At 60.8% G+C, this 115,343-nt stretch carries 91 protein-coding genes (1 of these 91 running past the window's edge); 61 read left to right on the top strand and 30 right to left on the bottom strand.

The annotated features are described in order from the left end of the window. The 4 genes from ACUY3D_RS02090 to ACUY3D_RS02075 all read left to right on the top strand — a co-directional run. Positions 1–391 carry the 3' portion of an APC family permease gene (locus ACUY3D_RS02090; protein ID WP_070523326.1) on the top strand. The gene continues 1,163 nt to the left of window position 1, outside the view, so the window shows 391 of its 1,554 coding nt (coding positions 1,164–1,554); the start codon falls outside the window, past its left edge; its stop codon occupies positions 389–391. A 25-nt stretch (positions 392–416) separates the two neighbouring features. Next, a complete protein-coding gene (locus tag ACUY3D_RS02085; RefSeq protein WP_070530901.1) occupies positions 417–1,793 on the top strand; it encodes an NAD-dependent succinate-semialdehyde dehydrogenase in 1,377 nt (458 codons plus the stop codon). A gap of 549 nt (positions 1,794–2,342) precedes the next feature. Further along, positions 2,343–3,527 (top strand): histone deacetylase-like amidohydrolase, encoded by a 1,185-nt coding sequence (locus ACUY3D_RS02080; RefSeq protein ID WP_070523333.1) that lies wholly within the window; start codon positions 2,343–2,345, stop codon positions 3,525–3,527. Next, positions 3,524–5,029 (top strand): APC family permease, encoded by a 1,506-nt coding sequence (locus ACUY3D_RS02075; RefSeq protein WP_070530906.1) that lies wholly within the window; start codon positions 3,524–3,526, stop codon positions 5,027–5,029. Before ACUY3D_RS02080 ends, ACUY3D_RS02075 begins: the two co-directional genes overlap by 4 nt. Positions 5,030–5,231: 202 nt before the next feature. On the opposite strand, the gene ACUY3D_RS02070 is transcribed toward ACUY3D_RS02075, so the two are convergent. Beyond that, positions 5,232–6,461, bottom strand: a complete 1,230-nt coding sequence (locus tag ACUY3D_RS02070; RefSeq protein WP_070530909.1) for an aromatic amino acid transport family protein — start codon at positions 6,459–6,461, stop codon at positions 5,232–5,234. Between the two features lie 78 nt (positions 6,462–6,539). Further along, the gene (gabT, locus tag ACUY3D_RS02065; RefSeq protein ID WP_070530911.1) at positions 6,540–7,868 is read right to left on the bottom strand and encodes a 4-aminobutyrate--2-oxoglutarate transaminase; all 1,329 of its coding nucleotides are present in this window, start codon (positions 7,866–7,868) and stop codon (positions 6,540–6,542) included. A 117-nt stretch (positions 7,869–7,985) separates the two neighbouring features. Between gabT (ACUY3D_RS02065) and ACUY3D_RS02060 the strand changes: the two genes are divergently transcribed. Then, on the top strand, positions 7,986–9,431 hold the full coding sequence (locus ACUY3D_RS02060) for a PucR family transcriptional regulator (RefSeq protein WP_448240245.1): 1,446 nt from the start codon (positions 7,986–7,988) through the stop codon (positions 9,429–9,431). Between the two features lie 4 nt (positions 9,432–9,435). Here ACUY3D_RS02060 and ACUY3D_RS02055 read toward each other — a convergent pair whose 3' ends face one another. Continuing rightward, the gene (locus tag ACUY3D_RS02055) at positions 9,436–10,962 is read right to left on the bottom strand and encodes a helix-turn-helix domain-containing protein (protein ID WP_232748451.1); all 1,527 of its coding nucleotides are present in this window, start codon (positions 10,960–10,962) and stop codon (positions 9,436–9,438) included. Between the two features lie 111 nt (positions 10,963–11,073). On the opposite strand from ACUY3D_RS02055, the gene gabT (ACUY3D_RS02050) reads away from it, so the two are divergent. The 4 genes from gabT (ACUY3D_RS02050) (at position 11,074) to ACUY3D_RS02035 (ending at position 16,291) form a co-directional block, all read left to right on the top strand. Continuing rightward, positions 11,074–12,399, top strand: a complete 1,326-nt coding sequence (gabT, locus tag ACUY3D_RS02050; RefSeq protein WP_070530915.1) for a 4-aminobutyrate--2-oxoglutarate transaminase — start codon at positions 11,074–11,076, stop codon at positions 12,397–12,399. A 37-nt stretch (positions 12,400–12,436) separates the two neighbouring features. Then, the gene (locus ACUY3D_RS02045) at positions 12,437–13,885 is read left to right on the top strand and encodes a flavin-containing monooxygenase (protein WP_448240244.1); all 1,449 of its coding nucleotides are present in this window, start codon (positions 12,437–12,439) and stop codon (positions 13,883–13,885) included. Between the two features lie 15 nt (positions 13,886–13,900). Beyond that, on the top strand, positions 13,901–14,881 hold the full coding sequence (locus tag ACUY3D_RS02040) for an alpha/beta hydrolase (RefSeq protein WP_070530920.1): 981 nt from the start codon (positions 13,901–13,903) through the stop codon (positions 14,879–14,881). Between the two features lie 99 nt (positions 14,882–14,980). Further along, positions 14,981–16,291 carry a YkvI family membrane protein gene (locus ACUY3D_RS02035; RefSeq protein ID WP_070530923.1) on the top strand — a complete coding sequence of 437 codons (1,311 nt, stop codon included), beginning with the start codon at positions 14,981–14,983 and terminating at the stop codon, positions 16,289–16,291. Positions 16,292–16,351: 60 nt separating this feature from the next. Here ACUY3D_RS02035 and ACUY3D_RS02030 read toward each other — a convergent pair whose 3' ends face one another. Continuing rightward, complete coding sequence (locus ACUY3D_RS02030) at positions 16,352–17,818, bottom strand: helix-turn-helix domain-containing protein (RefSeq protein WP_448240243.1); 1,467 nt, start codon at positions 17,816–17,818, stop codon at positions 16,352–16,354. Positions 17,819–18,009: 191 nt separating this feature from the next. Here ACUY3D_RS02030 and ACUY3D_RS02025 point away from each other — a divergent pair, with 191 nt between their 5' ends. The 5 genes from ACUY3D_RS02025 to ACUY3D_RS02005 all read left to right on the top strand — a co-directional run bounded on the left by ACUY3D_RS02025 (position 18,010) and on the right by ACUY3D_RS02005 (position 26,717). Next, complete coding sequence (locus tag ACUY3D_RS02025; RefSeq protein WP_448240242.1) at positions 18,010–20,067, top strand: hydantoinase/oxoprolinase family protein; 2,058 nt, start codon at positions 18,010–18,012, stop codon at positions 20,065–20,067. Positions 20,068–20,091: 24 nt separating this feature from the next. Then, the gene (locus ACUY3D_RS02020; protein ID WP_448240241.1) at positions 20,092–22,095 is read left to right on the top strand and encodes a hydantoinase B/oxoprolinase family protein; all 2,004 of its coding nucleotides are present in this window, start codon (positions 20,092–20,094) and stop codon (positions 22,093–22,095) included. Positions 22,096–22,127: 32 nt separating this feature from the next. Beyond that, positions 22,128–23,846 carry a helix-turn-helix domain-containing protein gene (locus ACUY3D_RS02015; protein ID WP_448240240.1) on the top strand — a complete coding sequence of 573 codons (1,719 nt, stop codon included), beginning with the start codon at positions 22,128–22,130 and terminating at the stop codon, positions 23,844–23,846. A 117-nt stretch (positions 23,847–23,963) separates the two neighbouring features. Then, positions 23,964–25,082, top strand: coding sequence for an alcohol dehydrogenase catalytic domain-containing protein (locus tag ACUY3D_RS02010; RefSeq protein WP_070684099.1), 1,119 nt, complete (start codon positions 23,964–23,966; stop codon positions 25,080–25,082). Between the two features lie 102 nt (positions 25,083–25,184). Further along, entirely contained in the window at positions 25,185–26,717 is a 1,533-nt protein-coding gene (locus tag ACUY3D_RS02005) for a hypothetical protein (protein ID WP_448240239.1), read from the top strand. A 166-nt stretch (positions 26,718–26,883) separates the two neighbouring features. Here the strand turns inward: ACUY3D_RS02005 and ACUY3D_RS02000 are convergent, their stop codons facing one another. After that, positions 26,884–27,540 carry a TetR/AcrR family transcriptional regulator gene (locus ACUY3D_RS02000; RefSeq protein ID WP_448240238.1) on the bottom strand — a complete coding sequence of 219 codons (657 nt, stop codon included), beginning with the start codon at positions 27,538–27,540 and terminating at the stop codon, positions 26,884–26,886. A gap of 177 nt (positions 27,541–27,717) precedes the next feature. Between ACUY3D_RS02000 and ACUY3D_RS01995 the strand changes: the two genes are divergently transcribed. From ACUY3D_RS01995 to ACUY3D_RS01980, 4 genes are read left to right on the top strand one after another with little or no spacing between them, the layout of a single operon-like run. After that, positions 27,718–29,226 carry a flavin monoamine oxidase family protein gene (locus tag ACUY3D_RS01995; protein WP_448240237.1) on the top strand — a complete coding sequence of 503 codons (1,509 nt, stop codon included), beginning with the start codon at positions 27,718–27,720 and terminating at the stop codon, positions 29,224–29,226. A gap of 13 nt (positions 29,227–29,239) precedes the next feature. After that, complete coding sequence (locus ACUY3D_RS01990; RefSeq protein ID WP_448240236.1) at positions 29,240–30,130, top strand: universal stress protein; 891 nt, start codon at positions 29,240–29,242, stop codon at positions 30,128–30,130. After that, the gene (locus tag ACUY3D_RS01985; protein WP_070523379.1) at positions 30,127–31,650 is read left to right on the top strand and encodes an APC family permease; all 1,524 of its coding nucleotides are present in this window, start codon (positions 30,127–30,129) and stop codon (positions 31,648–31,650) included. The genes ACUY3D_RS01990 and ACUY3D_RS01985 overlap by 4 nt, the downstream gene beginning before the upstream one ends. 8 nt (positions 31,651–31,658) lie before the next feature. After that, on the top strand, positions 31,659–33,032 hold the full coding sequence (locus tag ACUY3D_RS01980) for an NAD-dependent succinate-semialdehyde dehydrogenase (RefSeq protein WP_144675501.1): 1,374 nt from the start codon (positions 31,659–31,661) through the stop codon (positions 33,030–33,032). A gap of 47 nt (positions 33,033–33,079) precedes the next feature. On the opposite strand, the gene ACUY3D_RS01975 is transcribed toward ACUY3D_RS01980, so the two are convergent. After that, positions 33,080–34,261: an acyl-CoA dehydrogenase family protein gene (locus tag ACUY3D_RS01975; RefSeq protein ID WP_448240235.1), complete on the bottom strand. Its 1,182-nt coding sequence runs from the start codon at positions 34,259–34,261 to the stop codon at positions 33,080–33,082. Between the two features lie 87 nt (positions 34,262–34,348). Between ACUY3D_RS01975 and ACUY3D_RS01970 the strand changes: the two genes are divergently transcribed. The 5 genes from ACUY3D_RS01970 (at position 34,349) to ACUY3D_RS01950 (ending at position 37,728) form a co-directional block, all read left to right on the top strand. Continuing rightward, positions 34,349–34,759 carry an acyl-CoA thioesterase gene (locus ACUY3D_RS01970; protein ID WP_070523388.1) on the top strand — a complete coding sequence of 137 codons (411 nt, stop codon included), beginning with the start codon at positions 34,349–34,351 and terminating at the stop codon, positions 34,757–34,759. Positions 34,760–34,836: 77 nt separating this feature from the next. Further along, positions 34,837–35,808: an NAD(P)H-dependent flavin oxidoreductase gene (locus tag ACUY3D_RS01965; protein ID WP_070523392.1), complete on the top strand. Its 972-nt coding sequence runs from the start codon at positions 34,837–34,839 to the stop codon at positions 35,806–35,808. A gap of 2 nt (positions 35,809–35,810) precedes the next feature. Further along, the gene (locus ACUY3D_RS01960; RefSeq protein ID WP_448240234.1) at positions 35,811–36,611 is read left to right on the top strand and encodes an enoyl-CoA hydratase-related protein; all 801 of its coding nucleotides are present in this window, start codon (positions 35,811–35,813) and stop codon (positions 36,609–36,611) included. A gap of 234 nt (positions 36,612–36,845) precedes the next feature. After that, positions 36,846–37,226, top strand: a complete 381-nt coding sequence (locus tag ACUY3D_RS01955; RefSeq protein WP_448240233.1) for an MmcQ/YjbR family DNA-binding protein — start codon at positions 36,846–36,848, stop codon at positions 37,224–37,226. A 55-nt stretch (positions 37,227–37,281) separates the two neighbouring features. Continuing rightward, a complete protein-coding gene (locus ACUY3D_RS01950; protein ID WP_070530955.1) occupies positions 37,282–37,728 on the top strand; it encodes a MarR family winged helix-turn-helix transcriptional regulator in 447 nt (148 codons plus the stop codon). On the opposite strand, the gene ACUY3D_RS01945 is transcribed toward ACUY3D_RS01950, so the two are convergent. Together ACUY3D_RS01945 and ACUY3D_RS01940 are read right to left on the bottom strand one after the other, a co-directional pair. Then, entirely contained in the window at positions 37,725–38,960 is a 1,236-nt protein-coding gene (locus tag ACUY3D_RS01945; protein WP_448240232.1) for a M20 family metallo-hydrolase, read from the bottom strand. The genes ACUY3D_RS01950 and ACUY3D_RS01945 overlap by 4 nt on opposite strands. Positions 38,961–38,969: 9 nt before the next feature. Next, complete coding sequence (locus tag ACUY3D_RS01940) at positions 38,970–40,562, bottom strand: amidohydrolase (RefSeq protein ID WP_448240231.1); 1,593 nt, start codon at positions 40,560–40,562, stop codon at positions 38,970–38,972. Between the two features lie 157 nt (positions 40,563–40,719). Between ACUY3D_RS01940 and ACUY3D_RS01935 the strand changes: the two genes are divergently transcribed. From ACUY3D_RS01935 to ACUY3D_RS01910, 6 genes are all read left to right on the top strand, one after another. After that, on the top strand, positions 40,720–41,859 hold the full coding sequence (locus tag ACUY3D_RS01935; protein WP_269948335.1) for a helix-turn-helix domain-containing protein: 1,140 nt from the start codon (positions 40,720–40,722) through the stop codon (positions 41,857–41,859). Between the two features lie 138 nt (positions 41,860–41,997). Then, positions 41,998–43,350, top strand: coding sequence for an MFS transporter (locus ACUY3D_RS01930; RefSeq protein WP_269948336.1), 1,353 nt, complete (start codon positions 41,998–42,000; stop codon positions 43,348–43,350). A gap of 65 nt (positions 43,351–43,415) precedes the next feature. Further along, the gene (locus tag ACUY3D_RS01925; protein ID WP_250224487.1) at positions 43,416–44,024 is read left to right on the top strand and encodes a cation efflux transmembrane domain-containing protein; all 609 of its coding nucleotides are present in this window, start codon (positions 43,416–43,418) and stop codon (positions 44,022–44,024) included. Between the two features lie 408 nt (positions 44,025–44,432). Then, entirely contained in the window at positions 44,433–45,815 is a 1,383-nt protein-coding gene (locus tag ACUY3D_RS01920) for a hypothetical protein (RefSeq protein ID WP_448240230.1), read from the top strand. Between the two features lie 219 nt (positions 45,816–46,034). Further along, positions 46,035–47,189, top strand: coding sequence for an alpha/beta hydrolase (locus tag ACUY3D_RS01915; protein ID WP_448240229.1), 1,155 nt, complete (start codon positions 46,035–46,037; stop codon positions 47,187–47,189). A gap of 50 nt (positions 47,190–47,239) precedes the next feature. Then, positions 47,240–48,634, top strand: a complete 1,395-nt coding sequence (locus tag ACUY3D_RS01910; protein WP_070531104.1) for a GntP family permease — start codon at positions 47,240–47,242, stop codon at positions 48,632–48,634. Here the strand turns inward: ACUY3D_RS01910 and ACUY3D_RS01905 are convergent. From ACUY3D_RS01905 to mmuM, 3 genes are all read right to left on the bottom strand, one after another. Beyond that, positions 48,631–49,125, bottom strand: coding sequence for a gluconokinase (locus ACUY3D_RS01905; protein WP_269948338.1), 495 nt, complete (start codon positions 49,123–49,125; stop codon positions 48,631–48,633). The two genes, ACUY3D_RS01910 and ACUY3D_RS01905, sit on opposite strands and share 4 nt — an antisense overlap. 65 nt (positions 49,126–49,190) lie before the next feature. Continuing rightward, a complete protein-coding gene (locus tag ACUY3D_RS01900; protein ID WP_269948339.1) occupies positions 49,191–49,577 on the bottom strand; it encodes a hypothetical protein in 387 nt (128 codons plus the stop codon). Between the two features lie 67 nt (positions 49,578–49,644). Continuing rightward, a complete protein-coding gene (gene mmuM, locus ACUY3D_RS01895) occupies positions 49,645–50,511 on the bottom strand; it encodes a homocysteine S-methyltransferase (protein WP_269948340.1) in 867 nt (288 codons plus the stop codon). A 555-nt stretch (positions 50,512–51,066) separates the two neighbouring features. Between mmuM and ACUY3D_RS01890 the strand changes: the two genes are divergently transcribed. From ACUY3D_RS01890 to ACUY3D_RS01880, 3 genes are all read left to right on the top strand, one after another. Next, complete coding sequence (locus ACUY3D_RS01890; protein ID WP_070565169.1) at positions 51,067–51,621, top strand: CAP domain-containing protein; 555 nt, start codon at positions 51,067–51,069, stop codon at positions 51,619–51,621. Between the two features lie 171 nt (positions 51,622–51,792). Continuing rightward, positions 51,793–52,926, top strand: coding sequence for an ImmA/IrrE family metallo-endopeptidase (locus ACUY3D_RS01885; protein WP_250224484.1), 1,134 nt, complete (start codon positions 51,793–51,795; stop codon positions 52,924–52,926). Continuing rightward, the gene (locus ACUY3D_RS01880; RefSeq protein WP_144675527.1) at positions 52,923–53,417 is read left to right on the top strand and encodes a DUF4411 family protein; all 495 of its coding nucleotides are present in this window, start codon (positions 52,923–52,925) and stop codon (positions 53,415–53,417) included. The genes ACUY3D_RS01885 and ACUY3D_RS01880 overlap by 4 nt, the downstream gene beginning before the upstream one ends. 60 nt (positions 53,418–53,477) lie before the next feature. Here ACUY3D_RS01880 and ACUY3D_RS01875 read toward each other — a convergent pair whose 3' ends face one another. The 4 genes from ACUY3D_RS01875 to ACUY3D_RS01860 are packed head-to-tail and all read right to left on the bottom strand — an operon-like array spanning position 53,478 to position 70,157. After that, positions 53,478–55,781: a 3'-5' exonuclease gene (locus ACUY3D_RS01875; RefSeq protein WP_448240228.1), complete on the bottom strand. Its 2,304-nt coding sequence runs from the start codon at positions 55,779–55,781 to the stop codon at positions 53,478–53,480. Positions 55,782–55,809: 28 nt separating this feature from the next. Next, on the bottom strand, positions 55,810–62,421 hold the full coding sequence (locus ACUY3D_RS01870) for a DEAD/DEAH box helicase (protein WP_448240227.1): 6,612 nt from the start codon (positions 62,419–62,421) through the stop codon (positions 55,810–55,812). Positions 62,422–62,472: 51 nt separating this feature from the next. After that, positions 62,473–67,134, bottom strand: coding sequence for an Eco57I restriction-modification methylase domain-containing protein (locus tag ACUY3D_RS01865; RefSeq protein ID WP_448240226.1), 4,662 nt, complete (start codon positions 67,132–67,134; stop codon positions 62,473–62,475). After that, positions 67,134–70,157, bottom strand: a complete 3,024-nt coding sequence (locus ACUY3D_RS01860) for a DEAD/DEAH box helicase (RefSeq protein WP_448240225.1) — start codon at positions 70,155–70,157, stop codon at positions 67,134–67,136. Before ACUY3D_RS01860 ends, ACUY3D_RS01865 begins: the two co-directional genes overlap by 1 nt. A gap of 455 nt (positions 70,158–70,612) precedes the next feature. Between ACUY3D_RS01860 and ACUY3D_RS01855 the strand changes: the two genes are divergently transcribed. The 3 genes from ACUY3D_RS01855 to ACUY3D_RS01845 all read left to right on the top strand — a co-directional run bounded on the left by ACUY3D_RS01855 (position 70,613) and on the right by ACUY3D_RS01845 (position 74,317). Further along, the gene (locus tag ACUY3D_RS01855) at positions 70,613–71,347 is read left to right on the top strand and encodes a DUF4352 domain-containing protein (RefSeq protein WP_448240224.1); all 735 of its coding nucleotides are present in this window, start codon (positions 70,613–70,615) and stop codon (positions 71,345–71,347) included. 480 nt (positions 71,348–71,827) lie between these two features. Continuing rightward, a complete protein-coding gene (locus tag ACUY3D_RS01850; protein WP_448240223.1) occupies positions 71,828–73,690 on the top strand; it encodes a GmrSD restriction endonuclease domain-containing protein in 1,863 nt (620 codons plus the stop codon). Positions 73,691–73,810: 120 nt separating this feature from the next. Next, entirely contained in the window at positions 73,811–74,317 is a 507-nt protein-coding gene (locus tag ACUY3D_RS01845) for a GNAT family N-acetyltransferase (RefSeq protein ID WP_448240222.1), read from the top strand. Positions 74,318–74,337: 20 nt separating this feature from the next. Here the strand turns inward: ACUY3D_RS01845 and ACUY3D_RS01840 are convergent, their stop codons facing one another. Continuing rightward, positions 74,338–74,781, bottom strand: coding sequence for an ASCH domain-containing protein (locus ACUY3D_RS01840; RefSeq protein WP_448240221.1), 444 nt, complete (start codon positions 74,779–74,781; stop codon positions 74,338–74,340). A gap of 710 nt (positions 74,782–75,491) precedes the next feature. Here ACUY3D_RS01840 and ACUY3D_RS01835 point away from each other — a divergent pair. The 5 genes from ACUY3D_RS01835 (at position 75,492) to ACUY3D_RS01815 (ending at position 80,009) form a co-directional block, all read left to right on the top strand. Further along, complete coding sequence (locus tag ACUY3D_RS01835) at positions 75,492–76,739, top strand: arginine deiminase (RefSeq protein WP_448240220.1); 1,248 nt, start codon at positions 75,492–75,494, stop codon at positions 76,737–76,739. Between the two features lie 269 nt (positions 76,740–77,008). Beyond that, positions 77,009–78,283, top strand: coding sequence for a hypothetical protein (locus ACUY3D_RS01830; protein WP_448240219.1), 1,275 nt, complete (start codon positions 77,009–77,011; stop codon positions 78,281–78,283). A 32-nt stretch (positions 78,284–78,315) separates the two neighbouring features. Next, positions 78,316–78,888 carry a hypothetical protein gene (locus ACUY3D_RS01825; RefSeq protein ID WP_070523482.1) on the top strand — a complete coding sequence of 191 codons (573 nt, stop codon included), beginning with the start codon at positions 78,316–78,318 and terminating at the stop codon, positions 78,886–78,888. A 3-nt stretch (positions 78,889–78,891) separates the two neighbouring features. Then, on the top strand, positions 78,892–79,473 hold the full coding sequence (locus tag ACUY3D_RS01820) for a hypothetical protein (protein ID WP_448240218.1): 582 nt from the start codon (positions 78,892–78,894) through the stop codon (positions 79,471–79,473). Positions 79,474–79,661: 188 nt separating this feature from the next. After that, a complete protein-coding gene (locus tag ACUY3D_RS01815) occupies positions 79,662–80,009 on the top strand; it encodes a DUF2200 domain-containing protein (RefSeq protein ID WP_070597192.1) in 348 nt (115 codons plus the stop codon). A gap of 34 nt (positions 80,010–80,043) precedes the next feature. Here the strand turns inward: ACUY3D_RS01815 and ACUY3D_RS01810 are convergent, their stop codons facing one another. Together ACUY3D_RS01810 and ACUY3D_RS01805 are read right to left on the bottom strand one after the other, a co-directional pair. Then, on the bottom strand, positions 80,044–80,274 hold the full coding sequence (locus tag ACUY3D_RS01810; protein WP_070597191.1) for a hypothetical protein: 231 nt from the start codon (positions 80,272–80,274) through the stop codon (positions 80,044–80,046). Between the two features lies 1 nt (position 80,275). Continuing rightward, positions 80,276–80,908 carry a RelA/SpoT domain-containing protein gene (locus ACUY3D_RS01805; protein ID WP_257964727.1) on the bottom strand — a complete coding sequence of 211 codons (633 nt, stop codon included), beginning with the start codon at positions 80,906–80,908 and terminating at the stop codon, positions 80,276–80,278. Between the two features lie 412 nt (positions 80,909–81,320). Here ACUY3D_RS01805 and ACUY3D_RS01800 point away from each other — a divergent pair, with 412 nt between their 5' ends. The 8 genes from ACUY3D_RS01800 (at position 81,321) to ACUY3D_RS01765 (ending at position 90,237) form a co-directional block, all read left to right on the top strand. Further along, positions 81,321–82,283, top strand: coding sequence for a DUF2891 family protein (locus ACUY3D_RS01800; RefSeq protein ID WP_101735916.1), 963 nt, complete (start codon positions 81,321–81,323; stop codon positions 82,281–82,283). A 150-nt stretch (positions 82,284–82,433) separates the two neighbouring features. Continuing rightward, complete coding sequence (locus ACUY3D_RS01795; protein WP_448240217.1) at positions 82,434–83,447, top strand: hypothetical protein; 1,014 nt, start codon at positions 82,434–82,436, stop codon at positions 83,445–83,447. A 296-nt stretch (positions 83,448–83,743) separates the two neighbouring features. Further along, a complete protein-coding gene (locus ACUY3D_RS01790) occupies positions 83,744–84,499 on the top strand; it encodes a hypothetical protein (protein WP_101735915.1) in 756 nt (251 codons plus the stop codon). Between the two features lie 418 nt (positions 84,500–84,917). Continuing rightward, a complete protein-coding gene (locus ACUY3D_RS01785) occupies positions 84,918–85,283 on the top strand; it encodes a hypothetical protein (protein WP_448240216.1) in 366 nt (121 codons plus the stop codon). 223 nt (positions 85,284–85,506) lie between these two features. Next, entirely contained in the window at positions 85,507–86,268 is a 762-nt protein-coding gene (locus tag ACUY3D_RS01780) for a LamB/YcsF family protein (protein ID WP_448240215.1), read from the top strand. Beyond that, the gene (locus tag ACUY3D_RS01775; RefSeq protein WP_448240214.1) at positions 86,268–87,815 is read left to right on the top strand and encodes a 5-oxoprolinase subunit B/C family protein; all 1,548 of its coding nucleotides are present in this window, start codon (positions 86,268–86,270) and stop codon (positions 87,813–87,815) included. Before ACUY3D_RS01780 ends, ACUY3D_RS01775 begins: the two co-directional genes overlap by 1 nt. Before the next feature lie 24 nt (positions 87,816–87,839). Next, on the top strand, positions 87,840–89,615 hold the full coding sequence (locus ACUY3D_RS01770; RefSeq protein ID WP_448240213.1) for an acetyl/propionyl/methylcrotonyl-CoA carboxylase subunit alpha: 1,776 nt from the start codon (positions 87,840–87,842) through the stop codon (positions 89,613–89,615). A 22-nt stretch (positions 89,616–89,637) separates the two neighbouring features. Then, positions 89,638–90,237 carry a GntR family transcriptional regulator gene (locus ACUY3D_RS01765; RefSeq protein ID WP_070523521.1) on the top strand — a complete coding sequence of 200 codons (600 nt, stop codon included), beginning with the start codon at positions 89,638–89,640 and terminating at the stop codon, positions 90,235–90,237. Positions 90,238–90,491: 254 nt separating this feature from the next. Here ACUY3D_RS01765 and ACUY3D_RS01760 read toward each other — a convergent pair whose 3' ends face one another. Further along, entirely contained in the window at positions 90,492–91,271 is a 780-nt protein-coding gene (locus tag ACUY3D_RS01760) for a putative hydro-lyase (RefSeq protein WP_448240212.1), read from the bottom strand. Then, complete coding sequence (locus tag ACUY3D_RS01755) at positions 91,262–92,425, bottom strand: NRAMP family divalent metal transporter (RefSeq protein WP_448240330.1); 1,164 nt, start codon at positions 92,423–92,425, stop codon at positions 91,262–91,264. Before ACUY3D_RS01755 ends, ACUY3D_RS01760 begins: the two co-directional genes overlap by 10 nt. A 324-nt stretch (positions 92,426–92,749) precedes the next feature. Between ACUY3D_RS01755 and ACUY3D_RS01750 the strand changes: the two genes are divergently transcribed. Further along, complete coding sequence (locus ACUY3D_RS01750) at positions 92,750–93,910, top strand: acetyl-CoA C-acyltransferase (RefSeq protein WP_070597175.1); 1,161 nt, start codon at positions 92,750–92,752, stop codon at positions 93,908–93,910. Continuing rightward, the gene (locus ACUY3D_RS01745; protein WP_448240211.1) at positions 93,911–96,136 is read left to right on the top strand and encodes a 3-hydroxyacyl-CoA dehydrogenase/enoyl-CoA hydratase family protein; all 2,226 of its coding nucleotides are present in this window, start codon (positions 93,911–93,913) and stop codon (positions 96,134–96,136) included. A gap of 312 nt (positions 96,137–96,448) precedes the next feature. Here the strand turns inward: ACUY3D_RS01745 and ACUY3D_RS01740 are convergent, their stop codons facing one another. Together ACUY3D_RS01740 and ACUY3D_RS01735 are read right to left on the bottom strand one after the other, a co-directional pair. After that, positions 96,449–97,360: a type IV toxin-antitoxin system AbiEi family antitoxin gene (locus tag ACUY3D_RS01740; RefSeq protein WP_083306381.1), complete on the bottom strand. Its 912-nt coding sequence runs from the start codon at positions 97,358–97,360 to the stop codon at positions 96,449–96,451. A 363-nt stretch (positions 97,361–97,723) separates the two neighbouring features. Further along, positions 97,724–98,899: an acyl-CoA dehydrogenase family protein gene (locus ACUY3D_RS01735; protein WP_448240210.1), complete on the bottom strand. Its 1,176-nt coding sequence runs from the start codon at positions 98,897–98,899 to the stop codon at positions 97,724–97,726. Positions 98,900–99,076: 177 nt separating this feature from the next. Here ACUY3D_RS01735 and ACUY3D_RS01730 point away from each other — a divergent pair, with 177 nt between their 5' ends. After that, positions 99,077–99,634: a TetR/AcrR family transcriptional regulator gene (locus ACUY3D_RS01730; protein WP_070521308.1), complete on the top strand. Its 558-nt coding sequence runs from the start codon at positions 99,077–99,079 to the stop codon at positions 99,632–99,634. 8 nt (positions 99,635–99,642) lie between these two features. Here the strand turns inward: ACUY3D_RS01730 and ACUY3D_RS01725 are convergent, their stop codons facing one another. After that, a complete protein-coding gene (locus ACUY3D_RS01725) occupies positions 99,643–100,692 on the bottom strand; it encodes a hypothetical protein (RefSeq protein WP_448240209.1) in 1,050 nt (349 codons plus the stop codon). After that, positions 100,685–101,179, bottom strand: coding sequence for an RNA polymerase sigma factor (locus ACUY3D_RS01720; protein ID WP_070521314.1), 495 nt, complete (start codon positions 101,177–101,179; stop codon positions 100,685–100,687). The genes ACUY3D_RS01725 and ACUY3D_RS01720 overlap by 8 nt, the downstream gene beginning before the upstream one ends. Before the next feature lie 94 nt (positions 101,180–101,273). Here ACUY3D_RS01720 and ACUY3D_RS01715 point away from each other — a divergent pair, with 94 nt between their 5' ends. After that, the gene (locus ACUY3D_RS01715) at positions 101,274–102,314 is read left to right on the top strand and encodes a ribonuclease HI (RefSeq protein ID WP_070624313.1); all 1,041 of its coding nucleotides are present in this window, start codon (positions 101,274–101,276) and stop codon (positions 102,312–102,314) included. 38 nt (positions 102,315–102,352) lie between these two features. Next, positions 102,353–102,838 (top strand): hypothetical protein, encoded by a 486-nt coding sequence (locus tag ACUY3D_RS01710; RefSeq protein ID WP_448240208.1) that lies wholly within the window; start codon positions 102,353–102,355, stop codon positions 102,836–102,838. Here ACUY3D_RS01710 and ACUY3D_RS01705 read toward each other — a convergent pair. Next, a complete protein-coding gene (locus tag ACUY3D_RS01705) occupies positions 102,835–103,305 on the bottom strand; it encodes a YdcF family protein (RefSeq protein ID WP_448240207.1) in 471 nt (156 codons plus the stop codon). The genes ACUY3D_RS01710 and ACUY3D_RS01705 overlap by 4 nt on opposite strands. 31 nt (positions 103,306–103,336) lie before the next feature. Here ACUY3D_RS01705 and ACUY3D_RS01700 point away from each other — a divergent pair, with 31 nt between their 5' ends. After that, on the top strand, positions 103,337–104,230 hold the full coding sequence (locus ACUY3D_RS01700) for a ribokinase (RefSeq protein WP_448240206.1): 894 nt from the start codon (positions 103,337–103,339) through the stop codon (positions 104,228–104,230). On the opposite strand, the gene purE is transcribed toward ACUY3D_RS01700, so the two are convergent. Further along, a complete protein-coding gene (gene purE / locus ACUY3D_RS01695; protein WP_070563952.1) occupies positions 104,231–104,731 on the bottom strand; it encodes a 5-(carboxyamino)imidazole ribonucleotide mutase in 501 nt (166 codons plus the stop codon). A gap of 41 nt (positions 104,732–104,772) precedes the next feature. After that, positions 104,773–106,035: a 5-(carboxyamino)imidazole ribonucleotide synthase gene (locus ACUY3D_RS01690; protein ID WP_070563949.1), complete on the bottom strand. Its 1,263-nt coding sequence runs from the start codon at positions 106,033–106,035 to the stop codon at positions 104,773–104,775. On the opposite strand from ACUY3D_RS01690, the gene budA reads away from it, so the two are divergent. Beyond that, positions 106,021–106,740, top strand: a complete 720-nt coding sequence (gene budA / locus ACUY3D_RS01685) for an acetolactate decarboxylase (RefSeq protein ID WP_070563946.1) — start codon at positions 106,021–106,023, stop codon at positions 106,738–106,740. The two genes, ACUY3D_RS01690 and budA, sit on opposite strands and share 15 nt — an antisense overlap. Here budA and ACUY3D_RS01680 read toward each other — a convergent pair. From ACUY3D_RS01680 to ACUY3D_RS01670, 3 genes are all read right to left on the bottom strand, one after another. Further along, a complete protein-coding gene (locus tag ACUY3D_RS01680; RefSeq protein WP_070563943.1) occupies positions 106,737–107,180 on the bottom strand; it encodes a hypothetical protein in 444 nt (147 codons plus the stop codon). The genes budA and ACUY3D_RS01680 overlap by 4 nt on opposite strands. 292 nt (positions 107,181–107,472) lie before the next feature. Next, complete coding sequence (locus ACUY3D_RS01675) at positions 107,473–108,363, bottom strand: biotin--[acetyl-CoA-carboxylase] ligase (RefSeq protein ID WP_448240205.1); 891 nt, start codon at positions 108,361–108,363, stop codon at positions 107,473–107,475. A 42-nt stretch (positions 108,364–108,405) separates the two neighbouring features. Continuing rightward, positions 108,406–108,966 carry a hypothetical protein gene (locus tag ACUY3D_RS01670; protein WP_448240204.1) on the bottom strand — a complete coding sequence of 187 codons (561 nt, stop codon included), beginning with the start codon at positions 108,964–108,966 and terminating at the stop codon, positions 108,406–108,408. 48 nt (positions 108,967–109,014) lie between these two features. Here ACUY3D_RS01670 and ACUY3D_RS01665 point away from each other — a divergent pair, with 48 nt between their 5' ends. The 6 genes from ACUY3D_RS01665 (at position 109,015) to treS (ending at position 115,072) form a co-directional block, all read left to right on the top strand. Continuing rightward, positions 109,015–110,004, top strand: coding sequence for an ABC transporter ATP-binding protein (locus tag ACUY3D_RS01665; protein WP_143335836.1), 990 nt, complete (start codon positions 109,015–109,017; stop codon positions 110,002–110,004). Positions 110,005–110,129: 125 nt separating this feature from the next. Next, complete coding sequence (locus tag ACUY3D_RS01660) at positions 110,130–111,419, top strand: ABC transporter substrate-binding protein (RefSeq protein WP_070597163.1); 1,290 nt, start codon at positions 110,130–110,132, stop codon at positions 111,417–111,419. A 173-nt stretch (positions 111,420–111,592) separates the two neighbouring features. Further along, positions 111,593–112,570 (top strand): carbohydrate ABC transporter permease, encoded by a 978-nt coding sequence (locus ACUY3D_RS01655; protein ID WP_144675579.1) that lies wholly within the window; start codon positions 111,593–111,595, stop codon positions 112,568–112,570. Beyond that, positions 112,567–113,388 carry a carbohydrate ABC transporter permease gene (locus ACUY3D_RS01650; protein WP_070564882.1) on the top strand — a complete coding sequence of 274 codons (822 nt, stop codon included), beginning with the start codon at positions 112,567–112,569 and terminating at the stop codon, positions 113,386–113,388. The genes ACUY3D_RS01655 and ACUY3D_RS01650 overlap by 4 nt, the downstream gene beginning before the upstream one ends. Beyond that, a complete protein-coding gene (locus tag ACUY3D_RS01645) occupies positions 113,388–113,573 on the top strand; it encodes a hypothetical protein (RefSeq protein WP_070531056.1) in 186 nt (61 codons plus the stop codon). Before ACUY3D_RS01650 ends, ACUY3D_RS01645 begins: the two co-directional genes overlap by 1 nt. After that, on the top strand, positions 113,570–115,072 hold the full coding sequence (gene treS / locus ACUY3D_RS01640) for a maltose alpha-D-glucosyltransferase (protein WP_070531058.1): 1,503 nt from the start codon (positions 113,570–113,572) through the stop codon (positions 115,070–115,072). Before ACUY3D_RS01645 ends, treS begins: the two co-directional genes overlap by 4 nt. Positions 115,073–115,343: the final 271 nt, after the last annotated feature.

The following is a 115,343-nucleotide window of genomic DNA, read 5'->3' as shown; positions in this document are numbered from 1 at the left end:
TTCGGAAAACGCGCTATGGGACACCATCGCTACGATGGGCCTCATGGTCTGTTTCTACTATGGAATTACGGCCGTGGCCTGCATCTGGTACTTCCGAACCGAACTGTTTAGCTCGATGCATAACATCGTGTTCAAGTTCCTCTTCCCCACTGTGGGCGGCGGATTCTTGCTCATGATGTTCTTCATCACTGCATTCGATTCCATGGATCCGTCCTACGGATCCGGGTCTGAAATCGGTGGTATCGGCATGGTCTTCATTTTGAGCGTCGCTGTCTTAGGGCTCGGCGTATTCATCATGCTGTTCACTCGCTTTGCCCATCCAGGATTCTTCAAGGGCGAAACCCTCACGCGAATTTCCTCGCGCGACGACGACCAGCAACCGCTGGTCTAACTACACACGAGAAAAGGAGTAATCAATGTCCAACACCTATCGCGTACAGAACCCCGTAACCAATGAGGTAGTCGAAACCTTCGATACCGCTACCGACGCTGAGATCGAAGCAGCACTGGCAAAATCTGCCGCGGCTTATAAAGAGTGGTCTGCACGCCCCATCTCTGAGCGCGCAGAAATCATGACCCGCGTCAGCGAGCTCTTCGAGGAGCGCAAGGAAGAACTAGCCCAGATCGCCGGCGAGGAGATGGGCAAGTTCCACTCCGAAGGCATCGAGGAAGCTGAGTTCTCTTCCGCCATTATCAAGTACTACGCCGATAACGGCGCAGACTTCACCAAGGACCAAGAGATCCCAACTGCCTCCAACGGCACGGCAGTCATCCGCCGCCTGCCTATCGGCCCACTGCTCGGCATCATGCCGTGGAATTTCCCCTACTATCAGATCGCCCGTTTCGTGGCGCCCAACCTGATGCTGGGCAACACCATCATTCTCAAGGATGCGGAAATCTGTCCGCGCTCGGCCCTCGCCGTTCAGAAGATCATGGATGACGCTGGCGTTCCTGAAGGCGTGTACAACAACGTCTTTGCTTCCCACGACCAGATTTCCACCATCATCGCGGACTCTCGCATCCAAGGTGTATCTCTTACCGGTTCTGAGCGCGCAGGCTCCATCATCGGCGCGCAGGCCGGCGAAAACCTCAAGAAGGCTGTTCTCGAGCTCGGCGGCTCTGACCCGTATGTCCTGCTCGATACTGACGACGTCAAGGCAGCTGCGGAGCTGGCATGGGGCACGCGTATGTACAACACCGGCCAGGCCTGCAACTCGAACAAGCGCATGATTGTCATGGAAGACATCTACGACGAGTTCGTCGCTGAGCTCGAGCGCCTCGCCAACGCTGCAGTAAAGTCCACTCCGGACAACCAACCCGAAGGCGCATACTCTGCACTGTCCTCCCGTGAGGCAGCTGAAAAGCTGCGTGACCAGCTGGACCGTGCCGTTTCTGCCGGTGCTAACTTGCGTGCTGGTGGCGAGCTCTCTGCGGAAGGCGCTTACGTCTCCCCTGCTGTCATCACCGATATCCCGGTTGGCTCCGATATCTACTACGAGGAGTTCTTCGGCCCAGTCGCGACCGTTTACAAAGTAAGCAGCGACGAAGAAGCCCTCGATTTGGCTAATAACACCCAGTACGGCCTCGGCGGCACCGTGTTCTCCCAGGACCCCGAACGCGCCGCCGCTGTCTCCCGCCGTCTCGAGTGCGGCATGGCTAACGTGAACACCCCCGCTGGCGAAGGCGAAGAAATGCCATTCGGTGGCGTGAAGCGCTCCGGCTTTGGCCGCGAGCTCGGCCCGCTTGGCATGGATGAGTTCGTTAACAAGCAGCTCTACTACGTGGAGAAGTAGCCCGAAATAGATCACTAAAAGGGTGTTGGATTATCGACGGATAATCCAACACCCTTTTGGTTTTCGTACGCCCCAATTGAAGTAAAACCTGTTTCATCAAACTCAATACGAGTCCACCCGTAAACGGAATGAACGCATCCATCGAGGTTGGATTAATTCCTATAACAAATTACAATCCAACAATCCTTCCCGCGAGCCAATATTGCCGCAAATATCGCCAGTAAAACATTGCAAAAGCTTTCACTTCCATGAGATAGCCTGCATGTATACAAATATTTACGCACGATAGATGGACTAACTCGCAACCAATTCACCCTCACAAAGGGGTAGGCAGCCGTTAGCTTTATTCGATTCAAAATGGCTATACCACCATTAGCCAATACCTCTAACAGCAGTTCAAAAACAACGGACTCCACTGCCAATATTAAAAAGCATAATGGCACCTTAGAGAAATTAACCTTCCCCGCAATTAAGGCGAAAACAGTCTCTCAAATCACACTCGACAAGTACTATGGTCTGCAACACCACAGCCGAAAGGAAGGATTGTAAATGTCAACCAAAAAGCAAGATAAAGTCTCTGTGGGTTATCTCTGGGACACGCTCTACGGATGGCACGACACAGGCACGGGTGGCAATGCGCCGGCGAACCCAGCCCTTGGCCTACAACCCGTGAACCGCCACTTCTCTTCGCCGGAACCAAAGCGACGCCTAAACGAATTAGTGCAGGCCTCGCAGCTCCGCAAACACCTCACCAATCTTTCGGCAAAGCCGGCGACGAAGGAGCAACTCGAAAGAATTCACTCCAAAGAACACATCGAGTCGATGCTCCAACAGTCTCAACTACCGAAAGGTGGCGATTGTGGAGATGGAGGATCACCGTTCGGACAAGGAGGCGCAGACATTGCGAAGCTCTCAGCTGGCGGCGCAATTGAAATGACTCGAGCTGTACTAGACGGAGAGGTTGACCGTGGGTATGCCTTGATTAATCCTCCGGGACACCATGCTGAGAGGAACCGTGGCTTAGGCTTCTGCCTTTTCAATAACGCGTCGGCTGCAGCGTCTTTTGCTCTCGAGGAACGCGGTCTAGAAAGAGTCGCAATCGTAGATTGGGATGTTCACCATGGCAACGGAACCCAAGACATCTGGTGGGAAGACAACCGTGTTCTCACAGTATCCATCCACCAAGATAGAAATTTCCCGGTCGACAGTGGTTTCGTCGAAGAACGAGGCTCCGGAAAAGGCAAGGATTTCAACCTGAATATCCCCCTTCCTCCAGGAAGTGGCGACCTAGTGTATGAAACCGCGCTTAATGAGATCGTCATTCCAGCGCTCGAGGAATTCAAGCCAGAATTAATCATCCTTAGTACAGGCTACGATGCCGCGATGATGGACCCTCTAGGCCGCATGATGGTAACAACCTCGGGTTACTACAACATGACTCAGGCTCTTGCAGCTGCTGCAGACAGCCTTTCTGAAGGAAATCTAGTCGTGGTCCAAGAAGGCGGCTATTGCCAGTACTACGTTCCTTTCTGCGGTCTTGCAGTGTTTGAAAGCCTGACCGGTGAAGAGTCCGGTTTCAAGGATGAATACGCCGAAATCGTGGAAGGACAGATTCGAAAGACGTTCACAGATGAACAAATCGAGTATCTAAGAAAGGCATATACCGCTCACTTCAAAGAAGACAGCCCCGCGCTTGAAAGTCTCTCCCCTGCTACAAGTGATGGTGCCGTATGAGCGAAAAGATTCGTACCCTCAAGACGCACAACATTGTCTTTCTAGTAATTGCAGCAGCTGCACCTTTAACGGTGGTTTCCGCCGGAGTAACGGCAGCATACGCCACATCTGGAATGCCAGGAGTTCCTCTCGGCTACCTGCTTTGCGGAGCACTCGTGGCATTCTTTTCAGTCGGCTTCTGCGCTATGGCCAAGGAGATACCCAATACTGCTGCATTCTTTTCCTACGTCTCCGCCGGCCTCGGGAAAAGTCACGGTTTAGCAGCTTCTTCACTGGCTATCGTTTCTTACACTGCTATGCAGATCGCACTTTACTGTCTTCTCGGATACACAGCATCTAGCTTATTTGAATCGATAGTAGGCACCTATATCCACTGGGCGGTGTGGGCACTCATAGCTTTAAGCCTAGTGGCATTTCTAGGCATTAAATCTGCCGATGCCACTTCGAGAATTCTAGGAGTTCTTCTCTTCTTGGAGTCTTGTGCCATCGTGTTCTTCTGTGTTCTCGCAATCCGCAACCCTGCAGATGGGCTCTCGATTGGCACCTTATCTCCGTCCGCGCTCATTGGAACTGGCACAGGAACTCTCCTCGCGTTCACTATCGCCGGGTTCATGGGAATTGAAAGCAGTGCTATGTACTCTGAGGAGGCAATCAATCCGGAGAAAACCATCCCAAACGCGACGCTTATATCAATTCTGATTATTTCCGGCTTTTATGGATTCTCTTCATGGTCAATTGCCCAAAGCACTGGAGAGTCTCAGGTAGTTGATTCTGCGCAAGAATCTGGTTCGGATCTGTTCTTCAACTTTATTGCCAGCCAGGGATACGAGTCCATCGTTCCGCTAATTCAGCTTCTCTTGGTCACCTCCCTCTTCGCAGCCGTTACAGCCTTCCACAATTCTATTTCCCGCTACCTCATGGCGCTGGGGCGAGAACAGGTTATTTGGAAGAACCTCGGCACGACTAGCGAAAATGGTGCCCCTGTTGCGGCATCGCTTTTCCAATCTTGCTTCGGTTTGTTTGCCATCGCCACGGCACTGCTTGCTCAAAAGCTCTCAGGATATGACGAAAGCTTTCCATCAGCAATCGTGTTCTCTTGGATGAGTAACGCTGGTGGTTTCGGACTCGTCTTCTTGCTTCTAACCACTTCGGTCTCGGTTTACTTCTATTTTAGGAAGCACAAAGGGCTTTACCCAGTGTTCGTCACAAAAGTGGCGCCAACTATCGCCATCATTGGGTTCGGCACAATGTTCGTGCTGATCTTGGCCAACTTCGAGAACCTCATTGGCGATGCCGAGCTGTGGTATTTGGTTTTCGTGATTCCAACCATCATCCTCTTGTGTGGAGTAGCTGGCTTTGTTCGCGGCGAGCTGCTCAAGCGCTCCCATCCTCACATCTATAGCAACATCGGTTCTGGACATCCCCCAGGCGAAAGCCGCGTGCAGAGTAGGGCAACCGCTGAGCCGAAAAACTCTCAACTAGTCACATCAGCACAAGATTGATCCAAAGCACGAAAACGTGAACACGGTATTGAACGCTTATGGGAAACCTCGGGGACGTACGCCCCGATTGTGCAGAGCTAACGAAATCTACCGGTAACGACAAGAGCGGCGGTGGGCTACTTCGCAGTAGCCCACCGCCGCTCAAGAACATCGCTCGCCTGAGTCTACGATCTCGTACCTTTCTCAGGGCTAATCGCTTGTACTAAGCCCAACCCGCCGGCACCAGCCCGACGATCGAAATGATCGAATAGATGAAAGCCAAGAAATACACCACGATGATGGTTGCCTGAATAGCCGGGTGCGCAAGACCGCCCACGGTCCAGCCGGGATCGCGGTCGCCCTTCTTACGGGAGGCGTGCAGCAGCATCACCGGGATGACGGACATGATGGCACCCGCAAAGCCGCCCGCATAGGACAGCGCCGCAACGAAGCCACCGAGGCCTGCAATCGAGATCACCAGTGGCGGTACCACCGTCAGCGCCACCGCGATGATGCGCTGCCCCTTCACGCCTTCCCAGTGGAAGATGTCGAGGACGTTGCGCATGGTGGTAAAACCAATCGCCAAGAATGACGTCAGCATGGCCGCCAAGGCAAAGATGTTGGCCAGATAGTAGGCAACCGGGCCAAGTGCCTCACCCCAGGCGATGGTCACCACTTCGGTGACCTCCATGCCGAGAAGGCCGAGGGCTGCAAAAGGCACCAGCGCCAGGGTAAAGCCCGTGATGACCATGCCAACGACGATCGCACGCGCGGTCTCCTGCGGCTTGGCCGGGTCCATGCCCTGGACCAGCTCCGGAACCACATACTGCGCCAGGAAGGAGAACACCGCCAGGTTCAGAATCGGGACGATGAAGAAGGGGTGAAGAACCAATAGGTTTTCCACCTTGATACCTGGACCCAGGATGGTCCATCCACAGAGGACAGCGATGATGATGGCCATACCGGCGGTAACGGCGCCCTCAGTGGCACCCGTGGTGTGCAGACCGCGGTACATCACCCATGAGCCAAACCCAAAGAAGATTAACGTGCCCAGAAGCGGCGGCAGGCCGAAAATGTTGTTGATCAAGTCACCGGAGCCGGCAGCATAGGCAATGAGCGCACCGATACCGTTGACGATGATGGCGACGAAGACCAGCCACCGCCCCCACTGCCCCAGGTAGTGTTCGGCCAGTCCCGAGACTTGCAGTGTGGCCTTGGTGCGCATGGCGGACTCCGCCACGTACAACATGGAAATGGTCGTGAGCGTGCCAGCCACGAGCAGGGCGATGACGAGCGCGAGGAATCCACCGTTGCGAGCGGCATAAGGAATGGAGAGAACTCCAGCGCCGATGTTGGTGCCGAAGATGAGGGCGATGCCCTGCACGAAGGACAGCGCGGGCTTGAATTCCTTCGTGGATTCATCCTTCTGCGGCACAGAAATGTTGTTGGACAAAGACTTCTCCGATGACTACTAAATGGCTATTAAAACGTGAACTCACCCGGCCATCGCCGGGTGAGAACTGCATTCGCCTTACTTGAATTCGTTGAACTGCTTGACGACGACCTGCAGCGCCTCACGCCACAGGTCCTCCGGGATAGCCAGGGAAGGCAGGAAGCGGATGACATTGTGGTCCAGGCCGCAGGTCAGCAGGAGGATGCCCTCGGCCTTGGCACCGTCAGCAATCTTGTGCACGAGCTCGGAGTCCGGCTCGCCCTCAGCGGTCACGAACTCGAGTGCGAGCATGGCGCCGCGGCCGCGGAACTCTGCGACGCGCTCATCACCCAGGATGGGCTCCAGCTCCTCGCGGGCGACCTTCTCCAGGTTCTGGGCGCGCGCACCGAAGTCCTTCTCCTCAAACTCCTTAAAGGTTGCCAGCGCAGCGGCGCACGCCACCGGGTTACCGGTGTAGGTACCGCCCAGGCCACCAGGCTGCGGGGTATCCATGATTTCCGCGCGGCCGGTCACTGCGGATAGCGGCATGCCGGAGGCAATGCCCTTCGCAATGGTCACCATGTCCGGCACGATGCCCTCGTGGTCGGAAGCGAACCAGGTACCGGTGCGCATCATGCCCGCCTGGATCTCGTCGATGATGAAGACGACGTCATTGTCGTTGCACCACTTCTGGATTGCTGCGAGGTAGCCCTCGGCCGGAACGACGAATCCGCCCTCACCCTGAATCGGCTCGGCAACGACGCAGGCCAGGTTGGTCGCGCCGACTTCCTGCTCGATCATGGTGATGGTCTTCTTGGCTGCCTCGGCACCACTCAGACCATCGCGCAGCGGGTAGGACATCGGTGCGCGGTAGATCTCCGGGGCGAAGGGACCGAAGCCGTTCTTGTAGGGCGATTGCTTGGCGGTCATCGCCATGGTCAGGTTGGTGCGGCCGTGGAAGGCGCGGTCCATGACCACCACACCACGCTTGCCGGTGTAGTTGCGGGCAATCTTTACTGCGTTCTCGACAGCCTCAGCGCCGGAGTTGAACAGCGCGGTCTTCTTCGGATGGTCACCCGGGGTGACCTCGTTGAGCTTTTCGGCCACGGCCACGTAGGACTCGTAAGGAGAAACGGTGAAGGAGGTGTGGGTGAAGTGCGCGACGGCCTCCTGGACCGCGGCCACGACGGCCGGGTTAGAAGCGCCAGCGGAGGTCACGGCGATGCCGGAGGCAAGGTCGATGAAGCGGTTGCCGTCGGCGTCGGCAAGAATGCCGCCATCCGCATCCACTACGTAGCCCGGAAGCGAGGGCGCCATGCCCGCGGGGAGGGCGTTCTTGCGACGCTCATCCAGGGCGGCGCTCTTCGGGCCCGGGACCTGCTGGCCCAGGTGGCGGGACTGCTCAATGTGGTACTGAAGTTCCTGCATGGTCTTCCTTTTGTGCTCGGATGAATAGTGTGCCCCTTAGTGTGGTCTCCACCACCCACTGCACACTATGGACGCAGTGTATAAATTTTCTCCGCTTAACTGTGTACTCTGTCCACCATGCGTGAGATTTCCTTCCGCTGGCTGCTCAACCAGCGCTCATTGAACCTGCGAAGCATCGTCACCGGTAGCGCCACATTCAACACCATCCACGCTTCCGAGCTCGCGGACCCCAGCGAGTTCACCTCCCCCGGCGCGCTCATGCTCACGTTGGGGCTTGCCTTCCAGGAGGAACCGGAGGGCTTCGAACGCTATGGTGCGGCCCTCGCCGCGGCCGGCGTGCAGGGCATCGGCTTCGGCACTGGGCTGGCCTTCGGCGAGGTTCCTACAGAACTTATCCGCGCCTGCTCCCAGCACAATCTCACCCTCTTTGAGGTCCCGCGCGCCACGCGTTTTGTATCCATCACCACGGCCGTGGCTAAAGAACAGGCCCGCTTGGACAACAACGCGCACTTTTCACTCCACCGCCAGCAGGAGCGCCTCAACCAGGCCGCGGCCACGAGCATCGGGGCGCTCGTCATGCAAGCCAGCAAAGAACTCGGTGCCGCGGTAGCGGTGGCCAGTTCCTCCGGAGCGGTGGTCAGCCGCAGCGATCGCGGTCAGCTCAGTGCGGCCGACGCCGCGGTGGAGGCCGCGGAGCAGACGGGGCGCGGAACGGGGACGTCGACAAGCACAGGCGCAACCATCACCAGCATCTTCGGCTCGGCGGGACGGCGCTGGGCCATCGCGGTAACGCGTGCAGAGAAGTTCGATTCCTACTCCCGCGCGCTCATCCGGCACCTCGCGGGCCTGGCCAGCCTGCTCTTAGATCATCCCAACACCACTGCGCACACGATCCTCGGGGCGTTGGCGCTTGACGCCCAACTGGCCGGGGTTGACTCCCCTGCCTTACAGGCGGCCTTCCATACGGTCGATAGCCACGACCTCGTGGATGTTCTGTTCCTCACGGCACCATCACCCTCCCGCCTCGCGCGGGCATTAAGCGAGATTGGAAAAGCCGAGCCCCTCAGCCTCATCCGCCCGGAGCACGATTCGGCGCTTATCGCGCTTCCCCCGGGCACCACGCACCCGAACTTGAGCGGTAAACACACCCGCTACCTCCGAACGTCCATCCTGCAGCGCATCCAATGGCAAGCGTTGACCCCGGCGCTCTTGTCCTCTCTCCAGAGCCACGCGCGCAGCCTGCCCCTCGGTACTGTGGCGACCTTCGATTCGGCTGCCCCTACCTGGCTGGCAGAACCCGGCGTACCCGAGGCCCTCGCTGCCCGGCGCGCGGCTACGGTCAGCCTTCTTGCCGAGCACGATGCGCAGCACAACACAGAGCTGTGCGCCACGCTGCGTTCCTTCCTCGTGGGCAACGCCAACTTGGCCACCGCCGCCGCGGAGCTCGGCGTTCACCGCCACACGGTGCGCGCCCGCTTGGACAAGATCGAGCAACTCTGCGGCGTGGACCTGAGCAATCCCGTCACCCGCGCGGAACTGCTCTTGCTCAGCCTTGATTCTTAAGAATTCAGTCCGGAACGCTCACGCCCAGGATGAGAAGCTCGGCTGCCACGAGAGGATCCTTAAGATCAACCTCCAATAATTCCTCCAAGTCCGCGATGCGCTTGCGCACGGTGTGGCGGTGCGAATGCAGCTCCTCAGCGGTGCGGCTTACATGCCCGCCGGCGCGCAAGTAAACCTCCAGTGTTTCCGCCAAGTCGGTGCCGTGCTCGGCGTCAAAGGAACGCACCTTGCCCCAGGTCTCCTTCGCGCGGTTGTGCACCGCTCCTTTAACCCGGGGATCCCTAGTCCAGCTCAAGGTGCGCGATTCCGGCCCCGCGAGCATCCCCGGCTGCAGCCCGAAAGCGAAAGACTCCAGCTCGTGGACAATCCCCACCCCCAGCTCGGCCCACGGCATGGGTTGGCCCACGACGATGCGCTTGCTCCCGCGAATATCGCGCAGCAAATCCTGCAGGTTTTTCATCGTTCGGCTTCCCCTAAAGAGCAGGAGGCTGGAGGACTTATCCAGCGCGTACTCGAAGAGCAAACGCCCGTGGTCTTGGAGGCGGGCATCCAGGGCCTGGATGAAGCGCTGATGGGCGCGCTCGCCTTCAGATTTCACTAGGACTGGCCGTACCCTCCCCTGCGCATCGCCCACGAGGTGGAAGATGCGCCGCATGGGATCTTCGGGTTCGTCCAACCCCAGCTGAATGGCCAAAGCCATGGAGTTGAGCTCATTCTGTGTGCGCCGCAGCTCTTGTGGGCGCTTCACGCTAAGCTCCGCTAGGCCCGCGGCCTGCTTGAGTAGCGCGCGCTCGTTCACGCCGAAACCATCACGCGCCACTGCCAAGAGCCCGAAGGAGCGCGCACCGTGGTCGGCCAAGCGCTGGGCCAAGACATTCCACCCGCCCACGCGGCGCGCGGCGTAGAAGTTCTGGGCGCGCGTATCGGCGATCACCGGCGCCCAATCCACCGGGGGCAGTCCCGGGTAGCTCGACTGCGCAAAGACGCGCCCGTCTTTATCGACGAGACAGGAATGCGCGCCTAGGAGGCGACTGGTCTTGTCCACGAGGGCATCGAGGCCGGCCACGGCGGCGTCGTTGAGCGCACCCTGCTGGGCGATGAAACGCTCCAACCCTTCCTCGCGCTGGCGCTGCAGCTCGTCGTGCAAACGCGCGAGCACCGAGACGAAAGGTACGCGCCGCGCCACCGTGAAGAGCGAAATATTGCATTCCTGAGCGGCCTCCAGCATGCCGGGCGGAACCTCGGCAAAGGCCAGTCCAACGCCGAAACCCACCCCCGTCACCCCACCCTCGGCCACCTTGCGGATGTACTCTTCCAGTTCCTCAGGCCGTCCTTCAAATGCCATGCCGGTGAGCAAAATGACGGCCCCGGATCCCACAAATTCGCGCGGATCGCGCAGTTCACACGGGTGCATCACGGAAAAGGACCGCTTGCAATCGTGCAGAATCTTTATCCCCAGATCGGGTTGATTGGCCAACCAGGTGAGGGACACGCTTCCCTCTTCCAGCCCGGCTGCTACCCCCTTATCCACTGTGGACAATTTCTCACCATTCTTTCACCAGATCGTCTGTGGCCCTCCTGAAGTTTAGCCGCCAGAATGACCTACGTCATAAAAAATCCCGAGCATTAAGGAGCAGACAGCATGCAGGATCTCAAGCACCGCCTCCCCCAGGAGCGGAATGTTTCCACCGCAATCCCTGGCCCCCGCAGCCAGGAGCTGAATGCCGCCCGTGAAGCAGACGTCGCCGCTGGCGTCATCCCGGGCTACCCCTCCTACATCACTGACGGCGACGGTGGCGTGCTTGTCGACGTCGACGGCAACACCATCGTCGACTTCGCATCCGGCATCGCCGTGACTTCCGTCGGCGCCTCCAACCAGCGCGTTGCCAAAGCCGTCGCCGAGGCTGCTAGCCACCTCACCCACACCTGCTTCCTCAACGCTCCTTACGAGGGCTTTGTCCAGGTAGCCAAGAAACTCAACGAGCTGACCCCGGGCACCCACGAAAAGAAGTCCTGCCTCTTCTCCACCGGTGCTGAGGCAGTGGAGAACGCCATCAAGATCGCTCGCCGCTACACAGGCAAGAACCGCGTCGTGGTTTTCGACGGTGCCTTCCACGGCCGCACCAACCTGACCATGACCATGACCGCCAAGAACAAGCCGTACAAGTCCGGCTTTGGCACCCTGGCCGCTGACATCTACCGCGCGCCGATGTCCTACCCGCTGCGCGACGGCCTCGACGGCAAGCAAGCAGCAGCGCGCACCCTGCGCTACATCGAGCAGTACGTCGGCACCGAAGAACTGGCCGCCGTCATCATCGAGCCGGTTCAGGGCGAGGGCGGCTTCGTCGAGCCGGCCAAGGGCTTCCTCCCGGCACTGCAGGAATGGTGCACCGACAACGGCGTTGTCTTCATCGCCGATGAGATCCAGGCCGGCATCTGCCGCACCGGCTCCTGGTTCGCCTGTGAAGACGAGGGCATCATCCCGGACCTCATCACCACCGCCAAGGGAGTGGGCGGCGGCATGCCACTGTCCGCTGTGACCGGCCGCGCCGAAATCATGGATGCACCGGACCCGGGCTCCCTGGGTGGCACCTATGCCGGTAACCCGGTGGCCTGCGCTGCTTCCCTGGCAGCCTTCGAGGAAATGGAGGAGCTGGACCTCAACTCCCGCGCTCGCGAAATCGAGGCCATCATCCGCGAAGAGCTGGAGCCGCTACTTGAGCTCACCACCGTTGCTGAGGTCCGCGGCCGCGGCGCCATGATCGCCATCGAGCTGGTCGATGACAACAACCAGCCAAACGCCGACCTCACCGCCAAGGTAGCCAAGACCTGCCGCGAGCAGGGCGTGCTCATCCTCACCTGTGGCCTCGACGGCAACGTCATCCGCCTCCTTCCGCCCCTGGTCATCAACGAGTCCACCCTGCGTGACGGCCTCCAGGTCCTGGCAGAAGCCATCCGCGCAAACTAATCCGAACCACCACCGTCTAAAAAGGAGACACAACACCATGAAGATCTACGATTGCATCATCCTCGGCACCGGCTACGGCGGACTGGGCATGGGCGCCCAGCTGGTCCGCGACGAGCAGAAGGACTTCCTCATCCTCGAAGCCGCCGACGAGGTCGGCGGTGTCTGGCGCGACAACACCTACCCGGGCGCTGCCTGCGATACCCAGGCTCTGATCTACTGCTACTCCTACTTCCTCAACCTCGGCGTTTCCCGCATGTTCGCCGGTCAGGACGAGATGCAAGGCTACCTCAAGGCTCTTGCCGAGGAGTTCAAGCTCTACGACCACATCAAGTTCAACCACCGCATCACCAACGCCGAGTGGAAGGAAGACCTCAAGGCATGGGAGATCGAGGCCAACGATGAGACCTACTACGGCCGCGTCTTCGTCGGCGCCTGGGGCCAGCTCTCCAAGCCGAAGATCCCGAACTTCCCGAACCGCGAGGCATTCCAGGGCGTGCAGTTCCACTCCGCCGAGTGGAACCACGACGTCGACCTGAACGGCAAGAAGGTTGCCGTCATCGGCAACGCGGCCTCCGCTGTCCAGCTGGTTCCGGAGGTTGCCAAGGAAGCGGAGAAGCTCTCCGTGTTCCAGCGCTCCGCAAACTACATCCTGCCGCGCAACCAGGTCATCTTCACCGAGGAGGAGACCAAGGAATTCCAGGAGAACCCGGATTCCTACCGCGCCATCCGCCAGGAAATCCACGAGGTCCGCGAGGAGGGCTTCGACCGCACCCGCAAGGGCACCGACTCCGCCGCCGAGGGTGTCGAGCAGGCCATGGAGCACCTGCGCTCCCAGGTCAACGACCCGGAGCTGGTGGAAAAGCTCACCCCGACCTTCGCTTTCGGCTGCAAGCGCATCCTGCGCTCCGATGACTTCTACCCCACCTTCAACCGTGACAACGTGGAGCTTGTCACCGCTGGCATCGAGAAGTTCACCGAAACCGGCATCCGCACCGAGGACGGCGTCGAGCACGACTTCGACGTTGTCATCTACGCCACCGGCTTCCACTCCCAGGAGTTCCAGGGCGACCTGCCGATTGCCGGCCGCGACGGCATCGACCTGCGCGAGCGCTGGGGCAACTCCCCGGAGGCTTACCTGGGCATGACCGTGGATGGCTTCCCGAACTTCTTCATGCTCTACGGCCCGAACACCAACCTCAACCACCACTCCGTGGTGGCCATGCTCGAGGCGCAGGACCGCTACATCTCCCAGGCTGTTGCTTACCTGCGCGAGAACCCGGAGGCAGCCCTCGACGTGAAGAAGAACGTCATCGACGAGTTCAACACCCGCATCCAGAAGGAACTCGAGGCATCTGCGTTCTCCGCCGATTGCTCCTCTTGGTACAAGAACGAGGAAGGCCGCGTCATCAACAACTGGTCCGGCAACGTTGCTGAGTACTACGAGCTCACCGACAAGCTGGAGATCAACGACTACGAGCTGGTCTAGAAGGTAGTGATCACGATGCACACTCTGCACGACGAATACTCCGGGCGCCCCGTCGCTGAGGATGCGTGGAAGGCGCTGAAGCCTTTCCGCGATGGTGGAGCGAAGTCCTTCCACAACTTCCCCATCCCGCAGGTGCGTGAGAACTACGTAGCCTCGGCCCACGCCAACCCGCTCCACGAGGAGAAGGAACCTGCGACCACAGATTTCCAGGTCGACCAGTTCCAGGTTCGCCTTTATGACCCCCGCCCGGAGGCAGAACGCGGCCAGGAGACCCCCGCGGTGCTCTACATGCACGGCGGCGGCTGGCTCATGGGCAACCTGGAGACCCACCACTCCTCGGTACGCCGTATCGCGGTGCTGACCGGCCTCCCGGTCGTCGCGGTGGATTATCGCCTCGCCCCGGAGCACACCTACCCGGCGGCAATCGACGATTGCCGCGCCGCCTACCGCTGGCTGTCCAACCCCGAGGCAGAACACGGACTGACCGTGACCTCCATCGCGGTCGCCGGTGATTCAGCCGGCGGCCAGCTGGCTGCCACGTTGGCGAATGAGTTTGTGGGTGAAGATGACGTCGCCAAGCTCAGCGCCCAGATCCTGCTCTACCCGATCACGGATTGCTCCCGCGAGCGCACCGAGAACGGTGCCTCCTACAAACGCCTGGAGGAAGGCTTCCCTCTCGCCTCCGACACCATGCGGTGGTTCATCGATACCTTCGTCACGGAGGAATCCCAGCGCACCGCCACGGATCTCTCCCCACTGTTGCTGGAAGAGCTGCCGGAAGGCCTGCCCCCGTCGCTCGTCATCACGGTGGATAACGATCCGCTGGCGGATGAGGGCATCGAGTATGCCGGGAAGCTAGCAAAAGCGGGCGTCGACGTCACGCACAAGCACCTCCTGGGCTACCACCACGGGCTCTTTACCTCCGCCGCGATCATTGACCGCGGCGAGGAGGAGCTTGCTGGAATCGCCGAGTTCATCAAGGCGGTGACGAGCTAACAGCTTTCGCTCCATCACACACGGGGCAGGCACCTTTCCTAGGCGGCCTGCCCCGTCTGCATAAGTAGAAGCATTTATCCATCCACAGTTAGGTTCACCATGCTTAAACGCTCATTCGGCATCGCGATGGCCTTCATCGGCGTGCTCGCGGGAGCCTCCTTCGCGTCCGGCCGTGAGGCCCTCCAATACTTCGTTGCCTTCGGCAACATGGGCATCGTCGGTGCCATCGTCACCGCACTGGCCATGACCATTTCCGGAATCACCATTCTCCAATTGGGTTCTTATCACCGCGCAAAAGAACACACTTCTGTGTTCAACGCGGTGTCCACGCCAATTGTGTCGAAGATCCTTGACTTCGCCACGCTGACCTGTCTTTTCTGCATCGGCTTCGCCATGTTCGCCGGCGCCGGCACCAACCTCAACCAGCAGTGGGGCTGGCCGGTGTGGATCGGTGCGATCCTCATGCTCATTCTCACGCTGCTGACTGGGTTGCTCGATGTGGACAAGGTGACCATCGCCATTGGCGCCATCACCCCGTTCATCATCATCCTGTTGACCATCGGCACCGTGTATACCGTGTTGACGTCCAGCCCCGATTGGTCACACCTCAACGAGCAGGCGCAGACCATTCCCACCACGCTGCCCAACTGGTGGGTCTCCGCCATCAATAACTTGGGCCTCAACGTCATCGTGGTGGTCTCAATGATGATCGTCATCGGCGGCAACTTCCTCGATGCCAAGGAAGTGGGCTATGGCGGCATCCTCGGCGGCCTGTGCTTCCTGTTCCTGCTTGCGGTCCTGGTGGGCGGCCTTTACGTTTCGGTGGGCCCGATTACCGACGCCGAAATGCCAACCTTGGCCATGATTGAGCAGATTCATCCAGCGCTCGGAGTCGCCATGTCCATTGCTATCTACGGGATGATTTATAACACCGCCATCGGCATGTTCTATGCCTTTGCCAAGCGCCTGACCCGTGGCAAGCCACAACACTTCTACAAGGTTTATGTCATCTCGGTGCTCATCGGATTCGTGCTCTCCTTCGTCGGCTTCTCTAACCTCATCGGCTGGGTATATCCGATTCTGGGCTACATGGGTATCGCCATCATGTTCATCATCGGCTTTGCTTGGATGAAGAACCGCAAGGACCTGCAGTCTGAGGCCGATCTGCGCCGCCGTGCGCGCGAACTACTCAAGAAGCGTTTTGAGAATGACAACCACCTCTCTGAGGAGGAAATGCGCGAGCTTTCCGCTATCGCCCGCAATTCCTCCATTCCCGAATCTGACTTCATCAGAGAAATCATGACTGAGGTCGATTCCGAGGACGTGCCCGAAGAGCTACAGATTGGTGATGGCAAGCTCCACGCGCTCATCACTGGCAAGCCCATTCCGCGCACTAAGAAGAAGGTGTAGCTCTCACTATTCCCCCATCACCACCTACCCTCTTTCTCTCCGCCCCCGCGTCTCAAGCGCCTAGCGCTGCATGCGGGGGCGCAGTGCTTTCCACAGCACCCACAACACTAAGTCGGCATCCGAGAAACGAATGCGCTCCTCCAGTGCCTCCAGCCGGTGCCGCACCGTATTGGCATGTACACCCACGACCTTTGCCGCGCGGGCAACGGAAAACCCTTCAGCCTCATAGGCCTGAAAGATCTCTTCACCATCCTTGATCGAGCCGATCGCTCGGTCGAGCTCCCCCACGGCATCTTCTAAACCGCGCTGACCCAGGTACGCCGCCGCCTTCTCGATGGCGCTGCACTGAGAAAACTCCATGCTCTGCACGTGCAGGGAGTGTTGCCGGTCCACCACTACGGCAGCAACCAGAGCCTGCAGCCACGCCTGCGGGCCCTCCTCGACGGCATCGAAGGCATCGGAAAGCCCAACCGAGCCGAAGAGCACATCCGCAATTTTTGCTTCGGCTCCCGACTGGGTCGTCAGCACGCAAGTACGGCCAGCCACATAGCCCAGCACCAATGGCACGCCCGCGTCCTGCGCCACCGCAAAAGCCTTATCCCGCACATCGCTGCGGTAGGAATCCTTGACGGAGTCCGAGACTATGAGCCGCATTGTCGCGTGTTCCGAAAACCCTCTCCTGCGCAAGGTGGTGGCCACCTCCTCCCTGTCCGAACTGTCGTCGCACAACGCCATCAATAAGGCGCTTGGTTCCGCGACGTGGTTCCGCTGGATGTTTCGCTGCGCCAACAAGGAAGCGGTGAGCAGCTCCTCCAGTGCTGCAAAGGCGGGGTCATCGAAGTCCGCATCCCGGCTGGTCTGCCGCCCCCGGATCAACCAATAGCCGTGATCAAAGGACGGGCTTTCGCCGGCAATGTCGAGCCACCGGGCAAAGACCTTCCACCGCCCCACGTGCAAAGTAGTCGTGCTGTGGTTGCTAACAACCGACAAGGAGCGCGCAATGCTTCGCGCGGGCAGCTCGCCGGCCGCGGCGATGACCCGGCCATCGACGGCCAAAAGAAGTAAGGAATCCCCGCTAAACCTGGCAAAGCGGGAGAGGATTTCGGATTCGGGGGCAGGGTTGACCAGCCCGGGGCTTAATTGACCAATGGTGCTGAGCTTGCGCCATGAGGTGAGGTTGGGCTGGCGGCGCAGCAGCTCATCCACCGCGCGCCGAATGTCTTGACGTGTGAGCCCCTCGGTGCCGTATAGGAGGGACACGGTGCCGTCCACGGAGTCCAGGATTTCCTGCTCAGTGAATTCAGATTCGAGGAATACCACGCCGGCGGCATCGGCTAAGCGGCGCTGAATGGCTCGGGGTGTTCCCTCTACCCGGGGCAGGACCAACCAGCCGCTCACGTCGCCATCACCCTCAGCGCACAACCCCACAAACTCTTCATTTTCGAGGGCCTTGTTGATGCGGCGCAACCGCGGTTCCATCACGACGAGATCCGCGATGTGCAACTCCGGGCTTTCTTGTGACGCCACTTAACCCTCCGAAAAATAGTGTCCTATCTTACTTTTAATCAGGTAATTCTAGTGGCCGACAGCCTGGCTTTTTGGAGTTTCCTCCATTCGTTTTCCCCTCAATTCACTTTTCCTCCATTGCTTGCCTGCCCGGAGCATATGAAGATTCCTTCCAACCGAATTCACGAGCCTTTGAAAGAGAGGTCCACACCATGACGGAGACCAAGCCATTTCGCGTATCCGTTGACGTCGGCGGAACGTTCACCGACGTCGCGATTGTTAACACCGACACCCACGAGCTGTCAGTAGCAAAGGTCCCCTCCACCCCTGATGACCCGATGAAGGCGGTGATGAACGGCCTCAAGCAGGCAGACGTCCAGCTCAACCAAGTCGATGTTTTCTCCCACGGCACCACGGTGGCCACCAACGCGCTGATCCAGCGCCGCTTCCCGCCGGCAGCGCTCATCACCACGAAGGGCTTCCGCGATGTCCTGGAGATTCGTGACGGTACGAAGGACGAGCTCTGGGATGCCTACAAGGATGTGCCGGAGCCCTACATCCGCCGCCGCGACCGCTACGAGGTCGAGGAGCGCATCGACTTCGACGGCGCGGAGGTCACCCCGCTCGATGAGCAGGAAGCCCGCCGCATCGCCGGCATCCTGCGCCGCAAGAAGATTGAGACCGTGGCGGTCTGCTTCATCAACTCCCACGCCAACGCCTCCCACGAGGTGCGAATGGCGGAGATCCTGCGCGAGGAGCTTCCCGACGCCGCCGTCTCCACCTCTTCCGAAATCCTCCCGGAGATCTTCGAGCACGATCGCTTCTCCACGACCGTCGCCAATGCGGTCCTGGCTCCGCTCGTCTCCGGCTATGTCAACCGCCTGTCCCGCCAGTTGGAGGAAGGCGGCTACGACGGTGACCTGCTGCTCCTCCACTCCGGCGGCGGTTCCATGACCCCGGAGATGGTCTCCCGCTACCCGGTCCGCCTGGCCGCTTCGGGTATTGCTGCCGGCGCCATCGCGGTGCAGGATATTGCGACGCGCTGCGGCTACTCCAACGCCATCGGCCTGGAGATGGGTGGTACCTCCACCGACATCGCCTTGGTCTACGAAGGTGATATTCGCATTACCAAGCAGTGGCAGGTCGAGTACGGCTTCCCCATCTGCTTCCCGTCCATTGAGGTGGGCACCATCGGCGCCGGTGGCGGTTCGGAGGCCTGGATCGATGAGGCAGGCTCCCTGCGCAACGGCCCACAGTCGGCCGGTGCGGATCCGGGACCGGTCTGCTACGAGCGCGGCGGCACCGAGGCCACCAACACCGATGCCAACGTCACCCTCGGCCGCCTCGGTACCGAGCTCATTGGCGGCGCGCTGAAGCTGAACCCAGATGCCGCGCGCGAAGCCGTCAACAAGACGGTCGCGGAACCGCTCGGCCTCGATACCGAGACCGCCGCGGAGAACATCGTCCAGGTGGCCAATGCCAACATGGCCGACGCTGTTCGCCTTCTGTCCATCCGCCGCGGCTATGACCCGCGCGATTTCGTCCTCGTCGTCGGCGGCGGCGCCGGCGCACTGCATGGCGCAGAGGTGGCCCGCGACCTCTCCATCCCCACCGTCGTGGTCCCGCCGCACCCGGGCGTGACCTCCGCGCAGGGCTGCCTGCTTGTGGACATCCGCCACGACATCACCAAGATGTACCAAGCAGCCGTGGATGAAGTCGATACCGCGGATCTGCGCAAGGAATTCCAGGCGCTCATCTCCGAGGCCCGCGAGCGCCTCCACAAGGAGCACGTGCCGGAGGAACGCATGAAGTTCAAGCTGACCGCTTCCATGCGCTACCGCGGCCAGTGGCGCTCACTCACCGTGGAGATCCCGGAATCCGACAACCCGCTGGATGATGCCGTCGCCATGTTCCACGATGAGCACGAGCGCGAATACTCCTTCGCCGACCGCGAAGGTGCCGTGGAGTTCTACCAGATCGGCCTCATCGCCATCGGTGAGCTCGAGAACCCACCCTTCAAGCACTATGAGGTCGAAGAGCACGAGGCAGAGCTCCCGGAGACCACCCGCCCGGTGTACTTCTCCGCGCACGGCGGCTGGGCCGATGTCCCGATTTACCACCGCCCGGATCTGAAGGCCGGTGCGAAGCTCAACGGCCCCGCCATCATCGATCAGTTCGACGCCACCACCGTCATTCCGCCAGGAGACCGCGCAGAAATTGATGAGTGGTCCAACATCCGCATCCACATCGGCAAGGCCACCAACGCCTAAGACTCTCCTTTGAAAGGAATCGACATGACTACTTCACAGACACAGGCTCAGTCCTCATCAAACCGCCGCACGCTCGACCCAGTGACCTTCGAGGTTCTCAAGAACGCCTTCGCTACCTCGGTCAACCTCATGTCCGAGCAGATTTTGCGTACGTGCTACTCCTTCGTTATCTATTCACGCGACTTCTCCTCCGCGCTGTGTGACGCCGAGGGCAACACCGTCATGCAGGGTGACCAGGACATCGCCGTGCACGTCGGTACGCTGCACTTCCAGTGCCAGGCCGTGCTTAAGGAATTCGGGGATGACATCCACGAAGGCGACGTGTTCGCCATCAATGACCCCTATCAGGGCGGCACTCACATGAATGACGTCTCCTTCCTGCGCCCCATTTTCTACGAGGGCACCCTGCTAGCCTTCGCGCAAAACAAGGGCCACTGGGCGGATGCCGGTGGCTCCGTCCCGGGCTCCTTCGATGTTTCCGCCACCAACTACTACACCGAGGGCCTGCGCATTACTCCGGTGCGCGTGTGGTCCAAGGGCGTGTTCCTCAGGGACGTCGCCAAGCTCCTGGCCGGCAACACCCGTAGTCCCGAGATCGTCATGGGTGACCTCAAGGCCCAGGCCGAAGCCACCGCGGTCTGTGAGCGCGAAATCCACCGCCTGGTGGACAAGTACTCGGTCGACATCGTGCGCACCGCACTGCGGGAGGTCCAGGACTACGTGGAGGACATCGTCACCGCCCGCGTCGCCGAGCTTGACGACGGCGAGTGGTCCACCACCGACTACCTCGACCTCGACCCGGCAAAAGAAGAGGGCTTGGTTCCCATCAAGGTCACGATGCGCATCAAGGGCGGGCGCCTGTCCTACTCGCTGGATGGATCCGCGCCGGCAGTCGCCAGCTTCCTCAACGCGGGCTATGGCTCCGCGTTCTCCGGAATCGTCGCCGGTACCAAGACCTTCTTCCCCGACGTGCCGCTGAACTCTGGCCTCTACCGCGCCATGGACATCGACCTGGGTCCGGAAGGCACCGTGGTCAACGCCGGAATCCCGCACGCTGTAACCGGCTTCTGTTCCGGCCCCTTCGAGAAGATCATGAACGCCGTCTTCGAGCTGTGGTCCCAGCTCATGCAGGAGCGCGCCATGGCTTGTGCCTTCAACCTGGAATACCTCCTCATCGGTGGTTGGGATACACGTGATGCGAAGAAACCGCAGGATAAGGGCGATTTCTTCATGTGGTACGACTGGATGGCCGGCGGCTGGGGCGGGCGTGTCGACCGCGATGGTTCCTCTGCCACAGCACCGGTCTTTGGCCCGGGCCTGGCGGTCCAGCCGGTAGAAGGCCAGGAGCGCCTCTCTCCGGTCCTCACCAGCCACCATGCTCTGGTCACCGACTCGGCCGGCCCCGGCAAGTACCGCGGCGGCGTCGGCGTATCCAAGGGCGGCGTGCTCACGGATGCAAACCAGACCGTGATGAGCTACTGCTGTGATCGCGCGCGCTCCGTTACCTGGGGCATCGACGGCGGGCTGCCGTCCATCCCGCAGGGCGTCTGGCTCAACCGTGGAACCCCGGATGAGAAGTTCCTCGGCGCGCTCTTCTCCAATGTTCCGGTGGGTCCGGGCGATACCTTCGAGCGCCCCTCTGCCGGTGGCGGTGGATTCGGCGATGCCCTGGAGCGTGACCCGAAGGCTGTACTGGAGGACGTCATCGACGGCTACGTCTCCGTGGGCCGTGCCGCCAAGGACTACGGCGTTGTCATACACGCCATCGATCCGGAAATCGACGAGTACGAGCTCGATGAGGATGCAACGAAGACGCTGCGTGAGGAGCTGCGCTCCACCCGCCTGGACAAGCTGGCGGAGTCCCCGGAGTCCGTGGCTGAGCGCTACAACGCGGGCGAGCTGGACCAGCTCGACCTGGTCCGCCACTACGGCGTCATCCTGGACTGGGCCACCGGTGAGCTCCTGCCCACCACCACCCAGCAGTACCGCGAGCAGATGACCAAGCGTTCCTCTTCCCACTGGAAATAGTAAGCGCCCTGACTGCCCCCTAAACTAGGGGCATGTCTCTCCTCGGCACCGTACTCTCCCACCTCGCCAGCGGCACCCGTGTCCCCGACGAGCTGCGAGAGCAACTGGATGCCGAGGAGCTCAGTTCGCTTCGGGCCGTTGAGGAGACCATGCGCGCCAACCACACGTGGCGGGTGATGTCGACCAAGCTGCTCGATGTTTCCCAGATGCTCAACTCGGGCCGCGAATCCACTGATATCTTCCACGCCATCGTGCGCCACGCGCGCACCACTATTGGCACGGACGTGGGCTACCTCAGCCTCAACGATGAGGACACCGGTTTTACCAAGGTGCTGGCCACCAGCGGTGTCGTCACCGAGGACTTCCGCACCATCAACATGCCGATGGGATCTGGAATCCTCGGCATTGTGGCCGCCACCAACCGCCCGGCGTGGACCTATGACCATTCCGCCGACCCCAACGTCACGCACGTGGATTACGTGGACCGCGCGGTGGAGGCCGAAGGCATCCGCGGTATCCTTGGCGCTCCGATTCGCATTGCCGGGCGCACCATCGGCGCGCTCCTTGTGGGCGACCGCCACCCCCGCCACTACACTCACGAGGAAATTGCCGCGCTCGAGGTGCTTGGCTCTATTACCTCTGTGGCATTGGAGAATGCGCAAGTCATCGAGAGCCAAGGCGAATCCGTTGCCGAGCTAACCCGCTCGCAGATAGCTCTGAGCCGCCATGTGGAAGAGCTGCAGTGGCTCAATGAGGTCAACGCGAAACTGCTCCACGTGCTCATGAACAATGCCAGCTTCGAAGAGCTGGAACGCGTGCTGGCTGAAAGCCTCGATGCTCCGGTGATGCTGTGGACCACGGAGGATGCCCCGGACACTTTCCCAGCAAGCACGTTCCCTGTGGAGTTTAATGGCCGCGCACTAGGAACGATTGGTGTGGACAAGCAGCTCAGCGACGCCGAATTGCGCGTCATCAGCCATGCTTCCGCAGCCTTTACGTCGATCGCCCTTTTTGCTGAGGCGCTTGTCGACGCCACCGCGCGCAAAGTCGATGACCTGGTCTATGCCGTAGCCCTCGGCAATGCCGGGCGCGAAGAGATTGCCCGCCTGCGACATCTGACGGGTATCAGCCTGAACTCCTCAGCACAGCTGTATTTCGTCGGCCTGCACTCAGCAAAGGGCCTGCCCACTCGTCCGCAGCTGGAACACCTCTTGCCGGGTAATGCCGCTATTACGCACCACGATCAGCATGTGTGCGTTCTGTACCAGCCGGATCGGGGCATCGATACGGCACTGGCCCCGCTGCTGTCTGAGTTCCCCGATTTAACGGTCTCCGCCATCGGCTTTGATGGCCTGAGTGAAGCGCGCAGCGCACATGATTCCGCCATGTCTTACCTGGAATCAGCGCTCGCCCTGGGAGTGCGCGGTCGTCTGATCACCGAGGATTCCCTGGGCACGGTGGGCCTCATTTTAGGCGCGGACCCACACGCATTGAACGCGCTATCCACGCGCACCATCGGACCGCTACTGCGTTATGACGAGGAGCATTCCACGGAGTTAACCGATACCGCCCACCACTACCTGCTCTCTGGACACAGCATCCCGCAGACCGCCCAGGCGATGTTCATCCACCCCAATACGGTGCGTCAGCGGCTCGACCGGATCTCGGAGTTGATGGGTGATGAGTGGGCCGTCGGCCAGCGCGGGCTCGATGTCTTCGTGGCGCTGCGCGCCCACACGCTCAGCAAGTAGAGAATTCCCTATCTAAATAGCTGTTTGATGTAGATTCCCCCATACCGTTCCTGCCCTCATCGACGTTCTGTGGCGTACATTACGTTGCATTAACCCACCCGATGTCTGGAGGTAGATATGTCTGACACGATTACCATTCGCGGCGCCGTCCTGGAGCGCTCCGGCGATGAGCGTCCCTACGCCGACTCCAAGCCCATTACCGTGAGCGAGCTCGAGCTCACCGCCCCCGGCGAAGGCGAGATCCTGGTCAAGATCACCGCCGCTGGCCTCTGCCACTCCGACCTCTCAGTGGTCAACAACAACCGCCCCCGCCCGCTGCCGATGCTTTTGGGTCACGAGTCCGCTGGCATCGTCGAGAAGATCGGCCCAGGCGTGACCAACGTCAAGGTTGGCGACCACGTGGTCATGACCTTCCTGCCGCGCTGCGGCGAGTGCGCCGGCTGCAAGACCGACGGCAAGATGCCCTGTGAGGTCGGCTCCAAGACCAACAACGAGGGCACCCTCATCCGCGGTACTCGCCACCTCACCCGCAATGGTGAGATGGTCCAGCACCACCTCGGTGTTTCCGGCTTCGCCACCCACGCAGTGGTTTCCGAGCTCTCCGTCGTGCCGGTTGGCTCCGATGTCCCGGCGGATATCGCCGCCATCCTCGGCTGCGCCATCCTTACTGGCGGCGGCGCCATCCTCAACGAAATCGATCCAAAGCCCGAAGACAGCATCGCCGTCGTCGGCCTCGGTGGCGTGGGCATGGCCGCCATCATCACCGCCGCTGCGCTCGGCGTAAAAGAGATCGTGGGCATCGACATGCAGAAGGACAAGTGCGAAAAGGCCCTCGAAATCGGTGCTACTTCCGCCATGACCCCGCAGGAAGCTGAAGAGTCCGGCAAGAAGTTCACCGCCGTCGTGGAGGCCGCCGGCCACCCGAAGGCACTGGAAACCGCCTACAAGGTCACCGCACCGGGCGGCCTGACCGTCACCGTTGGCCTGCCGGCACCGGGCTCCACCATCACCATCGACCCGCTCGTGATGACCTCAGAGGCACGCCGCGTACACGGTTGCTACCTGGGTTCTTCCGTTCCGTCGAAGGACATCCCGAAGTACGAGCAACTGTGGCGCGAGGGCAAGCTCAACGCCGAGGCCCTGATCTCCGACCACATCAAGCTCGAGGACATCAACACCGCTATGGACCGCCTGTCCGACGGTGTGGCACTGCGCCAGATCATCGAGTTCGACTAAGCAAGACTCGTCTAAACCTCAACCACTTCACCTTTCCTCACCAAGCCCTGCGCGGTTCGCGCCCGTAGGGCTTGGTCCCTTTTTCTTTGAAAGGAGGCCGTCATGGCCGCAACCACCGAAGCCGCCGAACCCGAAGAACAGGGAATCGGTCAAGCTTCGCCCCACTGGAAGATGGGGCCCTTTGATGTCCGCTTGCCGTTCGTGCACTACCGCATTGAGTGGCCGGACTTTGCCCAAGGTTTGTTCATGTGCGTGGTCGACCTGGGAGCTATCCCCTTGATGACTGAGGCCCTCGGCATGCCCTATGAGGCGGCACTGGCCGTCGTCATGCTCAACGGCCTTCTCTACCTGACTCACCACCTCTTGGGTGACCCGGTTGTCCCAGGCTGGATTACCCCAGCTATTCCGCTGCTGACGGTCTACATCCAGACCTTCCCGGAAGGAGAGCAGCGAATCTGGGCGCTCATCAGTTTCCAGCTCTTGCTGGGCATATTCTCCTTAACACTGGGTATGACTGGGTGGGCGTCAAAGGTCGTTCGCCTCATTCCTTCAGGCCTGCGCGCCGGTATCGTGCTTGGTGCCGGTATTGCAGCGATTATCTCGGTATTTCAAGAAGACGGACGTTTCCACTCCTTCCCTATCACCATCACCATCGCGGTGGCCGTGGCCTTCTTCCTCATGTATTCGCGTGGCTTCCAGGCACTGCGGCAGAAGGCCGCCGGCTGGCGCTTCCTGGCTTCGCTTGGCATCCTGCCTGCCATCTTCGTCGCGGTTTTCGTCGCACCGCTGGCCGGCGAGGCACCGTGGCCGGACGTGGAGTGGGGCTTCTCCAAGCCTGACTTCATGACCTTGTGGTCTGAGTACACGGTCTTCGGCGTTGGCTTGCCACCGGCGCACATGTTCCTCACCGCCATCCCCACAGTGTTGGCTGCCTACATCGTCGTCTTCGGTGACGTCTTGCAAGCCAACGCCGTTCTCAAGGAAGCCGACCATGTCCGTACGGATGAGGCCGTGGTCTACAGCCCGTCGCGTGCACACCTCCTCTTCGGCGGCCGCAACATGCTGATGTCCGTCATCGGCCCAGACATCGCCATGTGTGGTCCACTGTGGGCGGCGATGCACGTGGTCATCGTTGAGCGCTACAAGCAGGGCAAGCGTGCCATGCGCACCATCTTCGGTGGCGCGGGCTCCTTCCGCTGGGGCACCAACACGGGCCTCCTCCTGCTACCGATTACCTCCTTCGTTGAGCCCATCCTGCCGGTGGGCTTGGCACTGACGCTCATTATTCAGGGCTTCGTGTCCGTGCGTGTGGGCATCATGGAGGCCAAGAACCAAAAGGATCTTGGCATCGCAGGCGTAACCGCTGGCGTGCTGGCCACCCAGGGCGCCGCGTGGGGATTCGCCGCCGGCATCATCATGGTGCTGGTCATCTACGGCAAGGACATGTTCAAGGACGAGCGCGACGGTACCATCCGCAACTTCGACGAAATCGATCCGGAGGAAGGCTTCGCCGACGCGCAGGCGGATTTCACGGAGCTGGCAGAACTCAATGATCTGGACGCTGACGGGCACCCGATCGATCCGAACGCCCACCGCACAGGATCCAAAGAATCTCCAAAATCTAGCGAGACCTAAGCTCAACCAGCTTATTCCCCAAGGTGCTTCCCTCCCCAATAGCAGTTCACCCCTAGCTGCAGGGGAGGGTTTCGCACTTCATCCTTCTTTGTCAGCTATTCGAGAAGCACCTGAATGGAATCCGGTTTATCCGTGGGGCTGTGTTCTCTAAATAGACGTCACAAATTTAAGCCTCATCGGATGATAGGAACTTTTCCAACAGGGCTTCCAAACCAGTTTCAAACGACTTGTCCGCGCGAAGTTTAGATTGTTCGCTCTCCTCCGAAGACTGCTCTCGGAATTGCGCCAGGTAGATGTCATTCATCCTGTTCAATGGGCTATCTCCAGGCCCAGGCGATTCAAAAATATTCAAAGGCGCATGAACGTCGTAAGCAGATCCAAAAACTAGAGATTCTACTGCGACAAGCCTCGTAATAACTTCCGGTTCGGGAACTCCAGCAAGTGCAATTACTTGGACGAGCAATTCGTACATCGAAATCGTTTGCGGCGAACCATAAAGTGGAAGCTCAGTAATTACACGAATCAGCGGGATGTTATCAGCCAGAATATCCCGATACGACCATGCCCATTGCCGAAGCGCATCAGCTGCTGGCAGTTCCCCTGCAAGGGCGAGCTTCAGCGACGAAGTATCGACTTTAGCGATGATGTCATCTTGAACCAGAGCCAGCAGTTCTTCTTTATTCGAAATGTGATTATAGAGCGCTGCGGTACTGACCTTCATTGACCGAGCTACCGCTGACATCGATAGGGATTCAAGCCCCTTGCGATCAACAATTTGCAGTGCGGCTGATGCTATTTTTTGCCGGTTCACCAGCGCTTTCACTGGCCGCCCTTTGGGGCGCGAAACATTTACCACTGTGATCCCTACAATTCTTGCCGCGCGTTTGTTACTGTAGTCACAACGTTAAATTAAACCCTTTAATTTAACGTTGAAACACCATCGTCCATACGAAGGTCTCACTCACCGCATACCTACTGCACGCGAAGGAGAAACGCTCCAATGGTCACGCAACGTAATGGTAATCCCAACGCCGAAGAGCGCACAGTCGATGTTGTAATCATCGGCGCCGGTGCTTCAGGGCTAATGGCTGCCCGCACTCTCAAGAAAGCAGGAAAATCAGTCTGTGTTCTCGAAGCCCGCAATCGCGTGGGCGGCCGTACCTGGAACGGAAAGGTACTCGACGACCAAGGTACTGAACACTTCATTGAGATCGGCGGCCAGTGGATTTCCCCCGATCAAACGCGCCTCACCGAACTCGTCCAAGAGCTCGGACTCGAGACTTTTGATCGGTACCGCGAAGGAAAGTCAGTCTACGTGTCCCCAGACGGCACGCGCCACGAATTTGAGGGAGATACCTTCCCAACGTCAGAGGAAACCGCCTCCGAGATGAATCGATTGATCGCTGAGCTCAATCAGCTGGCCGAGGAAGTCGACGCTAACGCCCCTTGGGAGCACCCACGAGCCAAAGAACTCGATAGCCAATCCTTCCGTGACTGGTTAGAAAGCCTATCTGACGATTCTGAGGCAATTGACAACATCTCGCTTTACATTTCCTCTGGAATGCTTACTAAGCCTTCCCGCACCTTTTCCGTACTTCAAGCAGCTCTGATGGCTTCATCTGCTGGTTCTTTCGACAACCTTGTTGATGAAAACTTCTTGCTTGATAAGCGAGTTGCCGGCGGCATGCAGTCAGTTTCCATAACGATGGCAGAGGAACTCGGCGATGACGTCATTCTCAGTTCACCTGTTCGCACTCTCGAATGGGCTACACCAGATCCTTCTACGGCAGACGCCCCCAACAATGTTGAAGCGGACGTCCGCAATGGTGTGGACAACAACGGTGGACCGGGAGCCGTAACTGCCTACTCTGATCGCGCTGTTGTCCATGCTAAAAACGCTATCCTTGCGGTTCCGCCAAACCTCTATAATCGCATTTCCTACGTGCCTCCCCTACCGCGAGAACAGCATGTTGCCCATCAGCACATTTCCATGGGTCTCGTCATCAAAGTTCATGCAGTCTATGAAACTCCCTTCTGGCGTGAAGAGGGACTGTCCGGTACTGCATTCGGTGGCGATCGACTCGTTGCCGAAATCTATGACAACACCAATTACGGCAAAAACTTCGCAGGCGGTGAGGAAGGAAAAGAAGACGCATTCGGCACATTGGTTGGCTTTGTTTCCGACGTTTACGCCGAAGAGATGTGGGCTCTCCCCGCTGAAGAACGCAAAGAGCGCATCCTCGATGCAATGTCCATTTACCTTGGTGACAAGGTGAAGAAGCCAATCGCATTCTTCCTCTCCGATATGGCGGCCGAAGAATGGACTCGCGGAGCCTACGCAACGTCATACGATTTGGGTGGACTATCGCGTTGGGGCCATCTTCAGAACAAACCAACCGGCCCGATCTATTACTCCTCCTCTGACATCGCTGGTGCAGGTTACCAGCACGTCGACGGCGCGGTGCGTATCGGTGAAGCCGTTGCGAAACAGATTCTCGGGCAGGGATAAGCGGTGACTGTTCATGAATCCACCCACCGATTTTCCGCGCCGCAGGGCTAACGGCTCTCTGCTAGTCGCATACATCGACACCTCTGACGGTCATGATGCTCTCCATTTAGGAATTGCTCTCGCGCGTGAGCGCCAGGTCAACCTGAAGATAGTCTCGGTTATTCCTCCTGTTAGTCCTCAAGGTTTTGGTGTTCAGACTCAAGATCCTGGTTACAACGCGATTGTGCGAGAACAAACCGAAAAGCGTCTCGCCAGTGCGTTAAATAGTCTTCCCGCTGACATTTCTGCGACATGGCACGTCGTCGAGGGGACAGAACCCGCTCTTGCCTTGAATGATGCCGCGCAAAAACTTGAGTGCGATTTAATCGTCGTCGGAGCACGCTCAGGCGGACTTTTGAACCGATTCCGCATCGGTACAGTACCCAGTTCATTGCTATACACAGCACAAACACCAGTAGCGCTAGCTCCTCAAGACTATTCATATCCAGGACCGATAACGAGTATTTCTGCCCTTGTTGGCCCGCGCCGAGGACGATCAGATGTCGCGGCAATCGGACTCGACCGCGCAAACCGCCGAGAGATTCCATTACGCATCATTACCTTGAAGATCTCCGGAGAAGATGCCGGGCACGGATTTGAGCTCCCACTCTCGGAGGCAATCGAAGAAGCGGTTTCCAAGGGACAAGCGTCACGCATCACTACTTCGGGATCAAGTGTCCAGTCAGCGCTGCGAAACCTTAGCTGGGAAGAGGGCGAAGTGGCAGTTCTTGGTTCTGCGCGTATTGCCGGCGATGGTCGGCTCTTCCTTGGCACAACTGCTCATCGAATCCTCAAGCACTTACCAGTTCCAACCATTGTTGTCCCTTCGGGCTACATGTCGCTGAAAGGAGGTGCTCCCTCATGAGTGAACAACCAGCAGTTTCAGAGAAAGGATTGGCAGTCGGCAAAGTCGGTTTGCTCGGAGCTGTCGTCATTGGCATTAGTTGTTTGGCGCCAACTTACACACTCACTTCGGGAATCGGTCCTGCCATCTCGGCCGTGGGCGTCTTCGTTCCAGCCGTTCTCATTCTGGGGTTTATCCCCATGCTGCTTGTGGCCTTTGCTTACCGCGAGCTCAACAACCGTGCTCCTGATTCAGGAACCACTTTTACATGGGCGACCAAAGCCTTCGGCCCGTGGGTCGGTTGGATGGGTGGCTGGGGTCTGATCGCCGCCACGATATTGGTCCTATCGAACCTTGCCGCAGTGGCCGTTGACTTCTTCTATCTGCTCATCGCACAGCTTGCCGGTAGACCAGAGCTCGCTGAACTCACACGCAACCTCTGGGTAAATATTCCAACCACACTTGTGTTCTTAGTTGCTGCAGCTTGGGTCGCGTATCGAGGTATGGACACAACGCAGAAGATGCAATACATCCTCGTTGCAATACAAATCATCGCAATTGTCTCCTTCGATGTTGCAGCATTATGGAGGGCTTACAACGGAGATGGATTCGATTTCACCCCGATCCAATTCAGCTGGTTCAACCCATTTGAAATCAAGGACTTCTCGGTGGTTGCTGCCGGAATCTCACTATCCATCTTCATGTTCTGGGGCTGGGATGTCACCCTAACTATGAATGAAGAAACGAAAAACCCAGAAAAAACTCCTGGCCGGGCGGCTACCGTCGTCATCGTCATCACGATCATTTTGTATGTACTTACAGCGGTAGCCGTTATGGCATGGGCGGGCATCGGCGAAAGCGGACTAGGCGCCGGTAACCCAGACAATCAGGAATCAATTTTTGCAGTGCTTTCTTACCCGGTTATGGGCCCATTTGCCATCCTTATTTATATCTCGGTTCTAGCTAGCTCTTTTGCATCCTTGCAATCCACGCTGGTTAGCCCCGCCCGCACGATTCTGGCGATGAGCTATTACAAAGCTCTTCCCCCACAATTGGCTCGAATCAGCCCACGATTCCAAACTCCAACCGTCGCAACGATTGTCGCAACCGTCGTTTCTGGAGCCTTTTACGCCATAACAAGAGTGCTCTCAGAGAATGCACTTTGGGACACAATTGCTGCTCTTGGTCTCATGATTTGTTTCTATTACGGCATCACAGCAGTTGCCTGTCTGTGGTATTTCCGAAAAGAACTCTTTACTTCAGTAAGGAACTTCCTGTTTAAGTTTCTATGCCCGTTGCTGGGCGGTGGCTTCCTTCTCTTAATGTTTTTCATCACCGCTTATGACTCCATGGACCCGAGCTTTGGTTCCGGTTCTTCTCTTGGAGGGGTCGGAATCGTCTTCATCCTGGGCGCCAGCATCCTCGTGCTCGGATTAATCCTCATGTTCATTACCCGACTCCGCAACCCAGATTTCTTCACGGGCTCAGTAATCAGCCGTAGTGAATCCAGTTCAGATACAACAACCCCAAACTTTTCCTAGGAGGAAAAATGTCTCAGTACCGTGTACAGAATCCAGTCAACAACAAGATCATTGAAACTTTCGATGCTCTCGATAATGCTGCTATTGAGCCAATCCTCGAAGCTTCTTCCGTAGCTTTCACCGAATGGTCTGGAACTCCAGTCTCACAACGAGCAGAAATTGTGGCCAAGGCAGCTTCACTCTTTGAAGAACGCAAAGAAGAACTCGCTGCCATCATTGCTGAAGAGATGGGGAAGCCACTTCCGGAAGGCGTTGAAGAAGCCGAGTTCTCATCTGCCATCATCCAGTACTATGCGGACAACGCGGAGAAGTTTCTCGCGGATCAAGAGATCCCTACGGAGGCGGACGGTAAGGCATTCATTCGCCGCCGCCCATTCGGGCCTCTGCTCGGCATCATGCCGTGGAACTTCCCGTACTACCAGGTAGCGCGATTTGCAGGACCCAACCTTGTCGCAGGAAACACCATCATCCTTAAACACGCGGAGATTTGCCCGCGTTCTGCTCTGGCGATCGAAAAGATCTTTCTCGATGCCGGCCTTCCGGCAGGGGTGTACACCAATGTTTTTGCTACCCATGAGCAAATCTCTACCTTGATCGCAGATCCCCGCGTTCAAGGAGTTTCTCTTACCGGATCCGAGCGGGCCGGAGCTATCGTTGGTGCACAGGCTGGCCAGCACCTCAAGAAAGCCGTACTCGAGCTTGGAGGTTCAGATCCATATGTCATCCTCGACACGGATGATGTTAAGGCTTCAGCCGAACTCGCTTGGGGTACGCGTATGTACAACACCGGCCAAGCCTGCAATTCAAACAAGCGGCTTATTGTCGCAGAAGACATTTATGACGAGTTTGTTCAAGAACTAGTTAATCTTGCGCAACAAATGGAGCCAGGACTACCGGATACTGCCGGGGAAACTGTGTATGCCCCGCTATCTTCCCGTAGCGCTGCAGAGAACCTCAAAGAACAGCTCGAGCGCGCTGTTTCTGCTGGAGGCCAGCTGCTGGCGGGTGGTGAACTCTCAGAGGAGGGCGCCTACATCTCCCCTGCAGTAATCACAGATATCCCTCGAGGTAGCGATTCCTATTATGAGGAATTCTTTGGACCGGTCGCCACGGTCTACAAGTTTAAGACTGATGAGGAAGCGCTCGAGATAGCTAACGACAATGTCTTCGGCCTTGGCGCAGCAGTGTTCTCTCAAGACTCCAAGCGAGCCCAAGCAATTGCTGAGCGCATCGAATCTGGCATGAGCAACGTCAATACACCAACTGGTGAAGGTCCTGAACTCCCCTTTGGTGGTGTCAAGCGTTCAGGTTTCGGTCGCGAGCTTGGTTCACTTGGTATCGAGGAGTTCATCAATAAACAGATGTACTTCATCGCCAACTAAACACAGCTAGGCCCGAAGCCTCTTCATCAAGGGACTTCGGGCCACTTTTAGCTAAACGCCTGCTCCCCCGTCAGCACGCGCCCCAGAATCAGCGTGTGGATCTCATCGGTGCCCTCGTAGGTGCGCACTGATTCCAGGTTGGCGGCGTGCCGCAGCGGCGAATAGTCCGCCGTGACGCCGTTGCCGCCCAGGATGGTGCGAGCTTGGCGGCAAATCTCAATGGCGGTGCGGCAGTTGGCCAGCTTGCCCACCGAGATTTGATAAGGCTCCAACGTTCCCGCGTCCTTGGCACGGCCCAAGTTGAGCGCCAACAGCTGTCCCTTGTTCAGCTCCACCGCCATATCGACCAGCTTTTGCTGCGTGAGCTGGAAGGATGCCAGCGAGCGGTCGAATTGCTTGCGCTCCTTGGCATACTTCAGCGCCACCTCCAAGGAATCGCGCGCAGCGCCCAAAGCGCCAAAGCTGATACCGAAGCGCGCCTCATTAAGGCACATGAACGGCCCCTTGAGGCCAGGGTGCTTGGGCAGCAGGGCGTCGCCAGGCACGGTCACACTATCCAACGCAATATCGCACTGGATGGAAGCGCGCATCGACAGCTTGCGAGTGATTGGGGTAGCTCTAAAACCCGGCGTAGACGTCGGCACAATAAACCCGCGCACGCCCGCCTCCACCCCGGCGGCGGAGGCATCCTCCTCGTCCACCTTGGCCCAGATAATGGCCACCCCGGCCACGCTCGCCAGACCAATCCAACGCTTCGCGCCATCCAGAACCCACTCGCCTGAGCGGTAGCGCGCCACCGTCGCCATGCCCGCCGGGTCGGAGCCGGCGGTCGGCTCCGTTAGCCCGAAGCAACCGATGACGTCACCCGCGGCCATCTTAGGCAACCACTGCTGCTTCTGTTCCTCCGAGCCGTGCTTATAAATGGCCGACATCGCCAGCGATCCCTGCACCGAGACCACCGTGCGAATTCCCGAATCGCCGGCCTCTAGCTCCTGCATGGCCAGCCCGTATTCCACGGCAGTGCGCCCGGCACAGCCGTAGCCTTCCAGGTGCATCCCGAACAAACCAGCCTCCGCGAGCACCGGGAAGATCGATTCCGGCAGCACCGCGTCCTCGTACCACTGCACCACGTGCGGGCGGATGTGCTCATCCACCAGTGCGGCCACGCGGTCACGCGTGGCTTTTTCTTCTTCGCTCAGGAGAGCATCGATTCCCAGCAGATCCGTCATGGCATTCTCCTCACGGTTCGAGTAACGAACCACAATTCGTATGTATAGTAATACGCATCACTCTACCCGCTCCCCCAAGGAGGAACAATGCGCGCGCCCGCCAACGCCATCCCGGTACCCCTCGCTTTGCGGTGGTCCGACCAGGACGCGAACGCCCACGTCAACAACGCCACGATAGTCACCCTCCTCGAGGAGGCCCGCGTCCGCGCAGCCGCCGCACTGACCGGACCCGTCGCCACCGATACCTACGCTCACGTGGTGCGATCCCTCGAAGTGCAGTACGAGGCCGAGCTCACCTACACCGATTCCATCGAGGCGCGGGTCTGGATTTCCCGCATCGGCAACACCTCCTACCAGGTCGCCCACGAACTCATCCAGGACGGCACCTCGTGCGTGTTCGCCACGGCGACGCTGGTGCTTATCGACGTCTCCGCGCGCCGCCCCATCCCCCTCCCCGAGGACCTCACCGAGCGCCTGCGCGCTCATTTCTCCGAATAGCCATTCACTGCCTATCGCCCAAAACTTCCATCCGCTTCTCTCCAATTGCTAGTCACTCACAAAGGAGCACCACCCTCATGATTTCCACCCGCGTCACCGAGATGCTCGGCATCACTCACCCCATCATCCAAGGCGGCATGCAGTGGGTCGGCCGCGCCGAGCTCGCCGCCGCTGTATCCAACGCCGGCGGCCTCGGCGTCGTCACCGCGCTCACCCAGCCCACCCCGGAGGATCTCCGCCACGAGATCCGCCGCACCCGCGAGCTCACAGACAAGCCCTTCGGCGTCAACCTCACCATGCTGCCGGCGATTACCCCGCCGCCCTATGCGGAGTACCGCGACGTCATCATCGAAGAAGGCGTAAAGATCGCCGAAACCGCCGGCAACAATCCCAAGGAGCACATGCCGGCCTTCAAGGACGCGGGTATCACCGTCATCCACAAGTGCACCTCCGTGCGCCACGCGCTCAGCGCGCAAAAGGTAGGCGTGGACATCGTCAGCATCGATGGCTTCGAATGCGCTGGCCACCCTGGCGAGGATGACATCCCGGGCCTAGTCCTCATCCCCGCCGCCGCGGATCAACTCGATATCCCCATCATCGCCTCGGGCGGTTTCGCGGATGGCCGCGGCCTGGCCGCCGCGCTCGCTTTGGGCGCCGAGGGCATCAACATGGGCACCCGCTTCGTAGCCTCCGCAGAGGCGCCGGTGCACGAGAACGTCAAGCAGGCCATCGTGGAACGCTCCGAGCTGGATACCCAGCTCATCCTCCGGGAGCTGCGCAATTCCACCCGCGTGGCCAAGAATGCCGTGAGCGATGAGGTAGCCGAGCGCCTCGCTCAAGGCGCGGAGTTCGGCGATATCCGCCACCTCGTTGCCGGCAAGCGCGGCCGCGCGGTCTACGAGACCGGTGACTTGGATGCGGGCGTGTGGACCTGTGGTACCTCGCAGGGGCTTATCCACGACGTCGCCCCGTGCTCCGAGATCGTCTCCCGCATTTCCGCCGATGCCCAGCGCATCATTTCCTCCCTCACCGAACTCGTTAAGGACTAACCATGACCGACGCCATCCTCACCCGCCGCGAAGGCTCCGCACTTATCGCCCAGATCAACAACTCCGCGCGGCGCAACGCCATTGCCAAGGAACACTGCGAAGCGCTCTCGGCCGCGCTTGGCGACGCCTCCCAAGACTCCTCCATCCGCGCCCTCATCATCACCGGTGATGAGACCGCCTTCTGCGCGGGCGCGGACATCGTGGCGGCGGCACAGGCTGCGGCTGCAGCGCAGCAGTCGGGCGAGACCCCCAACCCGGCTGAGTCGACGATGCTGCCGCAGCTCAACGCGCTCGTCACCGAAATCCAGGCCGCCGAGGTTCCCGTCATCGCCGCGGTCGAAGGCGCAGCCGCCGGCGCTGGGGCATCGCTGGCCTTCGCCTGCGATCTCATCGTGGCCGGCGAGCAATCTTACTTCACGCTGCCCTTCGGCAAGATCGGCCTCATCCCAGACGGCGGCGTAAGCCTCACCGCACTCGCCTCCGTGGGGCGCCACCGCGCTCTTGCCTTGGCACTGCTGCAGGACAAGCTCGGCGTCGCCGAAGCGGAGGCGGCTGGGATCGTCGCCAAGCGCGCGCCCCAGGGCCAAGCCCTCGAGGCCGCGCTGCAGCTAGCCCAACGCCTGCATATCGCGCCACGTGACGCCCTGGCCAAGGCCAAGGAAGCCATCAACCGCACCGCACTGGGGCAGCTCGATGAGCAGCTCGCCTGGGAGGAGCCCACGCAGTACGCACAGATGGATTCGGCAGGCCACAAGGAAGGCGTCATGGCTTTCCTGGAGAAGCGGCCCGCGCGCTTTGATTAGCGGCGGTTTTGACTAGTAGAAAACTGCCAGGGAGACCACATGGTGAATCCAGCGTCGCCCGCCATACTCATTCTTGTGCGTTTGAGAGAGCGCATGCGAGAGAGAGAACCCCTCACCCTCCAGAGGGCGGCCAGTGGCCGATACACGGAGGGACTTGATAGAGACGCCGTTGGGCCCCTTTCTTCGAGAAATCGAAAAAGGGGCCCAACGGTGTTTTCACCTAGTGTGGACCTCATGAGCACCGCTGCCCTAGACCTCCATGCCTGCGCCACCGCACGCGCTGCGGAGCTTCCCGGCGCCACGCTGACATACCCCTTCGGGCCGGACTGGGACGTCTTTAAGGTACGCGGCAAGGTCTTCCTACTTCTCACCGCCGTGACTGGTTCCCAGCAAGCCATCCTCAAGGTCGAGCCCCTCGATGGCGAAGCGCTGCGCAGAGAGTATTCCTTCATCGCACCTGGCTACCACATGAATAAGCGCCATTGGGTTTCCGTGTATCCCGACGCCAACCTCACCCCGCAGCTGCTGGCCGAACTCGTGACGGACTCCTACCGCCTCGTGGTGGAGAACCTCCCTCGCTCGCAACGGCCCATCGATCCCTCCACCTTTGGTTAGGGTTGTCAACGTAAACATTTGCGGACGCGAGTCCCCAACTCTTACGCTGGATCGCGTGAGCAAAAATGAGCTAATCGATGAGACCATTGCGGAATATCGCCGCTTCGAGCGCGCCCGCGCGCGGTTCGACACGGAAGCGCGCCGCGAATACGGGATCACCGGCTCCCATCTTTCGCTTCTCCGGCTCATCGATAAGAAGAGCCCCATCCCCATCCTGCAGCTGCGCAAGGAGTTGGGATGGCAGCCCGCCACCATCGGGCAAGCGGTCAAGCGCTTGGTGCGCGATGAGCTTATCTCCATCGATGATGATCCGGAAGATCTTCGCCGCCGCCTGTGCAGCATCACCGAGGAAGGCCAGCACTTCTTGCTCCACGTCCCCCTCACCGGCCCGGTGCGCCTGCGCACCTACGAGCACAGCGAGGAAGAGCTGAAAGCAATGAAGCGCGGATTCGAAATCGCGATGAAGGCCTTCGGGTATGAACCGTGGAGCGATAACGACTAGCGCTCGCCGCACCCGGATTCCACGATGCGCTGCGCCACGTGCGTCAACACGTCCACGCCGGCCACGCAGTCTTCCTCCGTGGTGAACTCCTTTTCGTTGTGCGAGATGCCGTCGACGGATGGGATGAAGAGCATGACCGTCGGCACCACCTCTTTCAGGTTGGTCGAGTCATGCCCGGCCACCGTGTAAATCTCTTGGTGCGGATACCCGAGCTCCTGCACGACCTCACGGGCTAATTCCACGCCGGCGGCCGGGTAAGGGTTGAGCGCCCACTCGTGCGTCGGGGTGAGCTCAACCGAGGTGCGGGATTCTTCTTCTGCGTCGGCGATAATCTCCTGCAGGCGCGCCTGCGCCTTGTCCAGCACCTCCGTGGACGGCGAGCGCACATCGACATTGAAGCGCACCTCGCGGGCGATGGTTACCGGCGAATTCGGCTCCAGCGTTAACTGCGAAACCGAGGCTTGCAGCTGGCCTTCATCGAATTCATGGGTCAAGCGCTCCACTGAAGCAATGATGAGGGAGGCACCGAAGAGCGCGTCCTTCCTATCGGCCATGAGAGTGGAACCGGTATGACCCTGTTCACCGGAGACCACCGCTTGGAATTTCTTCGCGCCCCACGTGGCGGTGACCAAACCAATCGTGTTGCCGGCAGCTTCAAGTTCCTTACCTTGCTCGACGTGAATCTCCGCATAGGCCGCGAGCTTCGGAGCCTCGCCACGCGGGGACCAGCCCGCTTCCTCCTGGGCTTGCGCGACGGTGACGCCGGCAAGGTCGGTGGCGCAGTGGGCGTCATCAAGCGCCAGCGTCCCCACAAACACGGAGCTGCCCATCATGGAGGGTGCAAAGCGCGAGCCCTCCTCGTTGAACCAGTTGATGACCGCCAGGTTATAGCGCGCCTTGGCTCCCGATTGCGCCACCCGCCCGGCCGCATGGGCGGCGGCCAGCACGCCATAAGCACCGTCGAAGCGTCCGGCCAAGGGTTGTGAATCCAGGTGCGATCCCAAGCCCACATACTCGGCGCCGGGGGCCAGCTCAAAGAGCCCGTACTGGTTCCCAATTTCGTCGTAGATAACCCGCGCCCCGAGGGATTCCAGGACCTCGTGGAACCAGGCGCGGTTGAGGTTATCGCCAGCACTGGCCGCCTGCCGCTCCACGCCGCCGCCCGGAGTGGAGCCGTTGGCGGACATGGCCTGGAAATCGGCCAGGAATTGTTCGTTGGTGGTTGCTCGCATGTCTACTCCTTAAAAGCTTCCGTAGCGCAGCTCGCCGCCCACGATGGTGGCGGCCACGTCGATGGTGGAAAGGTCATCAGTGTTCAGAGGGTCCTGGGAGAGCAGCACGAAATCCGCCAGCTGCCCCGGCATCACCTGCCCCTTGCGCCCGGCCCACCCCGTCGCCGCGGCCGAGCCGGCGGTATAGGCGTAGAGAGCCTCGGCGGGGGTCAGACGATCCTTAGGCCCATAGTCCCGGCCCGAGGCGGTGCGCCGCTCCACGAAGGCCTGCATGACCTCCAGCGGCACACCGGGCGCCACGGGTTGATCGGAGCTGCCGGGGAGGATGAGGGAGGCGTCGAGAAGCCGCTTGCCCGGGTAACTCCACGCGGTGCGCTCCGGCCCAAGGGACTCCGCCATCGCATCACCGAAAGCCGGGATGAACAGCGGCTGCGGCACCACCACGATGGGCTGGCCGCGCAGGCGCTCGATCTGATCGGGGCGCACCACGCCGCCGTGCTCGATGCGGTGCGGCATCGCAGGCGCGCCATGCTTGTCGACGGCCTCCTCCAGCGTCTCTATCGCAAAATCCACTGCCGCATCGCCGATGGCGTGAATGGCCAAAGACCAGCCGGAATTCGCCGCCTGCAGCGCACGTGCGCGCATCTGCTCAGGATCGCCCTGGAAGTAGCCGTGATGGGAGCAGCAGGCGTAATTCTCGGTCAGCGCGGCGGTGGTCCCCAGCAGGGAGCCATCGCTGAAGATCTTGACGGGGCCGACCTGCAGCCACTCGTCGCCGAAGCCGGTGCGCAGGCCACCGTCGAGGCCCCAGCCGGGACCGTCGGCGGCGTGGCCAGGAATCTCGTGGAGCACGTCCATGGTCACCATCACCTGCATGCGCGTGTGCAGGGTGGCGTTTTGGTAGGCGGCGATCTCACGCGGACTGTGCCCGATCCAGCCGCCGGCCACCCCGGCATCCGTGACGGAGGTCAGACCGCGCTCCAGGTAACGGCGCGTGGCCAGCTCTAATGCGCGGCCGATTTCCTCCCCGGATTCCGGCAGGGTCACGTTCTGGATGGCGCGCATGGCGTTTTCGTCGAGCAGCCCCGTGCAGTGCCCATCGGCATCGCGGACGAACTCGCCGCCGTCCACCTCGGGCGGGTTGGTGGGATCGACGCCCGCCGCGCGCAGGGCCGCGGTGTTGACCGTGTAGGCGTGGCCCGAGTTGTGCTTGATCAACAGCGGAGCGTCCCCTGTGGCGCGGTCGAGTTGTTCTATCTCCACCGGGGCATCTAGCCCGGAGGGACGGAATCCGGAGGCCACCACCCAGCCATCGGGGTTCGGCTCGGCGGCTCGCACGGCGGCGTAGACCTCCTCGGGAGTTGTGACCTCGGAAAGATCCACCTCGAGCAGCGTCTGGCCGAACCACACGGTGTGGGAATGCACATCGTTAAAGCCAGGGGTGAGCGTGCGCCCGCCGGCATCCCACGCCTCGTCGGCGGGCAGGGCGTGGGCGGCCTCCCCCACCGCGAGGATGCGCCCGTTGGCAAAAGCCACCGAGTCCGCAACCGGCCGCGCGGGATCCTGGGTCAGGATGTGGGCGTTGTCGATGCGCGTGATCATGCGTCCTCCTGAGTTCTCCTGTTTCTCCGGCACACTGCACGCGGCGCGTGCTGTGCTAGTCCAGTGCTGTGCTAGTCCCCACATGCTAAACGCAGCAGTGATACACCTCTCCACATAGAGGGCAATTCACCAGCGCCCAACGTGTAGCGTTGTGCACATGCACGAGAAGCGCTGGCACGATATCGTCGCGGAGGTCCACGGCACCATCCCCCGCTTGGTTGAGGATTTCCTCGCCGCCTTTTCCCGCTCGGGGCGCTACGGCGATTCCTTGGTGAGCGAGGACGAGCTACGCCTGACCGCCTTCGAGGTTTTCGCGCGCATCACGGACGTGCTGGTCGGGGCGATGGATGAGGAGGAACTGCGCACCCATGCCCAGAGTTTGGGCCGGCGGCGCGCACACCAGGGCGTGGAGCTAGCCACGCTGATCGACGCCATCCAGCTCGACTTCACCGTCCTCTGGGAGCACCTGCGCCGGGCCGCCGGCGCGGATCAGGAAGCACTCATCGACCACGTGGCGCAGGTGCACTCCGTTGTGACGATGTACAACCTTGTTGTGCGCGATGCCTACCGCCTGGAGAAGGCTCGCGGGCAGCACGACGTACACCGCGCCCACGCCCGGCACTTGGAGAGGCTCTTCGCCGCCGAATCCCTGGGCGCGCTCGGTATCACGGAAATCACCCGCGCGCTCAACCTGGACGCTGACTGCCACTTCGACGTCGCGGTGGCCCACCCCACCGCGGCGGTGGAGCTGCGCGCGCTTCTCGACGCCCCCATCTCCTCCGGCGAAGCCTTCGGCCATGGCGCGCGCGGGATGTTCGTTGCCTTCTGGCCTAGAGACCAAAGGCCCAGCGAACAGTCCGCAAAGGACAGCGGCGCAGAGCTCACGGAGATCTCGGGCATACTTTTCCGCGACGTCATCGGCTTAGCCGGTGTCCGCGCGGCGGCGCAGCAAGCGCCGCGCATCTTTGACGCCACCGGCCCGCTGGACAACTTAACCGAAGCGCCCGACGCCCTCTGGGCCGTCGCCGGCGATGCCATTGCAGACTTCCCAGCCAGCGGCATCACGGAGCTCACGCAGGAAATCACCGAGCTGCGCCAAAGCAACGCGCCGCTCTACCAAACCATCACCACCTACCTGGATTGCGGCTCCATCAAAGACTCCGCCGAGGCGCTGCACTGCCACCGCAACACGGTGCTCAACCGCCTGCGCCAAGTCACGGAACTCACGGGACTCGACATCACGCGGCCGAAAGACGCCGCGCGAGCATTGCTGACGTTGCACCGGACAAAGCGATAGCTCTTGTGCAGAGGAACAAGATTCGCTCTCTGTAGATGGGTCGATGCATAGAAAACTCTTCAAACCATTCACCGGAAGGTGACGTGCACCTAATGTTTCCTAGAAAGGTAATGCGTTTCACATAAGGAGCATTTCGATATGACTACCCACGCACCCCCTTCCAACCCGGCCCAATCCGGCAGCGAGGAAATCCAAGTCGAGTCAAAGGACGTCTTCCGCATCGCCAGTTCCGCGTTCGTCGGTACAGCCCTCGAGTGGTACGACTTCTTCCTCTTCGGCACCGCAGCCGCGCTTGTCTTCAACGATCTCTTCTTCTCGGGGATGCCAGGCACCGGCGCAACCCTGGCATCCTTCGCCACCTTCGGAGTGGGCTTCCTGGCACGCCCTCTCGGCGCGGTCATTTTCGGTCAAATCGGCGACAGGATGGGCCGCCGACCGGCCCTCATCATCTCCATCGTCGTCATCGGCGTGGCCACCGGCGTCATCGGCTTGCTTCCCACTTTTGACAACATTGGCATCTGGGCGCCCATCACGTTGGTCATCCTGCGCCTGCTTCAGGGCATTGCCGTCGGCGGCGAATGGGGCGGCGCTACAACCATGGCCATCGAGCACGCCCCAGCCGAGAAGCGCGGTCGCTATGCCGCTTTCGTACAGATCGGTTCCCCCGCCGGTACACTGCTTTCTTCCGGAGCCTTCGCGCTTGTGCTCATGCTGGACGATGCCACAGTGAGTTCCTGGGGTTGGCGTGTGCCTTTCCTCATCGCCTTTCCTTTCCTAGCGGTAGCACTGTGGATTCGCACGAAGGCTGAAGAATCTCCTGTTTACAAGGCCCTTGAAGAGGAGGCAGAAGCAGACGAGGCAGCCCACCAGGGCTCACTGAAAGAGCTCTTCACTGAGCATTTCTCGCAACTGTGCCTTGCTTCGGCGGCGGCCTTCCTCGGCATTGGTGGCTTCTTCGTCATGAGCACCTATGTCCTCTCCTACGCCACAACCACGCTGGACTTCGAACGCCAGACCGTCGTGAACGCCACCCTCCTCGGCGCCGTATGCCAGATCTTCATCAACATCATCTTCGGCCGCATCGGCGAAAAGATTGGCCCCGGTCGAGTTATCGGATACGGCGCGCTTGCCACCGCCATCATGGCGTGGCCGCTGTGGGCAATGATCGACACGGGGAACCCCGTACTCCTCACGCTCGCGGTCTGTCTCGGCCTGTCGCTAGTTACGATCACCTATTCCGTATCTGGAGTCCTCCTCTCGGAGGTCTTCCCTGCGAACGTCCGCTATTCCGGCGTGGCTATCTCCGCCAACATCGCCTCGGCAGTATCGGGGCTGCTACCCTTCCTCGCCACCGCATTGAACGCATCCAATGAGACCCCCAGTTCTACACCGGGAATCATCATCTTGGCCGTCACCGCCTTGATCACAGCCTTCGGCGGTTTCGCCGGCGAGAAGCACCGCCGCGAAGACGATGTCACCATCGTCGACTAGCCCGAAACAGTTCATAAGAAAAACAAGTTGGGACACGGTGCTCAAGCCCATTAAGCTCAGGTACCGTGTCTCACGATCTCTCCTCCTCCACCCTGAACGCACGCGCCCGGCGGGTTGTCGCCTGGGTCGCTGCCTTGAATCTCTTTGGCTTCTTCGTCGAATTCGTCGTCGCCTGCGTCATCGGCTCGGCCTCACTCTTCGCTGACGCCGCCGACTTCCTCGAGGACTTTCTCATCAACGCGCTCGTGCTCTTAGCGCTGCGCTGGTCGGTGGAGGGGCGTCGCAAAGCAAGCTATGGCCTAGCCGGGCTCATCCTGATCCCCGCCGTGGCGTCCTATGGCATGGCGATATGGAAGATCATCAACGGCGCCGTTCCTGAGCCACTCACGCTTTCCGGCACGGCCATTTTCGCCATGCTCATCAACCTGCTCTGCGCGGTGCTGCTGGTGCAATTGCGACACGGAGGTGCGCTCACGCGTGGGGCGTGGTTGGCCGCACGCAATGACGTCGCCGCCAACATTCTTATCCTCGGCGCAGGCCTTCTCATGCTGGCGTGGGCGAGCCCCTGGCCAGACATCGTGGTCGGCCTCATCATCGGCACCATTAACCTGCGCGCGGCGGCCGAGGTCTTCGAACAGGCACGCGCGGAAGACCCAGAGATCGAAGAAGACTAACGCGCCGTTTTTAAGAATTACTTAAGCATACGAGGGCCGGTTGGGCTCTACCCCTTAGACCACAGAGGCTGAAATTGCGCGTGACACGACCCCACAAACACCATTCCACTCCCCCTAATGGGGTCATTCTTTAGTTTGTGAACGAACGGTCAAAGAGACGTTTTCCCAGAATACGGTCTAGTTAGACAAAACCAAGGTCGGCGCAAATTTCTTAGTCAATTGTTCACCCGGGGGCCACCCGATCGAAATGTATTTCTGCATTTAAAAATATAAACAATTCAAGGGGTGCGTGATCCTGAAAAGCGCCTTATTGTTGCAACACGTCACGCACTGGGCATGACAGCGCGAACACAGCGCCACCACAGTGCGTCACCGCATTGCCCCAAACTTTCATCCAGGAGAACAACAATGACCCAGCGTCGTCGTACCGCCGGCTTCATCGCCGGCCTCGCGATTGCAGGCACCGCCCTCATCGCACCGGCTGCATCCGCAGCAACCCACACCGAGTCCTACCCGGAGACCCCGGCTGTCAACGCCAAGCTCCCCATCGTTCACACTTCCCACGGTTCCGACCACATGAAGGCCAACGTCCTCAACCCGCGTCCGGTATGTAACCCGTGGGAGGACCACCGCACCGTGGTCTACAAGGTGACCGATAACTTCATGCCGGCTGGCACCATCTCCACCACCAACCAGACCAAGAAGGACATCCCGCTGCAGCAGGACCTGTCCAAGTCCCAGTCCATCACCCTGTCCGTCAACGGTGACCGCACTGAGACCACCTCCATGAACGCTGGCGGCAAGGGCTCCGGCAAGAACTCCGAGGGTTCCTTCGGCATCTCCCACGAAATCGCCACCAAGCTCGGCGCTTCCGCTTCCTACTCCCTGTCCTGGGAGGCTGGCCAGTCCATCGGACCGTACGATGTTCCGCCGAACCACACCGGTGAGGCTACCTACGGCTTCCGCGTTCTGAACATGACCGGTACCCAGCAGTACTGCAAGCCGAACGGCACCTGGTCCACCCCGACCTTCTGGTCTGCAATGCAGCCGATGAAGAACGAGGTTCGCGTCAAGCTGTACGACGACATCGCTGATTCCTACGCTCCGAACAAGGACGCTCAGAACACCACCGACGTCAACGACCCGAAGGTTGTTGAGGAGGAGAAGTCCCCGGAGGCTGACGCTGAGGTCATCAAGGACAACGAGGTCGCTCCGGAGGAGAAGGCCGTGTCCGAGTCCGAGGGCAAGAAGGAAGAGGAAGCCGACAAGAAGGTCCAGGAGGACGTCGAGAACGGCAAGACCGACGAGGCTAAGCAGAAGCTGGACCTGAAGCCGGTTCTGACCACCTCCGGCGCTAAGCACGCTGGTTACGCTGGCACCGTTGCTCTCCGCCTGGAGAACGTCGGTTCCGAGCGCTACTACGGCGACTTCCCGGCTGTCCAGTACCGCGTTGATGTGAAGACCGCTGAGGGCCCGAAGGGCGTTGACCGCCTCATCACCCCGCGTTCCTCCAACGGTGCTCACATCCGTGACCTGGGCTTCGACGAGAAGTCCTCGACCCGCTCCTTCGAGGTCACCCTGGCCAACCCGATTAACGCTGGCGAGTCCGCTCGTGTTGCCAACCTGGACTTCGGCGACGGCAACACCAAGGAAGGCCGCCTGAAGAACTACATCGAGGTCACCCAGATTTCCCGCTTGAAGGGCGACAACTCCACCGACAACGACCAGAACGTTGACTCCCGCGAGATCACCGTGAAGGACACCGGCAAGAAGGCTGAGGGCCTGTTCTAAGGAACATCCCTCGCCCACTGCAGAGAGTGTGCACAGCCCGCCGGCGCTTAGTCCGGCAGTGAGAGAGTGAGAGGACCCCGACCGCTGTGAAAGCGGTCGGGGTTTCTTTATGCCCTTAATCCGCTTCCACCAACTGTCCCGCAGCTCTCCCCGCCTCCCCCGCCTTCGTTAACGCCGTGGAAGTTCTGCGCTGCAGGGTTAGTTGGCTATTGTGAACTAATGAAATTCTTTCGCTCCGCACTAGCGGGCATTCTCTCGGCGGGGTTGATCATCTCCCCCGACCTCGCGCAGCCGGCACACGCACAAGCACTGGATACGATGAGCAGCGATGCCGCCAACATCGATCAGCACTCCAGCGCCCTCGATCCCATCGCTCTGGGACCGCTGGCACCTCTACTCTTCGCCGACAACATTTTCGCCGCCTGGTCACAGGTGCTTCAACAATTGAAAGTCCCGGTGTTGGCACCGAACGCTACGCGCCCACCGGTGACAGCAGCCCCGGCACAACTGCGCGGACTGCGTCACGTCCAGGACAACGTGTGGGAGCTCAAGGCCTATTCACCGGCCATGGACCGTGTCATCACCAACGACATCATTCTTCCTCCAGGAGGATTGGAGAACACGCAGCCCCGCCCGAGCTATTACCTACTGGGTGGTGCCGGCGGTGGCGAGGACGCACTGTGGTGGGACGGCGGCGGGGCCTCCGAGTTCTTCCGTGACAAGCATGTCAATGTCATTTCCCCGCGTGGCGCATATGGATCGATGATGTCCGACTGGGCGCAGCCTCATGACACCCACGGAAAATACAAGTGGGCCACCTATCTGACCAAGGAACTCCCGCAGCTTATCGACGCCGAGTTCCACGGCAACGGCCGCGACGGAATCGCGGGTCTAAGCAACTCCGGTGGCCCCGCATTGGAGCTGGCTACGTTCGATCCGCGCTTCAAGGTGTCTGGTTCCTTCTCCGGTTGTCCCTCGACCACAGGTGTTCTCGCGCAGTCCTTTGCGTGGGCAAGTGCTGCGTTCTACGGCACTGACCCGGCTCGCTCCTTCGGCGCGCCGTGGGATCCGGCGTGGGCGCAGCATTCGCCGGTTCTCAACCTCGATCAGCAACGCGGGCGTAAAACCTTCGTCATCGTCTCCCGCGGCGGCCCGGCCGATTTTGACGTCGACATCGAGGACTCACCACTTCCCGCGCTGGGCCTCAACGAGCGTTTGGATTATTGGTGCAGCTCTTATTACGCCAAGCAGGCCACCGCAGCTGGCGTAGACCTTGACTATTACGAGCTTCCCGCGGGGCGCCACACATGGGGGCTGTTCCGGCGCGAGCTGGCCATCAGCTGGGCCACGGTGGGCCCAGCGCTCGGGGTGTAACCCCTAGATCACCGCAGGCTGCAGAAGTAAAATCAACATTCATGAATGTCATGGATACTTGGGAGCCCACGCTGGGCACCGGACCACTGTTAGGGATTGCGGTTGCGGCCATCGCCGTCATCCTCGTCCTCGTCATCTACTTCAAGGTGCACGCCTTCGTCACACTCGTCACGGTCTCCGCGCTCACCGCCCTGGCCGCTGGCATCCCGCTGGATGGTGTGGTTCCCACCATGACGAGCGGCTTCGGCTCAACCTTGGGATCCGTGGCCTTACTGGTGGGGTTGGGCGCCATGATCGGGCGTCTGGTGGAAACTTCCGGCGGTGCTAAAACGCTTGCCGACGCCCTCGTGAAACTCTTCGGCGAAGACAAAGCGCCCCTAGCACTCGGCGTGGCCTCCCTCATCATGGGCTTCCCCATCTTCTTCGATGCGGGGCTCATGGTGATGCTGCCGGTCATCTTTGCCGTCGCCAGGCGCCTGGACGGCCCAGTTCTGGCCTACGGCATCCCCGCCGCCGGCGCCTTCTCCGTCATGCACGTCTTCGTGCCACCGCACCCGGGCCCTGTTGCCGCCGGTGAGTTCTTCAGCGCGGACATCGGTCTCATTCTCATTTTTGGCCTCCTCGTTGCGCTGCCCACGTGGTATCTCTCCAGCTACCGTTTCGGGCTCCACCTGGGAAAGAAGTATCCCTATCGCCTCGAGGAAGCCATCACCGGCGCCTTGGTCAGCGATGCCGAACTCCCGGATCGCCCGGCCTCCCCGGCCTCAGTAATTGGCATCCTGCTCATCCCCATGATCCTCATCTTCGGCAATACCGGGTTGACCACGCTGGGCACCGCTGGTGTTGTTGATCCTTCCGCCACGTGGGTTCGCTTCTTCGTCTTCTTGGGCCAAACACCCATCGCGCTGTTGATTACCACTCTTGCAGCGATGGCTGTGCTGGGCCTGCGCCGCGGGGAAGGCAAGAGCGCGATTGAGAAAACCGTGGAGTCTTCGCTCGGACCGATCTGTTCCGTCGTCCTCATCACCGGCGCGGGCGGCATGTTCGGCGGGGTGCTGCGCACCAGCGGTATCGGTGATGCGCTGGCGGACTCCATGTCTAACCTCGGCGTCCCCGTTATCCTGGCCTGCTACCTCATCGCGGTAGCCCTGCGCCTGGCGCAAGGCTCGGCCACCGTTGCGCTGACGACGGCCGCCGCGCTCATGGTTCCTGCCGTGGAGGCCGGCGGCTTCAGCGAAATCCAGCTGGTTCTCATCACGCTTGCCACCGCAGCTGGCTCCGTCTTTGGCAGCCACGTCAATGACTCGGGCTTCTGGCTCGTTGGCCGTCTCATGGGCATGGACGTGTCCACCACACTGCGGACGTGGACCGTCAACCAAGCGCTGATCTCCTCGATTGGCTTCGGCATCGTCCTTATCTTCTACGGCGCCGCCGCGCTGTTCTAGACCTGCAGGTACTCGGCCGCCGCGGCGGCCAGCTCCTCCGGCGTGGCGCTGACGTCGAGCACCAGACCTGCTTCCTCCGGCCGCAGCTCCTCCAGAGTCTCGAACTGCGAATCCAGCAGAGACACCGGCATGAAGTGTCCGGTCCGCCGGCTCATGCGTTCCTTGAGCAATTCATAGGAGCCATGCAGGTGGATAAAGACCGTATCGGGTGCTGCGGCGCGGATGATGTCGCGGTAGGAATGCTTGAGCGCGGAACAGCCTACGATGGCTCCGGACTCTTGCTCAGCGAGAAAGCGGCCGATGGATTCGAGCCAGGGTTGCCGGTCATCGTCGTCAAGCGCCTGCCCCGAAGCCATCTTCTCGATGTTCGCTGCCGGGTGCATATCGTCCCCATCCCGGAAGGGCAGGCCGGTGCGCTGCGCCAGCAACTCCCCGACCGTCGATTTGCCGCAGCTCGAGACTCCCATGATCACCACGTGCTTGCGCATCATTCCTCCTTAAGACAGCACCCGATCCTACGCGCTACGTGGCGTAGCGCGGCTGAGCACAGCGATGCTTAGCCCAGTGGCCCGTAGCCAAAGTCGCCGCGCTGCACCTCGCCGCGGGCAGCCGGATCAAAGGTGGCGCACAGGGCCGCCGCCACGTAGCGCACGCCGCCCTCCGGCGCGGAGGAGCCGACGCGCTCTGCACAATTCTCAAGAGCAGGCATGCCGATACTCTGCCCCGGCATAGTCATGGAAAAGAAGGACGCCGCCATCATGGTGTTGCCATCGGCGCGCACGTACTCCGAGGAGCCCTTGATGGCCTGCCAGGCAACCGCCCCGACGGGATCGGTGCGGAACTGATCCCGCTCAGTCTGAGTCAGCTCAGCGTTGGCGGCGGGCACGGACAGCGTCGTGATGAGAAGTGCAGCGGATGCGGCGAGTAAAGAAAACTTTTTCATAGGAACACTCTATCCTCTGACCCGAGGATTGTCGCGGCGTTTTCTATTTGTCTTCGAAGCGGATCGATCAGCGCAGCTGCCGAATCTCAGCGGGCCCCACGCGGCAGCAGCCGCCCAGAAGGCCGACCCCAGCCGCGCGCATTGTTGCTGCCGCCTCAGCCAATCCCACCGCGCCGGCCGGAGCAGGACGCCAGTCGCGGGCGCCGTGGTCCCAGCTCTCTCCACTGTTGGGACAGGCTAAAAGCGGCTTATCCGTTCCAGCACGCAATGCTTTCACCGCCGCCAAAGCCTGCGGTGGGCGCACACAATTCACCCCCACGGCACCCAGCCGCGGTGCCTGGTTGGCCAGCGCGATCACCTGCGAGAGCTTCATCGGGTCGGCCGCGATGGCACCGGTGATGCTCAACGCAAAGGGCTTGGGCTGGGCCGAGAGCAGCTCCAGCAGCACCGCGGCCTCATCGACATTCGGGATGGTTTCAGCAAGAAGGAAGTCGGCCTCCGTGTCCGCGAGCACCGCCACCCGGCGGGTATGCCAGCGGTGCAATTCGTGCGCCGAAAGACCATAGGCACCGTCGTACTCGTTGCCCCGGCCTGGGCCTGCTCCATAGGGGCCAACGGATGCGGCAACCAATAGATCACCGTGGGCAGCATGTCTGTCGCCGGCCTTGCGGGCGGCGTCACGCGCTACCGTGACGCTGCGGCGCAAAAGAGACTCCGCCTCCCCGCCCAGCACATCGAAGGTGATTTGATAGGAGGCCGTGGTGGCAATCTGGGCGCCGGCGGCAAAGAAATCCGCATGGGCAGATTCGATGAGGGCGGGGTTCTCACGCAGCACACGCGCCGACCACAGCGGACCCGAGATGTCGTACCCCAGGGCTTCGAGGTGGGTTCCAAGGCCGCCGTCGAAAAGCAGCGGCGCGTCAAAGAGGGCCATGGCGCACGAGCCTAGCAATGCGTGGGCAGCCGACCCCCACCATGCCAATAGGCTTCATTAATAGTTGCATTACTTTTCTTAATCTTTTACCTTCTGGCGTTGAGCCTCAACAGCCTTTCTCCCTGCTCATTGCCATGCTTTTCGACGTCCCACTCTTACCTGGATTTCTCACGGGCCAATAAGCGCAAACTATACTTTCCCAGCCTTAACCCAGGGATTTTTGAAGAAATTCCTGAGTTTTTGAGAATAGTTGACACATCACCAGCACTTTCTTGGGAAAGCTTTCCATCAACCTAAGAAGCCACCCCCAAGTTCTACCCCCGCCGCCCGTCGTTTCTAAAGAAAACTATGCAATTTCAAGCCTTCAGGGCGGCAAACCCAAAAGAAACTTAAGCCCGCCGCGTGAAGACACATAAACTCACAGACAAACCTTAAAACTGCTGGTCAGGTGGCTTTTCAGTGCCCCGAAGAGCTTTAATTTTAAGTGAAAGTACCGCTCGGTACGAGGTCGAAAAAGCCTCCACTTAACACCTGAAGCAGAAAGAGGTGCCCGCCATGTTCCGCCTCCCATTCGGACATAAAGCCACAAAGATCGTCGCCCCGGTTGCTGCCGTTGCAGCACTCTTCGCCGGTTCCATCAACGCCCCTGCTCAGGCTGGCAGTTCCTTCGGTGCATTCAACCCGGCTGACTTCGGCTTCACCATGCCGTCCGTTGCCGGCCCGGCAGCCCCGGCTCCGCACGCTGCAGCCAGCGTTCAAGGCCTTATTAATCAAACCAATGCGCAACGTGTGGCCAATGGCCTCGCACCGCTGCGCGTTGACCCGAACCTGACCAACCTGGCACAGGATTGGGCCAATACCTTGAGCCGCGATGGCAGGACTCGCCACCGTCCGAACTACTGGACCTTCTACCCCGCCGGCCTGCCCGCCGGTGGTGAGAACGTCCTCCAAGCATGGAGCGACTACTCCGATGCCAGCCTGGTGAAGCTGTGGATGGATTCCCCCGGCCACCGCAAGAACCTGCTCGACCCCCGCGCTAAGTCCGTGGGAATCGGCCTGACCGTCGCCCCCGACGGCCGGTTGTACGCCGTGCAGAACTTTGGGCGGTAAGCTCGCACCTTCTAACGCTGATGCGCGCCTGTGAAGATAAGGCTATCTCTCTTCACGGGCGCGTCAGCCGTTGTGAGCGTCCGGAGCCATGCTGTACGTACGTTCTTTTTATCCTCTAAACTTGCTTCCAACACTCAATTACCAGGGCAGTATGCATCGATAGGAGGGGCTATGACCGTGCGCGTCCCCATGTCCCCGCCTGTCCTTGAATGGGCAGTTGAGAGAACGCAGCTCCCCATCAATGAATTGGAAAAGAAGCCTGACTTCCGCTCCTTGCGTTCTTGGCTAATAGGTGAAAGTACCCCAACATTCAGGCAAGCACAGAAGCTGGCCAAGCTTGCTGGGATCCCTTTTGGCTATCTACTACTCGAAAAGCCTGTCCAACGTACCCCTCGCCTTCCTGATTTTAGGACCCACGGGAGCACTCCGTTGTCCGGATGCAGCCCTGCGCTTGAGCAGACGATCTATGCCTGTGAACGACGCTTAGAGTGGTATGCAGAGGATGCCCTCGCCAACGGTATTACAGGGCCTAGTTTTATCGGTCGGTTCTCTACAGATACGCCGGCGCAAAAGGCCGCCGACTGGTCAAGCACTCTTCTAAATTGGACTCCAGGTAAGCATGAGCGCAACCGGAGCCGCGTAGCAACGCTGGCTGATGCCATTGAGCGCGCCGGCATTTTGGTTATGCGCAGCTCCATCGTGGGCAATAACACCCACCACAAGCTCGATCCTGATGAGTTCCGCGGTTTTACGTTGATCCGGAATTCCTATGGCCTCATCTTCATCAACACCAGTGATTCTGGAGTGGGCAAATTGTTTAGCTTGGCCCACGAGTTCGGCCACGTGCTTCTTGGCGAACAAGGTGTTTCCGGCGGCTCTCTCAATCAGCGCGCTGTCGAGCGTTGGTGCAATCAGTTCGCTGCAGAATTTCTTGTCTCTGCCAAGGACTTGCTCACAAAATGGGCCGAAACCAAAGACTTAGAAGCAGTGTGCCATTGGGCATACAAAACTTTCGGGGTCAGCCGTGACGTCACTGTATGGCTGCTCGTAGGTAACGGTGCGCTCCCCCGAGAAGCTGGTCAGCGCTTCATCAAAGAAGCCCCACGCCCAAGGACAACGCAACAGTCTGGCGGTGGTGACTTCACTCTTGGCCTACGCTCCCGTTTGGGCGGGCTCTTTCTCGAAGCGGTCACTGGAGCGCTCGCTGAAGGCAGAATTGGTGAACGCGAAGCATCCCGTCAGCTTGGTATCAAAAAAATCAGCACTATTGAGGCTTTGGTGGATCGCTACCAGGGGCTGCCATGACGCGCTACCTAATTGATTCCAATATTGTTATCAACGCGGTTCGAAGTTATCCTCGCGACGTGTTTCCAAGTTATTGGAGCTCTTTCGAAACCTTCGTGGCCACTCAAACGTTTTTCTTCCATGACACTGTACAAGAAGAACTGGAACGGAGACAAGACTCTGTTTCAGAGTGGTTCCAGGACTTCGTCCCTCATGGCCAAATCTTGCACGTAGACGACGCTGAAATTGAGTCATACCGTCTTTTATCCAAATGGGCAGCCTTCCAGCGCAAGCCTCGGTTTGATGAAGCAGCAGTACAAGAATTTCTCAATGACGCTGCCGATTCATGGATCGTGGCTTCTGCTCATGCCCGAGACCTCTCAATCATTACCGATGAGAAACCCCAACCGCGCAGAGTCAACAGAGTAAAGCTTCCCGACGCCGCTGCAGCATTAGGGGTTCACTGCTCCACCTACTTGGATTTCCTCCGGTCACGAGGAATCACGTATTAGGTGGGGATGCGGCCAAGGAAGTGATCTTCAAGAAACTTCCGCTTTTCACCGCCGTACCACTTACCCCGGCAACAGCTCGGAGGCCTCCCCCACCACGCTCACCACGAGCACATCGCGGGCGCGCGAGGCCGCCACGTAGAGCAAAGCCCTCTCGCGCTGCAGCGCCTCGTCGGCCTCGGCCGGTGCCAGCCCCTTCATCAGGTAGCGCTGCGGCAGCGCCTCCCTGCTCACGTCGAGCAAGATGACGTGCGTGAACTCTAAGCCCTTGGCGTTGTGCATCGTCATCACCGCCACCGGGCGCTCCCGGGAGGTGCGCCGCCCAGTGCTCACGGCCACGCCCAGCTCGCCCAACTGCGTGGCGATCTCATCCTTGCGGGCATTAGTCCGGGTCAGCACACCGATGGAGACATCGTCATCCCCGGAGGTCCAGTCCCGGATGCGCGCAGCCAAGGCCTCAGCCTCCTCCGCCTTGCTCTCAGAATTCAAGACAACCGGCGCAGGACCCTGGCGCACAGAACGGTAACCATGCAGATCGTCGATATTCTCTTCCGAATCCACCCACTCGGCACCGTCGAGAATCGCCGTGGCATAGCCCAGGTTCTGCCGAGTCGTGCGGTAATTCACGCGCAGCTTCGTCGTGGCACGCCCTCGCGTTTCAATCCCGTAATCACGCAGAACCAACCGCTGGCCATAAATGCGCTGGTGCGAATCCTCCGCAATGAAGATGTCATTCGGCCCGCGCTTGGCCACCGCCCGCAGGAATTTCCAGTGACCGGCGTGGAAGTCCTGGGCTTCGTCGATAAGCACGTGGTCAAACATGCCTTCAGTGCCTGTGCGGTGCTCCACGATGTGCGCGGCCACCACCGCCGCGGCCGCATACGTCAGCTTCCCAATGGATGCGCACGCCGCGTGGAAGTACTCCACAATCGCCCACACCGCCTTGCGCTCAGCGCGGTTTAGCGGAGTCCCCCGCCCGGTGCGCCGCGCACGCAGGTAGGTCTTCTCATCCGTGATCCCCTGTGTGAGGATCACCGCCGAGTACTCCTGCGCCAAAAACGTCGGGTGGGATTTCTCCCGCGGGAGTGAGCCACCCTTCAGCTCCGCGGCCTCCTGCCACTGCCGCTTTTCCTCTACGCCATCCAGGCCGCGGGGCACAAAGTCCCCATCGATGTTGAGCACCGCTGCCATCGCGGCGGCGCGCTCGGTTGCCTGTGCGTTCGCCAGCACGTCGAAGACGAGCGCATCAACGCCACTGATCCACAGCCCCGGCGCGCCATGCACGGAAGCTTCCGGAAACGTCGGGTACAGCTCATTCATCTGCGCCTTGAGCGCGTTGGCCAGCTCACGCGTGTAGGTGGTCAAAAAGACGCGCGCCTTCGGGTTCTTCTGCAACAGGTACTTCGTGCGGTGCACCACCACTACGGTCTTGCCGGTACCGGCGCCACCCGTGATGCGCGCGGAGCCAGTGTGATCTGCTTCGACCGCACGGCTCTGGCTTGGATGGAGGAAGACGCGCCACTCGGCAAAGGACCCCTCGAGGATGGCAGCCAGCTCCTCCTCGCCGGGGTCAATGACAAAGGCCCTGCGTCCCGCCGGGGACTTGATGCCTTCCACCAGCGCCTTATCAGAGCTTGCCTCAGCCACCGCGGACTGCGCCAGGCCCAAATCTTCGCGCACCTCAGCAACGCTCATCCCGGACAGCAGCCCGACCACCGCATCCTGTTCCCACTCGGGAGCGCCCGCTAGCGCCGTCAACGCTTCCTCCGTTGTGGCGGCGCGCTCCAACACCGCCACCGTCTGCGGGGAAAGACCGAGTTCATCGCTGAGCTCATGCTTGGCGACGCCCACCGCATCCCACGGCCGCACTCCCTCATCGTCCGCTGCGGCATCTGCCGAAGGCTCAGCTTCCGCCGAAGGCTCAGCTTCCGACTCGGCTTCCGCCGCCGCGGCAGCCTCCGCAGCGCGCTGTTCGGCCGCCAGGCGCTTGGCGCGCGACTCAATCTCCGCCTGCGGTATCGCCGTCGAGGCCTCTGACGCTGTGGCATCTACGAGCGACGGAACGCCGGAGACCTCGTTGACCACGAGCGTCTTCGACGTGGCGAGTGCGTAGGCATCATCGTGATTGAGGATGTCAATGAGCACGAACATGGTGTCGTTGCCATCGTGCAGCTCGAAGAGCACCGCGCGGTACTTGCGGTTGACCCGGGCTGTGCGAACGCGCTTATCCGCCGCGTCTTTGACCGGCTCCACGTGCAGCGACGGGTTCGTGGGATCGTCCACCAGCTTGTTATAGAACTCTAGGATCTGGTTTCCCAGGTTGTAGCGGTCCTCGATGCGGCGGTAGAAGGACAGGCTCGTTGCCATTGTTTTCCTCTCTTTTAAAGTCAGCGGATCAGGAGGCGCTCAGCGCCGCGGTCAGGGAATCAGGAACGGAATCAAAGTCAGCGCCGAAGACGGCATAGCCCTCGGCCTCGAAGCTAGCGCGCAGGTCCTCGGCGTCCTCCGCAAAGAGCAACAGCACCTTGTGCTGCGGCCACTGCGCCACGACCGGAACACCGGAAACCTCACCGCCCACGGAGTCAGCATCTGGCTCGGGCAAGGCTGCCGCCGCCATAGCTCGCAGCGCTGCCGCCACCTCCGGCTCGTCGGCGAAGGCATCCACTGCCTCCGCCCACCCGGACGAGATCGCCGCAACGGCCTCAGATCCTCCTGGCGCCGAAGGGGCAACCGGCTGGGCGCCGCGCGCCACGACGTCCTCCACCACGGAATCCTTCACCTCCACCTGTGCGAAGTCAGGATCGAGGTAAGCCACATTGCTCAGCCCCAGGAACAGCCGCCAGCCGTCGACCTCCTCGGAGACGTCGCTGGCGTCGAAACGCAGGCGGCGATAGGTATCGCCCACGCTGGCGGTGACCGTGCCCAGGTAGGTTTTCTCAAAGCCGTCGTGAAGCTGCCTGCCACCCATGGATGCTTCCACCAGAGCGGACATGCTGAGAATCGCCCAGTTCTTCGTTGGCTCCTTGAGCAACTCAAGAAGCAGCGTGATCGGATCATCGTCCACGCGGTTGAGGAGCTCTTGGGAGACCGTGTGCTTCTTCGCCAGCACCGGGCGAAGCTGCGGGCTTGCCCACACCGGCGGGGCCGGCGGATCCTCGCGCACCGTTGCCTGCCGGGCATCAATGTCCTGCCATGTCAGCGACCACGGCAGGTAGCCCAACTCGTAGAGCCCGTTGCGCTTATCAAAGTCATCCTTCACCCGGTTGTGCACCGCACTGGCATGGAAGGCTTCGCCGTCGAGGTAGACGGCGATATCACGGATGGCACTATCGCGCGTGGAGAAGACGAAGTCCGGGATGGTTCCGCCAATCTGCTTTTGCTCCTCCATGACCCAATCATGACGCGAGTCATCAAAGCTGATGTCCCACTGCGCGTGGTTACCCTTCATGGATTCCACCACCGTGGCGCCCTCCTTCTTCAGGTCCGCGCGCAGCTGCTCCACAAAGCGCTGCTCCAGCTTGGACTGTTCGCTACGCTCCGGGCGCTCCTCGGTGAGATGGCCCTCCCACGTAAAGGAAGCGGGATCAGCATCAGTAGAGACCTGGAGGTCATCCGCCAGAATCTTGCGCAGCGCCACCACCGCGGCCTCGCGGGAGGTCTGCGGGATCTGACTGCTGCGTGCAAAGGGCAGCAAACAGGACGGGCAGCACTGCCGCACCTCTTCAGCGCAGTGGCAGGAGGCCAAGCGGCGGTAAGCCACGAGCAGCATCTGGCGCACGTGTGCCGGTTCCGTGAACTGCGCCAGGTAACCGGTACCGCCCGGCACGGTGTCATGAATAAGCAACATGTCCACCGGGCTGCCATCGGAATCCACGCGCACCGGCTCCACGTCCAAGTGGTCCGGGTTGCCGCCCAGGTATTCCTTGAAGCCCAGCTTCAGCGCCGCCACCAAGGAGGGAAGCGTGGTGGATTCCACCATTCCTAGCAGCGCCGGCAGGTGCACGAGAACCGCCTGCGTGCCCAGGCTGCGCCCCAGTGCAAAGCTAATGGAGTGCTCCTCGGCCGCGTTGCGGTACTCGCACCACGGCGCATGGTCCTGCCAGCGGTTAGCACCCACATCGGAATCCAAGTGCCCACAGCGCTCGCACACGCGGAACAGCGGCGCCTCACGCTCTACTGCCGCAAAGGTGCGTTGGCTGCCGCCGCCCATGCGGCCCAGGTTCAGCCACCGCATCTCCACGTGCGAGAGATACTCCATACCGAAGCCGGAATCAGACAGGTACCAGGCTTTACCGCGCCCGCCCTCGGGCACGTCAAAACTCAGCTGCGTGTGGAAGCGCAGGGAGGTGCGGTCATCGGTGATGTCATTGATGGCGGAGCGAGCCGCGTCCACGGTGGCATAGACCTTGGTCATCTCCACCACATCAATAAGCTGGTCCCTATCCGCAAAGCCCTTGGCCCCACACTCCGGGCACGCACCTACGCGCGGGGCGGCCACGGCCACCTCCTCATCGCTCGAGAGCACCGCACCGGTGGCCTCCGAATATGAGCACTCCGGGCACAGGCGCCATTGGGTCAGCGCCGAGTGGTGCTCACCCAGCTCCACCGAGTCCACCTTCGCGCCCACGCCCTGCACGTAGAAGGTATTGCCGGGCGCTAGCTCCGTGAGCGCCGAGGACACCCCGCGGCTATAGCTATAGGTCTCCGTCTCAAATTTCTGTACCTCCTCATTGAAGGAGGAGACAGCCAGGTTGAACTCCACGGCATCATCCAACAACGTGAAGTTCGGCAACAGCCCGAAGCGCTCCAAGGCACTGATCCAGTACTCATCGGCGTGATCCTCCAACTGCTTGCGCACAAACCTCTGGGAAGCAACCGTGGCATCAAACTGGTTCTTCAGCTCATCATCCTCCACCGCGGAGGCCTCCACGCGTGCCTTCAACTCCGTCACGCGCTTGCCCAGCACCTCCCGGCGGGACAAGAGCAGCTTCTGTGTTGCACCCCAACGCTCGCGTGCGGATTGCAAGTCCGCCACCATGCCGGACGCAGCACCATCCTCACCCGGCAGGCACCAGCCGCGCAGCTCATCCAGCACCTCCGCCGAAGCATGCTGCGCCACCGTAGAAGCAAAACGCTCATAGGCCGCCAACACCACTGAAGGCGAAAGCTCAACCAACGCATCCACCACGGAGTAGCTGGCATACGTAAACACGTCGCGCGCGCTGCGCAGCTGCTCCACCGAGCCCGCCACATCAGTGCTATCCAGCAGGTAAGCCACGAACTGGCGGTGCATAATATCGCGCGCGGACAGATACGCCGCGGGTGCCGTCACCGAACCAGCGATGGTCTCCAGCGGGTGCTCCAGCGTGGTCAGTGCACGCCCGCGCCCGCGCACCAACGCCACGATGAGCGAGTTACCCGTCAAACGCCCGGCGCGCCCCACGCGCTGCACGTAACTGGCCACCGTATGCGGCATGGAGGACAGCATCACCGTGGACAGGTCTCCGATGTCGATACCCATCTCCAGAGTCGGCGTGGCCACGAGCACGTTCGGCGCCGAGGCGGACTGCTCCGCAAAGGGCCGCTTGAACTCATCCTCCAGCTCCTTGCGCCTAGGGGTGGGCACCAGGCCGGTGTGTTCTTCTGCCACCACGGTGCGGGTATTCGCGCTGCGGTAGAGCCGCTGGTAGTAGTTGTCCTCGACGCCCACCGGCACGAAGTGCCCGGTACAGGACAAGGTAAAGCACGCCACCGAAGACATCGCCTCACGCGCTGCGGCATCCACGCCCACGCGCAGGTGGCACACCGGGCACTCCAACAGCCCCGGCTCGGCTTCTTCGCGCACGATGATGTTCTCCGGGTCCAGCGCATACACACGCCCGCCCGTGGCCGTCGGCACGGAGAACACCACCTCCTCGAACTCGAGCTGCTTGAACAACTCCGCCACCTGGTTGGCGGCATCAAACGCGCTGCTTGTCGACGCCCCCAGTGCCGCCTTCGTCCACCGTGCATACCAGCCCTTCTGGGAATCCAGCGGCATCGTCGCGTTGTTATCGCGCTTGCCCAACGCCCCCTTGAGCGCCGCCCCCGCACGCGGGAACTTCGGCGCACCACCGCGCACGAAGGCAGGTATTCCCTTGGCACGCGCCTGACGGCGGTTAAGCAACCACGGGTTGCAGTCCTGGCGCAGGTATTCCTTGAGCCACGGGTGTGCAATGCCACCGGCAATGCGCATGTACTCCACCACGCCGCGCGCCCAGGCCAAGAGCTCCGCATCCGTGGCGAGAGTCCCCGCCACCGCACGCGCCGCCGACAGCAGCACCGCATCATCGACGCCAACCGACACCGACAGCGTTCCCGTCGTCACCAACGAACGCGGTAGATCCACCCGGTCACCGAACTGCAGCGCCAAGTCCAAGTCCAACCGCGACTGCAACGCCGACAGCGCACGCCGCTGCTCCGCAGCACCAGCGCCCTTCTCCCACACCGCCCGGTAGCGCGGTGACTCCTTCAACTGCGGCGGCAACAACTCATAGAGTGCTCGCGCACGCACCGCCGGTTCCGATTCCGCACGCGCATGCTCCACCATGCGCGACGCCACCGACGACAACGGAACGCCTGCCGACAGCGATGAAACTGTCGTCGTTTCAGACGACGAAGACGATTCAGAGGAATCAGCAAACGAGCGAACCGCTCGCCAAATTCGCGCGCGCAACGCGAAAGCGCGCGCACGGCTTTGCACGAAGCCAGCGCGGTGCGCGGCATCCTGCACAGAGTCCGCAAAGACCAGAGTCTTCTTCTCCGCGGAATCCAGATCATCCATGCCGAAGAGATTGCTCAGCGCCACCGAAAGCAACGTGGCTACCGAAGAACCCAAGAAGCGCATCGCATCGTCTTCACCACAGGACGGGCACTGCTGCGCCTTCGCGCGCTCCTCCGCATCTTCACCGGAATAAACCAGCACCGGCACCACGGGGGATTCCTCCATGGTCTCCTCATCGGGCGCATCTGCACGAAGTTCCGGCACATCCAGGTTCAGCCACGCCACGCGGGAGCTCTCGCCCTCCGCGCGCGTAACGCCCTGTGCCACCTCACTCGTGGCATCAATGAGCGGGCGCTGGCGCTCCGGCGCGCTGATAGCAATGCGGCGAATCTCCTGCGGTGCGGTGACATACGCGTCTCCACCAGGCTGCTCCGCCAACATCCATCCGGAGCGCCCACAGTGGCGGCAGTAAATCGCCGGCAACCACGCCTTGGGCGCATCGCCTGCAGTCTGCACCGTGTGCGCGCCCATGCCGCCATCATCGGACCACCTGAACACCGAAGAACGCGACGATGACGCCACCGCCCTATCGATGCGGGAGATTTCACGCACCCACAGGTGCAGCTCCACGCCGGGGAACTTCTTTCCATCCCAGCCCAATGCGGCACCGAGCTCCGCGCGCACATACGCAATGAAGGACAACGTCAGCGACAAGAACTCGACTGCCAACTCGCGGTGGCTGCGCAGCACGCTGGCCGGGAACACTCGCGATACCAGCGGTTCCACCGCCGCAATTTCGGTACCCGGCACACCAGCTTCACCGTGCTCCAGCGGCACCGGCGTTGCGGCCTCCCGCAGAATCGCGCACACCAGTTCATTGCCCGCCATTGTCAGAACCGAGTCAGCCAAGTCCGGGGAAGAATTCAATCCAGGCAAAGAGCCGAAGACGTGCCGGCTCATGGCCTCGAACACCGTCACATCAAATGACGATGCATCTTCAGCAGAACCTGAAGCAGCAACCGCAGCCGCCACCTCATCAACGACGTTCTGCATCACCTCAACCGAAGGCGTTGGCGTCACTGGCGGAAGCACGTCAGCAGAATCGGAGCTCGAAGAGTCTTCGTCGTTTGAAACGACGGCACGCAGCTTCGCCACCAATGGTCCGACCGTAGACTGCCACTCTTCCACGGTCATGAGCGTCTCCCCGACCACGGCATCCGGCGGCATCTGCTCGCCAAAGACCGTGTAAGCAAACGACAACATGTCGCTGTGCGGTGCCGCTGAATCTGTGCCGGAGTCTTTGGTGTCTCCGGTGCTTTCGGCATCTTCGGTACCTTCAGCGCTTTCGGCGCTTTCGGTGCTCTTGTCCCCCAACGTTGCGGAGGTAGCCACCGGCGTCACCTTGCCCAAAGGACGCTTTTCATCCTCGGGAGTAAGGAAGCCTTCGGGCTGATACTTCTTGAGCATCAATCCAAGTCGGCGCAGCAACATCGCCACATCGGTGCCCTGGGCTGCGTCATAAGTGTGGAACTCATCCAGCACCAAGTACTGCAGGGACCGCGCGGACTTCTCCCACAACTCACGATCCTGCTCACGCAGCAGCAACTGGTCCAACATCTTGTAATTCGTCAGCAAGATATCCGGCGGGGTATCGCGCAGCACCGAACGGTCAGAAATCAGACCATCCTTCGATACCTTCCTGCGTCCACCAGAAACCACCTCGCCGGTGTAAATACCCGCCGTCACCCCGGCGAGCTCAGCCTCGGCATGCAGCAGTTTGGCCAAACGGCGTTCCTGATCGGATGCCAGCGCGTTCATCGGGTACAGAATCAACGCCTTGATTCCGCTGCCATTAGACCGACGGCAATGATCCAGAATCGGATAGAGGAAGGACTCCGTCTTACCCGAACCGGTACCCGTCACGACCAACGTGGGCGACGGTCGCCGCTTCGAACCCGTCGAATAATCAAACGAGGACAACCGCTCGAATGCCTCAGCCTGGTGGCGATAAGGCTTGAAACCAGACGGCAGCCAACCCAGAATCCCGTCCCAAGACTTCGCCGGTGCATACGGCAAGCGCGTGCGCACATACGGCCCGTAGAACATGCCGCCCTGCGGATCGTTGAGGAACTCCCGCAGCTGCTGGGAAGTCAGATCCTCTGCCAGCGAGAAGGTCGTGGTGAGGTACTCCGACAACCCGTCAACAATGTGGGTGGAGGCGTAAGTAGGGATGAGGCTCGACATAAGGTGCTACTTCAATACTTTCGGTCTTCGCTTCGCTTCTGGCTTCCGGAACTATTGCTGGTACATCATCGCAGCATACTTTTCATACGCCGCAGTCAAGTCCGCTTCACGGTCCAATGGTGCAAACGGATATTCAAAGACGTACTCGACTCCCGACTGCGGATGCGTCCACGTGCGTTCTTCCTCCGAGAGCTGTTGTCCGTCCTTAAGTTTCTTCTCCAGCTTCAAAACGTCTTTTGGAACTTTGCGACCATTAGCGTCGTACAAGTCTTCCTGGTCATAGCGTCGCATCACCGGGAACTGCGTCCGATAGATCATCAGCAACTCATCCAGCGTTACACCCAACGACAGCGCCACCATGGCGTCAATTTCATTCTGAGCTTGGAAGCGGTCGCGGGCCTTCCGCAACGGAGTCTCGACGTCCCAGTTTTCTCCCAAAATCATCTGCCAAAGTGAGGCGTAAGCTTCACTTAAACAGTTAAGCTCGAGATATTTTCCGACAATTCTCCTGGCAAAAGGGCTGCCAGCGGCAAAAGGAAGGGAACTAAACGTGCTCGCCAGAATATTCGCAATTCCAAGTGATCTAAAAAAATAGTCGACGAGAAACGAACTTGCTGAGGCTGCTGCTAGAAGGGCCTCGATTCCATCCATTGGACCGGCGGAATTTACTCCGTTGATGTGCACAGCCCCTCGAGGAATCAAAGAAGGATACACCGTTCTAAAACCAGTGGTGGCTGCCATAATTCGCCATCCCACGCGGAACTGGTCCTTTACTAACACTGATTCACCATCGACGTCCCATATCCCATAGTCACGGTTATAGGTTTCGAGAGAGTGGTTCGGAAGGTAAGCCGTCGCAGGAATGAAGTCCTCAGAGATGGCTTCGAGATCAATCTCGGACCAATCCTGGTTGTGCTTCATCGTCGGGTTCGGCTGCTTAATCATCGGCGTCGAGATGCCCAGGTGTGGGCCTTGGAGGATGACCTCATCCCAAGACTCTGGATGCTGCCACGAAGAATCAAAGTAGCCTGCCTTCCTATCCGCTGACTCGTGCCAGCCACTGGAGAACTGGAGCCCCAATTCTTTAATCCGCGGTGCCTCGGCAAGCTTGGCCAAAACTGCAGCCGCTTCGCTGTTCACCGAATAGACAGTACGCGTCTCAAGGAGCGGAGTACCCGGTTCCTCTATGATCGAGTTCCACACCTTGAGCGTGTCTTCGTCGACCGTGATGATGCGGTCGCGATGTGGACGCAGGTCCCATTTGCCGTCATCGTCTTTGAAACCAGGAAGGTTTCCAGTGCCATCATGGCTGAAGGAATCGATGACCGTTCGCGGGTGATACAGCGATGCTGCGGATAGGAAACCAGCCTGTTCCTTGCGCTTTCCGTAAACATGAATGCCATACGAGTTGTGATGGTCAATATCGAAAAGCACAAGCTCATTAATGAACTGCCAGTGCCTGCGCAGCCGTCGATAAGCACCAGCCCTCAGTACCGCAGCCTTCTTCTCCGTGAAATGTGATTCGGGGTGGATGAGTGAGATGATGCCGTTCTCGGCAGCGTTCGCCCACGTGCGTTCCATGAAGCCACGGTAGAGATCGGGCTGTTGATTTTGGAGGTGGGGGTAGCGGGTGACGTCGCCAAGCACTGCGGAAGTGACCACTGCTTCCGCAAGGCCTTTGGAGAGGGTCTCCAGTACGGCGTCGTTGCCGGCGAGGAGTTCGCGGCGTTGTTTCTTCTCCGTCTGGGTGGGCTTGTTGGCAAGGCTGAACCAGGGATCATGTTCAGACAGCAGCGCGTCCATGTCGGTGCGCGGACGCACCCACGGCGGGTTACCCACCTGGAAGTCGAAGCCGCCCTTAGCCATGACGGTGGCGAAGTCCAGGTCCCAGTGGAAGAAGGCTTGTTCCTGGGCAATGGTGTTGGCGGTTGTCAGCCAGGGGTGTGCTTCGAGGACTTCCTCGTAGTGCAGTCGGCCGGAGGTAGAGCGGTCGAGTGATTCGACGTAGTCCAGTTCGTCCCAAGACATGTCGAAGCCGAAGGCGTACTGGTTGTCCTTGCGGTAGCGCTTCTGGCCTTCGTTGGGGATGCCGAGGAGGTCCTGCATGGTGGCGAGGTACTCGGTGATATCGGGAAGCTCATCCGTGGCGGTGACCGGCCAATACCAGAGTGCGTTCCAGGCGTTCATGGCGGTGCGCAGGCGAAGGTAGGCGCCCTCGTTGTTGTGGAGGAGTTCTTCCTCCACCTGGGCGCGGGTGACCACGTCCACGTGCTTGGCGGTATTGGGTTCCTGGCCCCACAGGTCCAGGTCACGGCGGACTTGGTCCTCGGCGATGCGCAGGCGGATAAGGGAGAGCTCCCAGAGGCGCTCAACCTGGTTGGACAGCGCGGTGGCGAGTTTGGTCTGCGTCTTATTTAGCGGTTTGCAGATGGACTTTTGCCAGGCCTTCATGGCCTTGATTTCGTCCGCCGCAAGGTTCTTGAGGTCCTTGGCGTCCACGGCACTTCCCCAGCCGTGGCTGGGAATTATGAAGTGGTGGATGCGGCCGGTGGGGTGCTGGTCCGTCTCGTTGGCATCAATGGCATCCGCCAGTTCTTTCAGCGGATGGTGCTGCGGGGTCAGCGTGAGGTAGTTCTGAACTCCCTTCTTCTTCGATGCGGTGGTGGACACCTCTTTGGCGCTGAAGGTAGAGCGGGTGGCGCCCACCAAGGAGTTGCCGTGGCGCAGGTGCAGGCCGAACCAGGGTGCTTTGAGCTCCTTGGTCATGGTGTTGAGCCATAGGGAGATTTCGGCGAGTTCCACCGCGGTCTTGTTGAGGTCGACGCCGTAGACCTGGTGCAGGGCGATGGAGGCCTTGACCTTTTGCAGCTCCTGGGTGCGGTCCTCACCGGGGATTTCCTTGCCCAGTTCGGCTTGCTTCTTGTTCAGGTAAAGCTCTGCAAGCTGGTTGACGGCTTCCACGGCGAAGGCACCGGAGCCCATGGCGGGCTCGCAGATGGTGAGGGTGAGGATGTCATCGGCGTTGTCGATACGGCCGGTGGCTTTGAGCTCCTCAATGGCCTGGCCAACGGTGAACTCGGTGATGACGGGTGGTGAGTAGAAGGACGCGGAGCGCTCGCGGTCACGGGAGGATTGGCGGTAGACAAAGCTGCCGCGGGCGTGGGTGCGCTGGACGCGTTCCACACCACCGTGTTCGCTTTCGCGGTCTTCGTAGACGATGGAATCCTGCGGGAGCGTGCGTGCTTGTGGTTCGGGAACCACCCAGGAGCCTTTGGAAGGATCGCCGTGCTTGGCTACTTCCACGAGGTCTTCTTGGGCGATGAAGCCGGTATAGGACATCAGGCCCTCGTAGACCTGGCCCAGCTCAGTCACGCCCAGGGTGGCGTAGGAAATGAAGCCGCGGTCGCTACCCCGCTTTTCTTTTGTGAGCAGGAGGTTCTGCAGGACCTTGTGCAGCGCCAGGTTGGAGAGCTTGACCTCGTCGATGTAGGAGGTGGCTTCAGACTTGAACAGGTCCGCGTCGAGGTTGCGGAATTCCAGGCCGTCTTCGGTGGCGTTGGCGTCGAAGAGTTCGGCGTTCTCATCGTGTGGATCATGGCCGCGGTTGACGCGCTCGAAGAGCAGTTGGAGGCTTTCGTAAAGGTGCGTGCCGTTTTGGGTGCGGTGCGTGGTGGGCTCGGTGAGGATGAGATCCCGCAGGCGGGAGAGGCCATAGCCTTCGTCATAGTCGTTGTCCCCGGTGGGCAGGATTTGGAGCTCCGGGGAGGATTCGGCGAAGAGGAGGAAGAGGATGCGGTAAAGGTAGCGCAGGGCTTGGTTGGCTAGTTCGTTGCCATCGATGTCACTGTTCGTGTGTTGCAACGCTCGACGTTGCAACACGTCGTTGCCGATGATCTCAATCGAGGCCTTGATGGCACCGCGTAGTTCCTCGGAGACTTTGACGGAGTGCTCGCGGGCTTGGGCGAGGGTGTCGAGCCACCAGGTGGTGCCGTCGGCACCGCGCATGGTGTGTTCGGCGGCGAGGATGGAGACGACTCGTGGGAGTTCGCCTTTGGCTTTCTGGTCATTGCGCTCGACGGCTAGGCCTAGGTCCACGGCGAGGTAGCGGCCCAGCGGCCAGGTTTCGCGCTCTGCCAGGACTGCCCAGCGGCCGGCGAGGACCAGGATGAGGTCGGGGGCTTGCTCGGTGAGGAAGAGCTCGCCGACGAGCTTGGCGGCGGTGATGTCGAGGGCCTTGGCCTCACCGATGGAGTTTGTGTTGCCCAGCTCCGGGTCGACTCCGAGAAGCGGCACGGTGGTGAGGTCCTCCACGGAATCCATCTGCCCGGCGCGCAGGATGACCAGGGAGTGGTTCTTGTCCGCGGCGGCGGTCAGCGTGAGGGGCTGGCCGTTGCGGGAGAATTCCAGGCGCTGTGGCTGCGGGTAGCCGAAGGCCGCGGAGACGAGGTCGTAGACCTCGTGCAGTGAGTCGTCGGATGCCTCCATGGAAAGTGCGGAGAGCTTGGTGTGCAGTGCTTCCCTGCGAGAGGTCAGGCGCAACAGCGGGGATTGGGTGTGCTCGTGACCAGCGCTCTTGGCATCCTTATCCGTTGCCTTCCACTCTTTGACGGCCTCCTCCACGCGCTTGCCAAAGGAGCTGCCTTTGTCATCGGTGGTGAGGTAGTAATCCGAGATCCATTCCTCGACGTTGATGATGGAATCGAAGTCTGCCATTAGCGTGCCTCTGCTTCGTTAGTGTTGGTGTGTGCGGCGGTTGTCGGCGCAGTGCTGGTGCGTGCAGCGTCGGTGTCGTCTGGGAGGATGAGTGCGAGCGGGCGCACGAGGGAGCGCTCCGGGGCCATGGATTTCAACAGCTCCTCGTCCTGGTGAATAAGGCGCTTGGTGTCCTTGATCTTGAGGGTCTGCTGGCCGTCGTTGGCCTCCTGCCAGTGATCGGCGCGCTGCTGCCAGCCGGCGATGCGGTCCTGTGCGTGGTCCAGGTTGGTGTTCTTGACCACGGTGAGGTGGCTGTGCGCGGCCCCGACGGCGGCGGCGATGAGCTGGCCGGCGGTATCGGGGACGGCGAACTCGCCGGGGTTGATGGCGTTGTCCGTCAGGCCAATGCGGCCCAGCCAGGCATAGATGTCTTCGTGGACCTCAATGTCCACTGCCTGCATGCCGGCGGGGACATCAAAGCCGAAGGGGCCTTCCGTGGCGGTGAGGAAGGTGCGGGAGAGTACCTGGCCGCGGGAGTTGGTCAGGGTTCCCATGAGCAGCAGCGTCGGTGTATCCACTGCGCCGAGCACGGCCGGGATTTCGCTTTGGGCCATGTTCGTCAGGGCGCGGTCGGCGGCCCACTCGGAGACTGGGTGCAACGGGCCGAGGAAGTGGGCGCGCGGCCAGGACTTCTCCGAGTCGCCTTCGCGCGCGGCCTTGAGGTGCTGGTTGCCGCGGCGCGCGGAGGTGGCGAGCATGAGGCGCTCGGTGACCTTGCGGTAGGACACATAATCCTGCGGCAGATAATCAAAGCGCCGGCACAGATCGCGCGGAGGGGTCAGCTCCGCGATGTCATTATCGTGCAGTACGTAGTCCACGCCACCGGCGCTTAAAGGTTTATCTGCCGAATCCTGGTAGGCCTCCGCCAGGGCGTCACCGAGGTAGTCCTTCTCCGCGCGGTAGAGGCTGTGGCGCACCGAGCGGCGCGACGGCGCGGGGGCGGCGTCGTTGGTGTGCTCGACGTCGTTGGTGTGCTCGGCATTGTCGGTGCGCTCGGCGTCGTCCGGGCCGCTGGTGGACGCGGCGGCGAGAAGGGCCCAGATATCGCCGTTCAGGCCGGAAGGGTTAGCGGTCTCCTCAGGTTCGGCGGCACGCGCGGGCTTGGCGTGCGCACCGGTAAGGATCTCCTCCGGGGAGGCTACGACTTCGTCGAAGTCGCGCTCGTGCATGAGCACCGCGCGGATCTCATCCTCCTCCGCCTTGGGGTTGTGCTTGCCCATGAGCGGGGCGGCATCGCCGAGGAGTTGGTTGGCGGAATACTCGCGGTCAATGAGGCGAGTGAGCACGCGCAGCTCACCGATGGAATCGGCCACCTCCGCGTCCTTCGGGTCCAGCAGAAGGGAGGTAATCTCCGGCTCGTGCTCCTGGCCGTAGCGGTCGATGCGGCCGTTGCGCTGCTGGATGCGGATGAGCGACCACGGGATGTCATAGTGCACCAGGTGGTGGCATTGGGCGTGCAGGTTGACGCCTTCGGAGGCGACGTCGCCGGTAATCAGCACGCGCAGAGGGGTGTCGGTGCGCTTGAATTCGTCGATAAGCGCCAGCTGATCCGAGTCTGACAGACCGCCGTGCATGACCTTCACCGCGCCCTGCGGGAGCTTGAGATGCTTGGCGACGTTCTCCTGCAACCACCGCAGCGTCGCCACCCTCTCGGAGAAGATGACGACGCGGCGATCGGAGCCCTTCTTAACGCCTATCTCCATGAGGTAGTCAATGAGTGCTGCGAACTTGTTGGAGTTTTCCTCCGTGACCTTGTTGTTGAGCTCGGCGAGGCGCTCCAGCTTGTCCTGTTCCTTGGGCTTGTCGAGCTTCTGGCGCGCGGCAATGGACTCCGCCAGCGCCGCCGGGGAGGATAGGAAAGCCTTGACCAAGGTCCAGGGGAAGAGGCGATCATTCGCCGTGGTGGCCGGGCCGTTCACCCAATCCTCGGCGATGGCGCGCGCCACGGCGTTTTCCTCCGGGGAGGCATCCACCAGGATGTTGCGGGGCTCGCCGCGCTTGGCCCACTTCTCCCCCACCACGGAGGCGACCTCCGGTGAATTGCGGTGGCGGCGGATGATGAGCTTCTTCGCGGCCTCCATGTCGATGGAGCCATCCGGGAGGACGGAAAGCGGGTCGAGCAAACGCAGGATTTCCTTGAAGGATTCCTCCCGCCCGTTGTGCGGGGTGGCCGAGGCCAAGATGAGGGACTCGGTGGTCGGCGCCAGCGTGCGTGCCAGCTCATTGTTTTGGGAGCCGGCGTTCGTGGCGTTGTGGATCTCATCGATGACCACGGCGTCCCAGCGGACCTTCTCCAGCTGCGCGCGGTACTTCGGTGCCTTGAGCGTGTCCATGGAGACGATGACGCGTGGGAAGTAGGTAAAGGGGTTCTTCGACGCCGGCAGCTTCTGGCGGACCTTCTGGATGCCCTGGCTGTCCAGGCGCACCAGCGGGATGGCGAAACGCGTCCACAGTTCCTGCTGGAACTGCTCCATGACGTGCTTGGGCGTGACGACGAGTATGCGCTCTCCCCTGCCGCGGCGGATGAGCTCCGCCAGGATCATGCCGATCTCCAGCGTCTTGCCCAGACCGACGGCATCCGCGAGCAGAACGCGCGGGCGGATGCGCTCATCGGAGAGCGCCGACTTCACGGCGGAGAGCTGATAATCCAGCGGGTCCGCCAGCATCTGCGTGGCTACCTCCAACTGCTTTTGGTACAGCGGCACCGGCGTGCGGCGCAGCGTGGACTCCAGCCAAAGGCGGGTGTAGCGAAACTGCGGTGACTCGTCCGGGCGGACGGTGACGTTGGCGGGGTCGAAGACCTCGATGTCATCGAGCGCGGTGAAGAAGGTGGCGGTGGTATCGCGCACGTAGTCGCTCACCCCGCGCGCCCGGATGCGGAAGCCGTCGGTGGTGCGTGCGACGTTGCTGACCAGCCAGTGCTCGTCGCGGCAGAAGATGGTCACGCCGGGGGCGAGCTGGGAGTAGTCGGAAAGGCTCATGGAGTCCAAGGTATCAGCGGGGATGGACTTGGCAGGGCTGATTGGGGCTCAGGAGTTCGAGAAACTGAAAGCAGAAAATGCTGCAGCAAGAACTGCCGCTTCCTAGGATGTGCGGCCGCCCAGCATCACCCCCAGGCTTTTCTCCATGAGCGTCACCACACATGGTCATTTTGCAGTTTCAGAGTCAAATCCAAACCACAAGTTCGAGCCGTAGTAGAGACATATTGGAGTGAGATTTCCAGAGAACTAACGCTCTTGATTTTGACTCGAAAGACGAATAAGCGATATTAATATCACGACGTTCTCTCGTCTACAGCAGGAGCCGACAAGCTCAGACTGACTATCTACCCGAGCGAAACCATCGCTACGCCTCATGCCACCACCGGCGGCCTTATTTGGCTTGGCAACGGGTGCCCTCTCCTTCGACAACCAATCCCTGAATGCTTCGATAAAACATGGCAATTGACAACTCAAACCCGTTCTACGTTCCCGTAGTTAGGAAGCAAAGCTTCCTCAAGAAACCGGTACCCCTTTGGTCGTTGGGCGCCGCTTTGATCCTAGGCTCACTGATAAGCTTCGGTTTCACCACACTCACGAAGGGCGAAACCGTCGATGCACAGGCTCAATCCAGCCAAACTTCCTCCGAAGCCCCAGCTTTGCCATCGTCAGCTGGCAGTACCCCAAACGCAAACACCCAAGGTTTTCCTGCATCGCCCCAGCTTGGAGCTCAAGCAGACGCCACAATCGGCGAAACAACTACCAACCATGGAGTACGCCTTACAGTCGACTCAGTCGAGGTAGTTCGGGAGTTGTCAATGACGAAAAAGTATTCCTCCGATGAAACAGAGACCATAACGCCAAATAATGAAGGAGCGAAGTTTATCCGAGTCAATGTCACAGTCGCCAACGACGGCAAAGAAGGCTTCGATCTTTCTTGTAGATTGCGTTCTTCAACAGCGCTTGAAAACTCCCAAGGACAACAATACAAAGCCATCTCAGATATTTATCGCATTCCAGGAAATCCCGGATGCCTCAGTTCAGACTCGATTGCACCCGGATTCGAGGGAAAGATATCTTACGTTTACGAGGTACCAGACAGCTTTGAATGGGGAAACTTCACGTATTTCGACCCTTCAGTGTATGAGGCACGCAAAAATCCCACTCTCATCCGTTTAGACAACGCGGAGTAACAAACCGAATGCTTCCTATTAATCAGAGATTAATAGGAAGCTGATTCTAATAGTTAGGGGCAGCCTGTTGGGTTAATGCTCACTCCAGCCCTAGTGGCCGCAAGAACGGCTTGAAATATTAACAGGGAGACTATTTTCCGTCGGCGCACATACTTCAGGATGCTTTTGCTCCGTGCCTAACCAAGATCGTTCACTCAGCTCCAGTAATTGCAATGCAGCAGATGTAGGAAAATACCGATACGCAGATTCCTATTAACCCATTCCAAAGACTTGGCCCCCGACAGGAAACACTCTTGGGGCCAAACCAGGCTCTCATCCCTTATGACAAGGGTTCTGCTACAAGTAACCAATATGGAAGCTTCCACTGGTGCAGGAATGTTTCAATGGGAGCTAGTTTCGCCAGACTTACTCCAATTTCTTCTCCTCCCTTGCACTTTTGGGGCATGCTAGAAAAGACAATTCGCTACAGAGGAGGCACCGGTGGGTTTCAACACCAACATGCACCAACTATCGGCGCTGATGCGCAATACCGAGAACGGAGAGATTCAGCTCCCCGATTTCCAGCGAAAGTATAAGTGGGAAGATGAGCGCGTCCGCCAACTCCTTATCACCATCTTTCGTGGGCATCCGTTGGGCATCATCATGTTGCTGGAAACCGGCAATTCCTCTGTCAGGTTCAAGCCACGGCCCATCGAAAGCACCGAGGCGACTGCTACTTCCGAGCCCAAGTTCTTGCTTCTCGACGGCCAGCAACGACTAACTTCGCTCACCCAAGCCCTCAAGGGTGATGGCGTTGTTCACACCAAAGACTCACGCGGCAAGCGCCTCGACCGCAGGTACTTCATCAATATCAAGAAGTCGATTGAGGATCCCTTCGAGCTGGATGAGGCAGTGATCTCCGTACCAGCTGATGGGGTTATTCGAACCAACTTTAACCGCGACATCGTTCTCGATCTCAGCAGCATGGAGAAGCAACACGAAGCGGGCTACATCCCTGTTTCGCTGTTGCTTGATCAGATGGGGCTTTTCGAATGGTTCGGCAAGCTAGGTGACACCGAGCTCATGACCGCATTCAGCGATGGGATTATCCGTCAGGTCAACGAATACAAGATTCCTGCAATTGAGCTGGACAAGCAGACGGACAAGGCAGCGGTGGCCACCGTCTTCGAAAAGGTCAATGTTGGTGGACTCCCACTCAACGTTTTTGAGCTCCTCACGGCAGTGTTTGCAGGCGATGCGGAGTACTACGACAAGTACCAACGCGATTTCCGCCTCAACGATGACTGGGTGGAGACCAAGGAGCTGTGGAAAGAACATGATGTCCTCCACAAGGTGGAGAACACTGACTTCCTCCAAGCAATCACCATGCTGACAACTCTTGAGCGAAGCAAGCACTCCTCGGTAAGCCGCAAAGTCGGCCTGTCTGCCAAGAGGGAAGACGTTCTAAAGCTTGAGTTGAACGACTACCTCACTTGGCGCGACGCCCTGCGTCAAGGATTCATCTGGGCGGCAGGCTTCCTCGCAGATCTGCACATCTATCGGTTCAGGGATGTCCCCTACCCGAAGCAATTGGTTCCGCTTGCTGCCATTGCTGTTGTTCTTGGCAAGGAAGCAGACAAACACCACGTGAAAGAAAAGATCACGCAGTGGTTCTGGAGCGGAGTCTTGGGCGAGCTCTATGGCGCTGCCATTGAGACGCGCTTCGTGCGTGACCTCGAAGGGGTACCCGCTTGGGCGATGGGTGAAGAAACTACCGCCCCGCGAACCGTGCAGGACGCTACCTTTGCTGAATCCCGCCTTCATTCTTTGCGCACCCGCAATGCCGCTGCCTACAAGGGCATCGCAGCGCTCATCATGGCACAGGGTTCAACAGACTGGGTTGAGGGAAAGCAATTCGGTGCTTTCCAGTACAGGGACATGGCCGTAGACATTCACCATATTTTCCCTCAGGACTGGTGCAAGAAGAACGGAATTGATGACGAGCGCCGCGAGTCCATCGTCAACAAGACGACGCTCAGCGCACGCACTAACCGTGTCATCGGCGGCGTTGCCCCGTCGGCATACTTGTCCAAGGTTGAGAGCGAATCTGGCTTCGATGCCGACGGCGTGGACGACGTTCTGCGCGGACACCTCATTTCACCCGACGCACTGCGCAGCGACAACTTTGATGCGTTCTTTGAACTTCGACGGGAATCGCTCTGCGCGCTCATTGAGGGCGCTCTGAAGAAGACGGTTCAGCGCGATGTCAGCGAAGGAAACGCTGTGGAAGACTCGTCATTCTTCGAGGAAGAAGCGCTTGAGGAGCCTGTCCAAACGGGAGTCGACCCCCTTTCGGAGGCCTAAGGCAAAGTTGCTTCCTCTCTGACCGACGCAGCCAGGCAGCTTTCGACCAAGAGCGACGGCACCACGCGTGTGCAGATTAGACAACTTGGCCGAACGCCGCTCTCAACCTCAGGACTCGCAATGAATGATATTCATACTCTTCGCACTCCCCGGCTCAGTTTGTCGGCACCAACTGACGCCGACATAGACGCCATCTTTGCCATCCACTCGGACGCCCGCACTTACGAACACCGCCCTGACCTAGCTATGAAGACCAGGGAGGAAGCCACGGAGTTGGCACGCACATGGCAGACCAACTGGCGCGAGAATCAGCTGGGCTACTACGTGGTATCCACGCTCGATGGCACGACCATAGGATTTACTGGCGTGCGCCATAGTGCGGAAGCTGGTGAAGAAGTACTCAACCTCTACTACCGCTTCGCACCCGAATCACAGGGCAAAGGCTACGCAAAAGAGGCCGCAGCCGCTGCAATTGCCAGTGCGCGCAAGCGTTTCCCTCAGCTCCCCGTCGTCGCCATCATCGACCCCACGAACGAGGCGTCGATTGCTCTAGCCCTAAAGCTTGGACTTCAGCACGTCCCCGGTGCGGGCGTGCCGGATGACTACGAGGTGTACCGACTCTCCTAGGTTTCGGCGTGCCACGGCACCTAACCCCTAGTCGGGTACCGCGAGTCGATGGTGAAACGCTGACACACCACCTGGGTATCGTCGTCGATTTCTAGCTCTCCGATGTATTCAACGAACTCGGGTGAGCGCCAGAACTGCTCGTGCCCGGCGCGCCAGTCGCTGGCATCGGCGTAGCCCTCGCCCTCGGCGATGGCGTGCTCGTCGCTGACGTCTGCGAGCCGGCGGACTTGGACTTCTGTGGTGCGGATGACGCACACCACGTTGTCGTGTGAGTCGAGGACTGCTTCGAGGTTGCCCACGTCCTCCTGCGGTCTGTAGCCGTACGGATATTCGGCCAACAAGGACGTCGTCGTGGTTTTAACTCCGTCCAGGATGGCGATGACGAGGGCGTCGCGAAGCGGGCCGGGAAAGGCAAACTCACCGCGGGGCAGTTCCGGTATAGGTTCCAAAGCATCCTGAGTCATACGTTTACAGTACGTGGCTCATGAATGCTGCTGACCGAGCACGTGCTTGCTTGCTGTTTTCTCCGACTAGCAGTTCGACCTGCGTGTTCGAATCATTCGCAGCAATGTCCAGCCCCAGCCCTAATGTCGACAATGCCCCTACACGGAAGGCTGGGACTCCACCTTTCTTCCCTATCACTCGGGGCCGCGCACCGTCACTTCCCATTGCCTAGCGGCGCGGCCCCTCTTGCAAACTTCAAAGCTCTTCATAAACTTCAAAGAATTCACAAAATTCATAAACTTCACAAGACTTCAAAAGCTCTTTGGGTTGGATTCGCGCAACGGGTCGTGGGAGAGCATGAGAAAATCTCCCCTTTTCTACTATTCGCGCAGAGTTTTCATTCCCTCCGTCTTTATTCATCCAGCCTCCGGCTAGGGTGCAATGGCCTTCGGCGTCGGTGTTGTCGCAGTGGCGGAGGGAGGGACGTCGGCAAGCGCGGCGCGGAACCGCACTATGTGACAGCCTGTGCCGTGTGAATAAACGCGGATAATAGTATGCACACAGCCGCAAAACCTGCACCTACGTGGACTTTTCTTCATCGCCAGGAGCTTGAAAAACTTCGAACTTTTCTTAGAATTGTCGTCTAGTTCACAATCCCCTCTTGCGATGCTACCTCTCACCACACAAGTTGCTGACACGGTTCACCGCGCGCAAAGAAAGGTTCACACACATGACAACTCCCCCGCTGGGCGTTTGGTCCGAGGTTGGCAAGCTCCACCAGGTCATGGTGTGCGCGCCGGGGCTCGCGCACGAGCGGCTGACCCCCAGCAATTGTGGGGAGCTGCTTTTCGACGACGTCCTCTGGGTCGACGAAGCCAAGAAGCATCACGCGGAGTTCGTCGCCAAGCTGCGCAGCTACGGCGTCGAGGTGCTGGAGATGCACACACTCCTGGAGGAAACCCTGGCCACCCCGGGCGGGCGTGATTTCATCCTGGATTTTAAGCTGCTGGATAAGAACGTTGGTGTCGGCATCGGCGGCGAGCTGCGCCACTGGTTCGAGGACATGTCTAATAAACGCCTGGCGGAGCTCCTCATCGGCGGGCTACCCTTCGCCGAAATTCCGAAGGGCTTAGGCCACGGAACTATCGACGCCATGCGAGAGGTCTACGGGCCTTCCGCGTTTGCGCTGCGCCCGCTGCCCAACACCCAGTACTCGCGGGATAACTCGGCGTGGATTTATGGCGGGGTCTCGCTCAACCCCATGCGCATGCCGGCGCGCCACCAGGAAACGCTGCTGACCAGAGCGATTTATAACTACCACCCACGGTTTGCGCAGGCGGATTTTCAGTTCTGGTACGGAAATACCGATGAGGAGCCAGGCCTGGCTTCCTTGGAGGGCGGGGACATCATGCCGATCGGAAAGGGCATCGTCCTCGTCGGCATGGGTGAGCGCACCACCTGGCAGGGAGTAAGCCAGCTGGCCATGCGCCTGTTCCAGGAAGGCGCGGCCGAGAAGATCATCATCGCCGCCATGGCCGCCGACCGCGCCTCGATGCACCTGGACACCGTGCTCACCTTCCTGGATGCCGATAAGGTCACCGCCTACCCCAAGATCGTGGACACTATCCGGCCCATCGTGTTGCACCCCTCCACAAGCACGGCGCCTTTCGACGTCGAACTGCCCACCGAGTCTTTCCTCGAGGTCGTCGCCAAGGCACTTGGCGTCAGGAGCCTGCAGGTGGTGGAAACCGGTGGGGACACCTATGCCGCCGCTCGCGAGCAGTGGGACGACGCCAATAACGTCGTGGCCATTGAACCGGGCGTGGTGGTGGCTTATGACCGCAACAAGCACACCAATAAGAAGCTGCGCGCCGCCGGCATTGAGGTGGTCGAGATCGGCTCGGCGGAGTTGGGCCGCGGGCGCGGGGGCGGGCACTGCATGACCTGCCCTATTGTGCGTGATGCGGTGGACTATTAGAAGGTTTCCCTTCTTCCGGCCACCGGTGCGCGTATCCCACAAAGCCAAGAGGCATCGGCCGCACTGACCCACCCATACGGGGTCATACCTAAGTTTGTGTACGAAAGATCAATGGGCTGGCCAGCAAATACTTAACGCCACTAACTTTCTTCAAGGGTCGGAAGCCGTTTTCTATATCCATTGTCCACCCCCTGCTTGGCTCCTAAAATAAGTGCGGATTCTACAAATCTCTCACTTTTCGCTTAATAAAATATAAGGACGGTACACAGGTGCTCTCTAAGGGACTGCGCGCGCTTGCACCACTGGTGGCAACCGCGGCATTAGTTACCCCCTCGGCACAGGCGGCCAACATTCCGCCCATGCCACAGGCCTACCCCATCACCAACCTCTACAAGAGCTGCAGCGCAGCAGGTGAAGACAACGCCACTCCCGAGTGGCACTTCGCAGAGACCGGCCGCCGCTACTTGAGCGACGGCACCCTGCAGTTTAAGAACACCACGAACCAGGAGGTGCCGTACACCGCCTCCGTGGAAACGGGCACCAACCACAAGATTGAGGCCAACTCCAAGGCCGCTATGCCTTCCGGCTGGGACACCACCGCCAAGTCCGACATCGGACTGAAGCTGAGCAACGGCTGGCAGGAGAAGGAAACCTTCGGCCCCGTCACCCTGAAGCCGGGCGAATCCTTCCGCGTGGAATACGGCGTGGTGGAAAAGGACTTCATCTCCATGTTCGTCGGCTGCAACGATGACCGCCTAGAGAACACGCCCGGCGCCAACGTCATCCGCGGCAAGGGCCCGGCTGAGCGCTATGCCTTTGCCTACATCATCAAGGCGGATGGTTCGATTTCGGACCTCGCCATGGAGATTCCTTCCCGCTCCCCGGGCGCGAACTCCAAGCCCATCGAGGGCAACTACACCTCCGTGTCCGGCCCCAGCCTGGAGAAGATTGCGGACCCGAAGAAGGATGAAATCATGCAGCCTTCCGAGGACCTGCAGCGCGACCCATCCTGGCCCAAGGAAGGCGAGACCTGCGAAGGCCGCGATAGCTCCTGGTACCCGCTGGACATCACTGCGGTGAAGCCGACCTTCCGCAAGCCGGGCTACTCCACAGACTTCCTCAACTGGTCCAAGGGTGACTATGAGTACGCGCCGGTCACCGATTTCGTCGTCGGCGCCGAGCACGCACCGTACACCAACTGGCAGGGCAACCGCGGCGATATCCCGAAGGGCTGGCTGGAGTCCGTTGGCGCGGTCAAGCGCGCCTACATGCCGGTGGGAACCGAGCTGCAGCACATCGACCTGGCCCCTGGTGAGCGCGTCCGCGTGGAGTACGGCACCATCATGACCCGCATCAACTACCGCGAAATCCACTGCGGTAAGGACGGAAAGTACAGCCTGACCTCCAACTACAAGCAGACCACCGCTCCCAGCGGTTTCTGGGCGGAGGCCACCATCACGGGCAAGGACGGCTCCACCCGCACCGAGGACGTCACCCCGGACGAGTACCGCGAACTCCCAGTCCCGACCCAGACCATCTACTAATCCCCCTTTTTACTTCTCAAGGAGAATTCACCATGTTCAAGACCAAGATTGCCTCCACCACCGCCGCCGTGGCCATCGCCTGCGGCCTGATCGCTACCCCGGCCGCTAACGCCCTCCCGGCACGTGACCTGGGCCCGGCCAACCCGACCACCATCGGTGAGCACTGCACCAACCCGGGTGACACCGGCCAGACCGTTAAGATCAAGCGCACCTACTTCGACGGCTCCGCCGGCTCCTGGACCGTGTCCAACTACAACGACGAGCCGCTGCCGGTCACCCGCTCCATCAAGGAAACCAAGACCAAGACCTGGAACGTTTCCGCCGGCGTTGACTTCAAGCTGCTGGATCTGATCAACTTCACCTTCTCCTCCAGCTACACCGACTCCCAGTCCTACGAGGTGGGTGAGCAGGTCGGCCCGTACAACATCGCTCCGGGCAAGACCGCTGTCATGCGCGCCGGCTGGGTTGTCTCCGACTTCGAGGGTCAGAAGACCATCTGCGGTTCCGATAACACCTGGCAGGCCAACGGCGGCACCTTCACCGCTACCCTGCCGAAGGAGCGCCACGTGGAGGTCTCCACCCGCGACAACAACGATTGGGGCTAAGACGTGCTGAAGAAGTCCATCGCGAGCGCCTTCGCCGCGCTCAGCCTCTTGGCGGCCGCTCCTGTGGCCCACGCCGCTGACTTCGGCGGGGACTTCGAGCTGCCGCAGCGCTGGAATGATGATTTCAAGCCGGGCACACACTGCTCGACGCCCGGTGAGAACGGCACCTACGTCACCGCCACCCGCCGATGGTTCACGCAGACCGACGCCGCCAGTGTGGCCAACCGCAATGATGAGCCCGTGCCGGTCAGCCACACCGTGACACAGGCCCGCACGCAGACCATCGAGGTCTCCGGTTCCATCAAGGGCGAGGGCGAGCTGGCCAAGGTTCTGACCCAGACCTACGGTTTCAACTACGTGCACGAGCAGCACTGGAAGCTGAACCAGGAGGTTGGCCCGTACACGCTGCCGGCAAACTCCCAGGGCAAGCTGGTGTGGGGCTTTACCATGCTCGACACCGACGGCCAGGACGTGCGTTGCAATGCCGACCAGGAATGGGAGGCCGTGGGCAAGCCCTACTCCGCCACCGTTCCGGAGGCGCGCTACTCTGAGCTGCAGCTTGGCGACGCCCCCGTCTGGGACTAGCCCTCCTCCTCAGGCCTCACAGAAGAGGGCACCCCAAGCCGTTTCACGACGGCTGCGGGTGCCCTCTTTTTGACGTTCCACAGCGTGATCAAACGGCAGCGAGAGCATTGCAGAATCGCAATGAGACCCTTGCAGAATGGCAACGAACGACCTTCTCGCACCATGAGGCCCACCGATATACTGCCCCCATGTCTCACCGCATTTTTTCGGTTCCCTTCGCCGATATCTATCCGCACTACGTTAAGAAGGTAGAACGCAAAGGCAGGACTGTCAGCGAGCTTCACGAAGTCATCACTTGGCTTACCGGCTACTCGGTTGAGGAGCTGGAACGGGTCCGGAAGCAAAAGGTCACCCTCGAGGACTTCTTCGAGCAGGCCCCGCACCTGAACCCATCCCGCTCCCTCATCACCGGCAGCATCTGCGGGCACCGTGTCCAGGACATCGAGGACCCGCTGATGCAAAATATTCGGTACATGGACAAGCTCGTTGACGAGCTAGCCAAAGGAAAAGCCATGGAGAAAATCCTTCGCGGCTAGCCTTCGCTAACTACGCTATTCAAAGCTTCAAGCTTTAAGCCACAAAGGGATACGGCGGCGCGGTCTTCTCACGGAAGAAGTAGCGCGCGTGCGTGTGTCGAACGGACTCTAGGCTTTCAGCGCCAATGGCAACGAGCTCAACGTCTGGGTCATCGTTGATTTGATCGAGGTCGTGACGGGCAAGAGTTGCCGCAGTTAGGGATTCAAACTCCGTGACATTCAGTGCACCCGTCGGACGGTGATACTTAATAAGAAAAGCCGGCATACTATTTACTCCCTTCCGACTCGTTTTCTGTCCGTCTCCGGTCGAGCTCACTAATTAGCCTATCCAACATCCTAGAAGTCCTTTGCCGCAATAGCCGGGCTTCACGCAACTCCACTGTTTCCACTGGGCGCTCGGCAAACGGAGAAGAGAGCACATCGAAGTATTTTTCTACTCTATGCACCACTTCTGAAAGCTCATGCAACGAGCGAACCTGGGTCTCAAATTGCAACGGTACGTGCTCTCCGAGCTCAAGGTATCGGATGCCGCGACCGTACAAGTCACCAGCAAGTTCATAAAGGTTGGCCCATCGTGACTGGAGCGCCGTCCGAAGCTGAAACTCAGCCCGGCCTGCCGGAGAGTAAATATGTAAATGGATCGCCCTATACCCAGAGTGCGGCTTTTCTCTCATGTCCTGAATTTTGACGCGGTCGGCTCCCCTTTCTTCGAAGTCCTGGGCGAGTAGCTCCGCCAGCCTTGATTGTTCAGAGAGCGTCACATCAAAGTCCATTCGCACTCCTGAAAGATCTTGGATGCTCTCTAGCGGGAAGCTCGGCATTCTCCGCAGTTTCTCAACGAGCACCTGCCGAGTCTTGACCCGCGAACCTATAAGGAATCGTTTCGAGTCCGGTTCCACAACGGAATCTGTCGAGCGCTCCAGCGGCACGCTCAGTTCATTCAGTGTCGACGCTGCCAAGAACTCAAGATGGTCACAAAGAGCAGACTGATGTATGAGTATGCGCCGATATAGCTCTTCATCGATCTCTTGCCCAGTGCGCAACGCACTACCTATTCGATGTACTTGTCTCTTACTAAACGTCGTCGGCCTGTTTTCCAAGAACTGCACAGTTCCCCCTTCTTCGATAGTGGCAACCCCCAAAGACGAAGAGCATTGCCAGCATTTTCAGACACCCACACATCCCCCACCCCTTGGATGCCTGCCCTAAAGACTACGAGGGCGACCGGACACCAACACCACAATTTCGCATATATATTCGACGTTTGCGCTGAAACGCACATCCCATCTTCAGCTTTGCCATACTTGACGCATGACCACGCTAGAAACTTGTTCCAGCGCCTGGGCGAAAGCAATTATGGCCGCACTCGAGCGCGAATTCCCCGCCGCGATGCACCACACGAGCGCTTCCACAGAAGACTGCGACGTGCGCCCTCGCGAGCTACCCCCCAGTTTCTATGGCTGCTTCGACTGGCACTCCAGCGTCCACATGCAGTACTCAGGCGCGCTACTAAACAAGATTCTCGGGCCCGAGTCTCCGAAAGAACTTGCCGCGCTTCTCGACGATCGCCTCAGCGCAGAAGCCCTCACCACGGAATACAACTACCTACTCGCCCACCCCGGATATGAAATGCCCTATGGGCGCGCCTGGCTGCTGCAGCTCGCCTCCGTTCGGCCTGGCGAAGCGATGGACAAGCTCGTAGAGCTAACCGCACAGCACTGCCACGACTGGCTTGAATCACTCAACCAACCGGTGCGCCACGGCATGCATTCCAATACAGCCTTCAACCTTTTCCTCATCCTCGAGGCCGCGGAGAAACTCGGGCTGGATTCACTGGCGAGCTCGGTGCGCGAGGCTGCTGTCCGCCTTTTCGGCGAAGACCGCGACTACCCGCTCGAATGGGAGCTGTCCGGGCACGATTTCCTGTCCAACGGGCTATCGGAGGCCCTACTCATGTCGCGCGTGCTGCCGGACTTCCCACACTGGTTCGACGGCTTTCTTCCCCACCGCACCGAAGCACTGGAATTTCTCACACAAATCCCAGAGGTGCTTGACCCAACCGATGGCCGCCTGGCCCACCTCTACGGCCTAGCGCTAACCAGAGCATGGATGCTCGTTGAACTCGCCGAGCATTTCGACGCCTCCGTCCTACCACGCGCCCAAGCACTAGCAGCCAGCGCGCAAACGCAGCTTGTCGACGGCCACTTCATGTCCACCCACTGGCTCATCACCTACGCGTTGCACTTTCAGCTCGCTGCCGACGGAAGGCATTAGCCAACGGCTTCCCTCATCGCCAGCCATCCAGGCCGAGAGTTCAGGCGGCATTTTATGCCCGCTCCTGCCGCCATAGTGAGCGCATACGGAATAGTTACTTAGCGAGTAGTACTGTAACTTTCTAATTATCGTTCTCTTCAGGAGCTCACTATGGATTCTCGCTACTCGACACAGCGCGATAGCTATCGCCTGCCAGAAGAAGGAATCCGTATTGATCTGCGCGCCGAGCGTGCTCGCCGGCGAGGCTCTACTCACGACCACGAGAGCACTGCCCCTGAGCGCCCTTCCTACCGCCCGCGACGCCGCCCCAGCCAAGAACGCCTAGCTTCGTCCCCGTCGACAACTTCCCCTTCCCGTCGATCCGCTTCAACGTCGGCGCCTGCCCAACAAACGCCATCCCAACAAGTGCCGACCCAACAAGCGCCGACCCGAACGACGCCGAAGAAGACGACAACCCCTGCGCCACGGCGGAAATCACCGCGCCCTCGCACGCCCATCAGCCGTCGCGGGTTGGGAGTTCTCCTTATTTTGGCGATGGTTCTCGTCGGCATCGTCGCCGCACTTCAGATCAATAAGGAGCCAGACGCGCCCGCGCCGCAACCAACCGATGTGGTTGCGGAACCCGCCGCCGTCATCGAGCCCTCCCCAGCGGTGGAGATGTACATCCCGACAATTGATGTGCGCGCAGAGTTTGAAGAAGGCTCCTGTCGGATCAAAGACAACAAGATCAACCCCGACTCGATGAGTAAGGCTTGCACCTACACCGCGGAGGATAAACCCTATTCGCTACCCGGCACAGATGCACAGGACGTCGTGGTGGTCGCCGGACATACCGGTGCGGGAGTACCAGCGGTGTTCAATAACCTCTATGACGGTAGCGCCGACGAGCACAAAGCCTCTGTGGGCGACAAGTTATACCTGCGCACGCAGAACTCCGGCGAGCAATGGCTGGTGTACACCGCAACAGATCTGCACGATCCGTCGAAGGACGGCCTTGAGCAGGATGAGAGCATCTGGGGCACCGATACCCAGCCCGGTCGCCTTCTCACTATCAGCTGCATCCAGCCGGCCAACCCTTTGGCTGCTGCGGTGCGCAATGCCGTGGTGGGATGGCAGTTTGAGGGCGTAACCGAGGCTCCTGATCCTGCCGCAGAACAGAGCTAAGCCTGGTGCAGCATCCCCCGTTCGGGGGGATTTCCGCCACTACGCGCAGTTATCGAACATTTTCGCAGCTCAACCGACAAGACCGTTCTTATTCTTGCAGGTTAACAGACCTTGTAGCGCCGCCCGTGAGGACCTCAACCCACCGAACATGCCACCCGTTTGGCGTGAAATGCATCAGCCATGTTACGGAGCGAAATTTCGAAACCCGTGTGATTAATGTGAAAGTTGTGGCTATTGTGGTTCACGTCGGGTTGAATCCCTCTCACATACCTCACAAACCCCACAAGGAGAAGCTTATGAAGCGCATCAACCGCACCCTGACCGCAGCCGTTCTGGCCGGTTCCCTCGCACTGGGCGGCACCGCCGTTGCCTCTGCCCAGATCCCGGCTCCGGCTGAACTCACGGTCGATGGCGTCACCTACCAGAAGCAGGCCGACGGTAGCTACCAGCACCGCAACGAGAACGGCGAGTTGGACGGAACCACCAAACTGACCGCAGAGCAGGCACAGTGGGCTTGGGAGCAGCAGCAGGCTCAGGCGGCTGACGCCGAAGCACCCGAGGAAGATGCACCGACCACCACCAGCGTGATGGCCCCGGACATGGACATGGCAGCCACCGGCGAGGCTACCGCACCGTCTTCCGTTGACTACCCGATCAACGGCGAGTCCGAGGCTGAGCCGACCAGCACCGAGTTCGACAAGAAGCAGCTGGCCTGGCTGGCCCTGCCGGCCGCCCTCATCATCGGTGGCGTGACCTGGTACCTGGCCAAGGACGGCAAGACCTACGTGAAGTCCGAAGAGGCAGCTCAGAAGGACGCTCCTTCCGCTGAGGAGAAGGCCGCTTCCGAGAAGATGCTGCAGGAGAACAAGGACGAGGTCATCGCCCAGGGCGGCAAGGTTGCTGAAGGCACCGCCGCACAGACCCCAGCACAGTCCCGCGGTATCTCCGCTGAGACTGGTTCCAACACCGTTGCCCGCGGCCTCGCCGCACTGGCAATCGCAGCGATGATCGCCGCTGGCGCTGTCGTTGCTCGCCGCAAGCTCTTCATCTAAGAGGTTTAAGGCCTAGAGCCAACAGGCAACTCATCCGCGTCTCTTCCTTTCCCTACCGGGGTGGAGAGACGCGGCTTTTGCAGTTTTATACGCCCGTTGGGCCACCACTTTTCCGGCCGCACCCCTTGGAGGGAGTTAAAAGATTCAATGGATGAACTAGCACGCAAGCAAGCCTCAAAACCCGAACCACGCAGGAAGTTTCATCCCACCACCACAAGGGCCGGCACCACCCGACGAGCCAGCGCACCCTGACACAACCATGAAAATTTGCGTGGAGTAGCTTAAAAATTGGAAATAGTTTGACCTACCTCACTAATTTTCGGTTAGTATGTGGGAAGTCGACATCAGTTAACGGTGACAACATCGTCTGATACGGCGTTGACCAAACTTTCCCGATCTAACCCCAGGAGTAAGAAACATGAAGCGCATTTCCCGCAACCTCACCGCCGCAGCCCTGGCCGGCGCCCTCGCACTCGCAGGCGTCACCGCCGCCAACGCTGAAGACACCACCGGCCAGAGCACCAACGCCACCTCCAGCACCGGCACCGAAGGCGATAACGGCAGCAGCAACCAGGGCGGCAACGCCGGCAGCAGCGACGAAGGCAAGGGCGACCAGAGCAGCGAGGATCAGAGCTCTTCTGACGACATCAAGGGCAAGCTCTCCTCCGAGGACGGCAAGCCTTCCGGGCTGGGCATCGCCATCATCGTCCTCGGCGTCGTAGGCGCACTGGCCGCAGCTGCACCGGCCGCAGCACAGGCACTGGGAGTCAACCTCCCGTTCTAATCTGAATCCTGCACCATCGAGCTTCAAACGCGAAGCTCTTAGCAGCGCCGGCCCACCAGCGCGAGGCAGCCGCACCCCCATCGCCGTCGTGATGGGGGTGTTTTCACGTCCCACCCATCCACAGATACGGGACACACTTCACAAACCTACGTGATGCGGGCTACACTAGGCACCCATAGATTGTTCAACAATTTGGGAACTACAGAAGAGGTGTCCTCCTGTTATGAGCGCGCTGCACATAGACCTCAACGCTGACCTCGGCGAAACCACCGCCGGCAACCCCGTTGCCGATGACGCCGCGATGCTCCAGCTCGTCTCCTCCGCCAACGTCGCCACCGGCTTCCACGCCGGCGACCCGCACTCCATCGCGGGCACCCTCAAGGCGGCCGCAGAAGCAGGCGTCACCGTCGGCGCACACGTGGGCTATAACGACCCGGCAGCCTTCGGGCGCCGCTTCATCGATTACGCACCTGCCGAGCTTGCCGACGAAGTCACTTACCAAATCGGTGCCCTCCAAGCCCTGGCCCAGGCCAACGGAACCCGCGTGGCCTATGTCAAGCCGCACGGCGCGATGTACAACACCATCGTCCACCACGAGGCCCAGGCCCACGCCGTCATCGACGGCATCAAAGCCTTCGGTGATCTACCCGTCATGCTGCTGCCAGGAGGCGTCGCCGTCGACATCGCGGAGCAGAAGGGCCTGACCGTCATCCGCGAGGCCTTCGCCGACCGCAACTACAACCCCGATGGCACGCTCGTCTCACGGCGCGAGGCGAATGCGGTGATGGGTGATGAGGGGGACGTCGTCAAGCGCGTGCTCGAAGTCGCCGAAACCGGATCCATCACGGCCATCGATGGCTCCGTGCTCAACGTGGATGCCCAGTCGGTGTGCACGCACGGTGATTCGCCCGGCGCGGTGCAACTGCTGCGCGGTGTGGTCGCCGAGCTGCAGGAGCGCGGAATCGAGATTCGGAGCGCTATCTAATGCATATTCACCCCGTGGGAACGCGCGCGCTGCTCGTGGAGCTGGAGGACTTGTCCCAGGTCATGGCGTGGCACGCGGCCCTCGACGCCAATCCGCTCAAGGACCAAGTCGATGCCATTGCTGCCGCCACGACCTTGTTGCTGACCTTTGCCACGCCGAATTCCGCCGCCGCTGCCGCCGAGAAGCTGCAGGACTTCCACCCCACCGCGCAGGCGGGCGAGGATCCGCGCTTTGTGGAGATCGACGTCCTTTATGACGGCGAGGACCTCGACGAGGCGGCTGAGTTGATGGGTATGTCGAGCGAAGGCCTCATCGACTGGCACACGTCCACCGAGTGGCTCGCGGCCTTCGGTGGCTTCGCTCCCGGCTTTACCTATTGCACCCCGGCTGACCCGGCGCAGAACTTCAACATCGGGCGCCGCGCCACCCCGCGCACCGCGGTGCCGGCGGGGGCCGTCGGTATTGCCGGCGGATTCTCCGCTGTCTACCCGCGCGTCTCCCCCGGCGGCTGGCAGCTGCTGGGCACCACCTCGACCCCGATGTGGGAATCCGATGCCCACCCACCAGCGCTGGTGCAGCCCGGTGACCGCGTGCGCTACCGCGCGGTGAGCTCGCTGCCGGACGTGGTGTCGACCACGCCTTTCGGCCGCCGCACCCCAGCGCGCCTGCCGCGCATGGAGGTCCTCGATGCCGGGCTGCTCACGCTCTTCCAAGACCAGGGGCGCCCCGGCCGCGGCAACTTGGGTGTTACGCCCTCGGGTGCGGCGGACCTGGCGGCGGCTGCCACGGCCAACGTCGCGGTGGGCAACCCCCGCGGGGCCACCGTGCTGGAGAACATCGGTGGCATCCGCCTGCGCGCGCTGACCGACGCCGTCATGTGCGTCACCGGCGCCCAATCCCGCGTCCTGCTGGACGATATGCCGGTGCACCTCGCGCGCCCGGTGCTCGTCACCGCTGGTTCGACGGTGACCGTGGATCCCGCGACGGTGGGCCTGCGCAACTACATCGCCATCCGCGGCGGCATCGTGGCGGATGCGGAGCTGGGCTCTGCCTCGACGGACGTGCTCTCTGGGTTGGGGCCGCAGCCGGTGCGGCTGGGCGACGTCATCGGCGTCCTCCCCCGCTCCACCGCAATGACCGATGCCCAGCTGAGTAACCCGATGCGCGTTCGTGAAGGCGCGAATGGCCAGACCGAGGGCGTGCTGCGCTGCGTGCTCGGCCCGCGCGATGACTGGTTCACGCCCGAGAGCCTGGAGGCCTTCCTGGCCACCGAGTGGACCGTGACCGCGCAGTCCAACCGCGTGGGCGTGCGCCTGGTCGGCCCGGAGGGCTCCGTGGAACTAAGCCGTGCCCGCGAGGGCGAGCTGCCCTCGGAGGGCATGGTCGCCGGCTCAGTCCAGGTTCCGCCGAGTGGCGAGCCCGTGATTTTCCTCCGCGATCACGCCGTGACCGGCGGTTACCCGGTCATCGCCACGGTCCTCGAAGAAGATATTGATATTGCCGCGCAGCTCCCGCCGGGGGCGACGGTCCGCTTTGAACTCGCTTAAACACTAGTAAAGGAACACCCACCCATGATTTCTGCAGTCCTTATTGCTAACCGCGGCGAGATCGCCGTCCGAATCGCCCGCACCGCGCGCGACATGGGCATCCGCTCCATCGCCATTTACTCCGAAGCCGATGCCGGCGCCCTGCACACTCAGGTGGCTGACGAAGCCTACGCACTACCCGGCAACTCCGCGGCGGATACCTATATGAATGTCCCCGCGCTCCTCGATATCGCCGTGCGCGCCGGCGCGGATGCCATCCACCCCGGCTACGGCTTCCTCTCGGAGAACGCCGACTTTGCCCGCGCCGTGGCCGAGGCCGGCCTGACGTGGATTGGCCCGTCGCCGGAGTCCATCGAGCTGCTCGGTGACAAGATTGCCGCGCGCCGCGTGGCCGAGGAGGTTGGCGCCCCGCTGGCACCGGGTACCTCTGATCCCATCGATGACTGGCAGGAGGCCCGCGCCTTCGCTGAGGAGCACGGCCTGCCCATCGCCATCAAGGCTGCCTATGGCGGCGGCGGACGCGGCCTGAAGGTGGTGGAGAACCTCGAGGACATCGAGGCCGCCTTCAACTCCGCCGGCCGCGAAGCCAAGGAGGCTTTCGGGCGCGCGGAGTGCTACGTGGAGAAGTTCCTGACCCACCCGCGCCACGTGGAGGCGCAGATTCTGGCTGATACGCACGGCAACGTCGCCGTGCTGGGCACCCGCGATTGCTCCACGCAGCGCCGCTTCCAGAAGCTCATCGAGGAGGCTCCGGCGCCTGCGCTTTCCGACGAACAGCGCACCGGCATCCACGAGGGTGCCCGCGCCATCTGCGCGAAGGTGGGCTACACCGGTGCCGGCACGGTGGAGTACATCGTCTCCGAGGATGGCACGATTTCCTTCCTCGAGGTCAACACCCGTGTGCAGGTGGAGCACCCGGTGACTGAGATGGTCACGGGCGTGGACATCATTGCGGAGCAGTTCCGCATCGCTTCCGGCGAACCCCTCTCCTTCGCGTCTGATTCCTCTTCCTCGTCTGAAGCGCAAGCTTCAGACCCTGTGTCCGATGGCCACGCCTTCGAGTTCCGCATCAACGCCGAGGACATCCTCAACGGTTTCGCTCCCTGCCCGGGCACCATCGTGCGCTTCGAGCCGCCGACGGGCCCTGGCATCCGCGTGGACTCCGGCGTGCGCTCCGGCTCCATCGTGCCGCCCTACTATGACTCGCTCGTGGCTAAGCTTCTGGTGTGGGGGCCGACCCGCGAGATCGCACTGAAGCGTGCACAGCAGGCCCTCCAGGAATTCGACATCGAGGGCGTGCGCACCGTGCTGCCCTTCCACCGCGATATGGTCTCCTCCCAGGTCCTCGTGGATCACGGCGACGCCGATGCCGCAGCCGGCATTTACACCGACTGGCTCGACCACAACTACCGCCCCTCCGCGGAGGCCACGAGCGCTACCGTCCCCGTCGAGGCCATCTACGCGCAGCGCACCCGCGTTGCGCTGGAGATCGACGGCAAGCTTGTCAGCGTGGGCTTCCCCACCGATATGCTGTCGCAGGGGCAGGTGAAGGGGGCGTCGGCAAGCGCGGCCTCCGGTGCCAGCGCCAGCGGCAACGAGGTGACCTGTCCTTATGAGGCCAACCTCGTGGCGTGGAACGTGGCGGACGGCGAAACGGTCGAGGAAGGCCAGGCCATCGCCACGATTGAGGCCATGAAGATGGAATCCGCGGTCAAGGCTCCGGCCGCGGGCACGCTGAGCCGTGTGGCAAAGGAGGGTTCCAGGCTGGAACCGGGCGCGGTAATCGCCACGATTTCCTAAGCGGCGGGCTACTGTAAGTCGCATGCTTGCTGATTCCGTCGCGTCCGCGCTCCGCGCCGCCATCTCCGAGGGCGAGTACATGCCCGGACACCAGCTCAGCGAGGTCCGCGCGGCCGAGCGCTTCGAATGCTCCCGCAACACGCTGCGGGAGTCCTTCGCCATGCTCGCCTCCGAGCGCATCGTGGAGCGCATCCCGCACAGGGGTGTGTTCATCGCCACCCCTGACGGCGATTTCGTGCGCGATCTCTACTTGGCGCGCGCTGCCATCGAGCCGGCCGCGGCGCGCTATGCCACCTTCGAGGACCCAGGCGAGCTGGTGCGGCTGACCGAATCCGCAGTGCTTAACGACGCCCCCCGCCCCCTCATCAACCAGCGCTTCCACAAGCAGCTGGTCGCCGGTTTGGGCTCGCCGACGCTGGACCGCTCCATGTCGCACCTGCTGGCGCGCATGCGCTTGACCTTCTTGTTGACGCTGGAGCGCTACCCGCAGATTCACGATAACCACGTGCAAGCCAACATCGACTTGGCCCACCTCATTGCGCAAGGCGAGCGCGAGGCGGCCGCCGATGCCTGCCGCGCGGACTTGATGCGCGCGATGGAATCGATTCTCCGGGTCCTTTAGCTTCCTTTAGTTTCCGAGTCCCCCACTATGGCCTTCGCTCCTGTTAGCCGGTTCCACCCGCGCAAAACTAACCGGCACCACATGGTTCGAGTGAGATGGTTCGGGTCAAAAGGTTCGTTTACCCCCAAGTGAACCATCTATGCACTCAAAGAAGGTTTGTTTGCCCCCAAACAAACCTTCTGACCAGAACCATCTGAGTAGAACCATGTATCGGCGCACTGAGGGCTTGGGGTGGTAGCACCACCGCACAGAAATTAAGGGATGAGGAAGTCGCGGTCCGGGATGTCGGTGACGAGCATCTTGCCCGGGGCATGTGTGATGGCCAGGCTGGGTCGCGAGTTCATCACGATGGCCTGCGGGGTCACGCCGCACGCCCAGAAGACCGGGATGGTGCCCTCAGGGATGTCGACGGCTTCGCCGAAATCGGGCTGCGACAAGTCCTCGATGCCGATGGCAGCAGGGTCACCCACGTGAACCGGGGCACCATGGACGCCCGGGTAGCGGGAGGTGATGCGGACGGCATCGGCAACCTGGCTCGCGGGGATGGGACGCATGGAGACGACCATCGGCCCGGAGAAGACTCCAGCCGGCGCGCAGGGAATCGAGGTGCGATACATCGGCACGTTGCGGCCCTGATCAATGTGGGCGATGGAAATGCCGTTCTCCACGAGCGCATTCTCAAAGGTGAAGGAACAACCGATGAGGAAGGAGACGATGTGGGCGGAGTAGAAGGGGGAAGCGTCGTCAAGCGTCTGCGTAAGCTGGCCGTCCTCATAGATGTTGTAGGCCGGGATGTCCGTGCGGATGTCTCCGCCCGGGATGAGCTCGGAGGTGAACTGCCCGGCCTCCAGCACACCGACGATGGGGCACGGCTTGGGGTTGCGCTGTGCAAAGAGGAGGAAGTCGAAGGCGTACTCGCGCGGCAGCGCGATGAGGTTAGCCTGCATGAAGCCGCGGGCGTGGCCGGCGGTGGTGGTCATGTCGTGCGCGCGGGCGAAGGCGCGCACATCTGCGGGAGTCTGCATTATGCCCATAGTTCAACGATTCCCGAGATGGATTTAACGCCAATGAAGATTTCCAGCACGAGCGCTAGGACGCCGGCGATGAGCAGCCACATCGGCTGCTTGACGCCGTGGGTGAGGTCATGGCGCTTGAACGCGACCCACATCACCATGGCGAAGGCGATGGGCAGGATGATGCCATTGAAGGCGCCGGCGAAGATGAGCAGCTTCTGCGGTGCGGAGTTGAGGATAGCGAAGAGGATGGCGCAGACAACGATGAATCCGACGGTGAGGAAGTTACGGGTCCGCGGGCTGACCTTCTGGGTGGTCACGAAGGTGATGGAGGTGTAGGAGGCGCCGATGACGGAGGACAGGCCGGCCGCGAAAAGGACGACACCGAAGGCGCGAAGGCCGAACTCGCCGGCGGCCTGGCGGAAGGCATCGGCGGCCGTGTTGTCCTCGGAGAGCGCAACACCCGTGGCGACGACGCCCAGGACCGCGAGGAAGAGCAGCACGCGCATGATGCCGGTGACGATGATGCCGAGCACGGAGGTCTTCGTAATCGCGCCGACGTTCTCCGGGCCGGACAGGCCCGAGTCGATGAGGCGGTGTGCGCCGGCAAACGTAATGTAGCCGCCCACCGTGCCACCGATGAGGGTGGTGATGACGAAGAAGTCAATGCTTTCCGGCATGACGGTATTCTTCAGGGCCTCACCCACCGGCGGCTGGGAAACAATCGCCACGTAAAGCATGAGCAGAATCATGATGGCACCCAGCGCGGCGACGATGCGGTCAAGCGCAACACCCGCCCGCTTGGACAGGAAGATGAAGATGGCGATGGCCGAGGCGATGAGGCCACCGATGCGCGCATCGATGCCGATCATGGCGTTTAGGCCCAGGCCGGAGCCGGCGATGTTGCCGATGTTAAAGACCACGCCGCCGATGAAGACTAGGACAGCGAGGAACCAACCCAGGCCCGGCAGCACAGTGTTACCCAGCTCGTTAGCCCGCATGCCGGAGACAGCGAGGATGCGCCAGACGTTGAGCTGGATGGCGATGTCCACAATGATCGACAGCGCAATGGCAAAGGCGAAGGCCGCGCCCATCTGCACGGTGAAGACGGAGGTTTGGGTCAAAAAGCCCGGGCCGATAGCGGAGGTGGCCATGAGGAACATGGCGCCGGCCATGGCGCCGATGCCCTTGGGGGCTTGCGCTTCTTTCGGCGCGTCCTGTGTAGTTCCCTGGGCTGCTTCCTGGGAAGCTGCGGAGGAATTGGTTGATTCCAAGCTCATTGTTGGGCACCTTTCGTGACGAAGGTCGCATTTAACGATGGTGAAAGCATAAGGGTTGTTGAACAATCTGTAAACAACGCGGGGGTGGCGCACGTTACACCCATGCCATAACTACAGCCCCTCACACACTTTCCAGTGGAGCTCCGTTGCACGCGGCGAAAAAGTGACCTAGGATACCGAGTTAACTAATGGTGATTCGTTAAACCTATGGAGGAGCTCATGCCCCAAGACATCTACATCGCGGGCGCCGCACGCCTGCCCATCGGAAAATTCGGCGGTAGCCTGGCCCGCCTTTCCCTTACCGAGCTCGGTTCGCTTGCCGCCGAAGCAGCTATTGAGCGTTCGGGGCTTACTGGTGCAGACCTCGATACCGCCGTGGCCTCCAACGTCATGCCCGTCGTGCCGAAGGACCTCTACCTCTCACGCGCCATTGCCAAGAACGTCGGCATGCCGGACTCCTCCACTGCGATGGGCGTCAACCGCCTGTGCGGCTCCGGAGTCCAGGCCGTCATCAGCGCGGCCCAGCTTCTGCAGACTGGCGACGGCTCCCTGGCGCTGGCCGTCGGCGCGGAATCCATGAGCAACGCACCCTACTCCGTCGAAGGCGCACGCTTTGGCAAGCGCATGGGTGACGGCAAACTCTATGACTGGCTCACCGGCGCGCTCTCCTGCCCCTTCGGCACCGGCCACATGGGCGTGACCGCAGAAAACGTCGCCGCCGATAACAACATCTCCCGCGAGCGCCAGGACGAGTTCGCCGCCGAGTCCCAGGAGCGGGCCGCCCAGGCCCGCGCGGAAGGCGTCCACGCGGAAGAAATCGTCCCCGTCGGCGAGCTGGACTTTGATGAGGCGGTGCGAGAGACGGACGTCGAGAAGCTGGCGAAGCTCAAGCCGGTCTTTGTTAAGGACGGAACCGTCACTGCCGGCAACGCCTCCGGCATCAACGATGGCGCGGCGGCCGCTGTGCTCGCCACCGCGGAGGAAGTGACCAAGCGTGGCCTGAACCCGCTGGCGAAGATTGTGTCCTGGTCCATCGCGGGCGTGGACCCGACGCGTATGGGCATCGGCCCTATCGCTGCCGTCCCGAAGGCGCTGGAGAAGGCCGGGCTGAAACTGGAGGACATCGACCTCATCGAATCCAACGAGGCCTTCGCTGCCCAGGCCATCGCCGTGCAGGACCAGCTGGGCTTCGACCCGGCGAAGACGAACGTCTACGGCGGCGCCGTTGCACACGGCCACCCGGTTGGCGCCACGGGCGTCATCCTGCTCACCAAGCTGGCTTATGCGCTGCGCCGCCAGGGCAAGCGCTATGGCCTGGTCACCATGTGCATCGGCGGCGGTCAGGGAATCGCCATGATTATTGAGAATGGAGCGAAGTAAATGAGCATCACCAAGGTAGCCGTCATCGGCGCAGGTTCTATGGGTTCGGGCATCGCCGCGCTGTGTGCGTCGGCGGGCATGGACGTCGTGCTGCTGGACCAGAATGCGGAGGGCGCCCAAAAGGGCGTCGAGATCCAGCTCAAGCGCAAGGGCTTCCACCTGCCGGAGTTCGCCGAGCGCGTGCGCGCCAGCGATGACTACGCCCTGCTGGAGGACCGCGAGTGGGTCATCGAGGCCATCTTCGAGGACTTGGGCGCCAAGCACTCTCTCTACCAAGCCATCGAGCCTCATTTGCCCGCGGACGCTCTGTTGAGCTCGAATACCTCAACCCTGCCGCTAGCCTCTCTTCTTGAGGGCGTTCCGGAGGCCCGCCGCGATAAGTTCGCCATCACGCACTTCTTCAACCCGCCGAAGATCATGCGCCTTGTGGAGCTCATCGCCTCCGGCCCCACGGAGGCGGCACTGCGCACAACCATCGAGCAAACCCTGGGCAAGATTGCGCTCGAATGCCGCGACACCCCGGGCTTTATTGCCAACCGCGTGGGCTGCTACTGGATGGCCGCCGGCGTGGCCCGCGCCCGCGAGTTCGACGTGAGCTACGAGCTTGCCGACGCCTCCTTCGGCCGCGCCTTCGGCATCCCCCGCACCGGCATCTTTGGCCTGCTCGACTACATCGGTCTCCAGCTGGTCAAGCCGATTTGGAAGTCTCTGGAGACCGCCCTCCCCGAGGGCGATCCGCTCCTGGACGTTCCGCTCGGCGATGATCCCTTCATCGAGGGCCTCGTATCTCGCGGGCTGACCGGCCGCACGGGTGAGGGCGGCTTTTACCGCGGCCGAAACGAGGTCATTTCTGAGTCCTACGAGTACGTACCCCGCTCGACGTTGTCTGATCCCGTCGTGGGGCTCAAAGACCCCCGCGAGGTCATGGACACCGACTCCCCCGGCGGCCGCTTCGCCCGCGCGGTCTTCCTCGACACGCTGGCGTATTGCTGCGAGGTCGCGTCCTCCATTGCGGAGCACGTGGGCCTCATCGACGAGGGCCTGACCTTGGGCTTCGGCTGGAAGAAGGGCATCTTCGCGCTTGCCGACGCCATCGGAATCGACCACGTCGCCTCCGCCTACGGCTCCGATGTTCCTTCCCTGGTCTCGGCCGCTGCTTCGGCGGGTGGCTTCTACGGCGAGGGCTCGGTGCTCTCCTCTACCGGTTCGCGCCAGGAGCTCGCGCCGCGCGAAGGTGTGGTGACCTTGGCTTCTCTTGAGAAGGAGACCATCGTGTCTCTGGACGCGGGCGCGGTTCACGCGGTGTCCACGTCTGCTGGGCGCATTGGCATCATCGACCTGCACACGCCGATGAACTCCATGCCGACTCCAGCCCTCGAGGTTATTCGCGCTGCTCTCGACGCTGTATCCTCCTCCAACCTTGTCGCGCTGGTTATCAGCAACGACAAGCCGGTCTTCTGCGCGGGTGCGGACCTGGCTTCTATTGCGGCTGCGGGCGAATCGGGTTCTGCTTCGCGCGTCGAATCTTTGATTGCGGATGGCTCGAAGACCCTGCGTGCACTCAAGTTCGCTCCGGTCCCCGTGGTGGCAGCTGTGCGTGGCGTGGCCTTGGGCGGTGGCTTTGAAACTGCGCTGGCCTGCGACCGCATCGTGGCGCACGCCGATACGCGCCTCGGCTTCCCGGAGCGCACCGTGGGCTTGTACCCCGGCTGGACGGGAACCATCTCTTCGCTGGAGCGCCTCAAGGCGGCCGGTGTAGAAGACTATCACCAGAAGGCCTTCGACTTCATCGCCTCGGCCCGCAACTTCTCCTCGGCTTTCGAAGCGCAAAAGGCTGGCTTCCTCTCCTCCGATGACGTCGTGCTCATGTCCTTCGACCACGTCCTCGCCCGCGCTTTGTGCGAAGCTGCCGACCTGGCTGCCTCCTACACCCCGCCCGCGGACGCTTCTATCGAGATGTACTCCGGCTCCCCCGCCTTGGACCGCGACTGGCCCATCGACGGCACCACCGAGAACGACCACGTCATCGTGGCCAAGCTCGCCGAGATGTACACCGCTCCCAGCTCCACCTCCGCTGCTCCCGACTCCAATACAACCCCGGTTTCGCTGAGCTTCACCGAGTTCTGCGAGCGCGAAGTGGAGTACGACGTGCCACTGGTCCTCCTCCCGGCCAACGTGGAGCGCGCCAAGCACATGGCAGCCACCCGCAAGCCCCTCAACAACTAGCCTCGGCCGCTTCCGCTTCCCAACCTCGCTCCCTTTTTCGGAGCGGGGTTTCTCCTTGTTCTTTGCGACCTGGACCGGCAATTGACAGGCAGGTTTATGCTGGTCATTTGCAAGTTTGAGCTGGGCATCCTCTTTACAACTTTTAGCCTTGCACATGGTTCCACTCAAAAGGCATTAGTCACATGGTTTACTTGCACCCAAGTAAACCATCTAGGCGTTTACAAACGGTTCGTTTGCCCCAAACAAACCTTCTCACTAATGCCTTCTGAATGAAACCATCTGCCGGCGCTTTCGCGCTGGCAAGGAGTCTCGCTAGGCTGAACGAGGTTGCACGGTGTTTAACGCACCGCGCACCTCGTTAAGAACCCGTTCTCGGTTCTGGAGAAGATCCCGTGGTGAGTAACGCAACACGATGTATCCGAGATTCTGAAGGTATTTCTCTCTTTGCCGCTCAGCCCGTATCACCGCTTCGGTAGATTTTCCGTAGGTCGCTCCGTCGTACTTCACAGCGCCGTCTATTTCCATGATGATTTTGCCGTTGATAAACAAGTCCGGCCGATACCCACCCTGAAGCTCTGGCTGAACCACGAGTTTCTTTCCTAGGCCTTCCACAATCAACATGCCGCGAGCAAAGGACTCATAGGGAGATTCGGCGAGGGTGGTGGCATGCGAAACTACTCTCCTAGCTTGAGCTGCACCTTTTACACGGCCCATTGCCGTGATCATTGACCGTAATTCGTCAACGCTAACGAGTCGTTTGCGCAAAGCGGAGTCGACAGCCATCAACCCTTCCTCAAACGTCGCAAGCCGTGCGACGTCGATGCAGGTGCGCGCAACCGACGTGCACCGAAGCCCGAAGCGCTCCATAATGTCTGAGGTTGGCAGCCACATTTTTCGGTACATCACCTTACTATCCCATTGCCGTCGCGGCGGAACTGTTTTGGATTGCCGTGCTAGAACAACCTGTGCGTCCCGAGACGACAGCGTCCACAAGCCCAACAGTTTGGCCGCAGATCTTTCCACGAGAACTGACCGATGCGCGCTACGTCCGAAGGCAACGATGTCAAAGAGATGGCGTTGATAGTAAGGAAGAGTTGAATAGTACTCGCTGTTTATAGCGTAACGCGAGGTGAGGCGAATAAGTTCACCTGAAGCAATCTGTTTCCACACGGGGTGGTTGTTCGAAAGGGGTCGTAGGTAAATGAGGTGTGAATCGTCAATCATGCTTCCATCATCGTGGCTTCCAGCCCTCAAAAGCTACGGTCGATTCCCCGCCTGTGGATAACTTCAACTCATCCATCGAATTGGCTGATCCTTCAACAAAGTAATCCACAAGGTTCCACTCACAAGGCTTCACTCAGAAGTCTCTAGTCAAAAGGCTCGTTTGCACCCAAGTAAACCTTCTAACAGCACAAAGAAGGTTCGTTTGCCCCCAAACAAACCTTCTCGCTAATGCCTTATGAGCAGAACCATCTGCGACCGCTCACGGCGGTTCCAGCAGTAGCCTCCCCATTAGGACTCGAACCTAGAGGGGCCGCGGTAGTGGGGAAAAGATGGGCATGGTGAAATAGGGGCCACTTCGAAGCGCTATTTGTAGGCCGAGAAGCCCGTAATCTTCTTGCCCATAATGAGGGACTGCACTGTATCCGTGCCCTCGTAGGTGTGCATGGCCTCGATGTCCGCGAAGTGGCGCGCGATGTCGTTCTCCAGCAAAATGCCAACCCCGCCAAGCATGTCACGAGCATCGGAGGCGATACGGCGAGCAGCACGCGTGTTGTGGAGCTTCGCCGCCGAGGCCTGCTCCGGCAGCAACGTACCTGCGGTTTCTCGTAATGAGACCTCACGGCAGGTCAGCATCATCTGGCTCAAATCGAGGACCATGTTGGCCAAGCGCTGCTGAATGATCTGCGCCTTCGCCAGCTCGCGGCCAAACTGGACGCGCTCGAGCACATACGAGCGGGCAATCTCATAACAGGCCACCGCCGAACCCAGCGCCATCCAGGACACACCAATGCGTGTAGCAGTCAGCACGCGGGAAACATCCTTGAAGCTGCGACAACCCGGCAATTGGTTGGCGGCGGGGATACGACAGTCGGTCAACGTAATGTGCGCCTGGTGGATAGCCCGCAGCGAAAGCTTGCCCTCAATCACGGATGCCGAATAACCGGGGGCCTCCTGCGGAACAATGAAACCGCCAACGTTGCCATCCTCCATGCGCGCATAGATGATCGTGACGCCACCGGAAGCACCATTACCAATCCACTTCTTCTCGCCGTTCAGGACCCACTCATCGCCATCGCGCACCGCGGTGGTCTCCAAGGCAATCGAATCCGAACCGTGGGCCGGCTCCGTCAACCCAAAAGCCCCAAGCAGCGAGCACGAAGCCATTTTCGGCAAGTATGAAGCCTGCTGCTCCGGAGAACCCAACATAGAAATAGAGCGCATAGCCAGCCCCGCCTGCACCGCAATCACCGTGCCCATCGAGGCATCCGCACGTGTGACCTCCATGAGCGCCAAGCCAGCACCGAGCGTGGACATCTCTTCGTGGCCTTCAACCGCCAAGCCATCAGTCATCACGTCCAGCTCCCCCAAACGCTGAACCAAGTCCAGCGGGTATTCCGCAGCCTGCCAATGCTGGTTAATCACCGGAGCCGAGTACTCGCGGAAACGAGCAGCTCGCTTCCACCCCGCAGCATCGACCTCAGAGAGGTTGTCAAAAACGCCCAGGAAGTCAGTGGTGGGCTCGAAGAGGTTGTGGGACATAGTAAATTCTCCAACAAACAGGCAATACGAATGACGATTAGCGTTAATTGTGACCTGACTCTCTCCCTCTGTCAAGTCCGCCAAGAGCAACCACACTGTCCGAAAGCACACGTTCTCCCCCACCCCACAGCACCGGGTATACTAACCGCCATTAGCTCGATGAGGAGGACGCCCACCATGGCCAACCAGAGACGCCGCGACCAAATCGCCGCCGCCGCACTCGACCTCTTTGACCAGCGTGGCTACCACGCCACCGGCATGGAGGACATCGCCAAAGCCGTCGGCATGCGCGCCTCCAGCCTGTACAACCACTTCTCCTCCAAGCAGGAGCTTCTCGCCGAAGTCACCATCACCGCCATGGAGGACCTCCTTCGCGCCAACGCCGCTTGCCTCGCAGGGCTGAAAGACCCCCGCGACAAGCTCGTTGCCACTATGAAAGCCCACGTCATCTACCACGCCACCCACGCCCGGCGCGTCCGCGTGGTCAACAACGAGCTCACCAACCTCGAAGAGCCCCACAAATCCGTCGTCCTGCAGCTGCGCCGCGATTATGTCGCCCGCTGGATGGCCGTGGTCAACGAGGGCGACTTCCACGCCGAAAACCTCAAAATCGCCTGCTGGGCGCTCATCGACATGGGCATCGGCGTCGCCCAATGGTTTAGCCCCGACGGTGACTACACCGCCGAGGCTTTGGGTGATATGTACGGCCAGTTCGCCCTGCGCCAACTTACCTAAGAACTTACCTAGGGCGCGCAGCCAATCTGCTGCTCTTCCTCGCGCCCATCCGGGTACTGCACGCGCACGCGGGAGTAGACCTCGGCGTGGTAGCCGCAGGCCACGCGCTTGTCGACGACCACCTTCACCCGATCCTCATTGAAGGTGCCTTCCGCGCAATTGGGGTCACAGTCATTCTCGACGGCCACGCCGTCTGCCTCCGCGGAATCGTCTCCCCAGCGCTGCCAGTCCAACTCGTTGACCAGGTAGTTATTATCCGCACAGGCCAGCGAGATACGGTCCGGGCCCTCCAGCCCCGTCACGGACACGCAGTCCAAGATGGCGGTGGCGTCGATGGTGGTTTCCACGTCCGGCCCTACCAGGCCGACTACGCGCACGAGCTGGCCGGTGGCGGGCAGGACGGAGAAGGAGACGCGATCAGCATCGCGAATCACGGTCACCAGCTGGTCCTCGCCTTCGCCCTCGACGGTGCCGACCTCATTGCCTTCCGCATCCGCCAACATGTCATAAGCAATCTTTTGCTGCTCGCTGCTCAGACCCGGTTGGAGCAGCAGCTCCAGCGCGCCCAGCGCGCGGTTGGGGAAGGAATCCGCCAGCTTCTCCAACCCGGCGCGATCGGTCGCAACGACGAGCTCCTCCGGGTTGATGGAGGGCTGCGGATCAAAACCCGGCACTTCGCCTTGCGAGGAGACCTCAACGGCGCCACCGGCACCCACCGCATACTCGGTGATTGCCGTGGCATCGCCAAGCGTGTCGACGCGCTTCATGTATTCCTTCGCGGTCACGCCCTTATCCACGGCATCGGGCTGGGTTGCGGCTGCCTCGCCGGCCTGGGTCAGAATCTCCGCGGCCGAGGCCACGGGCTCCGAGTTATTGAGCAGCGGGAAGGCACCACCGATGAGCGCAAGCACCGCGACGGAAGCCGCCGCTATTGTCCACGTGGGCCGGCCCTTCGTTATCTTTGCGAGGGTCTCTTCGGAGCGGGCGAGGGAGGCGTCGTCAAGCGCTGTGTCAGGAACGGGGTTGGCGGCGCGGAGCATATCGAGAGAGCTAGGCATCGGTTTCTCCTGTGAGTTCGGAAAGGTGGGTACGCGCGCGGTGCAGGCGAACGCGCACGTTATTGCGGGAAATGCCGAGGACCTCGGCGATATCGGGGTGATCGAGTCCCTCCCAGGCGTGGAGCGTAAGAATCTCGCGCTCCGCGTGCGGAAGCTGCATCAGCGCGCGAGTGATGTCGAGGTTGGCATCGACGGCGTCATAGCCCGCATAGGATTCCAGCTCATGGTCATCGAGGTTCTCCGTCTCCCGCCGGGTGCGGTAGAACTCGCGCATCACGTTGCGGGCGATGCCATAGAGCCACGGCAGCGGCGTGCCGCGCAAGGAGTCGAAGCCGGACCAGGCCCGCTCGAAGACGTCGGCAGCCAGCTCTTCGGCGTGGCTCGGTGGAACGCGGCGGCGCAGATACGCCAGCACCGCCGGGTAATGCTCGCGAAACAGGCGGGAGAACTCCCGCTTACGCGAACCAGGCAAGGTAAGGACAGACACTAATAAAACTCCAGAATGCTAATGGGCTCACTGAGTATGTTGCACTAGACGCCCGAGCGTTACAGCACAGCAATGAAATGGTTTACTAAAGGGGATGGAACCACTCGAGCTCTCCGCCCTGACGGGCACGCAATCGCGCACCTACGGCACGCGCAAGATCACCAAAGACATGATCTCAGCACCCGTGCATGTGGCTATTGCGCTGTGGGATGAGCGCTGGGATTCCGCCGAAAACGGAACTGTCGACGGCTGGGTCATCGCCGTCAACACCAAGAAGACGCGCTTCGTGCGCAAGGGCCAGATTAAAAAGGGCGACATCGTTGAGGTGGCCGTCCGCGAATTCGAAAAGGCCACCAAGGGGCTCCGAGGACGCAGGTGGATCGTCACCGGGCGCCGGCAGGCGGGGTTGCGGGCCGCGCTGGAAAAGCGTGGCTATGCCGTGACGGGGAGTTTTGCGGAGGAGAATAGGGCGTCGAAAAGCGCCAGCTCCGTGCGGCGCAAGCAGGCCGGAATCACCGCGCGCCGCGCCAAGAAGGAAGGCGAGGCCCCGCGCAAGAAGCAAGTAGTAAAGGTGGACACACCGAAGGCGCACTGGTGGCCGAACTTCTCGACGGCCTCCTCCTGGCCCGAGGGGGCCACAGTGCGCATCGCCACGGACGCTTCCTCGGACACGGTGTTCAAGGGCTCCATGTGTTTCGTGGCCAGCAATGGCGACTACCGGTTGCGCACGCGCGAGACGACGGCCAGCACCGATGAGCTCGAGCTCGAATCCCTCACCTTGGCGCTGAAATACCTGCTCAAGGTCGGTGCAACCAAGGCGATCATCGAGTCGGACTCAGTAGCTGCTCTGGAAGCGGTGGAGCAGATTCGGAAGAAGGGCTCGAAGGCGGTGCGCTCGCGGGGCATGTGGCGCGGGCTGTCCTCGGGCTCGCGCTCGCGCTTCCAACAGGCGTGGCATGACGTGGAGGGAGTCTGCGAGGTGACCATCCGCCGCGTGTTGGGGCATGCGGGCGACCCGCTGAACCGGGCGGCGGACCAGATTGCGTACATGGGCCTGCGGGCGATTGCGCATCCAATGAAGCAATCGCAGGCAACGCTCAAGGAAGGAATCACGAAGGCGTTGGCCAAGCTCTAATTCGGGCTTTGGCTCACTGGTGACATAGGCTAAGCCACATGAGCAATCCCTTTGACTCCAACCCTTTTGAGGAGCCGGACAAACCTCTCCCCGGCCGTGGGTCGAATCCTTTCGCGGAACCCGCGCGCGAGTCAGACGCGAAGCCTTCGGCGAACCCTTTCGTTGACTCGCATGAGGCGCCGAGTGTGGAGCCCTTTGCCGAACCTATCGCAGAGCCCTTTGCCGAGCCGGAGCGCGCCTACGCCCCAGCTCCGCTGCCTGACCATGCCCCTGCCCAGCAGCCAATGGAAGGCACGATCCACAGCTTCTCCTTTTTCAAGGGGCTGTTGAGTCTGTTCTCGCTCCTCGTAGGCTTCACCGGAATTACTGACGGCGATGTGGCAATGGGCATCGGCTTCGCGCTGCCCGGAGCGTGGTACTTCCTCAAGACGCTGCAGCAGAAGGCCAACCCAACCACGCCGCAAAAGCGCCACTGGTTTGTCATTTGGCTCATCGCCATCGTGCTCATGTTCTTCGGCGCCTAGTCCATAGGCCACTGCGCGACGACCCGCCGCCACACAATGCGCAGCAGCGAATGAGGAGTCGCCACCACCTCGCGCAGGTAATTCCATGGTCGATCTTTCCGCGGGGTGCCAACACCATGCATGCGGACCCGAATCCCCAGGTGCCAGGCCCACAGGCGGGTGCGCAGCACGTGGAAGTCATTGGTCACGACGCGGAAATAGTCATAGTCCGGGCACAGCGCGTGGGCGCGCTCAAGGTTTTCGTTAGTGCTGGTAGCCAGCGGCTCCACACGAATCCGCTCTGGGTCCACACCCCGCTCGATGAGGTAGCGCGCCATTGGTTCCGCCTCACCGAAACCGGACACGATGATCGGCTCCTCCGGCAGCACGCGCGCCAGCACCACCGCGCGGTCCAAGCGGCTGCGCAGCAGCGAGCCGGGCTCGCTGCCCTCCACGCGCGCGCCCAACACCAGAAGCGGAAACTGCATGCCCGCTAGCTTAGCGTGCATACTAGTCAGCATGAGCATGTGCGTAGTCGGTTCCATCAACGCTGACCTCGTGGTCCACACCGCGCGGCACCCGCAGCCGGGCGAGACCCTGCTGGGCAGCGGCGGCACCATCACCGCGGGCGGCAAGGGAGCGAACCAGGCGGTCGCTGCCGCCCGCCTGGGTGCTCAGGTCAGCTTCGTCGGCGCGGTGGGCAACGATGCTTATGCCACGCCCGCGATGCACTACTTGCAGGCCAGCGGCGTGGACCTCACGCACGTCGAAGCCAGCGAGGAGGTGACGGGCTTGGCGGTCATCACCGTGGACAAGCAGGGCGAAAACACCATCATCGTGGTGCCGGGGGCCAATGCGCTTGTCGACGCTCCCTTCGTCACCACCCACTCCTCCCCCATCACCGAATCGGAACTCATTCTGCTCCAAGGCGAGGTTCCGGCGGAGGGTTGTGCCAAGGCCATCGAGCTGGCAACAGGGCGGGTCGTGGTTAACCTCGCACCGGTCATCGAGGTTGAAAAGGAAGCTCTCCTGCGTGCCGATCCGCTGCTAGCCAACGAGCACGAAGCCGGGCTCATTCTGGAGCAGCTGGGCCTTAGCGGCGAGGGCACGCCGGAGGAGCTGGCGCGGCGCCTAACAGAGGCCGGCTTTGCCTCGGTGGTCCTCACACTGGGCGCGCGGGGAGCGCTCGTGGCCGAAGGGGCTGAGCTTGTCAACGTCCCCTCCCCGCAGGTCACCGCCGTCGACACGACGGGCGCGGGCGATGCCTTCGCCGGCGCGCTGTGCGCCCGGTTGCTCCACGGCGACGAACTCGTGGAGGCCGCCACCTATGCCGCTCGAGTTGGGGCTTACGCCGTCACCGGAGAAGGTGCGCAGGCGTCCTACCCCGATCTCAAAAGCGAGCTTCCCAGCTAATTACTCACCGAAGAGCTGGGAGCGCAGGTTCTCGTCCTTCTTCTCCACCTCGGCGGCCATGTTCTCTTGGTAGGCCACCATCTTGTCCACCAGTGCCGGGTCACCCGCGGAGAGGATGCGCACGGCAAGCAAGCCGGCATTCTTCGCTCCGCCGATGGAGACGGTGGCTACCGGCACGCCGCCCGGCATCTGCACGATGGAGAGCAGCGAATCGAGCCCATCAAGATCCTTCAACGCGCGCGGGATGCCGATCACCGGAAGCGGCGTGGCCGCGGCGACCATGCCCGGCAGGTGAGCCGCGCCACCGGCGCAGGCGATGATGGCCTTGAGGCCGCGCTCGTGCGCGGACTTGGCATAAGCCAGCATCTTTTCCGGGGTGCGGTGCGCGCTGACAACGCCTACCTCGAAGGGCACGCCGAACTCGGCGAGCACCTCTGCGGCGGGCTTGACGGTGGGCCAATCGGAATCAGAGCCCATGATCAGGCCGACGAGTGGTTCCATAAAACTCTCCTTAGTAAATAGGTTTCAAGCTCGCTGCGGGCTTAAGCCCACTGCGCGTGGACGAGGAAGTGGGCGGCATCGTGGGCGATGCGGCGGGTTTCCGCCACATCCTCACCGACAACGTTGACGTGGCCAATCTTGCGGCCCGGCTTGTGGTCCTTTCCATAGAGGTGGATCTTCGCCTCTGGGTAACGCTCCATCACTTCGCGAACGCGCTGCGGCATGGGCATCTGCGGATCTTCTTCGGCGCCCAGCACATTAGCCATCACCGTGACCGGAGCCAGGGCTGCGGTAGAGCCCAGCGGCAGGTCCAGCACGGCGCGCAGGTGCTGCTCGAACTGCGAGGTCACGCAGCCATCCTGAGTCCAGTGGCCGGTGTTGTGCGGGCGCATGGCCAGCTCGTTGACGGCGATATCTTCCTCAACAACCGCGCCCGGCGCGCCGGAGGCGGAAGCAATGATGGATCCGGCGTCTTGCTGCGTGGCGAAGGCAAAGAGCTCCACCGCCAGCACGCCGGTAACGCCAAGTTCGGTGGCCACCTTGATGCCCACCTGCATGGCGCGCTCGGTCAACTCCGGCGAAAGGTTCGGGGCGGGGGCAAAAGCCTCGGCGCAGATGCCGTCCCGTTGCACGGACTCGGTGACCGGCCAGACCTTCACCTCGCCGGAGGGACGGCGGGCGACGAGCACGGACAGCTCGCGGGTGAGGTTGACCTTTTCTTCGGCCATGAGCGGGGTATCGGCCGCAAGCAGCTTAGCGACGAGCGGCTCCAGCTCCTCCGCGGACGGGAACCACACGCCATGGCCGTCGTAGCCGCCGCGGCGGGCTTTGAGGCACACGGAACCGTCGACAAGCGCGGCGAAGTCCCGCGCATCCTCCACCGATTCGATGGCGGCAAAGCGCGGCACTGGGGCGCCCAGCTCGGCCATTTTCTGGCGCATGAGCAGCTTGTCCTGCGCGTAGAGGAGGGCGGAAGGCTGGGGCTGGACGTTGAGGCCGTCGGCGATGAGCGCCTGCACGTGCTCGGTGGGAACGTGCTCGTGCTCGAAGGTGATTGCATCCGCGCCTTCTGCGGCGGCGGTGAGCACGTCGAGATCGTGATAGTCACCGAGAACGACGTCCGAAATCACCTGGGCGGCGGACTTATCCGGCGCGGAGGCTAGCACGCGCAGGTGGATGTCGAGCTCGGCGGCGGCCGGCTGCATCATGCGCGCAAGCTGGCCGTCTCCATAAACAGTAACGAGGGGTTTGTGTTGTTCACTCACTCTTCCAATACTAGCCTTGGGGCCATGATCGTCCGGCATACCATCTTTCAGAACTCCCTCATGACCGCCCTGTTGGATGGCATTTACGACGGCGAAATGACCATCGGTGAGCTCTTGGGCAAGGGCAACTTCGGTATCGGAACCTTCGATGCGCTGGACGGCGAGATGATCATCCTCGACGGGGTGTGCTATCAGCTGCGCGGCGATGGCACCGCGACGGTGGCTGACTTGGACCAGGGCACGCCGTTTGCGGTGGCGACGAACTTCGTCCCCCGTATTAAGGTGGCCGCACCCAAGGGTCTGAGGCGCGAGGAGCTTTCGGCATTCATCGATGAGGTGGAGCCTTCCGCCAACTTCATGTACGCGGTGCGCATCTCTGGGCGGTTCAGCAACGTGGTGACCCGCACGGTGGTCAAGCAGAGCAAGCCCTACCCGCCGATGGCGCAGGCGGTGGGCGGTGACAAGGAGCTGCGCTTTGACGACGTCGAGGGCGTCATCGGCGGTTTCCGCACGCCGGTCTTTGAGAAGGGAATCTCCGTTCCCGGATGCCACGTGCACTTCATCGACGCTGCGCGTACCTCCGGCGGGCACGTGCTGGACTACACGGTGGATGAGGCCACGATTGAGCTCTGCCCCGGCACGGACCTAGATCTGCGTCTGCCGCTGACCCACGAGTTCCGCTCCGCCAACTTGGCGCCGGAGGACCTGGACCAGCAGCTGCATACGACGGAGATTAAGGGCTAGCCCCAGACCGGTTGCTCGTTGAGGATGTCTTCGACGCGCTTTGCTTTGGGGATGGAGGGGAAATACATCGGCTTCTCATAGCCGTGAAGTGCCAGCGAGATCCCACCGCGGCGACGACGCGCACCGCGGATATCGGTGAGTGGGATGGAATCAACGCGCTTGCCTTCGCGGGCGATGACGCGCAGGTTGGTCACTATGAAACGCTTGCGGCGGGCTTTGATGAGGGGCAGGACAAAGCGCCAGACGGCAAGCAAGGCCCATATAGCTACTAGGCCATTGCGAAGCGCTAGGTCAACGCCGTTATAGTCACACCAGCCGATGGCGATCCAGCACACCCCAGTAATCACGACGAGCTCTAGAAAAGGAAAGAGCAGCGTGCGAAACGGGGCGGTCATGTCCGCGCGAACAACCTCGCCGCGGCCCATCTGCATGAGGTTCATGGGGCTCATGGTACCTTCCTGCTCTCGCTGCCCAGCTGAGAAGACGTCACGTCCCAGGCCTTGCAAGCCCAGCCAAGGCTTCGCACATGGCATTTCCTAAAAGGCGTCAGTCAAAAGGCGTCTTTGCCCCCGAAAACGCCATGTGGAGGCGTCCAAAAGGTGTCTTTGACCCCAAAGACGCCTTTTGACTAATGCCTTCTGACAGATGCCTTTTGAATAGCGCCATGTGTCGAGCACGGCGCCTTCTATGAAGGCCTCGCCGGTCGACGCTTGGATGTCCCAGCGCGGGCGATTATTTATCAGCCGGGCGCAGGTGGATGACATCACCGGCGGAGTAGTACTCGCCGCCGACGTTGATGCGGCCGTCGTCAGCCACGCCCTCGACGGTGCCGATCACATCGCCCGTCGGGGCTTCGAGGCGAACCTCTTGGCCAATGGAAGAACACACCTTGCGGTAATCAGCCATGAGCTGTGGGTCCTGCTGCTCCCACTGGGTGATGCGGCGGCGCAGGTTCTTCAGAACGGTGATGGCCAGCTCAGTGCGGTCGGTATCAAGGCCTTCGAGCGCAAGCGAAGTCGCGGCCTCGATGGGCAGTTCCTCGCGGGTCAGGGTGACATTGATGCCCATGCCCACGACCACGCGTGCTGAAGGCGGGTTAGCGGCTTGAGTCTTGGGCGCGACCTCAGCCTTATTGATCTCGGCCTTGTTGATTTCCGCTTTGTTGATCTCGGCCTTGTTGATTTCGGCCTTGTTGACCTCCGCCTTCGAGACTTCAGTCTTCGGAGCGGACTTGAAAGCCTCCCCCACCGGGCCGGCTTCCGCGAGGATGCCACACAGCTTCTTGCCATCGATGTGCACGTCATTGGGCCACTTGAGCACCGCACCATCGACCGAGTCGGTCACGGCCAAACCGGCAGCCAGGGGCAGGGTGCCAAGGTGCTCTAGCGACTCCGGGAGGATCAGTGCGGAAAAGATAAGCTGCGACCCCGCCGGGCTCACCCACTGGCGGCCCAAGCGGCCTTTGCCGGCCACCTGTTCGTCAGCAAGCAGTACGGTGCCATCAGCCACCTTCTCCGCCTGCATGAGATCGGTATTGGTGGAGCCAGTGGACTCGGTGAAATCGATGACAGCGAAGTCGTCATTCAACGCCTCGCGGATACGGTCCATATCAAGTGCAGTCATGCACCCTAGGTTACCCGCCGAGCAGTGGCCTTCTAGAAGTAACTAAAAGTAGTCCGGATTGGCCAGAATTGTGTGTGCGGTGGCCTCGTCGAGACAGGTGGTCAAGACCGCTTGCGGCAAAGCATGGGTTACCTGTTCAGGAGTAACGGAGATCTGCCGAGACTCCGCTAGGAAGGACACGGTATCCTCAACCAGCTTGTCGTAGTCCGCGCGCTCTTTCGCACCGAGGCTATCTGGTTTCCCTTCAGTCACCAGCACGTAGCGGATCTCCGGGGCGACCCACTTACACACCCACTCGCCGTATTCTTGCGCTTCCGAATCCGAGAGGTCCAGCCCCATCCGCTTCATGCTGGCGCGCATGGTGGCGCGATCAACCTTGCCGTTGTCCACCAACTGTGAGCGGACCTTAGATGAGTCCACGGTGTCGGCGAAAATAGCGCGGAACACGGTATCGCGCTGAGCCGCGGAAGGCGAAGTGGACTGCGTCGAAGACGCGTCAGCGGTCCCAGTGGAAACAGTTGTTAGCGGTGTGAAAGTCTCTGCAGATTCCGTACTAGAGCAACCAACCAAGAGCACTGCGAGGAGCGGGGCGAACTTCTTCATAGCGAATTCCAGCCTAATCCACGTGCCGCTGGGTGCTAGTGTGTGTCCATGGCAAAGGTCACTTTTGAGAACGTCGGCATCACCTATCCCCGCGCCGAGAACCCCACGGTCAAAGACCTCAATCTCGAGATTGCGGATGGCGAATTCCTGGTCCTCGTCGGACCGTCCGGCTGCGGTAAATCCACCACCCTGCGCGCCCTCGCGGGACTCGAGCCGGTCTCCAGCGGCCGCATCCTCATCGACGGCAAAGACGTCACAGGGCTGGAGCCCGGCGAGCGCGATATCGCAATGGTCTTCCAGAATTATGCGCTGTACCCGCACCTCACCGTGGCCCAGAACATGGGATTTTCCCTCAAGCTGGCCAAAATGCCCAAGGCAGACATCAAAGCCAAGGTCGAGGAAGCCGCCAAGACCCTCGGGCTCACGGAGTACCTGCAGCGCAAGCCCAAGGACCTGTCCGGTGGTCAGCGCCAGCGCGTGGCCATGGGCCGCGCCATCGTGCGCGAGCCGAAGGCCTTCCTCATGGATGAACCCCTGTCCAACCTCGATGCCAAGCTGCGCGTACAAACCCGCGCGGAGCTGGCCAGCCTCCAGCAGCGCCTCGGCACCACCACCGTCTACGTCACCCACGACCAGGTCGAGGCCATGACCATGGGAGACCGCGTCGCCGTGCTCAAAGACGGCGAACTGCAGCAGGTCGCCCCACCGCGCGAGCTTTACGACGCCCCCGCTAACGAGTTCGTCGCCGGCTTCATCGGCTCCCCCTCGATGAATATCTTTGACTACAACGGCGGCCGCGTCGGCGTTCGCCCCGAGAAGCTATTCATTAATAAGGGGCCGGTGGGCTTCCAGGGAACGGTGGAGTTCGTGGAAGAGCTGGGCTCGGAATCCTTCGTCTACGTCATGGTGGGTGAGCAGCGCTTCGTTGCCCGCGCGAGCGACAACGTTCCGCAGCGCGGCGACACCGTCGTCCTCACCTTCAACCCCCGCGAGGCCCACCACTTCGATCCGGAAACCGGCCAGCGTATCGAGGCTTAGGCAGTAGTACTAACAGGGGTAGCTTCACCCCCGTTTGAAGTGAATTAAAAGCCAAAACCACGTGCCTTGTGGGGATGATCCCCTATTTTGAAGTCATCAGAAGTTTTCCGAAAGGTGAATACTCCATGAAGAAGCCGTTTCTCCCTAGCTCGCTGCGTTCTGTCCGCCGCGGCGTAGTCGTCACCACCGCTGCACTCGCGTTGACCTTGGCAGGTTGCTCGTCGGGCGACGAGGGGTCGTCGTCAAGCGCTGGCTCCGATGCCTCCTCCACCGATGGTGGCGGCCGCGGGCCCATCACCTTTGCCATGGGCAAGAACGACACCGACAAGATCACCCCCATCATCGAGGCATGGAACGCCGAGCACCCGGACGAGAAGGTCGAGCTCAAGGAGCTCGCCGGCGAGGCCGACGCTCAGCGCGAAACCCTCGTGCAGTCCCTGCAAGCGGGCAACTCCGACTACGATGTCATGGCGCTCGACGTGGTCTGGACCGCGGACTTTGCTGCAAACCAGTGGCTGGCACCGCTGACCGGTGACCTGGAGGTTGACACCTCTGGCCTGCTGGAGCCCACCGTGGAATCCGCGACCTACAACGACACCCTCTACGCACTGCCGCAGAACACCAACGGCCAGCTGCTCTTCCGCAACACCGAGTTGGCGGACAAGGCTCCGGAGAAGTTCGAGGACATCGCGTCTGCCTGCGAGGCCATCAAGGACGATAGCTCCTGCCTGACCACCCAGCTCAAGCAGTACGAGGGCCTCACCGTCAACACCGCCGGCTTCATCGAGGGCTGGGGCGGCTCCATCTTGGATGACGAGGGCAACGTGACCGTTGACTCGGACAAGTCCAAGGAAGGCCTGCAGGCGCTTGTCGACGCCTACGAAGACGGCACCATCTCCAAGGACTCCACCGCCACGACGGAGGAGGAGACCAACTTGGCCTTCACCGAGGGCAAGACCGCATTCGCCATCAACTGGCCGTACATGTACACCAACGCTGAGGAAAAGGGCGTCAAGTTCGAGGTCCAGCCGCTGGTGGGCAAGGACGGCGTCGGTGTCTCCACGCTCGGCGGCTACAACAACGGCATCAACATCAACTCCGAGCACAAGGCTACGGCCCTGGACTTCATGAAGTTCATCATCAACGAGGAGAACCAGAAGTCCTTCGCTGAGGCTTCCTTCCCGCCGGTACTGGCTTCCATCTACGACGATGAGTCCCTGGTGGAGGAGTTCCCGTACCTTCCGGCCCTGAAGGAATCCCTGGAGAACGCCGCACCGCGTCCGGTTTCCCCGTTCTACACCGCCATCTCCAAGGCCGTGCAGGATAACGCCTACGCGGCATTGACCGCGGGCAAGTCCGTCGACGATGCAACGAAGGACATGAAGGCAGCCATCGAGGCAGCCGCGCAGGGTTAATGCTCCCAGCGTGAATGGGGCGCGAGTAAGTCCACGAGACTTGCCCGCGCCTCTTTCTTTGATCTGGCTTTGATCTGGGTGCTCGTGCACAGAGGATGTCTCAGCCACCCGCTATGATTTTCCCCAACCCCCGATAAACCCCTCCCCCTATTAATCAGAAAGGCAGGCACCGCATGGCTGGAGCACCGCCTACCGCGCAGCCCCGCAGACAGTATCTGCGCGTCGCTGCGCTCATCGCACCGGCGCTGATAGCGCTGGCCGTGGTCATCGGCTATCCCATCGTGCGCGCTGTGATGTTGTCCTTCCAGGGCAACAAGCGGCTTAACCCGACTACGGGTGTATTCGAGGAAGGCTCATTCGCAGGCCTCGAAAACTACCTGTACTGGCTCACCAATAAATGCATGTCTGCCACCGGCCAGGCCACCACATGCCCGGACGGCGTCATCGCCACCGATTTCTGGCCAGCGCTCAAAATCACGCTCTTCTTCACCGTGGTCACGGTGGCACTGGAGACGATCTTGGGCATGTTCATGGCGCTGGTGATGAACGGCGAGTACCGCGGGCGCGGCCTCGTGCGCGCGGCCGTGCTGGTGCCTTGGGCCATTCCCACCGCGGTGACGGCGAAGCTGTGGCAGTTCATGTTCGCGCCGGACGGCATCATCAACGCGCTCATCGGCTCGAACATCGCGTGGACCACGGACCCGTTTTATGCCCGCCTCGCGGTCATCATCGCCGATGTGTGGAAGACCGCCCCGTTCATGGCGCTGCTCATCCTGGCCGGCCTGCAGATGATCCCGCGCGATGTCTATGACGCCGCCCGCGTCGACGGCGCCTCGCGCATCCAAACCTTCTTCACCATTACCCTGCCGCTGGTGCGCCCGGCGCTCATGGTGGCCATCCTCTTCCGCACGCTGGACGCGCTGCGCATGTACGACCTGCCGGTCATCATGATCTCCGCCTCCTCCAACTCCCCGACGGCCACCATTTCCCAGTTGGTGGTGGAGGACATGCGCCAGGGCCACTTCAACTCTGCCTCCGCGCTATCCACCCTCATCTTCCTGCTCATCTTCACCGTCGCGTTCATCCTCGTTCGCTTCCTCGGCGCTGATGTGTCCGGTACTGCTCGCCAGAAGAAGGAGAAGAAGTCATGAAAAAGCTCGGCCATTACCTAGGCATCCTCTTCATCATGTTCTGGGGGCTCGCGCCCTTCTACTGGATGGTCGTCACCGCCCTGCGGCACAAGTCCCATACTTTCGACACCACCCCGTGGCCCACGCACGTAACCCTGGATAACTTCCGGGACGCCCTAGCCACGGACAAGGGCAATGACTTCCTCAATGCGCTGGGGAACTCTTTGATCATTTCCTTGGTCACGACCGCGGTGGCGGTCCTTATCGGTGTGTTTACCGCCTACGCCTTGGCACGCTACGACTTCCCCGGCAAAGGTATTGTCACCGGCATCATTCTGGCTGCCTCGATGTTCCCGGCCATCGCGTTGGTGACCCCGCTGTTCCAGCTCTTTGGAAACCTCGAATGGATCGGCACCTACCGCGCGATGATCATCCCGAACATCTCCTTCGCGCTACCGCTGACGGTCTATACGCTGCTGAGCTTCTTCCGCCAGCTTCCCTGGGAGTTGGAGGAGGCCGCCCGCGTGGACGGTGCTTCCCGCGGCCAGGCCTTCCGCCTCGTGCTCCTGCCCTTGGCCGCGCCGGCGCTGTTTACCACCGCCATCATCGCCTTCATCACGACGTGGAACGAGTTCATGTTGGCCAAGCAGCTATCCACCACCGCTACTGAGCCGGTGACCGTGGCCATCGCGCGCTTCTCCGGCCCCTCGGCCTTCGAGTACCCCTACGCCGCCACCATGGCCGCGGGCGCGCTGGTGACGATTCCGCTGATCATCATGGTGCTCATCTTCCAGCACCGCATCGTTGCCGGCCTCACCGCCGGCGGTGTTAAGGCCTAATGCGCCGCGCTCTGCTGTGGGACACCGCGCTGGGATTCGTTGGTTTCTTTGCGTTCCTGGCGCTGGTGCAGGCAGTCCTCAACCTTTTTCACCCCTCCCCCGCAATCTGGCCGGGGCTCCTCGCAGGCACGCTGTGCCTGGCCGAGTTTCTGCTGTGGCGGGCTAAACGGAAGGATCTCCGATGACCTGGCACGATAACGCCATTTTCTACCAGGCCCTCGTGGGCTCGTACAAGGACACCCGCGGCGAAGGCGTCGGCACGCTGCGCGGCGTTATTGAGAAGTTGGATTACCTCAAGTGGCTCGGCGTGGACTGCCTGTGGCTTTCCCCGTTTTATGCCTCCCCGCTGCGCGATGATGGCTATGACATTGCCGATTACTACTCCATCCACCCGGATTACGGCACGATGGAGGACTTCGAGGAGCTCGTCGCCGAGCTCCACGCGCGCGGCATGAGGCTGATGACGGACTTGGCGTTCAACCACACTTCCACCGATCACCCGTGGTTCCAGGCCTCGCGCACCGATCCGGAAGGGCCGTACGGTGATTACTACGTGTGGGGCGATGATCCCCTGCGCTACCCAGAGATCCGCATCATTTTCACCGATACGGAAACCTCGAATTGGGCGTGGGATCCGGAGCGCAAGCAGTACTACTTCCACCGCTTTTACTCGCACCAGCCGGACCTGAACTATGACAACCCGAAGGTCCACGAGGAAGTGTTCAAGATCCTCTCCTTCTGGCTGGACAAGGGCGTGGACGGCTTCCGCCTCGATGCCATTGCATACCTCTACGAGCGCGATGGGCTGGGCGGCGAGTCCCTGCCGGAAACAGTCGAGTTTGTGGAAAGAATCCGCGCTTTCATTGACGAGAACTATCCCGAGGCCATCATGATCGCGGAGGCCAATCAGCCGCCGCACGACACCATGGAGTTCTACGGCACGGGCAATCGCTTCCACATGGTGTTCAATTTCCCCGTCATGCCGCGGCTCTACCAGGCCCTTGCACTGGGGGACGCCACACCGGTCTACGAGATCATGGCGGAATTGCCGGAGTTGCCCCAGGGCTGCCAGTGGGGCACCTTCCTGCGCAATCACGACGAGCTAACGCTGGAGATGGTTGGCGAGGATCAGCGCGCCATCATGTACGAGCACTTTCTGCCGGATGATCAGATGCGCGCTCACGTGGGTATCGCGCGGCGACTCGCCCCGCTGTTGGGCAACGACTACCGCAAGATTGAGCTCTTCTATTCCCTCCTCATGACGCTACCGGGCGCGCCCTTCCTGTATTACGGCGATGAGGTTGGCATGAACGACGCCCCCGAGCTGCCCGACCGCGATGCTGTACGCACTCCTATGCAGTGGGAGCCGGGCGAGGGCGCAGGATTCAGTACATCCGCTCAGACGCGCCGCCCCGTCGTTGGCGGGGTTGGTATTTCGGTGGAGGAGCAGCTTGCCGACGACTCCTCGATCCTCCACCGCGTTCGCAGCCTCATCCAGCAACGCAAGGCGCATCCGGAACTCGGCACCGCGCCTTTCGAGGCGGTGGAGACCGGCCACGCGGGCGTGCTGGGATTCCAGCGCGGTGAATTATTGTGCTTGCACAACTTCACCGAAAAAGCCGTGGACTTAGGACCAGTCGAACTGGGCCCCTTCGGTTATGCCTGGCTTCCGGTGGAGGCTTAACGGTCTTTTAGCGAAAACGGTAAACAGAACATGAACAGTCGATGTATTGTGCTGTAATTTTTGAGGTTTTTTAGCGTTTTATGACCAATTAAAGCTACATAATGCCTATTTGCCGAGGTCACCGGCCTTTTGCGCACAATTGGCTGTTGCGACCGGCTATTTGGTAGCAGTGTCGTGACTATCTGGTAGCGCTTCAGTGAGTATCTGGTAGCAGCTCGCGGCGCTCGGGGTGATACTTCCGGTAGCCGCACCACTCGGGTGCGGCGCGTAC

This window comes from Corynebacterium guaraldiae (genome assembly GCF_053480195.1).
The sequence above is the reverse complement of the archived record's forward strand: the minus strand, read 5'-3'. Positions and strand labels throughout refer to the sequence as shown.

Excerpts from the sequence above, each read along its gene's own strand:
- ACUY3D_RS01650 (WP_070564882.1), top strand. The coding sequence starts at position 112,567 with ATGAAAAAGCTCGGCCATTACCTAGGCATCCTCTTCATCATGTTCTGG.
- ACUY3D_RS01705 (WP_448240207.1), bottom strand. The coding sequence starts at position 103,305 with ATGCAGTTTCCGCTTCTGGTGTTGGGCGCGCGCGTGGAGGGCAGCGAG.
- ACUY3D_RS01915 (WP_448240229.1), top strand. The coding sequence starts at position 46,035 with ATGAAATTCTTTCGCTCCGCACTAGCGGGCATTCTCTCGGCGGGGTTG.
- ACUY3D_RS01710 (WP_448240208.1), top strand. The coding sequence starts at position 102,353 with ATGAGCAATCCCTTTGACTCCAACCCTTTTGAGGAGCCGGACAAACCT.
- ACUY3D_RS01735 (WP_448240210.1), bottom strand. The coding sequence starts at position 98,899 with ATGTCCCACAACCTCTTCGAGCCCACCACTGACTTCCTGGGCGTTTTT.
- ACUY3D_RS01865 (WP_448240226.1), bottom strand. The coding sequence starts at position 67,134 with ATGGCAGACTTCGATTCCATCATCAACGTCGAGGAATGGATCTCGGAT.
- ACUY3D_RS01815 (WP_070597192.1), top strand. The coding sequence starts at position 79,662 with ATGTCTCACCGCATTTTTTCGGTTCCCTTCGCCGATATCTATCCGCAC.
- ACUY3D_RS01940 (WP_448240231.1), bottom strand. The coding sequence starts at position 40,562 with ATGATCACGCGCATCGACAACGCCCACATCCTGACCCAGGATCCCGCG.
- ACUY3D_RS01860 (WP_448240225.1), bottom strand. The coding sequence starts at position 70,157 with ATGAGCCTTTCCGACTACTCCCAGCTCGCCCCCGGCGTGACCATCTTC.
- ACUY3D_RS01910 (WP_070531104.1), top strand. The coding sequence starts at position 47,240 with ATGGATACTTGGGAGCCCACGCTGGGCACCGGACCACTGTTAGGGATT.
- ACUY3D_RS01880 (WP_144675527.1), top strand. The coding sequence starts at position 52,923 with ATGACGCGCTACCTAATTGATTCCAATATTGTTATCAACGCGGTTCGA.
- treS (WP_070531058.1), top strand. The coding sequence starts at position 113,570 with ATGACCTGGCACGATAACGCCATTTTCTACCAGGCCCTCGTGGGCTCG.
- ACUY3D_RS01775 (WP_448240214.1), top strand. The coding sequence starts at position 86,268 with ATGCATATTCACCCCGTGGGAACGCGCGCGCTGCTCGTGGAGCTGGAG.
- ACUY3D_RS01885 (WP_250224484.1), top strand. The coding sequence starts at position 51,793 with ATGACCGTGCGCGTCCCCATGTCCCCGCCTGTCCTTGAATGGGCAGTT.
- ACUY3D_RS01670 (WP_448240204.1), bottom strand. The coding sequence starts at position 108,966 with ATGAAGAAGTTCGCCCCGCTCCTCGCAGTGCTCTTGGTTGGTTGCTCT.
- ACUY3D_RS01790 (WP_101735915.1), top strand. The coding sequence starts at position 83,744 with ATGAAGCGCATCAACCGCACCCTGACCGCAGCCGTTCTGGCCGGTTCC.
- ACUY3D_RS02025 (WP_448240242.1), top strand. The coding sequence starts at position 18,010 with ATGACGGAGACCAAGCCATTTCGCGTATCCGTTGACGTCGGCGGAACG.
- ACUY3D_RS01935 (WP_269948335.1), top strand. The coding sequence starts at position 40,720 with ATGCACGAGAAGCGCTGGCACGATATCGTCGCGGAGGTCCACGGCACC.
- ACUY3D_RS01755 (WP_448240330.1), bottom strand. The coding sequence starts at position 92,425 with ATGGCCGGCGCCATGTTCCTCATGGCCACCTCCGCTATCGGCCCGGGC.
- ACUY3D_RS01835 (WP_448240220.1), top strand. The coding sequence starts at position 75,492 with ATGACAACTCCCCCGCTGGGCGTTTGGTCCGAGGTTGGCAAGCTCCAC.
- ACUY3D_RS02020 (WP_448240241.1), top strand. The coding sequence starts at position 20,092 with ATGACTACTTCACAGACACAGGCTCAGTCCTCATCAAACCGCCGCACG.
- gabT (WP_070530915.1), top strand. The coding sequence starts at position 11,074 with ATGCAGGATCTCAAGCACCGCCTCCCCCAGGAGCGGAATGTTTCCACC.
- ACUY3D_RS02005 (WP_448240239.1), top strand. The coding sequence starts at position 25,185 with ATGGCCGCAACCACCGAAGCCGCCGAACCCGAAGAACAGGGAATCGGT.
- ACUY3D_RS01870 (WP_448240227.1), bottom strand. The coding sequence starts at position 62,421 with ATGTCGAGCCTCATCCCTACTTACGCCTCCACCCACATTGTTGACGGG.
- ACUY3D_RS01725 (WP_448240209.1), bottom strand. The coding sequence starts at position 100,692 with ATGCCTAGCTCTCTCGATATGCTCCGCGCCGCCAACCCCGTTCCTGAC.
- ACUY3D_RS01785 (WP_448240216.1), top strand. The coding sequence starts at position 84,918 with ATGAAGCGCATTTCCCGCAACCTCACCGCCGCAGCCCTGGCCGGCGCC.
- ACUY3D_RS01715 (WP_070624313.1), top strand. The coding sequence starts at position 101,274 with ATGGAACCACTCGAGCTCTCCGCCCTGACGGGCACGCAATCGCGCACC.
- ACUY3D_RS01970 (WP_070523388.1), top strand. The coding sequence starts at position 34,349 with ATGCGCGCGCCCGCCAACGCCATCCCGGTACCCCTCGCTTTGCGGTGG.
- ACUY3D_RS01840 (WP_448240221.1), bottom strand. The coding sequence starts at position 74,781 with ATGACTCAGGATGCTTTGGAACCTATACCGGAACTGCCCCGCGGTGAG.
- gabT (WP_070530911.1), bottom strand. The coding sequence starts at position 7,868 with ATGCAGGAACTTCAGTACCACATTGAGCAGTCCCGCCACCTGGGCCAG.
- ACUY3D_RS02060 (WP_448240245.1), top strand. The coding sequence starts at position 7,986 with ATGCGTGAGATTTCCTTCCGCTGGCTGCTCAACCAGCGCTCATTGAAC.
- ACUY3D_RS01780 (WP_448240215.1), top strand. The coding sequence starts at position 85,507 with ATGAGCGCGCTGCACATAGACCTCAACGCTGACCTCGGCGAAACCACC.
- ACUY3D_RS01930 (WP_269948336.1), top strand. The coding sequence starts at position 41,998 with ATGACTACCCACGCACCCCCTTCCAACCCGGCCCAATCCGGCAGCGAG.
- ACUY3D_RS01890 (WP_070565169.1), top strand. The coding sequence starts at position 51,067 with ATGTTCCGCCTCCCATTCGGACATAAAGCCACAAAGATCGTCGCCCCG.
- ACUY3D_RS01995 (WP_448240237.1), top strand. The coding sequence starts at position 27,718 with ATGGTCACGCAACGTAATGGTAATCCCAACGCCGAAGAGCGCACAGTC.
- ACUY3D_RS01965 (WP_070523392.1), top strand. The coding sequence starts at position 34,837 with ATGATTTCCACCCGCGTCACCGAGATGCTCGGCATCACTCACCCCATC.
- ACUY3D_RS01660 (WP_070597163.1), top strand. The coding sequence starts at position 110,130 with ATGAAGAAGCCGTTTCTCCCTAGCTCGCTGCGTTCTGTCCGCCGCGGC.
- ACUY3D_RS01665 (WP_143335836.1), top strand. The coding sequence starts at position 109,015 with ATGGCAAAGGTCACTTTTGAGAACGTCGGCATCACCTATCCCCGCGCC.
- ACUY3D_RS02015 (WP_448240240.1), top strand. The coding sequence starts at position 22,128 with ATGTCTCTCCTCGGCACCGTACTCTCCCACCTCGCCAGCGGCACCCGT.
- budA (WP_070563946.1), top strand. The coding sequence starts at position 106,021 with ATGATCGTCCGGCATACCATCTTTCAGAACTCCCTCATGACCGCCCTG.
- ACUY3D_RS02045 (WP_448240244.1), top strand. The coding sequence starts at position 12,437 with ATGAAGATCTACGATTGCATCATCCTCGGCACCGGCTACGGCGGACTG.
- ACUY3D_RS01845 (WP_448240222.1), top strand. The coding sequence starts at position 73,811 with ATGAATGATATTCATACTCTTCGCACTCCCCGGCTCAGTTTGTCGGCA.
- ACUY3D_RS01750 (WP_070597175.1), top strand. The coding sequence starts at position 92,750 with ATGCCCCAAGACATCTACATCGCGGGCGCCGCACGCCTGCCCATCGGA.
- ACUY3D_RS01655 (WP_144675579.1), top strand. The coding sequence starts at position 111,593 with ATGGCTGGAGCACCGCCTACCGCGCAGCCCCGCAGACAGTATCTGCGC.
- ACUY3D_RS01960 (WP_448240234.1), top strand. The coding sequence starts at position 35,811 with ATGACCGACGCCATCCTCACCCGCCGCGAAGGCTCCGCACTTATCGCC.
- ACUY3D_RS02035 (WP_070530923.1), top strand. The coding sequence starts at position 14,981 with ATGCTTAAACGCTCATTCGGCATCGCGATGGCCTTCATCGGCGTGCTC.
- mmuM (WP_269948340.1), bottom strand. The coding sequence starts at position 50,511 with ATGGCCCTCTTTGACGCGCCGCTGCTTTTCGACGGCGGCCTTGGAACC.
- ACUY3D_RS02040 (WP_070530920.1), top strand. The coding sequence starts at position 13,901 with ATGCACACTCTGCACGACGAATACTCCGGGCGCCCCGTCGCTGAGGAT.
- ACUY3D_RS01855 (WP_448240224.1), top strand. The coding sequence starts at position 70,613 with ATGGCAATTGACAACTCAAACCCGTTCTACGTTCCCGTAGTTAGGAAG.
- ACUY3D_RS01875 (WP_448240228.1), bottom strand. The coding sequence starts at position 55,781 with ATGGCAACGAGCCTGTCCTTCTACCGCCGCATCGAGGACCGCTACAAC.
- ACUY3D_RS01675 (WP_448240205.1), bottom strand. The coding sequence starts at position 108,363 with ATGACTGCACTTGATATGGACCGTATCCGCGAGGCGTTGAATGACGAC.
- ACUY3D_RS01690 (WP_070563949.1), bottom strand. The coding sequence starts at position 106,035 with ATGCCGGACGATCATGGCCCCAAGGCTAGTATTGGAAGAGTGAGTGAA.
- ACUY3D_RS01760 (WP_448240212.1), bottom strand. The coding sequence starts at position 91,271 with ATGGGCATAATGCAGACTCCCGCAGATGTGCGCGCCTTCGCCCGCGCG.
- ACUY3D_RS01645 (WP_070531056.1), top strand. The coding sequence starts at position 113,388 with ATGCGCCGCGCTCTGCTGTGGGACACCGCGCTGGGATTCGTTGGTTTC.
- ACUY3D_RS02085 (WP_070530901.1), top strand. The coding sequence starts at position 417 with ATGTCCAACACCTATCGCGTACAGAACCCCGTAACCAATGAGGTAGTC.
- ACUY3D_RS01990 (WP_448240236.1), top strand. The coding sequence starts at position 29,240 with ATGAATCCACCCACCGATTTTCCGCGCCGCAGGGCTAACGGCTCTCTG.
- ACUY3D_RS01945 (WP_448240232.1), bottom strand. The coding sequence starts at position 38,960 with ATGCGAGCAACCACCAACGAACAATTCCTGGCCGATTTCCAGGCCATG.
- ACUY3D_RS01900 (WP_269948339.1), bottom strand. The coding sequence starts at position 49,577 with ATGAAAAAGTTTTCTTTACTCGCCGCATCCGCTGCACTTCTCATCACG.
- ACUY3D_RS01955 (WP_448240233.1), top strand. The coding sequence starts at position 36,846 with ATGAGCACCGCTGCCCTAGACCTCCATGCCTGCGCCACCGCACGCGCT.
- ACUY3D_RS01730 (WP_070521308.1), top strand. The coding sequence starts at position 99,077 with ATGGCCAACCAGAGACGCCGCGACCAAATCGCCGCCGCCGCACTCGAC.
- ACUY3D_RS01810 (WP_070597191.1), bottom strand. The coding sequence starts at position 80,274 with ATGCCGGCTTTTCTTATTAAGTATCACCGTCCGACGGGTGCACTGAAT.
- ACUY3D_RS02075 (WP_070530906.1), top strand. The coding sequence starts at position 3,524 with ATGAGCGAAAAGATTCGTACCCTCAAGACGCACAACATTGTCTTTCTA.
- ACUY3D_RS01700 (WP_448240206.1), top strand. The coding sequence starts at position 103,337 with ATGAGCATGTGCGTAGTCGGTTCCATCAACGCTGACCTCGTGGTCCAC.
- ACUY3D_RS01980 (WP_144675501.1), top strand. The coding sequence starts at position 31,659 with ATGTCTCAGTACCGTGTACAGAATCCAGTCAACAACAAGATCATTGAA.
- ACUY3D_RS01795 (WP_448240217.1), top strand. The coding sequence starts at position 82,434 with ATGGATTCTCGCTACTCGACACAGCGCGATAGCTATCGCCTGCCAGAA.
- ACUY3D_RS01905 (WP_269948338.1), bottom strand. The coding sequence starts at position 49,125 with ATGATGCGCAAGCACGTGGTGATCATGGGAGTCTCGAGCTGCGGCAAA.
- ACUY3D_RS01800 (WP_101735916.1), top strand. The coding sequence starts at position 81,321 with ATGACCACGCTAGAAACTTGTTCCAGCGCCTGGGCGAAAGCAATTATG.
- ACUY3D_RS01765 (WP_070523521.1), top strand. The coding sequence starts at position 89,638 with ATGCTTGCTGATTCCGTCGCGTCCGCGCTCCGCGCCGCCATCTCCGAG.
- ACUY3D_RS01740 (WP_083306381.1), bottom strand. The coding sequence starts at position 97,360 with ATGATTGACGATTCACACCTCATTTACCTACGACCCCTTTCGAACAAC.
- ACUY3D_RS01920 (WP_448240230.1), top strand. The coding sequence starts at position 44,433 with ATGACCCAGCGTCGTCGTACCGCCGGCTTCATCGCCGGCCTCGCGATT.
- ACUY3D_RS01985 (WP_070523379.1), top strand. The coding sequence starts at position 30,127 with ATGAGTGAACAACCAGCAGTTTCAGAGAAAGGATTGGCAGTCGGCAAA.
- ACUY3D_RS01680 (WP_070563943.1), bottom strand. The coding sequence starts at position 107,180 with ATGAACCTCATGCAGATGGGCCGCGGCGAGGTTGTTCGCGCGGACATG.
- ACUY3D_RS01975 (WP_448240235.1), bottom strand. The coding sequence starts at position 34,261 with ATGACGGATCTGCTGGGAATCGATGCTCTCCTGAGCGAAGAAGAAAAA.
- ACUY3D_RS01745 (WP_448240211.1), top strand. The coding sequence starts at position 93,911 with ATGAGCATCACCAAGGTAGCCGTCATCGGCGCAGGTTCTATGGGTTCG.
- ACUY3D_RS01770 (WP_448240213.1), top strand. The coding sequence starts at position 87,840 with ATGATTTCTGCAGTCCTTATTGCTAACCGCGGCGAGATCGCCGTCCGA.
- ACUY3D_RS01825 (WP_070523482.1), top strand. The coding sequence starts at position 78,316 with ATGTTCAAGACCAAGATTGCCTCCACCACCGCCGCCGTGGCCATCGCC.
- ACUY3D_RS02010 (WP_070684099.1), top strand. The coding sequence starts at position 23,964 with ATGTCTGACACGATTACCATTCGCGGCGCCGTCCTGGAGCGCTCCGGC.
- ACUY3D_RS02080 (WP_070523333.1), top strand. The coding sequence starts at position 2,343 with ATGTCAACCAAAAAGCAAGATAAAGTCTCTGTGGGTTATCTCTGGGAC.
- purE (WP_070563952.1), bottom strand. The coding sequence starts at position 104,731 with ATGGAACCACTCGTCGGCCTGATCATGGGCTCTGATTCCGATTGGCCC.